This window comes from Psychroserpens algicola, assembly GCF_014526325.1.
Lineage (GTDB): Bacteria > Bacteroidota > Bacteroidia > Flavobacteriales > Flavobacteriaceae > Psychroserpens > Psychroserpens algicola.
Genome location: NZ_JACNMJ010000007.1, coordinates 115,343 through 215,530 on the forward strand (window position 1 = coordinate 115,343; position 100,188 = coordinate 215,530).

Here is a 100,188-nt window from a genome sequence, read left to right on the forward strand (position 1 = left end):
GTTGCCTCGGTATATTTGATGATTTATAACGTGATTTACATATTCTAAATCAGTGCTTCGAACTAAAACATCATAAGAATGTTTAGCAGAAACAAAATTTCTAATGTAACCTTTAGTTGCTTCGTAGTTTTGTAGTTCAGAGTTGAACTGTGTTCTAACCTTATTTTTTAGTTCTGCATCTTGTTTTTTCTTGTTCTTGAGATAAAATTCCCAGGCATTTGTTGGATGCGTTTGTTCCGTTTTTAAATCGACAACAACGATAGAAAATGTCAGTGCCAGCTCAGGGTCATTTCCTCTAAAAATCGTGTGTTTTGCTGTTCCGTAATCGGTGTTCCAATGGTCTGGTGCATCAAAAGAAATGTGATACTTAAAGTTTGAGTAAATGTTTGTTAGACTGTCAAACTCTTCAGAATGTTCAGGAAGAATACCTTTGCTTTTTTGTGTTTTATAGGATGCATTCAAATAGCGGTCTTCTTTGGATTGTTTTGTGTTCTTATTACAAGAACATAAAATGAAGATAAGGCTTAATAAGGCGAAATTTCTTCTCAATTGTTTTTAGTTTTTTTCTTAAACATTGGATACATTAAAATCAGGCCAAATGCTATCCCGATTATGCTAGATGTGTTTTCTATGGGATCTTTTACAAAGCCTAAAAGATTTGCTAATGCAAAGGCGATAAAAATAATTCCGATGATGGATATGATTAGATTTGGAATTGGTTTCTCAGACCAAGATTGTTTTTCTTTCATATTTTGAATTAGGTTAATTTTCAGATAAAAGGATGTTGTTAAATATTGGTGAAAACTAAATTAATAAAAGCAAACGAATCTGATATACATTTATGAGATTTTCTGAATGAACCATCCAAGACACACAAATTTGTATCTAGTCGCTCGAAGTATTTTATACAGAGGCAATAACTATTTTTTTATTTAGAATAAGCGCCAGAGGAATAAGTGAGTTCATAACTGTGGGTATAGATTTCAAATACAATCCCGAATGGGTCTTCAACATAACACATTTTGAACGGTTTATCATTGGGATAGTAGGATCTAATTGGCATTCTTTGTTTTCCTCCATAGGCCAAAATCTTATCTATAAGTTCTTCAATATTTGGGTCTTGTACGCAAAAATGAAAGAGACCTGTGTTGAAAGGATTAAATTCAGGTGCTTCTTTAATCCCGTTTGGGAAAGAAAATAATTCAACGCCAATACCATCTGAAGTTGCTAAATGCGCAATTTCAAATTCGGTCCAGTCGTCTCCGAAAACGTCTATACACATTTGACCAATAGCTGTTTCTTTTTCCTTTTTAACTACGGAAGGTTCCATAATGATGTACCAACCCATGACTTCTGAATAGAATTTTACGGCTTCTTTGATATTTGGTACGGTCAGTCCGATATGTGAAAATGATTTTGGATAATTTTTTTGAGTTGTCATAAGTTCTATTTTAGATGTCAAAATTAGTTTATATTTGCTTTATGGACAATAACTTACCAAATAGTTATATAGTTACCCAAACGAGTAAATTGTTAATAATCAGTATAATAAAATATTGTTTTGAATAAAGAAAATAATTGTCCGTTGCATTATACAATGAATTTAATAGGTACCAAATGGAAACCTTTACTATTATTTCATTTGTTGGAAGGCGAATTGCGCTCTGGTGCATTGCAAAAGAAAATTCCAGAAATTTCTAATAAAATGTTCACTCAGACGGTACGAGATTTAGAGAAAGACGGACTTATTACAAGAACGATATTTCCTGTAGTTCCTCCTAAAGTAGAATATGGATTAACCTCCAGAGGACAATCGCTTGAGGGGATTTTAAGGAGTCTAGATAAATGGGGTTTAGAAGATTGTAAAAACAGCTAATACAGTTATAATCTGAATCACTGCTAAGACCATTTAATCAATACTAAAGTTAAACACCTGTAGTCTCTATTTTTTAATCCATTTTTGAATCAAAAGCCCTTTGCTTGTTGAAATTTCAATAAAATAAATACCTGCCATCAAAGACGACATGTCTAAAACATTTTGACTATAATTAAAATTGAGAACTTGCATACCCTGGAGATTGTATATGCTTAGATTTTCAATTTCAGCACCTTCGTTTACTGATATATTCAAAATTCCATTTGATGGGTTAGGGTGTATTTTGACCAAGTTTGAAGGGTTTGAAATTTCAGAAATGCTCAAGGTTTCTAATATTTCAGTTTGAACAGTATTTGTAATAATCGGAGCATTATAATCAAAATAAATATTGGCACTACCAGTAATGATATCTCCAATTTGAACATTGTTATTGGGCTTAATCTTAAAAGCAATGTAGCCATTACTGTCTTCTTCGTTGGTTGTTTGGTCAGGTAAATTGATGTTATTAAATATGAATTCAACCTCATTGTTATTAGAGATTTGCACTGAATATGGATGACTTGAACTTACAGGTAGTAATGTTGCAGTATTGAGTTTATCGTCAAGTACATCAAGAATTCTAACATTTATAGCACTTGCTGTTCCCGTATTTTGAAACCTAACGATATAATCTAAATATTGACTTATCTCTTCTTCATATATAGCATCACCTTGCATTACTTGTTTGTCATTGGGATCATAAGAATTGACAACAATTTGAGATAAGCTATAGGCATTATTGTCAGGTGTTTCATCATTGATTTCAGGATTGGCAATTGCAGTAAAATTTAATATATCGTCACTGTTTACTGTAGGAGGAGTGAACACTTGCATGGTGATGTCTACAGTTATTGTTTCAAAGGGTTGTATGGTACCAAGGTCATAACTTAACGAATTGCCAGTACTGCTGTTCTCGACAGGTATTGAGCTAATAAAACTTAATTTTAAGTCGTCAAAATTAAAGGTCGCTGAGGCATTATTAATAGTTTCGGTCCCTGTATTTTGAACAGCAAGCTGATATTCCGATTCAAATCCAGGACGCGCTTGACTTAAAGGAATTATAGTAGTCACTAAATCATTAACAGACTGGTTAGCTGTTAAGCAAAAATCGACTACAGCAGCTGGGTTTGTATTATCAAGTGTAATTGATGTATTAACCGGAGTTATATCGAAATAATTTGAACTTAAAGTACCACTAACATCAAAAATTCCTTCGGTTGCCTCTAAAGTATATGTATCTCCTAGAGCAATAGTTCCATATTCAAAATTGTTGTTAATTGCACTTATAATCAGACCATTTACAGGTAAGTCATTCATGTCACAACCATTATTATCCTGATCAAAACGTACAGAACCAGAAATGGAATAATCAATACAGTCACTACCTAGCTGGTCTCCAATAATCCACCAGTTAGCTTCATTTTCTAGGTAAGATCTTACGGCTGTATCACAATACGCAATGTCATAGGCCTGAAGTACTTTATTTTGTAAGCCAGATTGAGCTAAGGCTAATAATAAGGCGTCATAATTAGTAGTATCCATTGCTGTATAACCTACAAAGGATTCTGCTGTAGACCCGTTGTTAAAATCAATTACAGAGCTAAAATCCCAACTTGAAATATCTTGATTAAATGCGGTGGCATCGTGAAATAATCCTTTCATAAAAATTACATTTGTGGTATCCCAATTATCCAGCGGCTGATTAAATGAAGAGGCTCCGTTAAACATGTTTCTAATGTCTTCAGTATTTGATATATCCCAATCATTTAAAGGTTGATCAAATGAAGTTGCGTTATTAAACATGCCTCTCAGGGAAATTGTATTAGACACATCCCAATCATTTATGTTTTGATTAAAGGAACTGGCATTAATAAACATGAATCCCATTTCGGCTACATTAGTAGTTTCCCAATTATTTAAAGGTTGATTAAAAGCTATGGCATTGCGAAACATCCAATACATATCTGTTACACTAGACACATCCCAGTCATTTAACGGCTGATTAAAACTACTGTTATCTTCTGGAAAACAACCAAACATTCCAACCATATTCGTCACATTAGAGACATTCCAATTATTAATGTTTTGATTAAACTGAAGGGCTCTGCTAAACATACCTCCCATATCAGTTACGTTTGATACATCCCAGTTATTTAAAGGCTGATTAAAAGCAAAGGCTTCATAGAATAATCCGTTCATATTAGTAACGTTAGATACATCCCAGTTATTAACAGGAGAGTTAAATGACTGTGCACCATTAAACATGTTACTCATATTAGTCACCAGACTTAAGTCTGGTACGTCGGTTGCATTAACAACGAGATCATATAGTCCTTGAAACGCATTTTCCATAGTGGTCCATTGTGCAGTTCCCCATTGTTCAATAGATTTTACTTTTTCGTTCATACTATATCCAAAACCACCATCATAATTAACACTAGTGATATCTCCATTAACTATTATTGTATACACTCCTGGAGCGTCGTAAGTATGGTGTATGCCTGTGACATTAACATCATCATCAGTTAAGGTGTTTCCGTCGCCTAAATCTATCGTGAAATTTGAACCAAAAAAGGGATACTGTACATGGAGTCCAGTAGTATTATCAACCTCATACGTTAGAATAAAGTCATCAGGAGTTTGACAATATCCGTTGAAAAAAACAAAAATTGTTATGAGTAAAGTATAATAGGTTTTCATAAGTTGATAGGTGTTAGCTTTTGTCGGTTTTAGCTTTTAAGTCTAATTATAAGATTAAATGCTGATGTTGCGGACTAAAGTTAACAAAAGAAATTGAACCAGAATGCCTCCTTAATGTTTTTCCTCAAGTCTTAAGGAGATGAATTGAAATAATACAATTAGTGGCTGGTTTTAATTTCTATTGTATCTTGAATGAATTGTTCAAATTCCGATAGATCTATTTTTTCTATTCGTGTTGGCTTTTCAAATTTTAGACGTCCTGATTCTGTTTTTGAAATAAGTTTATCGTTAGGTTTTTCAATAAAATATTCGAAATTTTTATTCCCGAAATCATAGATAGAACATAAATAAATGCCTGTATTAGTTTTATTCATATAATAATCGGTTTCAGATTTTATATTCAGAATTCCGTATTTGATTACTTTTTTAAAATGTCCAATTCTAGGCTCTGGTTTCCACCAATAGGTTTCAAATTGACTGGATTCAGATGTGCTTAGTACCCAATCTTTTTCAATAATTGGAATGCCTAATTTTTGGCGCTCAGAATTAAAGTCTATACCATGATTTTTATTTAAAGGAATTATAAGGTCACTAATAAACATCCATAGTATAACAATGAAAAACAAATGAAATTTTCTCCAAATGATTTTTATAATATCTAAAGCGGATAGATTATTTTCTTTCTTCCAATACCTAAAGATATAGATTGGAGCCGATATTAGAAAAATCATTAATAGTCCGAAGAAGAAGTCGTGTCCGTTCATTTAATTATAGAAAAGCGCAGTATACAAAGATTAGTTTGGCTAATCTAAAATTAGTAAAAGAAAACGAGTCGAAAAAAAACTTTAAGGTCTATTATGGTATGGATTGATAACTAACTCCAAATACCAGTTTTAGCTGTGTCTTCGGCGTATTCTAAAAATGTTTTTGCTTTTCTGCCTAACACGTTTTCAATGGTATTGCTAATCTTTTGATTGTCTGGATTGGTCAATACATGACTGAATAAATATTCAATTAACCAAATGACATCATCAGGTATTTGCATTTGTTTCATGCCTTCAACATACTGTGGTAGCGAAATGTTGTGAAAATTCAGAGGCCTGTTGCTTACTTTTGAAATGGTATTGATAATGTCTTTAAAAGTGATTAATTCCGGACCAGTAAGTTCTAAGACTTGACCATTATATGTGTCGTCCAGTAAAGCTATAGCTGCAACTTCAGCAATATCGTCTGCATCAACAAAGGGGATTAAAACATCAGACATCGGCAAAGCAACTTCTCCAGAGAGAATAGGATCTAAAAAGAAACTCTCGCTCCAGTTCTGGTTAAACCAGGACGCTCTTACAATAGTGTAGTTTACGCCTGAGTTCATTACAATTTTTTCACAAGCCTCAGCTTCGGTTTCGCCTTTTCCAGAAAGCAGCACAATTTTTTTTACGCCTAATTCTTTCGCTAGATATGTTAAGCTTTCAATGGCTTCTTTAGCACCCGGAACAGCTAAGTCTGGATAAAATGTAACGTATAGTTTTTCGATACCATTTAAGGCATCTACCCAAGTGTCTTTATTTTCCCAGTCGAAACCAGGTGTTGCTTGTCTTGAACCAATTCTAGGTTCGATGCCTTTGTTCTGTAGTTGTGTGACAACTCGGCGACCAGTTTTACCTGTTCCGCCAATGATTAAAATGTTTGAGTTCATAACTGTTCGTTTTTTAAATTGATTTTTGAATGATTATTGAAATGAGTAATAAAATAAATGAGATCATACTTGACATTGTTCTTAGGTTATGGTATTGGTTCCAGGAATTTTCATAATAGATTCTGAAATCCTTCAATTCCAATACACTGAGTTGATTAATATTTAAAACTTCCAATTGGTTATTTAAAGGCACATTTCCGAAGGCAGTAATACCAAAGGTTCCAACGAGATATACGATGGCTGATGCCAAGACCAAGTAAAACACTGTTTTATTAGAATACTGTAGATAGGCATTTAAAATCAAGGCGATTAGGCTTCCGAAGAAAACTATAAAAAATACAGGATTTAAGATTTCTTTGTTAATGCTCTGCATGGTTTCTAAGTAGGTAATGTTTGCAACTTTTTTTGTTCCCAGAATAACGGAAAATGACCATGCAAAGAAGAATCCTACAGAAAGCGCATTTAATACTACAGTAATGAAAAGGACAACGGTTTTCATGCTTTAATGTTTTGTGTTAGATGTGTTCCGAAATAGAATACCAAAAAGTAAAATTCGACGATAATGGTGTAAAACATTGGGTCTTTGAAAAACGAAGCATGACTACCACCATTAGGAATTACAAATACGGGAACTGTAATTAATGCGTCTAATAAAGTTGCTACAATGACAAATGTTAGTGCAAGCGATGCAGGTTTCATTGTTGCTTTTTTGTAAAACAAATATGTTCCTAAACAGGCACTTGGAATAATAGCTAAAGCTATTGCAATATTGGCTTGTTGCTCTGGGCTTTCTAAAATTGAAAATTTAAACGAGCTGAGGTAAAAACTAACGCCTAAAACCCAAACTAAAATGGCACATATAAGGCTAAATACTCTACTGTTAATCATAATCTTTGGTTTTTAATTATGATACAAATCTATAGTGATTGTACAGCAGTGGCTTATTTAGAAAGCATTATGATTTATTCGAAAGGCATTTATACTTGACTTGGTCTGTAGCCAAACTTTTTTTCAAAGGCGTTGGAGAAGGAGCCCAGACTATCATAACCTACAGCCCAAGCAGCTTCCTGAATGGATTTTTGTTCGTTTTTAATCAAGTTGTAAGCTTTTTTTAAACGTTCGTTTTGCAGGTATTTAAAAACAGGCACACCAAATTGCGCTTTGAATTCTTTTTTTAGTTTGTTGATATTGGTTCCAATTTTATGAGCTAGTTCGGTTAAGGAAGGAGGATTTTCTAAATCAGAAACTAAAATAGATTGTGCCAGATTAATCTTTTCAAGAAGTTGAGTGTCAATTTTAGTTGTTTTCTGCTTAGCTAATTCTCCAAAGTAATGTGAAAGCAATGCTGTCATATGACTTTTATAGAACATCATTTTAATTCCGCCTTCATATGTATTATTGAAAAACTGCTCTACTAACAGAAACATTTCAGGGGTCATTTTAAATATTGGTCCTTCGACATAATGATCTTTAGGATGTACCAGCTGAGATAGAAATTGTTCTAAATATTGGCCTTCACCATTGGGTAAGTTATCTAAGTTTTTAATTGTAGTAGCAATGACCAGGCATTGCAAGGGTTTTTGATCTGAGACATGATGCTCAAATTCAACATGTTCATCAGCATAAAAGGAAAGTACCATGCCTTTGGTGTGGTGAAACTCTCTTGTTTTATCTTTGTATTTTACAGTTAAACCAACATCTCCAGCACTATAAAAAGCGATAGCTATGACGGGTTCGTCAAAAAAGCACGAATCGACCAAGGTGTTATTGGTAGAAGCTTCTTCCAATAAAATGGTACAATCGTTTATGTCTATCATTTCACGGTTCATATTCTGACCTAATTTTAAGACCTTATGATTGCACCTATATCATGCAATCGATTATAATCGTGGTTACTCACTGTTATAAGTTAATCCTTTTCCAAGTAGGAAATTAAATTCATTAGTATCCTTTCGTTAGCAGGAATAAAATAATTCATTAACGAAAGATATTTTGGTGTGTTTTTATAACCGATTCCGAATGATTTGATATTTGTATTTCCATTCTCTAGCTCATCAAAGTAAATGACATTATAAAAATCCTTGGCGTCATCTTTCATGAATTCTGGAAAATTATCAGTTAGTTCTGCTTGAAGCGTCAGTATCTTTTTAGGAACATAATTAATAATATGAGTTACAATTGTGGTGCTATCTCCAATTTTTCCTTGTTCGTTGTAGTTTGTTTTAATATATCCACCAACTTTTAAATCAATTTCAGCCAATGGCACAGCCCAATTTTCCCATCCTTTTTTTGTGGTATAGGCTTTCCAAACCGAATCGATTGGTGATTTTACGGTCAACTCTTGTATGAGAACCAATTTGGGTGTTTTAGTTGAATCAATAGTAGATACAACTCGTCGCTCTTGTCCGTAAGTATAAAAAGTCAAAAAAATAAATAAAAGAATGGTCAGCAGTTTCTTCATGTTCTGTAGTATATGATACCGTTTGGAAGTTTAACTACTAATTTAGTGAATTAATTAACGAATAGAAAATCTGCTAAAATTTCAGTAAGCCTATTGAGTCTGATGACTGTTATGCTCAGAAGAAGTGAATGTGTTTACGAGTTGTCTAATTTCATCAGGATTCGCGGTGAATCATCACAGTAATAATCCATAACTTCTGAATTTTTTTCAAACCCTAGTTTTTCATATAAATTGATGGCTGGGCTATTATCAGGTGTAGTTGTCAACTGGATTTTGTTAATGTTTTTACTTTTGAAAACTGTTAGCAATTGATGGGTGATGCGTTGACCAATTTTTTTCTTTTGTTCTGATTTGGTTACTGCTAGAGCAAAAATCCAACCTATTTTATTATCACAATCTATGCCTCCAAAGCCATATCCTTTTATTTGATTGTGCTCGTCTACGGCTACCAAAAAGAGATCATGAGCTATATCATAAAATTGTCTGAGTACAAACAATGGATAGTGCATTGGCTTAAAAGCTTCTTCTTCCAGTTGAAAAATAGTTTTTAAGTCATTTTTCAAGATTGTTCTTATGGTAATAGCTGAGGTCATGGTTATGGAGATATGCTTGTGTTTTAATGAATAATTAACGCTCCATTTTTATTTTCAAAACGGTAGTCTATTTCTATAAAATGTATCTTTCCTTTTTCAGATTTTGTTAAAAGTTTTGGAGCAGAAACGATTCCTTGGATAATTATAAATCCGTTAAAATCAATAATTTTATAATCAGATTCCCATTCAGAGTCTCTTTCAAGCGGCTTAACTTTTACTAAATTATTATCCTGATAAGTAAACAGGTATTTTTTAATATTCTCTACAGACTCAATGACAGGAGTGTTAATTAATTCAGATTTTAAGGTCTTCAAATTGATTGTGTCTGGTTTCAAATTGAGTTTAACATAAGGTAAAGTAAATCCGTTAAACTGTATGGTTAATGAATCGTTTGTATGGATTGTCAATGTTTCCTTATCATTAAGTTTATACATGTTATCGCTCAGAGGTGTAAGGTTTAAAGTATCACGATAAACAAAAACTTTAGTTTCACCAGTTTCCATATTCATTTTATCCTGATTACTCAGTCTATACAATTGACCAGATGCTGTACTAAAAAGAAAACTCTGAATTTTAGCGCGCTCAATAAAGTTTCCTAAAGAGTCATAAACGCCTTTGGTTCTCCATAATTTTTCGCCTTCAATCTCTTGACCAAAACTTAATGTTGAAACAAAAATTAATAGTAGTACAAGTAAGTTTTTCATTTGTTAGCTAGTTGATTTGTGTATAATCTTGATGTATTGGTTGGCTAAAGTTAGTAAAACAAACCGGAATTATAGAGCCTTCCTAAAATAACGAAAGGTTAGGGACGAAGCGGTATAGCCTCTTTCATCTCTAAATTAGTAAAACCTAATGCTGTGTACTGTACTTTACTTGTTGTTTGTACGTTCTAAAATCAAAGAAGCAAACGATTTTACTCCAATTCTTATACTTTCTTCATCAACTTTAAAGTTAGGTGAATGATTCATAGCATCAATTCCTTTTTCATGATTTGAACCGCCAAATAAAAAGTATACACCAGGTATGCGTTGTTGGAAGTAAATAAAATCATCGTTAAAGTATGGAATTTGTCCATAATTCATCATAAGCGATTCTCGACCAAAAATTGTAGTTAATGTGGTGATAGCATTTTTAGTTAAATACTCATCATTCATTACTGTTGGATTTTCTTGAATAAATGATGTAGAAATGAAATTGTCTTTATAGTCCGTTTTTCTAATTATTTGCTCAATGTCAGGTAACATATTTGGTAAATTTGACTTATCAGTTTCATAAGCATACGTTTTTATAACAGTTTGGTTGTTGAGCTCTTCGATTATGAAATTTTCTTCCAAAAAACGATAATCTTTAAAGATCGTATTTGGGTTAGTCAATCCTATTTCAGAATCAAAAGCCTTTGAGATGTCCCAAGGGTTGACGCCGTCTTTTTGTCGTAGAATGCCACGTCTTATTTGGTCGTATAGAAGTTCGGTATTTTCTTTAGCAATGTTAGTATTGAATTTGATTTGTATCCCTTTTTGATACGCATACAGTTCGTTAGGTTTAACCATAATCTTGCCTACTGGTAGGGCAGTTATGTGTAATGCATATATTTCATCAATAGTTATTTCAGAAAACAAACTACTATTTACCATATTCTTAGCACCAACAAAGGTTTCCTCTTCTGGTTGAAAGATAAAATATACGGTACCGTTAATTGACTCTTTGTGTTTAGATAGTACTTCAGCTATTCCGAGTCCGATTGCCATATGAACATCGTGACCACAGCCATGTTGAATGTTTTCATTTTTCGATTTATAGGAGACTTCTTCAGGAAAATTATTTGGTAGAGCATCCATATCTGCTCTCCAGGCAATATGTTTCCCTTCTTTTTTTCCTTTTAAGATGCCAATCACGCCATAACCAGCAATATCAGTTTTAACTTCCAGTCCTAATTTCAATAAATGCTCGGCAATGATTTTGGACGTTCGTTTTTCGTTACCAGCTAATTCGGGATATTCGTGGAAATCTCTTCTTATTTCAACCAAGCTATTAAAACTATTGTTTGTTTGTTTTTCAATGCTTTCATGAACTTTGTTTTTATCTGGAGATGTACAAGCGCTTAAAATACCCAATAAGAAAGCTAATAGTTTTAATTTCATAAGTAATGATAGTCATTGACCAGTTTCTAAATGCTTGGTTCTATTTTGATATTGTATTTTGTTAAAAGGCCAATAACAGTTTCTAAGGTGAATTTTGCGCCTTTAATTTTATTGTTTTCCGGGTCAATTATAAAGTTAGTAGAGTTTCTGAAATCAGCATTTTGTAAGTTCGTGTTGTTAAATGTAGCATGTAGCAAGTCACAATCGTCAAAAATGGATGCACTCAAATCACATTCCGTAAAATCGACTTCTCTGAGCTTAGATTTTTTAAATACAGTTTTTGAAAGTTTTCGTTTATAAAATGACGAATGATTTAATTGGCAGTTATCAACCTGTATTGAGAATGCAAATCCACTACATTTATCAAACTGTAAGCCTAACATCTTACAATCTTTAAAAAGTACATTTTGGAAACCACTTTGAAATATATTAGCTGTACTCAAATTACAGTCGTAGAATTCACAGTCGATAAACCTAATTTTTGATAAGTCAGAATTCGAAAAATTACAGTTTATAAACACACACAAGTCGTATTCTCCTTTTTCAATATCAGTTTGAGAAAAGTCTTTTCTTTCAAATGTTTTTTCTTCTACAAACTGTTCTTCCATTGTTATTGCTTATACCTGATACGTGAGTTATGATTTGAGAGTATTTACAGTTTGTTATTTCTTACAAAGTTTACCTTCTGAAACAATTTCTTCTCCTTCAATTATAAAAATAGATTTGTAGTAAAAGCACTTGCCTTCAATTTTAATTAGTTCAGTATGTATGCCTCCAGAATCATTTATGAGTTGAGATATTGAGTCAAGTTCTCCGTTTGCATCATCTGCGAATAATTTGTAAGTACAATCGTCTATCCATTCAATTCTCAATGTTTTGGGGTCCATTGGATAACCGATGCCCTGAAATTCTTCAGGTAACTCCTTTATGGTTTCGACTTGTTTATTTCCATCACGAGTCATATCCCATTCTAATACTGGCGAACTAAAAGTATTCATTACAAATTCACCTTTTTTGAAATCTTCACAAGTCAGTTCTTGTCCGAAACTTAATGATACTAACAATAGTGATGATAAAAATAAGTGGTATTTCATATAGTTGAAAAGTGTTTTATGTGGTTAGTAATTATAGGTAACAAAATACCAATCTTACTTTTTTTCTTCACGAAGAATTTTTTCCATTTTTCGACCTCTGGCTAATTCATCGATTAGTTTTTCCATACGTCTACATTGTTTATACAATTCAAATTCATCCTCTATATCTTCAATTCGATAACCACAAACCACTCCTTTAATTAAGTGTGCATTTGGATGTATTTTAGCTTTTTGAAAAAAAGTTCCAAAGGTGACTTTCTCTTCAATAAGTGTTTGTAGCTCATTATTATCAAAACCAGTAAACCATTCTATGACCTGGTTGAGTTCATCTTTTGTTCTACCATTTTTCTCTAGCCTGTTCAAATATAGAGGATAAATGGATGCAAATATCATACTTGCGACCTTTTCGTTTTTTTCGGTTGTAACTTTCATGTTTAATATTTTGAATGGTTTAGAATTATAATTAATTATGTGGTCCAGCAACTAAATTAATAAAAAAACCGAACCAAAGGAAGACTTGTAGGATTTTCAGAGGACACAGACTACGCATTTAGTTATATACGTTGTTGAGAACTGTGTTTTTATTTGCATTTCTTTATCTTCATGTTTCTAATTGAATCAAATTTTTGGTCGTAACGGAAATTAAATTTTTCTTTTAAATCATTATAAGTTGAAATATAAAATTCGTTGAATGTATAAAGGTTATCTTTATTAGAAACTTCTCCATTTTGATCAGTCATTTTACCTATACTACCTGTTCTTCCCCAATGAAAGACTCCTAATGTGTTTCTAGGTGGTTCATTTGGTTTTTTTTCTAAAGTATGGTCTTCATTAAAATCTCTAATGTCCATTTTTGGTAGTTCTGTCTTCTTTCCCTCTTTGTCAACTAAGTAATATTTATGATTGATAAACCCATATTTTTGCTCATTACTTAACAATAAGATTCCATCATTAGGTATTTTATAAGTCAGTCCGTTATCCGTTTTTTCGAGTAATATTCCACAATCTTTCTTATAAATTATATTAACTCTTCCTCTATAATCATTAGGTATTAAGAATGTCTCTGGTTCGACAGTATTAATATTTGTCCATATTGGCCAATATGCAATTATTACGATTACGAAAAGTCCAATAGGTACTATTTTTTGTTTTCCAGCCTTTTTTGAAATTAAAATCAAAATAATTCCAACTATAAAAACTGGTAGTCCGATTATAGCAAAAAATGCAGCAAAAGTCAGTCCAAAAGCTCCAGTTGCGAGTAGAAGAAGTCCGCTATAAAATAAAAAGTTGCTAGTTTTAATGGTCATTTAAATATCGTACTGAACATGTTTGTGTATGTTTAGCTGCGTTGACTAGAACTAAGCTATAAGACCAAGTAATTAGTTATAAACGCAGTTTTGAGCTGGTTTTGTCGTTGTGTTATTTCCAAGGGTTATATGAGCCAAAACTCCAGATATGGCCTTCAAGATCTTTGCATGTATAGCCACGACCACCGTATGCTTCATCCTTAATTTCTAAGAGTATTTTTGCGCCTTTAGCAACAGCATTTTTATAATGGTCATCGATTTTTTCAACAATTATGTAAGGTGCTTGCGTGTTAATTTCGTTCAAACAGTTGGGTGTTTTTATCAATTTGCCGTATTCGTTGTTGTTTTCGGAACTTAGCATAATCATTGAATTGCCATACGTTAGTTGCGCATGTATGATTGTATGGTCTTCTCCTGGGACAACAAGGCGCTTTTCAAATCCGAAAGAATTACAAATCCATTCGATAGCTGCTTCTGCATTTTTATATTGTATTACAGGAATAATACATGCTTTATTTGTTGTCATGATTTAATTGATTATTAGTTTCTAAGTTACTAAAAAAACAATTGTTATTTGTAATCATTTCAAGTCTGTTTTGGCAATTTCCTCATTTCCGTAGTATAATGTTCCTCTTTTTATAAAGTCTGATGAGATATAAAAATAGATAAGAATTTTGCTATCATTTATAACTTTTGGCTTAAAGTGAAATACATGCTTATCTGGAAATTTGGGACTACCTAAATTTATAGGAATTATTATTCCGCTTACACCATCTATCTTGTAGTCCAAGTACGTGTCTTTAATATTTGGATTATATGTTTCCTGCATTTTACTCGATGGCTCTGGTTTCTTTTTAGTGACTAATTCAAATCGGGAATAATCGTTGTTATTTTCAGTTATAAAAATATCTAAAGGACGATATTGAAATTCAGGTTTTTCACTAACAAGATAAAATTTGTTAGGGTCAAATTTTCTTTTTTTAAGGTCAAGAGTTTTTACGTTCACTTCTAAAACAGTAATTCTAAAGCCGTTGAGTATTGTCCCAATGTAAGTTTTCGGATACTTATTTTTTAATTTGTTGTTCTTTACAAATTCAATTTCTATTGAATCTTGTTCAATAGTAGTCATTTGAGTATAACATTTTTGATATACCAAGATTGTGAAAATTCCAACTATGATTAGAGCTTTGTTTGTTTTGAATATGCTCATATTCTGTTTTTAATTTATTTTTTGGAATTTTTGAGAATATCCTTCGTTAGAAATGAAATTTAGAATTAGATATTCATCTTCCAGTTCAAAAAATAGTGTTGCAATGTTTGGATTTTGGCAGTTTGTTGATATTGTATTGTCACTCAAACTAAAGCTTCCAGAGGTTATGATTTCTTCAGAGTAAGGCTCACATAACGAACTATTAGTTGTTACAGTTTCGTTATTTGTAAATTCAATTATTTTTTCGCTTTCAACAGGTTGAAAAGTTCCGCTTCCATCTCCTGGGTCAGCCAAAACCTCAATTAATTTCCAACTTCCTATTAAATCAGTTTCCGAATTTTTGTCTTCATTTTTACTACAAGAACATAAAATTCCAACTGTAATTAAAGTCAATACTATTTGTTTCATTTTTGTTGTTTATATATAGATGCATAAACTCCTATTTGGTTGCGTTAAATTTCGATTAGGAATTCAGTCCTAATGAACTTTACTTTCTTATTGAAACTTATTGGCAACCGACTTTATCTTTTATTTATAGTGGCACTCAATTATTAATTCTTCAATAGTCCAATTGGCAATGTTCTTATTTTAAGTTTAGTTGCCACGAAACTCCAAATCTGTCTTCTACAAATCCAAATTTTTGACTGAAACCATAATTGTTTAATGGCATCATTACTTTTCCGTTTTCCGATAGTTTTTCAAAGAGATTTTCAAGCTCACTTTCATTTTTGCATTCAATGTAGTTGGAAACTGCTGGTGTGAAATCCCAATCGTGAATGGGAGGACTGTCGCTGCACATAAATAAGTTTCCGTTTAAATCAAATGTAGCGTGCATAATTTTTCCTTCTTCAACGGGTCCTTCTTTTCCCCAACGCTGTACATCAATAATTTTGGAATTAGCGAACAATTCCACATAAAAATTCATTGCTTGTTCTGCATTACTCTTTTGAAATGTAAGAAACGTAGTAATTTCTTGTTTCGTTTCAGACTTATCTTTGATTAGTATGCTTTTTAAGCTATCATTTTCAGATTGTAATCTCTCAATTTTACTAGTTGTGTTTTTGTCAGATTTATAATCCGAGCAACTAATTGTCGTTAAGATTACAATTAAAATATGAATCGTTTTTTTCATATTATTAGGTTTTTTTAGTTTGTTACCTATGTATTCGAGTGTGGTTAGTTATATAGGCTAGTACTAAGTTAGTAAATAGAAGCCGAACAAGAGACGAATGTGCTGGAGTTTTTGAATATAGACAACGTTTGAAATTGGCTATACATGTAGTTATATCCAGTTTTCTATTTTTTCTTTTCTACTTAAATATTGAGGTTTTTGATTAGTTAAAAACAAACATAAACATAAAAGTAAGTAAATAATATCCTCTTAATCAACTTAATAATAAGTCTATTTATTTAGGGCTTTTCTTTTTAAATTTAAAAACTATAGAAGCACAAGCTATCTCATAGTTTTTTGAATTGTCTTTTCTTTTATCGACATGACATTTATCTATGTAATACCTATAAGGTGATAAGTCAAATTCAGAAAATAAGTCTGTTATTTCTTTCAGAAGATTTGCTTTGTAGGCATGCTTAGAAACTATTCCCATTGAGTTCACTATTCCATTCTCAACTTCACTTCTTTTGAGTTCTGCTTGAATTTCTGGGACTTTGGAAATATTTGATAAAAGCTCATTATTACCAGCCCAAATAAAAACAGATTTTAGCTCATTCATATCCGTTTTATATTTAATAGAATTGATTACTGTCTTTAATTTATTTATTTGACTATCAAATGAAGCTTCTTTTTCCATAGTTATAGTCAATCTATTTTTTTCAGCTACGATCTCAAATTCTGTTGAATCTATTTTTAAATATTTCCGATTTGAATCTGACCAAAAGTCATTTTCAACTTGAACTTCATTTTGTTCATTACTTTTATTTTTTTCTGAATTTACCTTTGAATTACAAGAGATTAGATGTAAAGTGAAAAGAAGTATTAAAGTCACTTTTTTGAGATCCATTTTCTTTTTGGTAATTCCTATCAATGATTTGTGTTATTATTAATTTTTTAGATTAATTGACTACTAATTTCTTAGTTATCTTTGCTTTATTGGTATAAATTTCAACAACATAAATTCCTGAAGTTAATTTTGAAGTGTTTATTACATGAGTTTTGCTAGAGTTAACCAATTTACCTAAACTACTATAAATATTAACATTCTCTAATTCTAGTTCTTCAGACAATTGAATAGTGAATTGATCGCTAGCAGGATTAGGGAACAAGCTTATTGTTGAGTTTGCAAAATCAGAAACAGACAATAAAGCACTTAAATCAAATACTCTTGCATGTCCGGAATCAGCACCATTACCATCATTCAAATCTGCTCCTATTATTAGAGTATTTGCATCTGAAGACAAGCTAATGCTCTCTCCAGAATAATCTAAACTTGCTTCACCGAAGATAGCATTCCCAATCTGAACCCAAGAATTACTCTGATTTTTAAATATTCGCGTACGCCCTGTATCTGTTGAACCACTTGTACTGCCTATTTCTCCAATGGCTAAAACTTGACCATCTGAAGACAAACTTACACTCGACCCAGTTCTATAATGGGCTACTTCACCAATAACTGGACTTCCAACTTGATTCCAGCTTTCCGATTCATAACTAAAAACTCTTACACGTCCTCTTTGAATTAAACTATCCGAAAAATCTGGTTCACCAATAGCCAAAATATGACCATTTGAAGATAGACTAACTGCTCTATTAGGAAATTGGCTACCTACTATAGGTATTTCACTACCCAATAATGTCCAGGTTCCAGATACATTTTCATAAATTCTTGCTGAGTCATTGTTTAATATGGCAACAATACTTCCGTCAGACGACATGTCTACACTACGTCCCGAATGTTCTGCCATGATTAATCCGTTAATATCACTGCCAACTTGATTCCATGAGTCGGTTACATATTGGAAGATTTGTGTAACTCCATCATTTGGAACATTTGGAGCAGAAACTGCTCCTATAACTATTGTATTTCCATCGGCAGATAATTTGATACTGTTACCAAAATTACTTTCAGATGTGTTATTAGAAATGTTATTGCCTTTTGGTATCCAGATTCCTGTGTCGCTGTTATAACTATATATCCTTACGAAATTGCCTAGCGAACTAAATGCCATAGTATTTCCATCGGCAGATAGACTCACGCTATAGGCTCCAATACTACCAAAATTCTCACCATTGATGTCGGTGCCGTATAAGGTCCAAATGCCTTCAATATTTTGAAACACACGTATGCGACCATCTCCATTATTACCAGAGAACCCGACTATGGCAACAATATTGCCATCGGATGATATGCTAACACCTGTACCAAATCGATCACCTGATAAAAGACCATCTATATCATTTCCTATCTGAGTTTGGGCATTTACGAATAATGAAGAAATGATCAAAATGGCAATTACACATTGTTTTTTTATGCTTTTCATCTTTTTATTGTTAAATACAATTCATAAATGCTAAACTTTATAATTATACACAAGGTGTTGTATTAGGAATAGCTACAGAAAATCAGCTATGATTTTCGCTCTAAAACGAAGATAACGAATTGTAATGAGTTTGATTAGGAATTCGATCGCAATAAGTTATACACGTTATTGCAGCAGTTTTTTATTTATTCTTTCTCAAATATAAATTTCATTCCATCATAGAAACTTGAATAGGGAACGTGTCCAGCATTTTCGTAAGTCTTATATTCAAATTTTATTCGATTGTCTAGCTCATATTTCATTCTCTTGAATAAATCAACCATTGATTGGTGTATTTCTTTGTTTGGGTCTAATGGGTCAGCTAAAGAGTTTGCTACAAATATTTTTTTTCCTTTTAAATTATCTTTGTTTTGAAAAGATTTGTCTGCTAGTTTATTGAAATAGGTGTTCATATCAGCAAACCAACCAGCACAATTTCCGATATAATTATCAAACAATTCTGGTTTTGATAAAAAGGCATACATTACAAATAACCCGCTCAAAGACCTGCCTCTAATAGTTTTCTGGCCATTTGTACGATATTTTTTATCAATATAAGGTACTAATTCGGTTTCAAGGAATGATATGAAATTTTCGGCTTTAGGATTCTCCACTTCATATGATGGTCTGCTAATTGGCATCATATCTCTGTCTCGGTCCGTATTTGTAATTGCTACAATAATGATTTCTAAGCGTAGATTATGTATTATTAATCGAGCATCTATGAGATTATTTACACTTCCATCTAACAAAAAGAGAACAGGATAAGTTTCGTTAGATGTCTCGTAGTCTTTTGGAAGCGATACAATGATTGGTCTATTCTCATTTAATATTTTTGATTGAAGACTGTCTTTAATTCCAATTTTCACATTAACATCTTGAGAATAACCAATTCCGGATTTTAAAAATCCTACGAGTATAAAAAATAAAACATAGTTTTTCATATTGTTGTACTTTCCTTATTTATTTTCTCTTCAATAACATATATATCCTCAAGTAAATCTTGTAATTGTTTGATACGACTTCTTTCCGAAACCTATTGTTTTTTTAAGATCATTTATAATCCGATTTGCTTCAATGCGATTTTGAAAGTTTTTTAAATCAATTAATTTAATCCTTTCGACTTTTGAGTATTTTTTTAATTTTCTTTGAAGGTTTCATTTTGTTATCAGAATTAGAACAGTAATTCACTAAAATATCTTCAGCTTGATTATAAATTTGTTCACTGTCTAATTTTTCACTTTTACTTTCTATCACAACTTTAGACATTGCAGCCATATAGAGTCCAAGTAAATCATCATTTCCTTTAGTTAATTCCATGGCTTTTTCTCCAATTTCGAAAGTGTAGTCAGGTGTTCCCATCATCCATTTCATTATATATTGAATGGAAATTAATCGATTTAATTCTGATTTATTAGCAGGATTATTAAACAAATAATTAGCACAGAGTAATACTTTACTTTCTTCTGTTTTGTAGCTTTCTACAGATTTAAATTCATAATTATTTAATTCAGCAAAATTTTGCCCTATTGACAAATGAGAAATAAAAGCGATAACAACAGTTAGGATAATTTTCTTCATAAGATATAGTTTTTGTTTTGATATGGTGGATAATGAGTTTGAGTATAATTTGCTGCCTGATTCTCTTAAAGTTAGGCAAAAGCTTTGGAGAAGGAGTAAGGATGAACCAGACTAATTTTCCGAGTTTTATTTACATATAAATAAAAGTATAAAAAAATATTGCTTTTAAGCAACTTAGCAGTTAAATATATACATTGGTGTATGTGTTAAACTAATAATTAATGACTTACGCTCTTATCTTGATGGCTTTTGTCCTATTAAATATAAATAATCTCCAAAGTCATTTTCGTATGATTTTATTATTTCTTTAATTTTTCCATTATCAATATCTTTTCTCAATTTCATTAAACCGTTTGTTACTTCTGTTCGATTTGATAATGATGAAAATGAAGAAATTCCGTTTCTGATGTTTTCATCAAAATACAATTCAGGATTTTGTTTGCCACAATACAAAAATTGGTCTTCCAAGTCAGACTTTATGAAATACTTATGGGATTCAAGATATTCGATTCCACTATCTCTCATAGCTTTCTTGACGTTAGCCATTGTAGGCATTTGAATTATTGAATCGGATAACATTTTCGGAAAATAATGGTTTAGCCAATATCCTTTCATTTGTTCAGGTGTAGATGTGAAAATCACAATTCTACCGTTAGTTTTCAAGACTTTATTCAACTCTGAGAAGGCGGTTTTTAAATTCTTCCAATGATGTATGGTTAGAGTGCCTATAATTCCATTTACAAAGTTTTCAGGAAGTCCAGTATTCTCTGCAGAACCAATTCTCCAATCAATTTTATCATTTTGGAGTTTTGCTTTTTCTAACATCAGTTTAGATGGATCAATTCCAATAACATTACAACCGTTTTTTTGAAGTTCATTAGTATAATTTCCTGTTCCGCAACCAATGTCTAAATATGTCCCGTTTTTTATGGGCTGTAAATGAGAAAGTAATTGTTTGGTTAAATATTTGTCTGCTTTTCGGGTCAGGTTGTAATTAACTCCTATGTTATCGTATTTGGCGCTCATCCTTTTGTTCAGCTTACAGGTAACGTGTTGTGTAAGACTAGTAGCGTTGGCTAGCACTAATTTAGCAAAAGAAAACTAAGCAGAAGACATTTACTGGGATTTTCCAAATACACATAGAGCGAGCAAATGGTTATATACGTTTTTGGCAAATCATTTTTAATTTTTAAACAGAAGTAGTTAAACTATAATAGGCTTTCTTAAGAAGATTAATTTAAATCTACCTAAAAAAGCCCTTAAAGAAAGATCTTTAATTTAATTTTATTCGCCAATAATTATGGTAACTCTGGCTGTTGCGGTGACGGCTTCACAATTGTCTATTGCCTCATCAAGATAAATTAAAGAACCGCTTCCAGTACTGGTGTTAGCATGGTAAACACCTGGTGTATATTCTGTAAGATGACTAGCGCCTGATCCAACATTATTACCAATAGGTAAATCTGAATCGGGTGTCCATGAATATGTTCTTCCAACATTTGAAGGTATAGGATCTGGACTATATTCTAATATTTCAACATAATAACTAACAGCATCCTCTACGGCATTAATTTCAAAATAATTTACAATGCCATAACCACCTGAACCTTCCCACCATCTACATTGTATGTCTACCTCAAAAATGATTACTTCTGGCAGAGTAGTAAAAAAATAAGGTGCTTGTGAAGTACCGCCATTACCATCTCTTGCTTCGACATAACCTTCATAAAGTGTTTCTGGCTCTAAACCTGAAAAGCTGTAACTTAAGGAAGTACCTCCCGAAGCTATTTCTTGTCCGTCTAATATTATTGCATAAGAAACTTCATCACCATCAGGATCGTTAGACTCTGTCCATTCAATAGTTGCTCCGTTAAATCTTGTTTCTATAGTGTTAGTAGAGAAGATACCTGGTGCAGTATTGTTTGGATCATCTTCATCGTTTGAACAGGCAGTAAAAAGTAATACAAAGATGATTACTAAAGGCTTGTAATTTTTCATAATAATTGGATTTAATACTTTTGCTATTGCATCGGATGATTTTTAAAATGTCATCATCTGTATTGATTTAAAAGCTCAATTTTTTATCAACTATTATGCATAATTTGTCATTAATGATTAACTCAGAGATAATTTATAAATAACAGGTTAAGATTAATATATTATTTGATTAAAGATTTTGTTTAACTATGGAAATTGTTAGTTCTTTATTCAGGATGGGTAAAAATGTTACTTAAGAGTTGTGTATCATCTCGTTGTGCTGGCTGGGTCTAAGTCATTAAAAGAAAACTGACCAGCGGAAAACCTGAGGGGTTTTTAGAGTCTATACAGACCAAGTAATTATATTAACAACTGACTTTTTTCATTCCATCAAATGGCTAATATCTGATGTGGCATAAAAATAATATAGTCCAGTTCCTTCTCCTCCCATTGATTCGCTGTCAGCAATTGTTATTTTTAATTTTGGTAAAAGATAATTTCCTTTTTCTGTTTCCGAATATTCAATTCCGTTTTTTTGAAATTGTTTTATAAAATTCGAGATGTCTTTTCCAAAATCAAGTTTAATATTGTCAATTAAAATACTAAAACCAGAATGTACTTCTAATTCCTTCAAATTATTGTCTTTGTCGTAGTTTAGAAATAGCATATTATTTTTAGAGTTCAGGTTTTCGTAAACATCTCTTTTTTGATGAATATTCATACTTTCGTCTCCATCAAAAAATTGAGCCATGTCAATTATGTTGTCATCTTCCTTGTGCTTATTTCCCAATTTTTCTCTAACAGTATTTCGTTTGCTATTCCATTCTATTTTTACAGAATTAATAGTAAAGCCTTTATTTGGTAAATATTCTATGTTCATTTTTTAGCTTGTTGCCAAGGGTTTTATGTATAATTAGTATCGCGTTTAACACCTAAATTAGCGAATGCATACCGAATAGAAATTCCTCAAGAATTTTCGTAAGTAGGCGAGGACTAGCCATTGATTATATGCGTTGTCGTAAGTGGTCTTTTATCAGTATTGTAATTCCTTTATTTTATTTAACTCTTTGTCCCAAATCAAAATTTTTCCTTTTCCATCAGTTGTTACTATTCTACTATTAGATTTATTCCAATCAATGCCCCAAATTAGGTTTTCTGATTTTGATTGTTTGATTAAATCTCCATCTTTATTCCAAAGTCCTAAAAATTCGCTCGCAGTTGCTAAAATTTCACCATCATTTGACCACTTTATATTTCTAAATTCAGCTTTGCTTTTTTCGATATTCTTAATATTATCTCCGTTTGCCGACCAAAACTGCAATAGAGGCGGAAAGTCTTTTTCAAAATCCCCATAATCTCCAGTAACAAAGAATTCGCCACTAGGATGCCAATCTATACAAAGCATCAGAACTTCCTCTTTTCTTGGCTTAATATCAAAAATAGAATCTTTGTCAAAATTATAAACAGATATTTTTTCTCCAACAGCTACAACAATATTTTTTTCTGGATGCCAATCGAGACCAATTAGACCTTTTTGCTTGGTATTAATTTTTTTAATGATTTTTCCACTTTCATCGTATATATTAAGAGAGCCACTATAATCTCCAACAGCAAGTAGTTCTCCCATTTTGTTCCAGCCAATAGCTCTTACACCAAATTCATCAAGACTATCAAGTTGGATGCTTTCTTTTGATTTGGGATTAAATATTAAAGATTTAGATTTTTCTCCTTGCATTGCAATCGCAAGTTGATTTTTAAAAGGGTGCCATTTGGTTTTAGTTATAGTTCCTTCCATTGGAAAAGCTTTAACTAATTTGTAGGTTTTTGATGAAAATATTCTTAGTGTATCTTGTGTTCCTCCGACAGAAATTTGTTCGTCATTAGGATTCCAGCTCGCAGTCCAAAGCCACCAATTTTCTCTTTCATTTTCTGTCTTTTTTTCATCTTCTTTGCATCCATAACTAAGTGAAATAGATAAAAATAATAGTATTGAAATTTTTTTAATCATAAGTTGCTTTCAAGATGACTTACAACATCGTTAAGTCTGATTTCCTTATGTTGGTTAGGTCTAAATTAACAAAAGAAATCGAGTCTGAGGGAAATTTATGGATTTTCCAAGTAGGTTAGTGGCAGCAATGCATTAAACATGTTGTTGGCTAACGTTTATCAGAGGTAATTGAAGAATAATTCTACAATCACACCAAGGACAATACTGAATAAAGCTCCTAAACTAGATAAACGTTTTAATTTAAATCTGTTTGAAAATGCCAACCATAGACATGACACAGCACAAATTGCCAAAATTATAGTTCCATACATAGGCATGATGCTATTGAAGAGCCCTATTTGATTGAAAAAGGGATCTAACAAAGCTGTAAAACCAAAAAGAGCCAAAGTGAAATTTGTCTTTTCATGTCCAATAAATAAATAATAGCTTGCAATTAACAATTCAATACTTATTGCTAAAGGACCATATTGGTTATAGTATTCTCTTTTAAAATATAACTCGAATCCTTGTGGAAAATCAATCTTCATTAAAAAGGCTACACTCAGAGCTAGTCCGATAATCAAAAGTGATAATGCAATTGTCCTTCTTTTTTTCATGAGGTTTTACTTAATATCTAGTCCAGAAATATGGCTAGTTGCGTTGGCTAGGTCTAAGTTAATAAAAGAAAACGAACCAGAGGAAAATCCGTAGGACTTTAGGAGTACACACAAACCGAACAATGAATTATACACGTTGCTAGTCTTTCGTTATTTTGTCAATTTCAGCAATTACCTCATTATTAATTTGTATTAAGGCATTATACTGAGGAATAATAGTTATGTCACGGAGAGATGCTTTTGCGATGATATTTCTATAAAGTATGGAACTATGTATTTCATTGAAAAACTTTGCTATTTCTACCATTGTAATATTTGCTTTTTTCATTGCATCTTCATCCATACTTAAAAAAGCATATCCAGTATTCAAATCAGTTATATATGACATACGAGCTTCTAAATCGTCTATAGTTTTATTTGTTTCATTTTCAGTAATTGATACTGTTTCTATGGCTGTTTTTTGCTCAAGCAATAATTTATGTAAAGTACTGCCATTTATCAAACTTAAATAGGGCGATTTTTCTAAAGCGTCAAATCCACTTGTGTTTGCTCTAAATGAAATTGCATCAAAACATCGAGCAGCCTCCATTGTTGTCTGTGGATTAAAATTATTGTTAAAGAAAGTTAGTTGTTCTTTTTTATAATTTGGTATCAATTTTTCTCTTAGCATCTTTAACGAATCAAGCAAGACTAGATCACTTTCAATATTACCTTTTATGATTAAAAGGTTTTGTTGTAACGCTTTATTTTCTTTTTTTTCTTCATTCAAATTGTTAATCTGTAGAGCTATTAAAATTCCAATAACTACTAATATAATTTCTCCAATAGCATAAAGTAGATACTTACTGAACTTATTTTCAGCCAGCGTTTTTTGGCGAATTTTTCTAAAGAATTTAATCATTTGTTTAGTGGTTGGTCATAATGAATACCAACGATTTTGGTTATGATTTCGTTACGGAATAATGGGAGACCATTTTTCTGTCGTTGCCGAAAGATAGCAAAAATGTGTTGAATTTCAGACATGAAAATCCGCCGTAATGAATTGTAGTCAATAATGTAAAGCGTTGTCATTTATAAGTTTAAAGTAAATATTTTGGGGATTTGGAAATGTTATATTCACCTAGGTTGTAAATTTATCAAAAGAACATTGTTTCGCTGTCATTTAGAATAGCTAGTAAAAAAGTACTTTTTATTAAATCAAGTAATAAACAAGTCTTACATGTGCTGACATATTTTGTTATTTCTTGATCAGTTTTTTATAAAAAACTTTATTGTCAGTTTCGACTGCAATAAAATAAACACCTTGATTTAAGTAAGAAATGTCAAATTCAATATTTTCGCTAAGAAAATTATCTAATCTTATGACGACTTTACCAATGCTGTCTAATACATAAATTTGTTTGAAGAAAACCTTTTCAATTTTTAAATTGACTTTTGTTGATGCAGGGTTAGGAAATATAATAAAACTTTCCTTTTCTAAATATTCAAAATCATTGGTTGATAAAGAGTTAAATTGCGCACTGATTGTATCTGTATCTGTTACGACAGTTGAATCACATGTTGTAGAACCCTGTGAAGATACAATGACAGCAATATTAATAGTGTAATCACCACTATTAGTTAATGGGATAAAAAAATCATTATTTTCATAGTTATGCGCTAAGGTACCGTCATCTCTAAAACAAATTGAAAGATTTATTACATTATCTTCTATTGAAAAATCACTACTTAATAAACTAAATCCTTGAAACCAAAAAGTTTCAACATTTATATTAAAACCTCCTGTTGTCTGTGAGGCAGAAGTGCTAAGTATATCTATTGCAAATGATGGTAAAGAAACTAAGAATAGAATTAGAGGAAGTATTATTTTTTTCATTTTCAAATATTTTATTCTGTTCAATTAACCAAAATATAAAAGTAATACTGTTTGTCTAGGTCTAAGTTAATAAAAGAAAACTGACCAGAGGAAAATTCCGCAGGAATTTTCCGAATACACACAGACTAGAAATTAACTATACACGTTGTTGTGCATAGTTATTATTCACCTACAACACCGATAAATTCTAAATATTCTGTCTCTGCAATGTAAATTTCTAATAATTCGTTTTTTGTGAATTCAGTTTCTCTATTTTTCAAGACATATTCCACTAAAGCATTAATATCCAATTCTGCATTTGAGTCTGATTCATTTAATTGATACAGATTTTCAGAGTTAAAATCAATTTCATTCATAAATTTTTCTTCCGCAATGAGGGCGTCATGAATCGAATTCAAATCAAATATTTTTTGATCAAGTTTTAATGCTATGAAACAAGAAGCCTCATTTATATCATATATTTTTTTTCCAGCATTATTTTTGTTTACGACACAAATAGGTGCATTCTTGCAAGAATTCAAAAAAAAAAAAATTAGTAATAAAATCTCGAATGCTTTTTTCATTTCGTGAGTTTCCTCAAATTATGCACAATGTGTTGTGTATGATTTCTTAGTTTTGTCTAGGACTAAATTAATAAAAGAAAACTGACCAGAGGAAAATCCGTAGGAATTTCCGAGAACATACAGAACGAACAATTAATTATATACGGTGTTAGCCTTTTGTTATTTTTAATCAGTTGTTTTTAATTTTTCAAATAATATAGTTGCTGATTTTTTATATTCTCTTAAATAAGGCAAATAATTTTGAATTGCTATTAATCTATATGTGACTACTTTATTTTTAAAAATTCTATTGCTTGCAAAAAAATCTATCATTTCAGGATTAAACTTTCCATACATAAAGTCAGAGTACCAAGAAAATTGCTCAAAATATCTTATTGTATTGAATGACTCTTCCTTTAATTTGTTAAGTACTAGATTTAAAGGTTCAGCATTTTTATAAAATTGAATAATTTCATTTGTAAGGTCTTTATTTTCTTTTGCGTTGTAATCATTATAAGTTTTAAGTAGCTCTACACCTTTTTCTTCAAATTCAAAAGGTATAAAGGCATTAATATCACCTTGACACGGTATACATTCAGAATAATTATTGGTATTGATTGAATCTAAAAGAATATTCGAATACTCTTCTGTAATCATAGTTTCTAATCTTAATTCCAATTGTTTATATTGTTTTATAATAATTTCTAAATTTGTGAGGTCAGACTTTAAATTTAGTTCAACTTCTTTATAGATATTATTAAGTTGGTTTTCACTTTTTTTATTCTCATTCCAGTTATTAATCTGTAATGCTATCAAAATACCAATAACTACGAGGATAATTTCTCCAATAGCATATTTAAAATACTTTCCAGTTTTATTTTCCATAAGCAAGTTTTGGCGAATTTTTCTAAAGAATTTTATCATTGGTTAGCGGTTTCTTATAATGAAGGACAACGTATTGTGTATGATTTCGTTGTGTTGGCTAGGACTAAATTAATAAAAGAAAACTGACCAGAGGAAAATTCGTAAGATTTTCCGAGTACACATAGAACAAGTAATTAGTATACATGTTTTTGTGGTGTCGTTTTATAATTTATATATAATTTTTATTATTTTAGTTAAATACTTGAAAATAAAATGGTTATGAAACTTGAACTGCTATTGTTTGTAATGATTATTGTTGCATGTTCGCCACACAATAATAATGATGATTTTCCAGAACCAAATCAATATAACGGTGAGGATTTGTTTTCACAATCTTCTGATACTGAAAAGATTTTGATGGGCAAATGGTATTATGGGTATGGTTATAATGAAATGCAAGACGGAACCGTTGAAATTAGTTACGAAACGGGACTTCATTGGCCAACTGGAGATAGAACCGATACAATACAATTTTATTCCAATAAAATGGTTGGTTATAGTTGGGACTGTCCTTATGAAAATCCCTCAAAACCCCTCGTTAAACTTGCAGTATCCGAAGCAGCATATTTTTATTGGTGTTTTCCAAGTGGAGTAAATGGTTGGCTTATTAAAAATGATACTCTTCATTATTACAGAGGATTTGATACAAATGATTTCATTTCTTATCCAATAGTCGAAATAAATAACGATTCAATTTTTTTCTTGAGTAGAGATTGGCCAGTAAATAGTCCCACGGGAATTGATAAGGAATATGCTGTTTTCTTTAAAAAACCAGAATGAAGTATATCTACTAACATTTAAAAAACTAATAGCCATTGCTGTGCTTCGTTATTTTTAATAAGACTATGAACTTAATCTTGGTATTTACATGTAGCTCGTAATTTTGGTCTTTTAGATAATGGCCATGGACTTTCTGCTTCAATTCCGTCGAGTTTGTTCATCGCTTCTGTATAGTTCCAATAAAATTCTTTACACTTAGTTACATTGCGTGCATCCCAAGAACTTAAATCTTGATTGAACTCTTCCGCATTGCTAAACATATGAGTCATGTCAGTTACTTTGCTTACGTTCCAAGTACTTATATTTTGATTGAACTTATAACCACTGGCAAACATACCAGACATATCAGTCACATTACTTACATTCCATGAACTTAAATCTTGATTGAAGTTTGATTGAGCAAACATACCAGACATATCAGTCACATTACTTACATCCCAGGCACTAACATCCGCATTAAAGTTTTCATCACTTAAGTATCCAAAAGCACTAGACATATTAGTTACTTTACTAACATCCCAATTTGGCATTGCACCATATTCACTGCTGCTACATAACCCATCAACTGGATTAGTTTTTAAACAAGTTTCTATAGCCTTCTCAAAATTATCATCCGTAATAGCCGTTTGAGAGTATCCCAATATTGAAATAAAACACATAATAAAAGTAAATTTTTTCATAACATTATTTTTATTAAAATTTAGATTTTCCATTGTATTAATTATTAAAATTTGTTTTTATTAATTTTTCTAGTATTTGCTAAACTTATATCTCTCTTCAATTTTTCCTTTTTCATTTGTAATATATAACGACTCAATATTTCCTTTATAATCAAATTTAAATCTATGATTTTTAAATTTGCTCCTTTTTGATTTTATCTTATATTCCATATTGGTTATTGCACCACTTGATGAAACCTGCATAATTTCAGGCATTAAAATTTCTCCAGAACCAAAAACCTTTTCATCTTTATAATTATAAAACTCAAAGTGCATTTTCTTTTTCCACCAAAAATTCAATGTTCTTTGCTTTAATTTATTTCTGTAATAATAATTTATTTCATCTTTAGAGCTCAGAACTCCATATTTAATTGAAGCCCCTGTTTTTAAAGACTCTATAAACGGGTTAGGTATTATTTCATATGAAATGTCATATGCTAAATATCCTTCTTTAAGATTAAAGTACTTGGCAACATAAAAGCCATTGTCTTGTTTTATATAAACTTGTTCAAAAATCGCATTTTCTTGATCTACTTCTTTACCAGAGGAATCAAAATAAAACACGTCATTAAGTGCATTATCCAAAAAAATCACATATTCAGGTTTGTTTTTTAGTTCATTTAATCTTTTTTCTTCTGTAATGCGTCGATCTTCCTCAATTCGTTTTTCCTCAGTAATACGTGCATTTTCGATTCGTTTTTCTTCTAGTTTTTTATTTCTTTCTTTTTCCTTTCTTTCATATATATTACCTATAAAATTACCCAATAGTTCACCTCCATCTCTTGCTAAGTTATCCATACTTTGCTTAAACATTCTCTGTCTTTCTGCTTCTGCTTCCTTCCTTCTTTTCTTGATATTTCTAATAGCTTGACCACCATCATCAAAATCTTCATTTGCTTTAGTTTTTTCTGCTGTATAGTTGGCCTTATCTTCATTGTTGTTGTCATTGGTATTCGTTGTTGAAGTTGAACTATTAGTATTTGAAGAAGCACTGTTAGTGTTGCTAAAACCTAAACTTACTTCTTTTTTAGACTCATTCGTTTCAATGTTTTTTAAATTAGATTTTGCATTAGCAATATCTCCATCTATCCCAGGTAGAAGTGAGTTCTCAAAAAATGCGACATAATCTTGGCCGCTGCGAGAAGTTACTTTTGCCAAGTCATTTAGTTGAGTATTATAATTATTTACTTGTGAATTATTTTTTATGTTGTTTTTGTATATTTCAGCTTCGCTTATAAAATTGCTTAATCTTTCTTTAGATAAATCACCTGATGTTTTCCTAAACCCACTATCGTACATGTTTTTGTAGGAATCTTTAAAACTGGATATTAAATCTCTAAAATTTTTGTGCAATTTTCTGTATTTTTTATCATTTTCCTTATACTCTGAATTTACCCCTTGATCCTCAACTGTAACTTTATTATTATTTCCTTCTTGACAATAAGTAGAAGTAATAAAAAATGTGATTATGATAAGGATTATATAGTTTTTTAATTTCATAATATTAACTTTTTAATATGATACCATGATATCAATATTTATTTATATAAACAATACTCAAATTGAGTAGTTTACAGATTTTATTTCAAGTAATGAAGCAAAACGTGTTGCGTATGATTTCGTTGTGTTGGTTTGGACTACATTAATAAAAGAATACAGACCAGAGGGAAATTCATAGGATTATCCGAATAGGCTATAAATAGCAGTTAGTTATAGACGTTGTTGTAGGACGTTTTTTATTCAATCTTTTTTTTAGTCTTTCAGAGTACTTTTCTACTGTAACAAATCAATAAAAAAAACTATAGAAAGAGCTTATCCTTATTTTTTTTATTACATATAATTATACACAGTATTAGGCACTGTGTTTATATTGTTTATAATCATTTTCAGAGTGTTTTTTTACAAATAAAAATCTGTTTATCTGAATTGTAAATCCAGACCATTTCAAGTATGTATCTAATTCTTGCGGAAAATACATTCTCATATCCAAATTTTGTATTGAATGAAATTGTTCATTAATGAAATAATGCCACTCAATTCGATTAATTTGAGTTTTACTTTCGTATTTCATTGTTTGCTCAATTATTATCTTTCGGCATCCAATTTTTATAAAATTGTAAATCAGTCAGAAAAGTATTCAGTCCGTCATATATGTGGGGATCATAAATCAAATCACCAACTTTATATTCTACATTTGTTGTATTCTCCAAATTTCTGTTTATCAATTTTCGGTAAGTTTATTTTCAACTGAGCCTTCATTTTTTCAAATGGTTCACAAGGTGTTGTGTATGGCTAGTTGCGTGGTTAAGCAACTAATTTAGTAAACAAAAACGAACGCGAGAAAATTCCGAAGGAATTTTCCAAATAAGCAACGACCAAAGCAATTAATTATATACGTTGTTGTGTGCAGTTTTATTATTTATATAAAGTTGCGGTTGCAGAACAAGAAGAATCGGTAAAACAAGGGTCTCCAGAAATATTTTCTATTTCATATAAGAAGTTTGCATTGCCACTAAATTCATCATTTTCAAATATCCCCGAAAAACTTATTGTGTTCACTTCAGTGTAAGTCGATGTATTACCGTTATCACAGGCTTCAGTATATGGGTCAGAAGTTACAGTTAAATCAAAAGATAATTGGTTATCAATTAAAAGATATGTACTGGTAAAACCACTATATGAAACAGTTGTATTATCAGTATTAAAAGTAAATCCGACTATAGTTGGTGGAACACCAACTTCATCAGAACTACAACTTGTATTTTCTGTATTCATTATCCAAGTACCAGATAAATCAATTTCATTTTCTTTATTAATTCTGATTGGATAACTACCTTGAATATTATTAAAATTATCTTGGAAAGTAAAATTTAATGATGTGTCTATGTAGTCACCATCTACCATATTTTGGTCAATTATAGAAAATTTAGTTGTGATAGTATTATTTTGAAAAGATATTTCGTTAATATCAACATTGTCGTCAGCAACATCAAAATTTAAACTGTTAAATACTTCATCTGACATTTCTAATACTTGAATTTGAGATTCGTCAAGAATAAAAGTATCGAATGAAGAAAAATTAGTTGAAAGATTGTTGTTTACAAATTCTATTACATTATTGAGTTTATTAATTGCGTTATTCATGAGCCTTCTAGCAGAAAAGAATTTTTTAATTGATTCTATATTACTATCAGATTGTGATTCATCTAAAGGCTTTCCTTCGTAAACTATAATATCCTCTCTTGACAAGTTGTGAGAATAAATAATAATTTGGTCGCTATTTCCAGAAAGTGAAGAAGGAATATCGTTGATAAAAAAGTCTACAGTAAAAATGTTTCTACTTTTAACATCATAAAATAAATCCCAAGCATCATACCATGCTTTTACTGCTATTGCTGCAGCAATAAAATTTGCAAACGGAACTTCGATTAGTACAAATGCACTTAAAGAAGAAGCTACTGCTTTGCTTATAGCTTTACCTAAGTTGAAAAAAGCCTCGGTATCAGTTAAATTACTATAATTTCTAGCTAAAGCTGTTGTGTAATCTGTGCCATAAATCTCATCAATAAAGGGTTTATTTACGAAATAAAATTCAGCAAAAATTTGCTTATCTTCATTACTTGCTTGATTTAATTCTTGCTCGAATCTATCTAAAATTGATATAGCATTTTGAACTTGTGGGGAATTTGAATCATCATTTTCAATTTCCGTTTTAAATGTGTTCATACTTGTCAGAAGTGGACTTAGCGTTTCATCAACATTTTGTTCTAAAACAGTTTCTGAAACTTCATATTCAATTCTTCTATTTCCTAAACTAGGAATAGTTAAGATTTTTGTTTCAATGTTCATATTTGGTGGAACCATAAAAAATAGTTCTTCTTCTGATAATTTGTAAACAATAATAGCATCTTCACCAAAAGTAGCTGAATATTCTTCATTGTCACTACCACTATTTGGAATAGTTACAATTTGAGAGCGATAAACTACACCACCAATCTCTAATTCTTGTTCATTACTGTCATCTTCACTACATCCAACAAGTAGCAAAAAGATAAACAAAAAAGATAAATGTCTCATAATTTTAAATTTTAATGTTAAAAATAGTTTTAAATCATATTCAAACCAATACCAACTAATGGTGATTTTGCTGCATTCAAGGTTCTAACGCAACAAACGTTGCTTTTTTTTAGTTGATACTAAGCTACATTTTTTAGTTCAGAATCCATAATTTCTTGAGGCGTTTTATACCATCTTTAGCACACCAATGTGATAAATGAGCATCGTATTTATCATTGGTGTTACCGACTAATTTGTTTACTTCTCTAGTGATAGTTGATCTTGATCTTTTTAGCTGTTTAGCGATATAAGCTTTGGATCTATTTTCGTTTAAAAGAGTCTCAATTTGGATTCTTTCCTTTAGGGTAAGTCGTCTATGCTTTTTTACTTCCATTATAACAAATCTATAATTTTAGATTTGTTGCGTTAAGTTATTGAATAGAGCCATTGCTTGTTTATATTGTGGCTAACGTGTTGTGTATGATTTCGTTGTGTTGGCTAGGACTAAATTAATAAAAGAAAACTGGCTAAAGGAAAATTCCGCAGGAATTTTCCGAGTACACAAAAACCGAACAATGAATTATACACGTTGTTGTGCTTTCGTTATTTATAATTTAATCATATTGAGTTTCCTTAAGAATTTTATCATTTAATTTGTCTAATTCTATAAACAGATTTTTGTTATCTACCATCCAGTATAAAAAATTGTCAGTAAGATTTTCGAATTCAATTTCTTTAAAAATTTGAAATTTATCCACCTTCAGGTTTGATTTTTCTTTCCAATTTAATGGACCATAGGCATCGATGTCTTTATAGGAATATTTTTTTGATAAGTAGGGAGAAATCTCGTTATCAGATATTGCAGTAAATCTTGTTGTTCTATCTGTCAACGCCTTCATCGTTCGTCCCCAATTATATATTAAATTAACTAGTTCCTTATTTTGGAGTAAATCCAAACGACCTGATTGTATGAGACCAGAAATGGTGTTTTCCGAGGGTCTGAATATAGGAGGGTCAAAGGCATAAAAAAGTAAACTGTCGACATTTTGCTTTCTAAGATAATCTTCGTCTTTGCCCATAATATTCATTAATTGTTTAAGGGCTGCCTCACATAATTCAGCTTCCTCAATTCTTCTTTTTAAAATCGTTTTGTTTTGCAAATATTCGGTATGAATGTTCTTTACAATGGTTTGTTCTTCAAGCTTCTGGATTCGTTCTTGGTTCCAATTATTGATTTGAAGCGCAATCAAAATTCCAATAACCACAAGAACTATCTCTCCGATAGCGTATTTAAAGTACTTTCCAGTTTTTCCCTCGGAAAGTAAATTTTGTCTAATTTTTCTAAAGAACTTTATCATTAGTTAATTTGTGCTTTAGTTATTATAATTTTCTATCGCTGTTAATAATTCATTTCCAAAGGTTACTTGTTCCTCATAAAAACCTGTGAGTTCTGCTGTGAACAAAAAACCTCTATATAAAATTGATAATACTATATCATTTCCTTTGTGTTCGGTTAACATATCTGTATAATTGCCTAACGCTTCTCGCATTTTCTGATTTGGTCTTTTTTCAAGTTCTAACCAACTTGAAAAGAAACCACTTTTATGTAATTCCAAGTCCAAATCATTAGCCCATACTTGTAAACTTGTTTCTTCAAATATTACTTTGTCAACTGAATTATAATAATTATATATCAATTCTTCTATTTCAGAATTATCAAGGTGTTGTAAATATCCAGAGTTTTTTAAAGATTCAAACCCACTACGATTGAAATTCAAAGGTTGCTCTATAATCATTGCAAATACAGCATTGGTGATTTTTCGCTGGTCACTCCAATCTTTCTTGGAAATCAATTCTGTAGCCTGTGCACACAATAGTGATTGTTGCGACCTTGTCTCCATCATAAATTCTGCAACTTTAATATCGCTTTTTACATTTATTGCGATTTTTTCCAAGTAATTCTTGAGGGCTTTTTTTTCGTTTTTGATTTGATTTTGGTTGTTGACTTGAAGTGCAATCAAAATTCCAATAACAACAAGTATTATTTCGCCAACGGCATAAATTAAATACTTACTGAATTTGTTTTCAGATAGTAGTTTTTGTCTAAATTTTCTAAAGAATTTTATCATTGGTTAGCAGTTTCTGATAATGAAGCACAACGTATTTGTGTATGGTTTCGTTGTGTTGGCTAGGTCTAAATTAGTAAAAGAAAACTGACTAAAGGAAAATTCCGCAGGAATTTTCCGAGTACACACGAACCGAACAATGAATTATACACGTTGTTATGTTTTGTTAAAACTTAATGCCTTAAACTTTCTATATTTGAGAATTCCATTAATTTGTAACACGCTTTTCTAAAGCTACCATCATATGGAACTTCTCTAGCGACAATATGGTGTCTTTCTTTTTTTTCTTTAGATTTTGGCTCATAACCTTCAAGTAAAAAACCATAGCCATCTAAATACTGTCCAGTAGGATAAGCTATCATTGCCAAATTCCAAAAATATGAACCATTAATATGCTTTTTAAATTCACTGTATTGTTCTTTAGAAATAGCAATAGTTTTTTCAGATACAGAATTTTTTATTTCATTCGCATCGTAGGATTTCACAATTAACCTAAAATTATCTTGACTCAATTTTTCAATTCTGAAAAGCCTGTTCTTTCCAAATGAATCTAGAAAATCAAACCTATAGCATTCGTAATCCGAATCAGTTAATTTTGGTTCTTTTAGAGAATCATGAAATTTACTCACCCATTGAATAATTTCAGTACTGTCTTTTTGAAATTCCGATAGAGTTATTTCAGATTCTGAGTTAATTGATTCAGTTTTTTCAGATCTAGAATTGCAGCCTATTAGTAAAGCGAAAATTATTAAATAAAGTATCTCTAAGTTTCTCATGTTTTAATTAAACATAACGGTTTTGTATATGAAAAGTAGCGGATTTTACTCACGGACTTTTCGGTTTGGTACTGCCTTAAATTTATAAAATTCATTTTCGATTAAGCACTTAAACCGCTATTTTTTATATACGTTGTTGTACGCTGGCTTTTTTCCATTTTCTATTATTCTACATTGTTCAAATTCCATTTCGGGATAAGCTTCATTTGCCCAATCACTTAATTGTCTTAATACAGGCAAAAGACCAATTGCTTTTTCAGTCAATGAGTATTCAACTCTCGGTGGAATTTCAGCAAACGACTGCCTCAAAAGCAAACCATCACTTTCTAATTCTTTCAGTTGATTAGTCAGCACCTTTTTTGAGATTGTAGGAATAAGTGTATTTAACATTCCAAATCGCATAGAACCATTAGATAGTAGATAGAGAATTATGGGTTTCCATTTATTACCAATGATGTTCATCGTATGCACAAGGGAACAAGCATTTGGATTGTCTATATATTTTCTTGCCATTAGTTACTTTTTGGTTACCACTATTTGTTCAAATGAAAATATAATAGTTTCTTTTTTAAACTAATATTAGTTTCTTTGTGAAACAAATATAATCAAAATTTTAAAATGAAAAATATTTTTATAATCAACGGTCATCAGAAATATCCATTTTCTGAAGGAAAATTAAACGCAAGTTTAACTGAAAAAGCAGAAGATTACTTTAAAAGTAATGGCTATAATATCAAGAAAACTAAAATGGAAGATAATTATGATGTCAATGAAGAAATTGAAAAATTTAAATGGGCAGATGTTGTCTTTTTTCAAACACCTTTAAATTGGATGGGTGTAAGCTGGTCATTCAAAAAATACATTGATGAAGTATTTTCGATGGGTATGATGGGCGTAATGTCTAATGGTGATGGTAGAAGTAAGGAAGCACCAAAGATGAATTACGGATTAGGTGGAAAGTTAAAGGGAAAGTATATGATGTCAGTAACGGCTAATGCGCCAAAAGAAGCATTTAACAATCCAGAGGAAACTTTTTTTAATGGAATGAGTGAAGATGACCTTTTAAAACCAATGCATCTTAATTTTAAGTGGTTTGGTTTTGAACAATTGCCAACATTTATGGCATATGATGTAATGAAAAATCCAGAAATAGAGAATGATTTTAATCGTTTTGAAAATCATTTAAAAGCAAACTTTTAAAGTATTAATTATGAATAGACCAACACCAAAACATACAGCACCAGATTTACAGTTTCCATTATTGGATGGAAATCAATGGAATTTAGCAGACCAAAAACCAGACAACTTTACATTAGTTGTTTTTTACCGTGGGCTACATTGTCCTATTTGTAAAAAGTATTTACAACAGTTACAAGAATTGTTACCACAATTTCAGCAAAGAGGTGTTAATGTCGTAGCAGTAAGTATGGATACTGAAAAGAGAGCAAGACTTTCTCGTCAAAAGTGGGAATTACCTAATCTTACTTTGGGATATGAGTTATCAGAATCCACAGCAAGAGATTGGGCTTTGTATTTAAGTGCAGGCGTAAAAGATGGAGAGCCAAGTGAGTTTAGTGAACCAGGATTATTTTTAATTGACAATAATAATCAAGTTTATTATTCTTCTATAAACAGTAACCCTTGGGGAAGACCATATTTACCATCTTTTGTAAAAGCAGTAGATTACATTATTACAGCAGATTATCCAGCTCGTGGAGAAATGTTATAACTTTACATTATGGATGCAACAACAAAAGAAAGACTGATTCGTCTTGCTGAAGACGATATTCCTATTCATAAATATTTTGGATTAAAAGTAGATACCATTGAAAAAGATTTTATAAGAGTAAAAGTCCCTTTTAGAAAGGATTTAGTTGGAGATATCCGTACCAATCATTGGCACGGTGGAATTATTGCTACAATTTTAGATTCTGTTGGTGGTGCAATTGGTATAGCCAATTTTGATTCAGCAGAAGACAAGCTGTCAACAATAGATTTGCGAGTGGATTATTTAAGATTTGCAGATGGAAAAGATTTAATTTTTGAAGGAAAGTTGGTCAGAATGGGAAACCGAATTATGGTAACCAAAATGAAAGCTTTACAGGAGAATATATTAATAGCAGAAGGTAAAGGAGTGTATAATTTTATACGTGCAAAAAAATAATTTCTATTGAAGAAAACATTCAAATATTTAGTTCAAAATAGGCATGCCACATGGTTGGAGCTTTTTTTTGATTTGGTTTTTGTGTCCAGTATAGGTATTGTTACGCATCAACTTGCACATACGCATCACAATCATATAGACCCTAAACAAATTTGGATGTTTCCTCTTCAATTCCTATCTATTTGGTGGATTTGGACGCTACATACCTTATTCGCTAATCGTTTTGATACAGATAGTAGGTACCATAGAATTTCAAGTTTAGCCATCATGTTTTTAATGATAACAATGACTGCCTTTTTAGGCAGTGATTTATTTGAAAACTATGGGTTGTTTATTGGCTTTTATGCAGTTATTCAAATAATTATTGCGGGCTTGTATATTAATTCTACTAAAGCACTTAATGAGTCAAAAGAGTATGCTAATAAATGCGGTTTAATAATTATTATTGGAACAATTATTACGGGTATTTCATTTCTCTTCCCTGATCCTTATAGAGAAATTACTTTAGTTTTAGGAATCGTCTTTGAAATGATAGCTTTTATTCTTGTAAGCAAAAACAAGAATGTACCTCCAGTACATAAAGAGCATTTAGTTGAAAGAATTGGTCTTCTTTCCATTATACTTTTAGGTGAATCTATTATTAGTTTAACAACAGCCTTAAGAGATATTAATTGGGATGCATTGAGTGTCATTGCTGCCGTTACTGGATTTATAATGATAGGATTAATCTGGTGGATTTATTATGATAGCTTTCATGTAATGGAAAGATTAAAAGCAATGAAGAATGGTTTTACTCTTATTTATTCTCACTTCTTTCTTGCTATGGGATTTGTAATATTAGCTAATGTCATCAGACATGCTATTTTGAATGATTTAAACCAAAACGATTTTAGGGTACTAGCAATAGTAGGAATGTGTTTCTTTTATGTAGGAAAACAAACCATATATTTTAAATTTTTACCACCTTTCAGAAAACCAATAGTTATCAATACACTTATTTGTGTTTTTATAACAGTGGGTTCAACGTTTCTTCCAAAAATTGAATATGCACTTATCGGAGTAACAATTGGAATGTTATACTACACAATAGGGAATTTTAAGTTTACATTGACAAAGGACGTGTCGAGATTTTTGGATTAATAATGATTTGAAATCGTTTTTCAGCTTGCGTACAACGTGTTGTGTATGGCTAGTTGCGTTGGTTAGGTCTAATTTAGTAAAAGAAAACGAACCAGAGGAAAATCCGAAGGATTTTCCGAGTACACACAGATTAGCAATTAGTTATACACGTTGTTGTACGCAGTTTTCTACTTTAAATATTCGATAATTTGGTTTAATTCTTCATCTGAGTATTTGAAATTGTGACTATTACCCATGTTTCCGTAATTTTCTTTAATAGCAATTGCAAAATTGTCTTTTACTAAAATTAATGAATCTTGTTTGGTCAGATACAGTTTAAAATATTCAATTTCCATTTCTTCAAGAGCGTTATCTAAATTATAATGCAACTGACTTTTTCCAGGGTGACACATATTGCAGTCCGTTTGGAAAATTTCCTTACCAGCTAGGAACCCAAGAGAAAGTTTCTCTTCTTTGACTTTAATTTGCTGGTTTTTAGTTGACTTTTCATCAAATTCCGTAAATCCATTTTTATTGATTATGAATATGAAAAATACAACTAGCAGAATCAGAATTATACTGGAGATGGCGGCAATCCGAAGTATGATTTTTTTTGTGTTAATCATTCAGAGTTCAGTTTTTATTAAGTCCCGTGCGTTTTTAATTCCGCAACCAATTACAAAAATTCGAGTTCTCCAATCATTCATTCCTCCATAGGGAATTTTGTCAGTCCAATATTCAATTCCACGTTTTTTGAGTTCGGTTAATATTTGCTCGACTTCTGTGTCAGATTTATACATTCCAATATAATTCCGATTTGCGTGTTCGTCTGCTTTTATTGCTTTCAGAGCATATTGAACAGCGTTTTTCTCGGTAGCAAAGTATTCCAAAATACTTTTTTCTCCACGTTCTGTATAATACCATTGGTAAAGTCCACCATTATTTTCAAGTCCACGACCTTCATAAATAGTATTTCCATTTATGCTATAACTATTCATTGGATAGCAATTTTCTTTCAGCCATTTTTCCAATTCAATAATTGTCTCTATTTGCGATTCAGTTTCGTGCATTCTCAAATTGCGTACAACGGTTTTGTGTATGGCTAGTTGCGTTGGCGAGAACTAAGTTAGTAAAAAGGAAACGAACCAATAGGAAAATCCGCTAGGATTTTCCGAGTACACACAGACCAAGCAATTGGTTATACACGTTGTTAGGCACTGGCTTTTATTCAACTCAGACAATGTAAACCATTATATTCCAAAACATATGAAAAACAATTGATGGTCCAATTGATTCCGATTTATAATATAAAATTCCAGATATTATTCCTCCAAATATTGTCAAATAGAATAAATGCCAATCTTGATTTGAGGATTCCAATATCAAATTCATATAAGGCGAATGAATTAAAGCAAACAATAGAGAAGCCAATAAAATTGCAATTATTTTATTTAGTTTTTTCTGTAAATTATTCTGGATATATTCTCTAAAGAACAATTCTTCTCCGATAGGAATCATTAGGATAGCAGAAATCATATTTATATTCTTGAATTTTGGCAAGCCATCAAATCTATAAGCAATATAGTATTCAGTTCCGAATAATAAGTTGTAAATCTGTTTTAAAGGTGTTTGCATAAATACAAATGAAATACCCAATATTAGAGCAAATAAATACCATTTTCGATGAGTTTTTTTAATAAGATTTTTGAAAGTCCGTTTTCTTACAAAATAGATAAAAATCAAAACTCCAATTAATTGTAAAGTTCCTTGAATTAAGAAATAATATTTGTAGTGGCTTTCGAATCCAATTGTTTCTGCTATAAGAGACCAAGAACCGATAAGTTCAATTCCAATGAGATAGAGTAGAGTAGCCAAAATGGCTTTTAGAATGCTTATCAATTCGTTATTCAATATCAATGGTTTTTTCAGCTTGTGCCTAACGTATTTGTGTATGATTTCGTTGTGTTGGCTAGGTCTAAATTAATAAAAGAAAACAGACCAGAGGAAAATTCCGCAGGAATTTTCCGAGTACAAACAGAACGAACAATGAATTATACACGTTGTTGTGAGCTGGACTTTTTTCTTATTAATCATTTATTTTTGAGAAATCGAAATTCTTAACACTATCCAATAATCCGCTTATTCTGTTCAAATTTACTTCAATATTGCTATTCCAATCTCTCATTAAAAAGCCAGAATTTGTTTTGGCTAGTAAATGAAATACAAATTTGTAATTATCAATAATTTCAAATTGTCCTTTTATACTCTCTAAAAAAAAGATTGGTATTACAACTGTATTTCCATCATTTTTGGATTTAATAAGTCCTTTTCTTTCATCTTGTAATTTTTTAATCAATTCCACATATTGAGTAATTCCTTTTTTTAATTTTGACACAAGCAAATAAAGAAATACTTGCCCAAGTTCTGTACTTAAACAAACTCTTTTTTCCTCAATTTTAACAAGTTTAGAATCAAGATAAGTATCACCAAAAGGATACGCATTTATGTATTCTTCGGTATAAATGTCTCTATAACTTAATTCAGTAAACCTTTTTAGTTGTTCAAGATGCTTATCTCTTACGATATAATGTTTAGGATTATAGCATCTATAAAAACCGTCGTTATAATATGTTTGATTTTCATAAAATCTTTTTGTTAATACTTGATAGGGAATTGATAATCTATCATATTCTTCTGAAGTCATAATGTTTCTTGGTTTAGTCGTCTTGCTTACAACGGCTTCGTGTTATGATATGTTGCGTTGGTAAGGAACTAAGTTAATAAAAAGTCACGAACCAGAGGAAAATCCGTAGGATTTTCCGAGTAGGCTAGAAGGAGCAATATATTATACACGTTGTTGCCTACAGTAGCTTTTGATTTTTTCGATGAAAACTTCAAGTTAGATATTCCGTTTTTATTATTCCTTCACAATTTTGATTCCGCAAACATGATTAAATTCTGAGGAGTTTGTGATTCCACGTTTGAGTAAATAATTCCACAACGAGCATAATTCCGCAAGAGTGATTTTCCACGTCCAGTTCCGTTTTTTGTAACGTTAATAAATTCCACAAACTTGCTCAAATTCCGTCTAGTTTGTCATTCCACATTTGAGTTGAAATTCAGCGTATTTTATTCCGAAATATCCTTTGTTTTTTTAATTCCGAACTGTTTGCGTCTGAGTCGATTCCGCTATTGTTGGCAACGTATTGTGTATGATTTCGTGCGATAGAAAATCGATAGATTTTCCGTTGCCTCGAAATTATAGATTAAATATAAGAATTAAAAATTGAAGCAATTTTTAAGCATGAATTATACACGCTGTTAGCCACTTTAGGGCAACACGAACCATTGGATGTGAAAAAGAAAGCTGATTATCACATGCAACCGAATCATAAATGCTTTGATGAATTTGGCAGATACACCCAAGAACCCGTTACAATCATAAAAAGGTACAGGTCACACTCAAGCATTTAGGTTGCAACATTGTTTTAAATACAGACACCTTTTTTGGAAAAGAACGATTCATAACGCACCACTAAAATTTGGCAAGTATGTATAAGATTCCGACAAGTTTGAAAAATACACGAACCACAGAGCGTTTGGTTCTTCAAAAAAGGATAGAAGGGAAGTTGTTTAAATCAAATCCGGAACATTTGTGCTAGAAACTACTTTAGATAAAACACCAGAATTTTGCTCATGCACTATTGTTGCTAACGTATTTGTGTATGGCTAGTTGCGTTGGGTAGGTCTAATTTAGTAAAAGAAAACGAACCAGAGGAAAATCCGTAGGATTTTCCGAGTACACACAGAATAGCAATTAGTTATACACGGTGTTGTACAACGTTTTTATTCCATTTCCCATTGTTCTAAATCTTCTACTGGATTTGGTAATCTACCATCTAACCATTTCATTAATGTTCCAGGTTTAAATTCCTTGTCCTTTGTCTCAATTATCCAAGATAAAAAGTCTTCTGGTCCGCCATTCATATAAGGTGCAGGTGAGACTGGGTAAAAAACGGTTGGTAATCTTTCATTAATCGAAAGGTAATTGACGACACAACCTAATTCTTGAACTACATTCCAAGCTAATTGATTTGTTATGTCAAGTTGAAATTTCACCCACCAAAATCCTTCATCATCCGAACCGAATGAAATAGGTTTTGTCATTGAAGGTATTTTTTCTAAATATTCTATTAATGTCTTAAAAGCTCTTTCGTCCAATGTTATATTTCGATTAGTGTGTTTTTTCGTAAGCAAAATTCTCCTTTTAACTTACAAACTATTAAGTCTCCAAATGTCAAATCAATTTTTTCGTTTTTCTTAGGAAGAAAAGAATTGTCAAAAGGTGTATTGATCTTTGGAAAAATCCATTTTATGATTCGAGTGACAATAAGAAACGGTAAAGTCAAAAGTCCGATTAAAGCATTACTTCCATTAAATAATACTCCTTCACTTTCAAAATGCTGGCTGTAATCAAACTTGTCAAAATTCAGATTATTCTTTGTTACAAATTCCTCTAATAAAAAATAATTGTCACCTCCCCAAAGTCCTAAATCTTCGGCTATTTTTGTGTTCAGTCCGTTTACATTATCTCCAGAAGCATTTTCAAGGAAGTCTTTAACCTCCTTATATACTTTTCTTAATTGATTAAATTCAACTTTCATTTAGATTAATGTTGTACAACGTATTTGTGTATGGCTCGTTGCGTTGGTTAGGTCTAATTTAGTAAAAGAAAACGAGCCAGAGGAAAATCCGAAGGATTTTCCGAGTACACACAGAATAGCAATTGGCTATACACGTTGTTGGCTGTAGTTAATCATCGTTTATTTTAATTTTTAAATCATCCATAGCAGATAATCCTTGTAAAAGTTTGTCGTAAATAGATAAGGCATCATTTTTTATTTCATCTTTTGTCATTGAACCATAATCGTACCCTTCGACATGACCTGTCAAATCAGAAAGAAATCCTCCTTGTTGCTCTTGATATTCAATTATTAAAAAAATATCGCTTCTTTCTTTATTTAGGAATAAACTGAGTTCTTTTGATCGAGATAGTAAGCTCCTAAGCCTTAATTCTAAAATTTTGAGATGCATTCGAGCTTCTTCATCATTAACAATTTCATAATCTTTAAGTTTCATGTAATTCATAAATACTCTTCTTGCATTAAGATATGCTGTTAAATCATTTTGAAGGTAATTTATCTCTCTTATAATCTTATCTTTATTTTCATCTTTAAAAATACTTTTTAACTCTGAATTCAACTTTTTTATGAATGTGGTAATTTCAGTAATATAATCACTCTCTTGAGCGGTTGAAATATTGATATTTGTTAAAAAAATCGTAAAAAATAGAATAATCTTAATCTTTGTTTTCATTTTTTTTGCTTTTCTTAAGGATTAGCGTAAGGCCAAGTATCATCAAAATTAAAGGTAATATTAGAATTTCTATTTCTACTAGATTGATATCTCTACCTCCTATGATTTCACGAATTACATCATATCGCTTATAAAAAAAATATAGACTCATTATTAGAAATATAATTCCCCCAATTTTCAAGTTTTTCAGTAATTCCATTTTATATTATTTACTAATTGTTCTATCATTTTTATATTGAGTTTTTAATTACAGCCAACGGCTTCGTGTAATGATGTGTTGCGTTGGTAAGGAACTAAGTTAGTAAAAAGTCACGAACCAGAGGAAAATCCGTAGGATTTTCCGAGTAGGCTAGTGGTAGCAATGCATTATACACGTTGTTGCCCACAGTACATTATTTTTTCCAGTTTTGAAGTCGGTCGAGATACAAATAACTCTCTACAAATTTTCTATGTTCTGAATTGGTCATTTTATCCAATAGATTCAATGCTGAAATATAGCTTGCCAAATTTCCATTTGACGAACTAAATTTTCCATCTTCTACAAAAGTTATCAAGCTATCATTCTGTACTTTTAAATTCGGATAATCTTTTTGTAGCTGTTCTCCGCCACCAATCCAAGTAACGATTTTATGTCCATCTGCAATTCCAGATTTTCCGATTAATTGAGCTCCAGCACAATTACTCACAACATATTCAGTTTCTTTATTTTTCTTTTTTATGAAGTTTACTATTTTTTCGTTGTTAACTTGTGCATACATATCATAAGCACTTGGCACAAAAAGAGCAGTTAATTTTGGACAATTTTTAAATGTAAAATCAGGCAAAATTTTAATTCCTTCTTCGGTTGTGATTGGTTTTTCAGTTTCTGCAATTGTGATTACATTAAAAATTTGTTTTCCGCTTTCGGTTGGTTTTGCGAAAACATCTGAAGTAGCAATTACTTCGCTTTGTAAAACTCCGTTATACATCAAAAGTCCGATTGTTGGCAATTCAGATTTGAATGATTTTATGTGCTTCGTTAGAGTATCAGATTCTATTTCTGTTTGATTTATATTCTCTTTTTCGAAATTGTTTTTCGATTTTTCAGAGTTACAACTAATCAGAATGGTTGCGAAAATTATTGCTGTTAAAACTCTAAATATTGTCATTTCGTTCTGTTTTTCTAGTATTGTGGGCAACGGTTTTGTGTATGGTTAGTTGCGTGGTTAAGGAACTAAGTTAGTAAACAAAAACGAACGCGAGAAAATTCCGAAGGAATTTTCCAAATAAGCACTTGCCAAAGCAATTAATTATACACGTTGTTGGCAAATCGTTTTTATTTCGGTTCATATTCTTTTCGAAAAACGAATTCAATTGGTTTGTTATTCATTTTCATTCCGTTGTATTCGAATAGCATTTCATTTGTTGAGTGTTCTCCATTTTCTCCAAATAAGAACGAAATCGAATTCCGATTTGTTAAATCTCTATTTTTTAATTCCGCAATAAGTTCATCGAAAAAATATTCAGAGTCGAGTAAGTCATCTTTGTGTTCGACCAGATTTTCCAAAGTCAGTTTTTTAAACCACCAACTTTCCATAAAATCCTCATCATAATATTCCAATTCAGCATCTTTTCCGAATTCAGATTCAGGTTCATCTTCGTTTTCATAATCAAAATTCAGATAGTTTTTGTAGAGTTTGTTTTCTGATTCAAAAGTTCCAATCCAAATGCAAATTATCTTTTTAGTCATCGATTCTCAAATGTTTGCCAACGTATTTGTGTATGGTTTCGTTGTGTTGGCTAGGTCTAAATTAGTAAAAGAAAACTGACTAAAGGAAAATTCCGCAGGAATTTTCCGAGTACACACAAACCAAACAATGAATTATACACGTTGTTGTGCATAGTAATTACTTAGAAATAGTTCTAAGTTTAATATCACTATTATTATAAATAGTTGCTTTGTTTTTTATCAAATCAAAGAAAAAAGTATAGTCATTTGTTTTTCCAATAAACACAAAATTCTCATCAGAAACTATTTTTTTGTCATCTATAACTATTGAATAAGTTTTACCAATTTTTCTCTCAAGAATAAGGCTTTGATCAAATTTAGCTTGTCCATATGCATAAAAAAATAGAGTTGGAATTAAAAGATAATATTTAGTTAAAGTACCATATTGTGTAGAAAAATTGACATATACTCCAAATATTACAAGAACACCTAATATACAAATGAAATATACTATCCAATTTATAAAATAAATGGCTAGAAAATTAGAAATGCTAATAACCGCAAAACTCATAATAAGGAAGGAAACATAAAATTTTTTGATTTTCTTTTTCTTTTCTTGATCACTTAAAACTTTTTTTTTAATGTTTACAAAATCATCAATAAAGTAGAGAATAAAAGTGAAAGATATGGCTATAGCATAACTATAAATATCATCAACAAATGAAAATGTAAATTCAGATAAATTCATATAATCAATTATGTTTACATGAAATTTGTTATAAAATGTAATCAGCTTTATTGCACTTGAAAATATTATTAACAAAGATAAAATAGGAATTACACTTTTTATTTTCTCTAGATTCATGGATGGTTTTATTATGCACAACGTGTTGTGTATGATTTCGTTGTGTTGGCTAGGACTAAATTAGTAAAAGAAAACTGACCAGAGGAAAATTCCACAGGAATTTTCCGAGTACACACGAACCGAACAATGAATTATACACGTTGTTGTAAGTAGTTAAAACCCACAATCTGAATTCAAATAGTTTGGAATTCGTTCAACAACTATACCAAGTTCTATTCCTTTTTTTAAGTCTTTACAAGCTAATTCGTCATTGCCAATTTGATTATATGCGATTGCTCGGTTTAAGTAAGTTGATGGTTCTAATGGTATTATTTGAATAGCTTTAGTTAAATCAACAATTGCATTCTTATATTGTTCTATGTGAACATAAGCAATTCCACGATTATTTAAGGCTGCATAATATTCACTATCAATATTTAAACATTTAGTAAAATTGGCAATGGATTTCTCTGGTAAACCTGACTGAAAATAAGTTACACCTCTATTGAGATAGATTGAAAGCATCGGACCATATTTTTTTTCTGCTTCATCAAATTTATCAATCGCCTTTTCAAATGACCCATTTTCTTTTAGACTTATAGCTTTTTGAAGAATCGGATATTTTTTTCTATCAAAACCTCCAGTTATTTCATCCTTCGTAATTTGATTTACGTTTCCGAATTCAGTTTCTTTTTCTTTACAATTAGAGAGAGTTAGCAAAATAATCAAAAAAAATGCCTTAATTTTCATTCAGAGTTTTTATTACTTACAACGGCCTCGGCTATGAGTAGTTGCGTGGTTTAGCGTTAAACTTAGCAAGTACACACCAAGTTAAAAATCCGAAAGGATTTTCAGAAGTAGGTGAGAACAAGCAATTACTTATAGCCATTGTTGTGCTTTCGTTATTTATCTATTCGTTCATTAATTAATTTCCTTATATTTTCCAATTCTACTATACCATATTCCAAAATCGGTATATAATTATTATATAATTTGTGGTAACTACTAATTACATAATGCCTATATTCTTGACTATTTACAAAATAATCTTGTAGCTCCTTACTGCTATTATCTTTTGTTATTGTTTTACTTATCCATTCGGGATACCAACTGTAATTGTCTCTAAATGAATTTATAACTAACCAAATTTCATCAGAAATTTCTTTCTCCATAGTATTAATGACTGTTCCAGTATCATATATTTCAATCAAATACAATGATAGACTATCTTTAGAAGCAATTGATTTTAAGCGTTCAACACCGCCTTTATTCATATTAGTCGCTGTAATTCTGTTCATTAATCGAGACAAACCGTCGTCCAATAAATCTATAGTTCTAGTATCTGAAATAACAGCATCGTAAACGGGTTTTATAGAATTGTAATATTTGATAACGTTTGAAAATTCGTCAATGTCATTATCTAAATCGAGTACAATCTGCTTATAAATATCAGTAATTTCAGCTTGTTGCTTTCTATTTTCATTCCAATTGTTGATTTGTAATGCTATTAAAATTCCAATAACGACAAGCACAATTTCTCCTAGGGCATATTTAAAATACTTTCCAGTTTTTCCCTCTGAAAGTAAATTTTGTCTAATTTTTCTAAAGAATTTTATCATTGGTTAGTGGTTTCTGATAATGAAGCACAACGGATTTGTGTATGGTTAGTTGCGTTGGCAAAAACTAAGTTAGTAAAAGAAAACGAACCAATAGGAAAATCCGCTAGGATTTTCCGAGTACACACAAACCAAGCAATTAATTATACACGTTGTTGGCGGTAGTTTTTTATATTTCTAATGCTTTTACTCCAGATTTTTCCCAAAGCCGCTCAAATTCATTTTTATCGATAGGTTTGCCATTAAAATCCTCAAACTTCATATTCGTATCACACCAAAATCCATAATTCCGCTCGTCAGGTCCAGCAAAAACCGGATTTTCATTTTCGTCCAATGCAATTTCCCTCCAAGGTGAAAGCTCTCCGTCAGTTTCTAAAAATTCAATTAACCAACTTTTTACCAAATACATTTTATTTTTATAGTCAGGATTTGATTTTGGAATAAAAAACAAAATTCCGCTAATGAGCTTTTCTTTCCAGCTTTTTTCCATTGGCCAATTAGTTGCTTTTTTTGTTTTCAGATATTTCATTCAATTCAGACCTTTATTCGTCATTGGCAATATGCTTCTTCAATTCCGCGAGAATTTTTAAGATTTCAGAATCCAATTCTATTTCTTTATAAGAACCAATTTCTTCAAAATCAACACCGAAGTACTCAAGGTTTTTCTTAACCTTATTTTTAATGTTTTCATCAGGCTCCAAGTTGATTAATCCGCTCAGAAATCTTTTCTCAATGGAGTCATATTTGTCTTTTGGTGCTCCACTTGAAATCAAAGCTAATGGATCCCAATTCACCACAGTTTGGTGAACTATTTCGGCTAGTTCTATATAATACTTATCTCTATGGTTCATTTAAATTACCGCCAACGTATTTGTGTATGGCTAGTTGCGTTGGCGAGAACTAAGTTAATAAAAGAAAACTAACCAGTAGGAAAATCCGCTAGGATTTTCCGAGTACACACAGATCAAGCAATTAGTTATAAACGTTGTTGGCAGTAGGATTTTGTTCAGGTTTAATCAATATTTCATTCAGGAAATCTTTTTCAAGTTCCAATATACTTTGCTGTCTAAATTTTAAATAAGTTACAATTCCTTTATGTGGTAAATCATCAAAATAATAGTCCAAATGTTTAGCTTCGTATCCATTTATTGCAAATACGCTATATGCTCCAGCTTTAGCACGTATTCTATTCTTTGTTTGATTGTTATTTGCTAATTTTAAAAGCTCTTTTTCGTACAATTCCGTTTTCTTTATATATTCAGTTCCCTTATCGGAATATCTACCATTGGTAAAAAAAGGATTAACATTATTTTCAGCGTACTGCTTTTCAATTCCGTTCAAATATTTTAAATAATCTTTCGTGAGTTTATCGTATTTCTGAATTTTAATTAAACTTAAACTGTCATAATCGTTTCTTAAAATTTTTGCGTGAATATCATCCATCAGAAATATAATAGATTGATCAGTTTTCGTGCTTAAAATCCCAAACATTCCATCAATATCTTTTCCAAAGATTGAGTTAGATTCCGTTTTTTGATTTGAATTACAGGAAGTGATTATAATTAATAAAAGAAAGGTTATAATGTATCTCATAGGTTTCTTCATCTTACTGCCAACGGCTTCGTGTTATGATGTGTTGCGTTGTTAAGGAACTAAGTTAGTAAAAAGTCACTAACCAAAGGAAAATCCGTAGGATTTTCCGAGTAAGCTATTAACAGCAATATATTATACACGTTGTTACAATCAAGTAGCGACCCAATTGAGTAAGCAGATCCTGCTTATCGATACAGATGAGAAAAATTAAATAAATAAAAAGCTAAACGCAAGTTTTGCTTTTACCACTTAGTAGCGAAAAGTGTTTTATAAAAACGCTTTGTAGCTTTTCAGATAAATTTAAAAGCCAGAACAGTTTTTCTGAATTTAGTTACTTAAAATTCAAAAAAAAAATAAGGCTGATTTTTTCTTCATGATTTAGATTTTTACTTCATAAAGCTTTAAAAATCTGTTACATAAAAAGACATAGTTTTAAGATTAAACTCTTTTTACAGGATAGTAACAATATAACTTTTCGATAGAGTAAGTAATTCCGATAATCACATCAACTACTTTTCAAGGACAAATATTACAAGCTTAGTATTCGGAGTTTGAGTAAGAGAAAATTACAGGATTAGAGAAGTTTACTTTTCTGCTCGATTTTTCTTGGAGCTATTTGTTGTAACGTATTGTGTATGATTTCGTGCGATAGAAAATCGATAGATTTTCCGTTGCCTCGAAATTATAGATTAAATATAAGAATTAAAAATTGAAGCAATTTTTAAGCATGAATTATACACGCTGTTAGCCACTTTAGGGCAACACGAACCATTGGATGTGAAAAAGAAAGCTGATTATCACATGCAACCGAATCAGAAATGCTTTGGCGAATTTGGCAGATACACCCAAGAACCCTTTACGATCATAAAAAAGTACAGGTCACACTTAAGCATTTAGGTTGCAACATTGATTTAAAGACAGACACCTTTTTTGGAAAAGAACGATTCATAACGCACCACTAAAATTTGGCAAGTATGTATAAGATTCCGATAAGTTTGAAAAATACACGAACCACAGAGCGTTTGGTTCTTCAAAAAAGGATAGAAGAGAAGTTGTTTAAATCAAATCCGGAACATTTGTGCTAGAAACTACTTTAGATAAAACACCAGAATTTTGCTCATGCACTATTGTTGCTAACGTATTTGTATATGATTAGTTGTGTTGGCTGGAACTAAATTAGTAAAAGAAAACGAACCAGAGGAAAATCCGTAGGATTTTCCGAGTACACACAGACCGAACAATTAATTATATACGGTGTTGTAAACAGTTTTTTTATTCGGTTATGTGTTTTGCTATATTCTCTGGCCAAACAACAAATTGTCCATATTGTCCATTTTTTTCAATTCCTCCAGTTTCTTTTCCGCGTTTTGTTGTGATCCAATCGTCCTCCTTTTTATACATCAGTTTATTTTCGGTAAACCAATTATTAACTTTTCGGCTGCTCAATCCAGTTAGTTTTGATAACTCTTTTGTAGTTAATAATTTAGATTTTGAATAGTCCTTATTTTCTTGGACTTTTTTAATTTTTTCTTCAGTTTTCAGTTCAATTTCTTTATCTACTTTTTTGACAGAAATTCGTATTTCTTCACTAATTGTTAAAAGTCTTTGAACTTCGTTATAAATGTCATTGTATAAATCTGCATCTTTTTCTTTTGTGACGTGAATTCCCATTTCATCATTATTCTGTTGTGAAAAAGAATATAAATTCATTGAAGTTACAATCGCTTCATTTTCGTTCAAATAACACTTTGCGTGAAGAGAATTACAGAGGCTTGTTCTAATTCCTATTTGACTCTCCAACCAATTGCTTTCAGCAACTTGTAATTTGTTTTCTCGGTAAATAATTCGAATGTCTTTTTTTTGGATGTTTAAATTCTCCAAATGATCTTTAATTCGTTTATGAAATTGAAGATATGGACTAATTAAAATTAATCGGTCACTTGTGTTTTTGATTAATTCTTCTAAATGATATGAAACACCTGTCGTGTTTAAAAATTTTGCCATTTTTTATTTCAGTTTGTAGTTTGTTTTAAATTGTTTACAACGTATTTGTGTATGGTTTCGTTGTGTTGGCTAGGACTAAATTAGTAAAAGAAAACTGACCAGAGGAAAATTCCGCAGGAATTTTCCGAGTACACACAGAACGAACAATGAATTATACACGTTGTTGGCAGTAGTTCTTTTAAATAGGCAGTACAGTTATATTTAATAATGGTCCATCACTATTTTTGTAATCAGAACTAGGTGTAAAGGCATTGATATATAGTGTTGTGCTTTTTCCTACCAATATATTTTCTACTGTAAAGTTAAATCTGTTTGATTTTTGCTTTATTTTAAAACCATTGAGAGTGAATATTTCATATTCAATTTCTCTATCTTTGGGATCATTTGCTTCTATGAATAATTCATATTCATCACCAACTCTAAGAATTGGTTTTTCCCAACTGTCTGATTTACTCCAAATATTTCCAAGATTATCATTTATTCTAGTTACTTCAATAAAGAAATCACTTTTCATTTCGTTTTTGTTATGATAGATTGTAATTAAATTTTTAAGGTCTGTTAAGATTCCTTCAAGCAATAAATTTTGACTTAAAGTTAAATTTCTGCCATGTGCTACTGTGTTTCTATAGTTTTCTATTTCTTTAAAAAAAACGTCAAACCTCTTTTTGTCTTTTAAAATCGGTAAAAACAACTCCCAATTTTTGTCGATAACAGTTTTTATGTCGTAAAAGTCAGAAAAATAGATAAGTCTATTTTCAAATTGGATGCCTTTGTTTTTTTTTAAATCAATTTCTCTTTTTTCTTTCCATTTATCAATCCTATCCGAAGGAACTTTATAATCTGTAGAATCTTTCGAACCAATTAAGGAGATTATTAATCTTCTAAGAATATTTTCAAATTCGTTTATCATTTTCTCAAATTACTGCCAACGTGTTGTGTATGATTTCGTTGTGTTGGCTAGGTCTAAATTAGTAAAAGAAAACGAACCATAGGAAAATTCCGCAGGAATTTTCCGAGTACACACGAACCAAACAATGAATTATACACGTTGTTAGCTGTAGTGTTTTTAATTCAGAGAATATTGTTTTTTCCGTTTCGTTCTTTTTTCAGAGTTTACTTTTCGACCTTTATTATTATAAAAACTCACTTTTAATAATTCGTTATCAGAGTCATATTCATAAAGTTTAGTATTAATAAATTTCATATCGAACATAGTTTGTTTTACAAGGTTTCCAGAATTGTCATATTCGTTAATAGATAAATACCATATTCTTCCAGAAGAATCTTCATTCTTTGCCACAATCATTCTTCCGTTAGCCTCATATATTTCAGTCCTAGGTCCAGTAAATCCAAGTGAACTTCTTGGGTTTATATTAATCCTTTTAACAAGTTTTTTTTCTTTATCAAAATATCTAGTCATTACTAAAAAATTCGAACCGTATGTTGTATCTTTTTTTTCCGATGTAAGAATTCGCTCAGAATATTTTTCAATTATTTGATTCGATTTCTCAATTAAAATTTTTTCACTGAAAGTTTCTTGACAAAAAATAATATTGCCAATTATTAAAATTGATATGAGAATAATATTTTTCATTAATTACAGCTAACGTGTTTGTGTATGGTTAGTTACGTAGGCAAGGTCTAAATTAGTAAAAGAAAACGAACCATTAGGGAAATCCGTAGGATTTTCCGAGTACAAGCTGTACTAGTAATTAGCTATACACGGTGTTGTGTGTAGTTATTTATTTAATTTAATATTGTTACTTTTTAAATATTCATCTAATTGATTGGAAATTGTTTTTGGCATATATTTCCAAGATAAATTATCTAATTCTAGACTTCTCCAAATAAATCTTTCCGATCCATAAAATTTTTCTCCAGTAATGAAGTCAGAATAATTAAAATCAACAATCATATATCCTTGTTTCAAATCATTTTTGCTATAATATGATTGACTCACTGGTACTGTGAAAAGTAATTTCTTTCCTTTAGGCAGGTCTGATGTCCCATGTAAGTCTTCTGTTATAAAACTGTGACTTGTTATACTATTATTTTGATTTACATTGAAATACGTGATTTTTAAATCAAAATTTTTCGCGACTCGATTTCCTGTATTAGTAAAAAATATACTGATTTGATATGTTCTGTCTTTTATTTCCCAATCAACCTTATCCAAAATATTTACTAATGGTACTGCTTGTTTAATTTTTAATTCTTCTTGTTTATATATTTTGCTAATTCGAGAATTTAACTCATTGAAATTATCTAAAATATTATTTCTAGTGTTTATCGAATTTATGGTCTTTGAGTTGAGTGAATCTAATTTAGTATTTAAACTATCAATTCTAGCCAATTTTGTTTCCATTTCTAGAGCGCTTATTTCTACTCTAGAAACTATTTTTTCCGTATTATCAAGAGTTTTATTTATTGTAGAATCTCTTTCTCCTTGTTGATTAATTTCTCTTACTATGTGCACAATAGTAAAAAGTAAACCAAGAATTGAAAACACTATAAAAGCGATACCTCTTTTATGAAACTTAAATTTTCTTTTTTTCTTTATCCATAAATCACCAGTAAATGGAATAATGGTTAATATAGCTGTAAATATTATAATTGAAATTTCGAAAAAATAATCCATTTATGAAATTATAGTTGATTTGGTTTTTAATTACACACAACGTATTGTGTATGATTTCGTGCGATAGAAAATCGATAGATTTTCCGTTGCTTCGAAATTATAGATTAAATATAAGAATTAAAAATTGAAGCAATTTTTAAGCATGAATTATACACGCTGTTAGCCACTTTAGGGCAACAGGAACCATTGGAGGTGAAAAAGAAAACTGATTATCACATGCAACCGAATCAGAAATGCTTTGGTGAATTTGGCAGATACACCCAAGAACCCGTTGCGTTCATAAAAAAGTACAGGTCATACTCAAGCATTTAGGTTGCAACATTGTTTTAAATACAGACACCTTTTTTGGAAAAGAACGATTCATAACGCACCACTAAAATTTGGCAAGTATGTATAAGATTCCGACAACTTTATAAAGGTACACGAACCACAGAGCGTTTGGTTCTTCAAAAAAGGATAGAAGGGAAGTTGTTTAAATCAAATCCGAAACATTTATGCTTGAACCTACTTTAGGTAAAACACCAGAATTTTGCTCATGCACTATTGTTGCTAACGGTCTAGTGTATGATTTCGTTGCGTGTTTAAGCACTAAAGTTAGTAAATAATTACAGATAGAAAATTCCAGCAGAATTTTCGTAAGTAAGCCTTTACTAGCAATGAATTATACACATTGTTGTGCTTTCGTTATTTTTCTTGTTTTAAATAAGCATCAATAGCCTTAATTGTCTTTAGTCCTTCTTTGTGTAGTAACAGTCGCACTTTATGATTCAGTAAAATGTTAGCTTTTGTCAAGCCAAAATTATCGGAAATTATTTTCTTTTGGTCTTCATCTAGGTTTATCAAAGAATTATAATATTTATAAAATGATTTTTCATTCGAGTTTACTTTCCACCTTTCTGGCATCGCAAGGTCTGTTCCAGAACCTGTTTCGAATAAAGGATAAATATTACCATTATATTTTAAGATGGAATTATTGTGTACGCTCTCTTCTTTTATTACTTCATCAAATAATCTATAGTAATATTGAATACTATTCCTTAAAGAATCTGAAGTAATGAGTCCTGTTTTACCAGACGATTTCATGTCATCAAAAACTATATTTTTACCTTCAAACCAATGGATTCCAAAAGCATTACCTGACTTTGAGAGTAATAAAGTAGGGTCTGTGGCTATTGAATCTGACTGGAAATAACGTCCCAAATAAGTAAAAGCATCTAATCGAATAGTATCCCCTTGAAAAAGCTTTTCTAGTTCTGCTAAGTCCTGCTTAATATCTAATTGTATTCTAGCAAGGTATTTCTTTTCATCACCTTTGTCATTTTTTATATCATTAAGATTATTTAATTGCAAGGCAATAAGAATACCAATTACAACAAGAATAACTTCTCCAATAGCATAAATGAAATAATTACTGAGTTTATTTTCAGTTAATAGTTTTTGTCTAATTTTTCTAAATAATTTTATCATTGGTTGGCGGTTTCTGATAATGAAGCACAACGGCTTCGTGTTATGATGTGTTGCGTTGGTGAGGAACTAAGTTAATAAAAAGTCACGAACCAAAGGAAAATCCGTAGGATTTTCCGAGTAGGCTAGAAGAAGCAATATATTATACACGTTGTTGGCAACTGGCTTTTACTTTTTCAAATTCCGATTGTTTATTCGTACCGAAAATCAGTTTGTCTCCATTAAGAATAAATCTATTTGGGTTTATTTCCTCAATTTGATTCCAAAATCTTTTGGTGTCAGCCAATTTTAGTTCTTTTCGATATTCACTTAATTCAGTTGAAAATCCACCGTAATTGACAAAAATTTCCATTGTTTTGAATCTTTGCTTGTTGTCAAAAATTAGCCATTGATCATAAATGTCAAATAGTGAGTTTTGAGATAATTCAAATTCAGTCATCTTATCGAAATAAGCAATTTCATTTTCATAAATCCAACCTCTTTTTAATTCAGATTCTGTTGGTAGGAACGAATCGCAGTCGAATGAAATAACTGAAAGACACTTGTCAATAATAAATTCAGGGAATTCAGAAATCAATGAATTCATATTGTAATGTTTGGATAATATTTCAATCCAATAATATTCATTGTATTTTCCTGAGGCTATCATTTTTTTAGCTTGTTGCCAACGTATTTGTGTATGGTTTCGTTGTGTTGGCTAGGTCTAAATTAGTAAAAGAAAACTGATCAGAGGAAAATTCCGCAGGAATTTTCCGAGTACACACGAACCAAACAATGAATAATACACGGTGTTGTAAAACGTATTTATTTATTCATAAGTTGAGTAGCTTCCCAAACATACTCTTTTCCAAATTCTCCAAAGTAGCTTATATAATCTCCATCTTTAGAAATTACTACAAAACTCTTACAAGGATAATGATGTTCAAAAAACAACCTTTCAACGGTTCCTTTTGGGTCGTTATACCAGTTTAAAATTCCATTATATTTTTCAAGTCCATCGTTGACTTTATAAATGTATAATGGTTTAATTTTAGCTACTTGATTTAAGCCTTCTTCCAATTGTTCGTGCCAATTTGCAATCCACTCTTTATTTGTTGTTCCGCTACTATTACAAGGGTCTTTTCCTGGATAATAAATTATAGCAATAGGCTTTTTTGAATCCAATTCACGATTCGTTGTATTTTCAAGTAATAATTCCAAACTGTTTCTATCATTTATTTTCCCACGCTTTTCTCTTAATGTCAATTTTTTGTGATTGGCAGAATCTCCGGGAATATCCAATAGTTTATTTGTGGAACGAATTCGATTAAATTTTGATTTACTTATTTCAACACTGTTTTCATCAAAATATTTGGTCTTATCACTTCCGATTTTTGTGGTAGAACAAGAGTATATTAAAGCTCCAAATATTAATGTCAGCAGGATTTTTTTCATATGTTTTACAACGTATTTGTGTATGGCTAGTTGCGTTGGCGAGAACTAAGTTAATAAAAGAAAACTAACCAGTAGGAAAATCCGCTAGGATTTTCCGAGTACACACAAACCAAGCAATTAATTATACACGGTGTTGGCAACAGTTTTACCATTCAGCAATCCATTTTTCTTTTTCCGAAAAAGTGTTATTAATAAATTCAATCATTTCTTTCCCACCAAAAGAGATTGCTTCTCCAATTCCTGTGAATACGATTGAGACATTAATAATCCAATTAAGATTTGATTCTATTAAAGTCACGTTCGTAAAATCCGAAATATCAAATTCATTAAAGTCAATTATTTCAAAGTTCTCATTTTCATCTAACATATATACTTTCTCAAATTGTTTTATTCGACCATTAATTTTATTATAATCGTTCAGGTCAAAAATCTCTAATGGCATATAAACACATTTCTTGTTGTTAGATTTTTCAGAAATAGCAATTGGAATATCATTTAATAATGAATTTTCCTCAAAATTCCACTTATTCGAAATTTCAGTTAGTATTTGTTTTTTTAGTTCTTGCATTTAATTGTTGCCAACGGTTTTGTGTATGATTAGTTGCGTGTTTAAGCAACTAATTTAGTAAACAAAAACGAACGCGAGAAAATTCCGAAGGAATTTTCCAAGTATGCAATCGCCCAAGCAATTAATTATACACGTTGTTAGCATTAGTTTTAGTAATGTAAATCCCAAGAACCAAATTCGATAAATTGATTCTTATTCATCACAGCGCAAAATCCGTGTTCATCATTCCAACTACAATCTCCTTTAAACATAACATAAGATGTTCCATTGATATGTTTATTAGAAATGATAATGTCATCTATCGAAACTTCTTTTTTTAAATCCAAAGGCTCTTTTATAACAGGTAACAATTCTGCATAATCTTTATACTTACTTAAAACTTCTTTGTTATAACTATCAATTATTCCGAGAACCATTTTGTCAAAAATCTCTTTTTCGTTTTCAACTAAATAATTCAGAGCATTTTTTTGTTCAATTGTCGGTTTTTCGAAAAGAGTATGAAAGTCAACTCTAATCAATGCTTTTGGTTCTCTTAGTTTTTCAAAATCTTCAAGTGAATTCAGTTTTAAATCACAATAATAAATATCCTCTTTTTCTGAATAATCGATTTTCATGAGTTTTGGTAATTAATGCTAACGTATTGTGTATGATTTCGTGCGATAGAAAATCGATAGATTTTCCGTTGCCTCGAAATTATAGATTAAATATAAGAATTAAAAATTGAAGCAATTTTTAAGCATGAATTATACACGCTGTTAGCCACTTTAGGGCAACACGAACCATTGGATGTTAAAAAGAAAACTGATTATCACATGCAACCGAATCAGAAATGCTTTGATGAATTTGGCAGATACACCCAAGAACCCGTTGCGTTTATAAAAAAAGTACAGGTCACACTCAAGCATTTAGGTTGCACATTGTTTTAAATACAGACACCTTTTTTGGAAAAGAACGATTCATAACGCTTCACTAAAATATGGCAAGTATGTATAAGATTCCGACAACTTTATAAAGGTACACGAACCACAGAGCGTTTGGTTCTTCAAAAAAGGATAGAAGGGAAGTTGTTTAAATCAAATCCGAAACATTTGTGCTAGAACCTACTTTAGATAAAATACCGAAATTTTGCTCATGCACTATTGTTGCTAACGTATTTGTGTATGGTTAGTTGCGTGGTTAAGCACGTAATTTAGCAAATAAATCACAGATAGAATATTCCGCAGGAATGTTCGTAAGTCGGCAGTGACCAAGCAATTAATTATACACGGTGTTGCCCACAGTTATTTTTCGGGTGTAAGTTTAAATTCTGTTCTTTTCTTTCCACCCATTCCCATCATTGATAAGTTTGTGTCGACTTCCATTATTCCGTCATATTCAAACCAAAAACCTTTATTTAGCGAGAATAGTCCAGTTGCTTTGTGTGATATTTTCATATAGGTTTCTTTATCACTTTCTCCAGCAAACATAGTCATAAGTCCATTTCCAAAATCGCCCGAAACATATTCTTCGATATCGTACTTAATTACTGCAATTTTATCTCCGTTTTGCTCTATTATTTTTTCCAATCGAACTTTATTTTTTCTGTATAAAGTGTCAGCAACGAAATTTTGGTCCATTGAAATTAAATCGACTTTTAAACTCCATTCATCTCCAACTTTAATCGGTTCTTTTGGAAGCTCAAATAGAATTGCAATCAGATTGGTTTGAGAGCTCTTATAATAAAAGCTTAATAATTCTCCTTCCGTACTTACTTTGCCTCTTAAAACCACGTTTCCGTTCATTTTTGCCATTCCAGAGAACAGAGTTTCAGTTGTATCTGTCTTATCTGCTTTGAGAAACATCGCAATGTCTATATTACCATTCTTGTCAGGATAGAGTTTTGTTTCGTATTTTAAATTTGCCGTTTGTTCTTGCATTTTTTTGAAAAAATCATTCGCTTTCCCTCCAAAAAGAGTGTCAGTTTGTTTTTCACTTTTACTTTCCTCTTGTGGAACCATTATATCTTTCATAACGGTTTTATAGGTCAGCGTATCAGATATTTTCCACTTCAAATCAACAATTTCCTTTTGCTGGGCATTTACTGAAAATGCGATAAATAAAAATGGTAGTAGTAGTCTTTTCATAATTGTGGGCAACGTATTTGTGTATGGTTTCGTTGTGTTGGCTAGGTCTAAATTAGTAAAAGAAAACTGACTAAAGGAAAATTCCGCAGGAATTTTCCGAGTACACACGAACCAAACAATGAATTATACACGTTGTTGCCAAACGTTAGAACTGCCACCATTTTTTCGCTACAGGTTTATTATTATTAATAATTTCATTTACATCAATGTTTAATTCACTTTTTATCAGATTCAAATAAACAGAATTATCAGGTATTGCAATTTTTTTATAAAAATTATATCCAATATTAAGGTTGCCTGAATAATATCTGTAGCCATCTTCATTCGGGTTGATGTCGAACCAAATCTTTAAATGATTTTCACCGTTACCGGACTTCAATTCCTTTAATGTACCTAAAGTTTTAGACCAATAAGATGAATTAGCTACATTATTTTTACATTTATGTTGCGTATAAATTTCTAGTGTTTTGTATTCTTTTTTTAGGTCTCTAGAATTTTCCGCATATAGCCATTCATTCTTAGATCTTTCTTTCATGTAAATGTAAATTCCTAGTACATCATTTTTAAAGAAATCTATATTCAAAGAGTTTGAATTGAGGCAATTCAAATTTTCAATTAAGTCAAATAACTTTACCTTGTCGAAGTTAGTTCCTTGAATTTTAAAACAAAAGTTACCTGAAATTACTCCATCAGAATTAATTTCGATAGGACAGTTTTGAATTCTATTCTCAAAATATTTTAAAGTTGTATCAGTTATTTCTGCTATTGGATTGTTAGTAACATCTATAAGACTTAATGTTTTAAAGTTTTCTATACCATTAAAGCTTTTGATTGTATTATTTTTGAGCATTAATGCTGAAATATTTTCTCTATTAATTCTATCTGATTTTGAGAAATAGTCAGCTAGACTTTTGAACGACTTTAAATTTTTATTATGAGTACCATCGTATTCTACTGAGGGAAATTTATTTGAATTATAAATTGTCGCCTCTCTCCAAATTTTTAGAGAAAGTATATTAAATTCGTTTTCTTCAGTATTCATCGACCTATTTTGTCTTTAATGTTTGGCAACGTATTGTGTATGATTTCGTGCGATAGAAAATCGATAGATTTTCCGTTGCTTCGAAATTATAGATTAAATATAAGAATTAAAAATTGAAGCAATTTTTAAGCATGAATTATACACGCTGTTAGCCACTTTAGGGCAACAGGAACCATTGGAGGTGAAAAAGAAAACTGATTATCACATGCAACCGAATCAGAAATGCTTTGGTGAATTTGGCAGATACACCCAAGAACCCGTTGCGTTCATAAAAAAGTACAGGTCATACTCAAGCATTTAGGTTGCAACATTGTTTTAAATACAGACACCTTTTTTGGAAAAGAACGATTCATAACGCACCACTAAAATTTGGCAAGTATGTATAAGATTCCGACAAGTTTGAAAAATACACGAACCACAGAGCGTTTGGTTCTTCAAAAAAGGATAGAAGGGAAGTTGTTTAAATCAAATCCGAAACATTTGTGCTAGAACCTACTTTAGATAAAATACCAGAATTTTGCTCGTGCACTATTGTTGCTAACGTATTGTGTATAATTTCGTGCGATAGAAAATCGATAGATTTTCCGTTGCATCTAAATTATAGATTAAATATAAGAATTAAAAATTGAAGCAATTTTTAAGCATGAATTATACACGCTGTTAGCCACTTTAGGGCAACACGAACCATTGGATGTTAAAAAGAAAACTGATTATCACATGCAACCGAATCAGAAATGCTTTGGCGAATTTGGCAGATACACCCAAGAACCCGTTGCGATTATAAAATAGTACAGGTCACACTCAAGCATTTAGGTTGCAACATTGTTTTAAATACAGACACCTTTTTTGGAAAAGAACGATTCATAACGCACCACTAAAATTTTGCAAGTATGTATAAGATTCCGACAAGTTTGAAAAATACACGAACCACAGAGCGTTTGGTTCTTCAAAAAAGGATAGAAGGGAAGTTTTTTAAATCAAATCCGAAACATTTGTGCTAGAAACTACTTTAGATAAAACACCAGAACTTTGCTCATGCACTATTGTTGCTAACGTATTTGTGTATGGCTAGTTGCGTTGGCGAGAACTAAGTTAGTAAAAAGGAACGAACCATTAGGAAAATCCGTAGGATTTTCCGAGTACGTACAGACCAAGTAATTAGTTATACACGTTGTTGTACACTGTATTTTTTTAATCTGATACTTTTTCCTTCATGACTAATAAGTCTTCTTCTTTTAAAAACAAATGACACTTCGTAAAATACATCTTATAAAAGTCTAAAGAAAATTTATCAGAATCAATTAATTCTCCATTACTGAATTCAAGTAGTTCATAGTCACTAAATGAAACGCCAAAGCCTGGCTGATAGTCTACGACTTCACCTTGTGGAAGAAGGATCAAATCCTTAATCCAAAAGATCAAAAACTCGTCGCATTCAGGAGAGAATTCATCAAAGACACTTTCCCACTTCGTTGCAAAAAGTTTGCTAGGATCTTTGTCATGTATTTGAATTAATAAATCTATTAAGTGAAGGTGGTCATTAGAAATTGTAAATACTGCAAGGTATCCTCTCCATAGGTTAGAAGAGGAAATTCCATTTTTAGGTCTTTTGCTAGGATATATTTCAAAATACTGTTCTAAGTAAAAATTTTGCAATTCATAAATTTCACCATCATAAATTATCATATCTTTTTCTTGAACTGTAGCAGTTGACGAAATTGTGTACAGACCAAAAATTAAAATAAGTAGAAGTCTCATATGATTTACAACGTAATTGTAAACTATATTATTACTTGGATAATTTCTATCGTTTTTGTTTACACAGTTTTCCTTCGATGACCAATTCTTTTCCTTTACTTATGGATTTTGACGTGTAAAAAAAGCAACTTCCTTTAATTCTTTCAATTTTCACAATAATTCCTCCATTTTCATTGGCAGAAATTTGATATTCATCAAGTTCCATTTTTGTTTCGTCATACAAGAGTCTGTATGTACATTCGTTAATCAATTCAAATTTAGCATGAATTGGAATTAAAGGCACTCCGTTATCAATCCAATCTTGAGGAGCCTTGATAATTTCTTCAATTTGATTATTATCTTTTCTTAATACTTTCCATTCTAATTCAGGTATTTGTGGAGAAGTTCCAATAAAGATTCCTTCATTAAAATCTTCGCAATCTAAACCTTGAGCAGAACAAGTAAATGAAAAAAGACAAAAACATAAATAGATTACGTATTTCATAATATTGTGTACAACGTATTGTGTATGATTTCGTGCGATAGAAAATTTTAAAATTTTCCGTTGCCTCGAAATTATAGATTAAATATAAGAATTAAAAATTGAAGCAATTTTTAAGCATGAATTATACACGCTGTTAGCCACTTTAGGGCAACAGGAACCATTGGATGTGAAAAAGAAAACTGATTATCACATGCAACCGAATCAGAAATGCTTTGACGAATTTGGCAGATACACCCAAGAACCCGTTGCGTTAATAAAAAAGTACAGGTCACACTCAAGCATTTAGGTTGCAACATTGATTTAAATACAGACACCTTTTTTGGAAAAGAACGATTCATAACGCACCACTAAAATTTGGCAAGTATGTATAAGATTCCGATAAGTTTGAAAAATACACGAACCACAGAGCGTTTGGTTCTTCAAAAAAGGATAGAAGGGAAGTTGTTTAAATCAAATCGGAAACATTTGTGCTAGAAACTACTTTAGATAAAATACCGAAATTTTGCTCATGCACTATTGTTGCTAACGGTTTTGTGTATGGCTTCGTTGCGGAAAATGCGCGAGTATTTTCCGCCGTAACCTAAAGATAGCAAATTGCAATGAATTCCGATTAGGAATTCAGCCGCAATGAGCTATACACGTTGTTGGCAATAGTTATTTTTTATTCCGTTTATTCAATCTTTTCAGTCGATTTATTTCCGATTTCTTTGTTCGGTTCAGATTTTTAGTCCGAGTACAAAGGTCAGTCGAAAAATAAGGTTCAACTTTATTATTCTCGTCGAAAGTATTTACTTGTAAATCCGTTTCGTATGAGTAAATCAAATGTTCAGAGTTCAGGTCAAAATAATTTCCACAATCCGCTCCGCCACCAGAAGTCACAATAGTTATGAAATCTGATTTTTCTTTTCCCTTAATCAGTTTCTTAACTTTAAAAACAAATTCAATTCTGTTAATTTCTCGAACGAAATATTTTCCTTTTTCAGTAGAGCTTGGGATTGAGTCATAAACTTTTCCTTCGTTAATTTCCACAACTTTTCCAGTAAAAATCAAGTCCGAATGTTCAAAACCGTATTTGACACTTGACTTTTCGCAAGAACAAGAATAAACCTTGTTTGCTGAAAAAATCAGAATGAATATTGTAATGATTATCGGGTTTTTCATAATTATTGCCAACGGTTTTGTGTATGGCTAGTTGCGTTGGTAAGAACTAAGTTAACAAAAGAAACCGAACCAATAGAAAAATCCGCAGGATTTTCCGAGTACAAACAAACTAGCAATTGGTTATACACGTTGTTAGCAACTGGCTACCAAGCAATTTAATTAAATGATTTATGATAGCTAAAGTTTGTTTTGTCTCAATAGACTAAAATATTTCAGTAAAACTAGAGCGCTAGCAGTGGATTCGATTTCATTGTTAAGTATCATTTTCTCACAATCATCAAACGAAAATTCTTCAGAATGCAAATCTGCTTCATCAATACTATTACTTTTTTGACATGGAGTCATCGACTTAGCTATAAAAACATGAATTTTTTCTGAACAAAAGCTTGGCAATGAATAAATTGTATCAAAGTAATTTAATTCGTTTGCAAATAATCCTAGCTCTTCATTTAATTCTCGTTGAGCGGCATCATCTATTTGCTCCTTTAATTCAATTCTTCCAGCAGGAATTTCCCAATAATACTTATTCAATGGATATCTATAATGTTTAATTAAAATAACTTTTCCGCTTTTTGTAACAGGAATTATGCCAACAGCATCACTTTTTTTTATGTATATATAGTTCTTTTTTTGCTTATTACTAATGAAAGAATCCTCAACTACATCGAAGTTTTTACAAGTAAATAAAATTTTTGATGTTTTCATACGTTAGTAATACAATTATATGGTCCAAATTGTTTTTATAATATTCTCACTTTCGTCAGAACCAACGTTAAATAATAAATCAAGAATAGAGAGGTTCTTTAAAAACACTCCGTTTATTTGACTATAAACTGGATGATTTCGCCGAAAATCTTGTTTTATAATTTTAATATTATTTGATTTGATCCTTTCTATATCATGATAGTATTGACTATTACCTTCACCAATTATTAGATTATTGCAATTAGAAGCTTTACAAAGCTCTATCACTCTTGTTGTGGGTTCTAAACTAGTTTTATAATCACTTGAGAATATAATTTTAGTTTTTATATTTAAAATGCTATTTATGTAACTTATTGTATCAATGTTCAGTTTTAATAATGAAATACCTGATTGTGTTATTATTTTTGATATATCATTAATGTAATAATTAAAAAATGGAGCCTTGCAATAATTTACTTCTAAATTTCGAATCACTTTTTTTTTCCAATAACTACCATAAATATTTGTATTTGAAATTGTAGGTTTTATTTTTTCATGAGAAATAGGAACTGTAATCCACTCGCTTCTTGATTGAATGGTTTTAATTAGTGTTCGATTTTGGAAATATTGTGTTCTAAATTGAACGTCATCAAGGACAACAAAGATATCAGTATTAGCTAATTTATTAAAATAACCTAACCAAGGGAAAAAATGAGGTTGATGTATTGTAACATTCATACTAAGCTAAGAATTTAATGTAAGCTCTGTCGTCAAACGATATGTTATTGCCAGAAATCCCTTTTGTTGATTTGAATAGCTTATAACAAAGAGGGTCTTTTTTTATAATATTTTGAAGTTTTAATTCAGAATGTTCAAGAGATTCAGTTAAAATTGGGTAACCATCAGTAGCTAAAATAATAATAGAATTGTCAGTTACTTGATTGATATGAACATGTTTATTATTTATTTTGAAACCATCTAGTGCACCATACGAATAATCACTATTTAAATAATTATTTTGATAAATATTTGTTTTTTGTAATTGTGAAATTAAGGATGCTCTTATAAAATCATTGGATATTAATTCTCTTTCCTCAATTCCAGCTTTTATAATTGTGTCGATTAATAGTGCTCTATATTCAGAAAATATTTTATCAATTAGTTTTGGCTTAGAAAAAAACTTACCATTTACTATATATTGACAATCTCCAAAACTCCATATTTGTTTATTTTCTTTACTATACATAATTATTGAAGCAGCTGGGCGCAAATTAGGTTTTTGTGAAAATTCTGAAAAAAGATTATTATTAATATAATATTGAGTGATTTTTTGATTTATAAATTCAAGTACCTCAAAAGCATTAAGTTTTGGTGGTATAATTTCAATTGCATTAAGTATTACATTAGTTATTAATTTTCCAGGTGACAAACTTTGAAATGTTTGATTTGTCTTATTTGTAGCACCATCTATAACTGCGATAAAATTTTCAGTAATTTTAATTGCATCTTCGCAATCATCAATAATCCCTGTTTTACTTTGTTTAAAATTTTCAATGACTTTCATTTAACTCTTTTTTTGTTTCACCAAAAACACCATCAAAAATCTCAAATCTATTTTGAAACCAATCAATCATAAATTCTGGGTCATCTCCTTTTTCAATGTAATAACACTTATTGCTTGGGCCAATCCAATCACCAGACATGTGATGCCAATTGAAATACCCCCAATATAGCCAAGAATCTTCAATAAGATAAGCATAGCAAAAAGGGACCTGTGTGCATTTAATGAATTTTACACTTACGTTTCCTAGTTCGTTTGCGTCATGTTTAATTCCTTTTATATTAGAATCCAAACTTTCTAAATAGGCTTTATGTTTTTCAGTAAATGGTGAGCCTTGAATCTTTGGTAGATATTTTTCAGTATTTAACAAGGATGGGTCAGTATGATAGACAACAATGTCTAGCTTAGAATTGCTGATTTTTCCTTCTTTTGCCATTCTAAAAACCTCTAATATTATTGTTGAAACACGGCTAAGCCTATTTCCCCATATTTTTATTTCAATTGTTTTGTCTTTATTTCGTTTTGAAGCTTTAATTATTTTTTTTAATATTTCAGGTTCAGCTGTTTTAAGATTTTGAAAAGATTGCTGAACTATATTTTCTTGAAGTTCTTTTCTTATGTCGAGAAGTATGAAAATAATTGCAATAATTCCCATATAACCAGTAGCGAAAATCCATTCAGTTTCTATAGTAATTTTTGGAAACAAATAAGGTAATATGTTTAATATTAATGTAGCAATCAAACTTATAATCACTATATAGACTTCCCATGTTTTCTTTAACTTATCAATAAAGTTGTTTAATTTTTCTCTATCCATGATTACACTTCCCAATTAGTATATGTTTTGTTATAATATTTTTCTACTTTGCTCCTTAAATAATTAGTATTTGAATTTGATAAAATGTTATCATTTCTTTTTGTAGAATCAAAATCTTTATATATCCAATTCAATTCTGGAATATCTGTCAAGTCACTCTCAACATATTCATATCTTAACAAATATACGTTTAAACCAAATTCTTTCATTTTGAGGTATTCTTTAATTAAAAAGATCCATCTAGTACAATAATAATCTATAGCACGTTTATCATTTATTCCACCATAGTAATCTAAAATATTTTTGTGCCTCTCTGGTTTACCAAATGATAAATAGGCATGCAAAGGATGCCTTATTTGGAAAATCACATCATCAATTTTATTTTTACTAAACACAGATTTTTCTATTGCATAATTAAAAACTGCAGTTCTATTAGTATCTTTTCTTAAAAAATCGACATATTTCGGTATTATAAGTTCTAAATTATCATTTTGAGAGGTTTTAAAACCTTTGGAATAAAATTCAAAATTTTCTACTTTTATATTCATCTTACTCAAAATTGGTTGAAATATAGCATCTGGCTTGTTTCCAGTTAGATAGCGTGAGGAAAGTTTGTTTCTCAAAAATTTCGACCCAGAACCACCAATAGCAATAAAAATGTATTTCATAGTTTTTTAATTGAATTTCAAGAGTTTCTTCCAGCTTGTTGCTAACGGCTTCGTGTTATGATGTGTTGCGTTGGTCAGGAACTAAGTTAATAAAAAGTCACGAACCAGAGGAAAATCCGTAGGATTTTCCGAGTAGGCTAGAAGAAGCAATGCATTATACACGTTGTTACAATCAAGTAGCGACCCAATTGAGTAAGCAGATCGTGCTTATCGATACAGTTGAGAAAAATAAAATAAATAAAAAGCTAAACGCAAGTTTTGCTTTTACCACTTAATCGCGAAAAGTGTTTTATAAAAACGCTTTGTAGCTTTTCTGATAAATTTAAAAGCTAGAACAGTTTTTTTGAATTTAGTTACTTAAAACTCAAAAAAAATCGAAAAAAATAAGGCCGATTTTTTTCTTCATGATTTAGATTTTCATTTCACAATACTTTAAAATTCTGTTACATAAAAAGACATAGTTTTCAAGCGAGAACTCTTTTTACAAGATAGTATCGATATAATTTTTTCGTTAGAGTAAGTAATTCCGATAATCACATCAACTACTTTTCAAGGACAAATATTACAAGCTTAGTATTCGGAGTTTGAGTAAGAGAAAATTACAGGATTAGAGAAGTTTACTTTTCTGCTCGATTTTTCTTGGAGCTATTTGTTGTAACGGTTTTGTGTATGGTTAGTTGCGTGTTTAAGCAACTAATTTAGTAAACAAATACTTGCCAGAGAAAATTCCGAAGGAATTTTCCAAATAGGCAACGACCAAAGCAATTAATTATACACGTTGTTGCCCACAGTATTTTTATTCAAGTTGCCAACTCCATTCACTCTCTAAACCAGCAATTTCGTCTTTGGTATAATTTAGTTTGTCAATAATTCCATTATAAATTTCATTCGGGTATTTCTTTAGAGCTAGCCAAATAAATTCAGAGTGATATTCTTTAGTTGAACCATCAGATTCGTTAATTGTTTTTTCTAATAGCTGTCTAGATTTAATATCCTTATAGCTTACTATTCCTTGATATAATTCACGTAACATTGAATAATTATAACCTCCTGAATTATTAATTTCGCGAGAGTGAATTTCTATTATTCGTTTAAATGAATCCTCATTAGGGAAATTTTTTACTGCTTTCAACCCATTGCGTTGAATATTCTTATTCGTATCTTCTAACAATTGATTGATAAAATCAATATCACTTTCTCTGTGGTATTTTGAAATTGCAATTATCGCTGAATTGTTTTCCTTTAAAGCTAATTCTCTAATTCTGTCGTAATATTTTTCATTTGGCTCAATTCTTTCTAACAATCTGTTTTTGTTGTCACTTATCAAGTCTGGTGTAAATAGTATTAAACTATCTAAAGTTTTTTTGTCCGATTTTGTTAAGTATTCATTGTCAGGATAAGGTCTCGATATTGACTCAATAAAATAGTCATTAACTCTTGTCATACTTCCAATACAACCATATTGTGTTGAAACAGAAGTAGTGTCTTTTAAATTCTTTTTTAGAATATTGAAGCTGCTTTTATTTCTCTTTTTAACAAGTAAATCAAACGCATAACATTTAACCACAGGATTTGGATGTTCAGTCAAGAGTAATAATTCTTGGTCAGTAGCATTTTTCTTTAAATCAGTGAAGTTATCCCATTGTTTTGGTTTTCCTCCAGAATATCCTACTGCACTTCCAGTTATTTCTCCATACTCGATTAAATCACTAACAATATCTTGGGTTTTCTGACTTAATTCATTCGTTTGAGCAAATTCAGTTTCCTTCTTTTCTTGAGAACAAGAACATAGAATCAGAAAGATAATTGATATTAGGACTGAAGTTTTTCTCATATTGTGGGCAATGGTTTTGTGTATGATTAGTGGCGTGTTTAAGCACATAATTTAGCAAATAAAAACCGAATAGAAAATCCGCGAGGATTTTCGTAAGTAGGCTTGAACTAGCCATTAATTATACACGTTGTTAGCCTTAGTTTTTATTTCGTTGTCAATTTTCGCGATTTTATTTATCAAGTATTCTCCAAATTCTGGTGTTAATCTCAGCTTATCAGCTCCACGCATTAAACTTCCGAAACTGTTTTTTCCACTTGGTGTAACATTAAATTTGCCTTGTCGAATGACTTCATTTTTTTCATTTGTTATTGTAATACCTTGACTATTCCAATTTTGACCGTAATAAGGCGTTAAATTTTCTCCAACGACAAAATATGGCCATCTGTCATTTTCATTTCCGGTGTATTTAACTTCTGATTTTACTTTGTAAATTGAAAGTATATTTGAGTGTCCAACAGCATAGCATATTAATATGTCATTCTTTTTTACACCTTTTGGTTTAAGTTTTGAAAAATGTAAATCACTATCAATTTCGTCAAATACTCTGTCCCAAGAAATATTGTCTCCACTAACTCCAATAGGTTTAAGCCAATAATTAATATTTTTCTCAATAAAAAATGGATTTTCTTTTAAATCTATTTTTTTGCTTAAATCTAAGCTTGTGGGATTTTCTTTGTTTTCTTTTTTCGGATTTTTAGCAATCAATTCTATGAATCTGTCAATGTCTTTTTCTGTGAGTGGTTTTAAGATTACTTTACTTAAAATTCCATTTTCAAGTTCTAAAATTTGTTCATTACTTGTTATTTTAGTTCCCCATTCATTATTGAGTCTTAATCCATTGTTGGTGAAGTTCGCAGAAGTAATTATCGCTTCTGATTTTCCATTATCATATTTAGAAATATAGACTTTTCCGTGTAATGAATTTTCAATAAGAATTTCAAGTTCAATTTTTGATTTATTACAAAACTCGAACAAGTTTTTAAAAAATGGAACTTTGGAATATTGGTCTAAATCTTTAGGTTTTAAAGTTGTGACAAGTCTTAGGCGCTTTATGCCTTTTAATTCTTTAAATGGGAAAAAGTCAAATGAATTTGAAATAAACGGACTAACTATTAAAATATCAGAAGCATTTTTAAAACTTTCTAAAAGTCTTTGTAAATGATTGTTTCGAGTTAAATTGTTTATTATTTCGTTCGTCATTTCTTAAATTAAGGCTAACGGTCTTGTGTATGGTTAGTTGCGTGTTTAAGAAACTAATTTAGTAAACAAAAACGAACGCGAGAAAATTCCGAAGGAATTTTCCAAATAAGCACTTGCCACAGCAATTAATTATACACGGTGTTGTGGTTAGTTTTTTATTTTTTCAGATACCAAGACCTGTCTTTTAATTCACTCAAGTCACTCGCAGGAATACCATTCAATTCAGTCATTTCCCCACAAATTTGTTCAAAATCTGCACTTTCATTAAAAGCCATATCCATTATGTGGTCAGTTTCTCCAAATCCACCAGCTCCAATTAATATTTTATCTGATGTTCTAAATTCCTTACTTATTTCAGTTATTATTTTAAACAATTCCGCTGATACATTTTTGTCGTTTAAGTATAAGCTTGAGAATCTTTCTATACAACCAATGTGTATGACTTTTTTATAAATGTCAATATTAAAGCTATCTCCTTCTCCAGTAATGTATTCAGGATTTCCGTTTTCGGAAGGAATATAGTTAATCCACCAATTTCCATTTACGTTTTCTGTGAATGTTCCGTATTCCTCTAAATGCAAAAATTCAGATTTCAGTCTGTCAAAAACACTTTTCAGTTTTTGTTTTATTTCCTCAACTGAATATTCTTTTTCTTTCGGAATTATACAGTCAATATGTGTTCCCATAGTTTGTTCTCAAATTAACCACAACGGTTTTGTGTATGGCTAGTTGCGTTGGCGAGAACTAAGTTAATAAAAGAAACCGAACCAGTAGGAAAATCCGCTAGGATTTTCCGAGTACACACAGACCAAGCAATTAGTTATACACGTTGTTGTGTACAGTATTTATTCTTTTCGATATCCTATAATTCCTTTAGGCATTTTAGGAATACCGCAAATTTTTATAAATTCAGTCGTGACCTCTTTTATTGGAAAGGAACTATGTTTTTTTCCATTAAAGTATGTTGATAAAAAGAGAGTTGAGTCAATTTGTTCAATCATTTTTCTCTCTCCTTTTGTTATCTTATGTAGTTCTAAACTTTCTTTATCCCAAAGTTCTTTGTTAAAAACAAATTCCGTTTCACTATTTACAAAAATCATTTTTTCGATATCATCTTTTTTTAAACTTGTGATTGTAGGCTCAAGTCGAAAGAAATCACATTCAAAAATAGCATTTTCATCATTTGATGTACCATCAACATATAATTTCAGATGGTTCTCGTTAACTATTTTATATTCAGAAGTGTTTTCATTATTAGAATTTAATAGATTTCCGTTTCTCATTAAAAAAGATGCCACTTTTTTTTCTAATGAAATATCCATATAAATATCAACACAATCACTTTCAATTTCTAATAATTGAAATCCTGGATATCCTTTCTCTCCATTTCCTGAATCAATTTGTTTTAGTAGCCATTTCCCATTCAGATTTTGTCTAGTTACATAATTTAAAGTCATAGTTAAAAAAGTTAAGGATAACACTTTTTTTATATTGTACACAACGAATTTGTGTATGATTTCGTTGTGTTTGCTAGGACTAAATTAATAAAAGAAAACTGACCAGAGGAAAATTCCGCAGGAATTTTCCGAGTACACACAAACCAAACAATGAATTATACACGTTGTTGTAGGTAGTTGTTTTTTTTTAATCAATTTTGATTAGTTTCATTGTTTTTACGAAACTCCGTTTTTTTCAATTCACTATTTTGCCCGTAATATTCTATTTTAATAACTTCTTCTGATTCGTAAATTATTTTATGACTTACGTTTCCGTTTTGATAATATAGTTTTGTTGTTTCTACCAATTTTCCCTTTCTAAAATTTTCTAATTTCCATAAAATTCCTTTTTCGTCATAATACTTCCAAACTCCATTCTTTCTTTTGCTAAGATATTGTCCTTTAGTAAATACTATTGAATCTTTTTCGATAATTACTTTCCAGTTTCCATCTGGCAAACGTTTTTTCAGAGAATATGTTTGCTTAAATTCAGATGGCAATTTTTCAATAGTCATAAATTTTTTATCGCCATAATTGACGATATAATCTTGAGCATTTAATTCTATAGAATAGCAAATTAGAAATATGATAAGTAAGTTTCTCATAATTACCTACAACGTGTTGTGTATGGCTAGTTGCGTTGGTTAGGTCTAATTTAGTAAAAGAAAACGAACCAGAGGAAAATCCGTAGGATTTTCCGAGTACACACAGAACCAGCAATTAGTTATACACGTTGTTAGCACCAGTTTTTAATATGCATAAGGTAATATTACACTTTTCCGTTCTTTTTCTGCCGAATAATAATGTAGTCCAAGAATGATTTTTGTTTCTTCTGGTATTACATCTAATTTTCCAATTCGGCCTATGTGAATATTCTTTTTTATAAATTCAATTAGTTCATTAGATAATTGTTCGTTATCAAACTCCTTTAAAGTTTTTATGTTTTTAAAACTCAAATCTGCATTAACGGTTATTTCATAAAATGCATTATTCCCATTTTCAATTGTATATCCTTTAAATTTTTCTAAAGATTCTTCTTTAAAATAAGTATACAAATTATACGTATTAATGGGTTCAATTTTTTCCTCTTTTAAGGTTTCGAGTAGTTCAAGTTTCCGTTCTAAACTTTTAGAATAGTTTAATTCGGCATTTGGAAATCTTTCTTTGTCAAAAGTTCGATCTAATTGTTTTGGTCCAGAGCACTTTCCAAAAATCAAATTTCCATTCTGGTCTTTAGATGCGAAAATTAACCATTTGGTATTTTCAGGTGCATAGATTGAACAACCACTACCTTTTGATTTTCGTATTTTCAAAAGATTAGTTTTATTTCCTTTATAAAGTTCAATTATTTCAATGTCAAGAAGCAAATAATCATCATCGGTTTCAGAATCTACACTTAACACACTCAAAGTTGCAACAAATTCAGATTTTGCATATCTGTCTAAAAGTCTTTGAGACATACAAGTGCAAGCCAACAACTTGCTTGAAATTGCAATAAATAATATGGTAAGCAAGATTTTTTTCATAATTGGTGCTAACGGTTTTGTGTATGGTTTCGTTGTGTTGGCTAGGTCTAAATTAGTAAAAGAAAACTGACCAGAGGAAAATTCCGCAGGAATTTTCCGAGTACACACAAAACGAACAATGAATTATACACGTTGTTGTGGCCAGTTATTTTTTAATTATCGGATACTTAAAGTTGGGATATTGTATATGAAACATTTCATTTTTATCATTTGGTACTCTATTAATTATTCCAGTAGATAAGTTTATTGTTCCAAAACCAAAAAACCATTTATCAGTTTCATAATATTCGATCTCTTTAATGCCTAATTTTTCTTTGTCACCCATTTTTTTATTTATCCAAAATAAATCCTGATCGCTATACATTCCTCCAATATGAATCATTGCACTTTCAAAATCTATCTGGTCTAAAAAACTTTCAATATTGCGTATAAACTCATTAAATTCTTTTAAGTCATAACCAAAATATTTGAAAGTTCTAGAAAATGAAATAATAGAGGTATCATAAAAAGAAGGATAATTGTTACTTCCTTTAGAAAACATTGAAGAATGGAAATAGTAAAATTCATCTGAAGATGACATTTCATTTATGATTTCTTGAACTTTATCTAAATTCCTATCAATCAATAATGCTCCATAAATATAATTGAATTCGTACATTTTTTAATTGGCTACAACGTATTTGTGTATGGTTTCGTTGTGTTGGCTAGGTCTAAATTAGTAAAAGAAAACTGACTAAAGGAAAATTCCGCAGGAATTTTCCGAGTACACACGAACCGAACAATGAATTATACACGGTGTTGTAAAACGTATTTATTTATTTATTTATTCATAAGTTGAGTTGCTTCCCAAACATACTCTTTTCCAAATTCTCCAAAGTAGCTTATATAATCTCCATCTTTAGAAATTACTACAAAACTCTTACAAGGATAATGATGTTCAAAAAACAATCTTTCAACGGTTCCTTTTGGGTCGTTATACCAGTTTAAAATTCCATTATATTTTTCAAGTCCATCGTTGTCTTTATAAATGTATAATGGTTTAATTTTAGCTACTTGATTTAAGCCTTCTTCCAATTGTTCGTGCCAATTTGCAATCCACTCTTTATTTGTTGTTCCGCTACTATTACAAGGGTCTTTTCCTGGATAATAAATTATAGCAATAGGCTTTTTTGAATCCAATTCACGATTCGTTGTATTTTCAAGTAATAATTCCAAACTGTTTCTATCATTTATTTTCCCACGCTTTTCTCTTAATGTCAATTTTTTGTGATTGGCAGAATCTCCGGGAATATCCAATAGTTTATTTGTGGAACGAATTCGATTAAATTTTGATTTACTTATTTCAACACTGTTTTCATCAAAATATTTGGTCTTATCACTTCCGATTTTTGTGGTAGAACAAGAGTATATTAAAGCTCCAAATATTAATGTCAGCAGGATTTTTTTCATATGTTTTACAACGGTCTCGGCTATGAGTAGTTGCGTGGTTTAGCACTTAACTTTGCAAGTACACACCAAACTGAAAATCCGCGAAGATTTTCAGAAGTAGGCGAGAACAAGCAATTACTTATAGCCATTGTTGTGCTTTCGTTATTTATTTATTTCGGTCAAATAGTTCTCAATTGTATCGTACAAACTCTGTGCTGTTTCTTTCAAATCTTTTGCCCAACCTATTTCAGCATTGGTTTTCAACTTTCTTCCGACAACAATGCTTTCAAACTCGACATTTTCAATAACCACTTGTCTGTTGTTTATTCTTGGTGCTCTTGTTTCCAAATAAGGATTTATGCCAGAAACGTAATCCGCTAAATCCCAATTCTTATAAACAAATCCCTCTACATATTCTCTTGCAAAATGATTATGGGCTTCAACAAGTCTTGAAAACCTTTCTGTTTCTGCATAATAAATATAGATTGATTCTTTCAATGCCTTATCATTAATCCATTTAAAATGTCCTCCAGATTCCATCGATTTTAAAGCGGTAGAAACAGGATAGAAAGATTTCTCAAGCGCAATATTTCCAATGTCATTTAAAGGTATATTTTTAGTTCCTTCTGGATTTGAAACAATTTTGAAAAAATTATCAATGTCTTCTTGAATAGATTTATTGTAGGCTATTTGCTCATCCAGTTTTCTGATATCTTCATTTAAGTTTAACTGCATAAGCTCAAGCGATGCTTTGAGTTGTTCTTTTTCCTGGCTTTTTTGGTTTAAATTATTGATTTGTAATGCAATTAAAATTCCAATAACCACAAGTATTATCTCTCCAATGGCATAAATCAGATACTTGCTGAATTTGTTTTCAGAGAGAATTTTTTGTCTAATCTTTCTAAAGAATTTTATCATTTGTCATTGCTCAAAATTAGTTATCTCTTTTTCCAAAAAATTGATTAAATTTTCTACTCTAACTATAATAACACCTTTATAGTGAAAGTTGATGAAAACGTGAAGCCTGTTTCTATAGGATTTTATGTAATATAAAAACTCTTTGTCCGTTTTTAATGCTTCAAAATCAAGTGGTTTAAGCCACAGACCGTAGTCTTTTTTAGAAAAATCTACTACAAAAGATTCTTCAAACCGTGTTGAAAAAACGTTTTGATAACCACGTTCCACTTCGTCCAAAAGAATCGTCTTTTCAGTTTCGGTAAAGAATTTATATCTGGAATCGTAAACCTCTACAATAGCATCTCTTAATTTTTGATTTTTAATTAAGTCTAAACCCTTAGATTTTAGCGTTTCAAAAGCACTTGTGGAATACACAAATTTGTAGGGAAACATCATTTTGCCAAATTGTATGGCAACTGAATCATTGTATGGCTCATCACTTTTTAGATGCGAAATAACCTTATCAGCAACCGATAAATTCAAAGTTAGACAGTTTACGTTATAATTCAAGTCCGATAAATCTGCCTCAAGACCTTTTTTTAAGTCTTTTAAAATGCTCAATTCTTCATTTGACCTTTTTCTGTTCTCGTTCCAATTATTAATTTGCAAAGCAATCAAAATTCCAATAACTACCAATATAATCTCACCAATTGCATAAATCAGATACTTGCTGAATTTGTTTTCAGATAGTAGTTTTTGTCTAATTTTTCTAAAGAATTTTATCATTGGTTAGTGGTTTCTGATAATGAAGCACAACGGATTTGTGTATGGCTCGTTGCGGGAAATCCGCGAGGATTTTCCGCCGTAACCGAAAGATAGCAAATTGCAATGAATTCCGATTAGGAATTCAGCCGCAATGAGCTATACACGTTGTTGTGGTGCGTATTTTTTTAATTTATTCTTTTGGCTTTGGTGGTGGACTAAAATAGTTTTCATCAATTAAAAGTATTTTCAAATCCGTTTTATTTGTAATTCGGTAATAGGTTTCTGTAAGTTGATTTAAGATGTTAGGTAGATTATTAAATTCACTTTTATCATCATACTGAACACATATCGTTAGCTTTTCAGAACTTTCACTTAAGTCTAAATTTTTCCCATTATTATCAATATCTTTTCTTAAGACATTTTCTAAACTATCCAAAGGAATACCAGATTTGTTATTTTTACTAATCTTATCATTATAGATTGTAATTACATTTTTAGTTTTAATAATTCTAAAGGAATCTTCTTTTGAACAAGTGTTTCTGAAATAAATGGTTTTAATTTCGCTATCTGTTGTCAAAGTCATTTTTGGTAAACTATCATTACAGACAATTTTTTCAATCCGATTGATTAAGTCAAACCAGTTTTCAAAATTATTAACTTCTAAATCAACGCCAAGACTTTCATCTTTTGTTTTCCATTTTCCAAACTCCATTTCAATCAAGGCTTTTTCTGTTTGAACTGACACTTTTTCTTTTTTGTCAATGTTCTCACATCCGATTATCGCTAAAATCAATATAACAGCGAAAGATATTTTAAATTTATTTTCCATTTCGTTTTGTTTATATGCACCACAACGTATTTGTGTATGATTTCGTTGTGTTGGCTAGGACTAAATTAGTAAAAGAAAACTGACCAGAGGAAAATTCCGCAGGAATTTTCCGAGTACACACGAACCAAACAATGAATTATACACGTTGTTAGCAGCTGTTTTTTATTTCGGTTCATAATTATTCGGAACAAAAACATTGTTTTCAGACTTCTCAATTAGAATTTCTAATAATTTATGAATTTCATCTGTTTTATATTCCGTCGTTTTTATTGAAATTTCACGTTTTGTTTTAAAATCAAGTTTTAAATTTTTATTAAATCGGTCGTATTGGATTTGAGTGAGTTCAGTCAGATTTCTTTTTACAATCCAACGCCTGTTCAGAATTAATTCATTCCCTTTTATAAATAGAGTATAAGGTTTTTGTTTTCTATAAATAAACCACATTATAAATTCAGAAAAAGGAATTGCCCAAAAGACAAAAATCAAATAGCTTAATGTTTCTCTATTATCGCTCAAAAGTAAAATATAAAGTGTCCAAAATATTCCCATTCCAAAATCATAAAGACTAATAGTTTTCTTTTGACTTCTAATCTTAAAATCAGAATCAAATGTTTTATTTAAAAGAGAATATTCCCATAAAAAAGCTACAATAAAAGTTAAGGAAGTAAAGACAATTTTTAAAACAAGAGAATATTCAGTTTTCAGGATTGTTCCGAAAACAAATACTCCAATTAATGATAATAAAAATGCTATAAAGTACTTCATTAGTTGATGGTTGGCTCAAATTGCTGCTAACGTGTTCGTGTTATGATGTGTTGCGGACAAGTACGCGATTTATGTTCCGCAGCAACAATATAGTAAAAAGTACTCAAAGATCATCGTCTTAGCCAGCAATAGCAATGCATTATACACGTTGTTGTAACACGTTTTTTATTCCGCTAAATATTGTATTCAGTTCAATTTCTCTTTTTTCAATTCCATCTATTTTGACAATTTTCTTTCCAAATATTTTATTCCAAAACCCTCTATTTGTAAAGTCATATGATAAGTAAAAGTTTGGGCTATTTTCCGAAATATACAGTTTGGATTTCAAAATCTTTTTGTCTTTAATGAATTGCACTTCCTTTCCTTTTAATTCGGTTGTTAGAATTGAGAGAACTCCATTCCGATTTCGCTCATTAAATTCTAAAGCTGGGTCTCCATAACTTTTGTCTGGTGTAAAATCGTATTTGTAAAAATATTCGTTGTAAGCATATTTGTTATATCCTGGAACTGTCGGATTAAAAATGTGAAGGTAGATTAGCTTATTTTCTTCGATGTAATAACCAACTCTTATTTCAGTTAGAGATTTTTTGTCAGTCGATTTAAAGGTCTCTACTTCCGTTAAATTTCTTGATTCAGAGTTTGGATTTTCAAATTGTCCGCTGTCAATTAAAATTCGGTTAATATACTCTTTCCAATTTTTAAATTCCTGCATTTTATTGATTTGGTCAAATGTGTTACAACGTATTGTGTATGATTTCGTGCGATAGAAAATCGATAGATTTTCCGTTGCCTCGAAATTATAGATTAAATATAAGAATTAAAAATTGAAGCAATTTTTAAGCATGAATTATACACGCTGTTAGCCACTTTAGGGCAACACGAACCATTGGATGTTAAAAAGAAAACTGATTATCACATGCAACCGAATCAGAAATGCTTTGACGAATTTGGCGGATACACCCAAGAACCCTTTACGATCATAAAAAAGTACAGGTCACACTCAAGCATTTAGGTTGCAACATTGTTTTAAATACAGACACCTTTTTTGGAAAAGAACGATTCATAACGCATCACTAAAATTTGGCAAGTATGTATAAGATTCCGACAAGTTTGAAAAATACACGAACCACAGAGCGTTTGGTTCTTCAAAAAAGGGTAGAAGGGAAGTTTTTAAATCAAATCCGAAACATTTGTGCTAGAAACTACTTTAGATAAAACACCAGAATTTTGCTCATGCACTATTGTTGCTAACGGTCTTGTGTATGAAACGTAGCGTATAAATAAACGCTAACTTTTCGGATTTAGCACGAGCCGAATTTTTTATTTTTATGTTTATTTTTCTTTTCTAAATATAACCAAATAAAAAATTTGGCGTACTTTGTAAATATACAAAAACCTCTCGGAAAGCCTATAATAGCTATGTTTTATACACGTTGTTGTGCATAGTGCTTTTCACGTTCAGTTTGGTTTTCCGATGTTTCTCATTTAGTTCGGATTGAGCGTTGGCAAGACATACTCTTTTGCAATTTTTGGCGTAGCGTTGGCTTGAGCGAATTGCGAATGTGTATGGCTTTTAGCGTTGGACTCTTTTTTCTATTAACTTTATTATTTCCTTAAATTCCTTTTTATCCGTTTCGTTTAAAGATTCCATAAACTTTTCAATCCGTTCTTTTGATTTATAATCTAAATTAAGTCCATTCCATAAGTTGACTTCCTTTTCCAAACTTTCGGTAAATAATTCAGATTTATTTTCGTTTACGATACTCAATAATTTCGCAAATCGACAAAACTGTCCGTTGTCAAATTGAACATCTAAAATCAAATTGTATTTCCCTTTTGTTAAAGTCTTTTGTCTGTCAATTGCTTCAATTCTTCCATCTCCTAAAGTTTCAAGAAAGACTCTTTCGTTAATTTCAAAATTGTCATTTTCAATCTCTGAAATAGATTTAGTGCTTTTTTTGTTTATTATCTTATTAAAATCTGCTCGACTTTCGGAAATTTCAAGTAAGCGAATTGAGATTGCATCAATATAATCAAGGTCTTGAACGTTTTTCCATTTTGAAGGTATAATAGATTGTCCGTGTAAAGCGCCAATTAAGCCACCTGCAAATGCAGCAATACTATCTGTGTCAGTTCCAATTGAGTTTACAGCTTGCTCAATTCCTTTTAATGGTTCTTTGGAATATTTACAAGCTAAATAAATACCTGCAATTACAGTAGAAGTTCCTGAACCTTTAGTCTCGTTTTTATAACAGCCAAGTTTAGATAACGCATCAAAATCTGATGAATTATTAGTAATTAATTTGTAGGTTGTTCTTAAATATTCTTGTGTTTCATCGACAATAGATTTGAATAAAATTCTAAAAGGTTCTTTGGTGTTTTTATTCCATTCGGTTTCCCAACTTTTTAGTTTCGGACTATCTAAAAAGTCAATTGAGAATTTTTGATGAATGTCTTTCCCTAATTCGGTAAGAAAGTTCTTGTAATCAAAATTTTCGGGATTAAATCTCAAAATAGTGTCCACGGAATATCCATAAAGCATAGCTCCTAAAATCGCTCTTGGGTGTCCGTGGGTTATTATACTGTTACAAAAGATTTCTTCTTTGATTTTATCTTGCTCTCCAAAATTGGCTAATGCAATTGGCAGTATTCTCATTGCTGCACCATTAGCACCACTTTCTCTATAGTCGATTGTAATTTTACCAGATTTAAATGTGAAAAAGTTATTATTCCATTTAGCAGATTTTCTTTCTATTTTTCGAGCTGCGTTTTTTATGGTTCTTCCTGCACCTCTTGAATAAAGTAACCAATCTGGTAGTTCTTTTTTTGCAAAATATTGTTGGTCGACAAAACCATCTTTGTTGATTGAACGAGCAACTGAAAGTAAGAGTTGAGTATCATCAGAATATGAACCTGAATTAAGTTTATCGATATAACCGTAAAATCTACCACCAACATTTTTTTCCCAATCGTGAAAAGTATTGATGTAATCAGTTCCAAACTTTTTCTTCAAAGAACTTTTACTTTTTTCAAATTCAGTCATCCAACCTAAAGCGTCTCCAATTGCTGCAAGTTTTAAACTGCCTTTATATTTTGTTTCTGCTTTCATAGTGTACGAGTTGGTGAAAATATTTCTTTGTCAACTATAAATTTACTTGTATCAAAAGAATACATTGCTCCTTTAGCTGCTGCCAAATTTTCTTCATTTTCAAAACAAACGGCTAAAATACTGTCGGATGAAATAATATCTCTGACTAATATTTCTGCTTGAACATTCGTTGGATATTTGTTAGCAATATTGCCTCTCGTTCCAAATGGAATAGGTATGTTTTGTGCAAATAACATTTTAAACTTCTCTAAATCTCCCGTGATTCCAATACCTTTTGCTGCGTTAGAAGCTGCATTAGTTACTGAAAATAATGTTTTATCGTCATAGATGTGCTTTGGGTTTATTTTTAAAACACACCAATTTATTGTAAAATCTTCTTTTGTTTTTTGTCTAAACTTTGAAAACAAAAAGGTGTTAGGGCCAGAAACAGAAAGATTAATATAATTTTTATCATCATAACGCACATCATCAGTAAATTGCACATAATCTAATATGTCAAATTGTTCAATATCCAAATTTTCTAATTTGGCTCTACTCATCAACTCGTTATTTTCTAATATGCTGAATAAATTTCGAGTTGGTGTAAAATGAATTAAACAGTCAATCTTTCTTTTGTCAATTTCTTCTTGAAACTCGGTGTAATTAGGTTTTAAACTCATTGAATATTTTTAAAAAGGTAAGTCATCATCATACGTATTTCTTGAAGTATTTTTAGGACTTATATCTTCTAATAAACTTGCCTTTATTTCTTTTAAATATCGTGATGGATTTTCTTTATCACTTGAAAAAAGATAAAGGTTATTTCTCGCTCTTGTCATACAAGTGTATAGTAATCTTCGCTCTGTGGAAATATGGAATTCATCATCTGCTTCAATAAATCCTGCTGGAAAAGGGATAATATCGTCATTAAGGTCAAGTATAATTACATTGTTAAATTCAAGTCCTTTTACTGATGACATTGTGCAAATTTTAATGCTATCACTTCCATAATTTACGGGAAGATTAGATTTTACTAATTCCGTTGAAAATCCATTAGCATCTAAAAATTCTTTAATTTGTTTTACACCATTTGTTGACCTATGAAGAACTACCGTACTTTTAAGATTTTTGTTGTTTTTTAAAAGTGTGAGTTGGTCGTCAAGATGATTTAATTGTTCATCAAAATCTGAATAGTAGGCTACTTTTGGTTTATCCGTTCCTTTTCTTGCTGCTTTTACTGTCGTAAATTCAGACTTGTCACTCTCCTTATCTAAAAGCGACAGAGCTGCATTGGCAATAGGTATTGTATTACGATAGTTATTTTTAAATTCTATGGTTCTACCACCTCTTACGTTAATACCAACTTCACTCCAAACAAAACCACTTTTGAAAATGCGTTGTGCAGCATCTGCAATTATTGATAAACTATTTGTTTCAGCACTTACTAATTTTGAAATGGTTAGAATCTGTGCTTTGTTCAAATCTTGTGCTTCATCAATTATTATGTGTGTATATGGTGGAACAAAGTTTGGGTCATTTTGAATTTTTTTTAATGCAAGGATTGCATAATCATCAAAATCGACTTTACCTCTGGTTTTTAATTCTTGATTGTATTTTTCATAAACAATCCAAATAACTTCTTTATCAGTTTTTGTAACACGGTCGGAAGTTCCTCTTCCTGTTCTTGTAGCTTCAAGATACTCTATTTTATTTTTAAAAACTTTACCTTTCATCCAAGATATTTCCTCTTGAAAAAACTCTGCACTTTTATCTAAAATGTTTGAAGTACTTGAAGATAATCCGTTTATTATGTCCTCAATGATTTCAATTTGAGTCCATTGCATTATAGTTTGGTTATATTCAATTCCTGCGAAACGGTAAGCCCAACTGTGAAAATTTATTATTTGGACATTAAGTCCATCTGCTGTTTTAGGTTTGATTTCGTCACTATCTTTTTGATAACCTCCATTTATAAAAGGTTTGATAGCTGTTATGTATGCTGCAAGAGTTTTATTATAAGTAAATATTACAATTTTTGTCTCCCTGAAAAGATTAGCTTGTGTCTCAAGCAAATGTTTGGCTCTATAAAGTGCAACTGTGGTTTTTCCGCTTCCTGCAACACCTTTTATCTGAATTGGGTTTGTTGGTGGTAAGAATAGTACTTTTTTCTGTTCTCCTTTCAGAGTAATTTTTTTCAGCATTTCAATTCAGTTTGGTGTTGAGCGTTGGCAAGAAACAGCTCTTTTATTTTTTTTAGCGTTGGCTTTTCGTGTTGGCAAAAAAATAAATGTGCTGTTTGTGCGGCTGGCTTTTTTAGTTCATATGTTCTTTTTTAGCACGATTTTCGCATTATGCACAACGTGTTGTGTATGATTTCGTTGTGTAGGCTAGGACTAAATTAATAAAAGAAAACTGACCAGAGGAAAATTCCGCAGGAATTTTCCGAGTACACACAAAACAAACAATGAATTATACACGTTGTTGGGTGTAGTTATTTTTCGGATAATTTGTTCATTGCTTCTCTAGCGATTTTTATTTCCGAATTTTCTTCATTAATTTTTCTGATAACAAATTTTAGTAAAGTGTCTATCAATTGAGCTTTTTCTAAGCATTCATCTTCACTAAAAGAATGAATTCCTCCTGAAAGTTGAGAATAGAGAACTTTTATTGGATTATTACCAATGCTCTTTAATGTATTTGGTAAATAGTCATTAATTCCTTCAATTAAATTTGCCATTTGGTGATTTTTAGAATATGTTTCTAATAAATCTTTTATTTGATTCGATTCTGGAAAATCAAGATTTGACAAGTCTTCTATTATTCTTATTATTTCATTTTCTACAATTCTTCTTAAATAAGAAAACGCTCCTATACCAAAGCTTTGTGAAAGCAGTAATAATGCTTTTTTATAATTTTCTTTATCCTCTTTAATGAAATAATTTAATAGATATTTTTCTGGTGTAATTTCGAAAGGTGGATACTGTCCTACTTTTCTTAGATGCAAACCTTCTTCGTCAGCATATGTGTTTAATAGAAAGTCGATATGATATTTATTACATCTTTTACAAATCCCTTTATATTGTTGAGTTAATGAGAAAAAATCATCTTTATTTTTCCAATGTTTTTGACCTCCAGTATTTAAGTGATCTCTAAAAGGCATGTAACCATGATATACTATTAACTCAAAAGTTTCAATACTTTCATCAATTTCACAGAAATATTGAAAAGTAGATTTGTCAAACTTATTTGCAGAACTAAATCCACTTTCAAGTTTTATTTTACTGTAAATAGGTTTGTTACTTAAAAATTCACCAAGATCTTTATCGTTTTTTAGCATTCTGAATTAGCTTTTTTAATTACACCCAACGTCTCTGTGTATGATGTGTTGCGTTGGTTAGCTTAAAGATAATAAACTATCACGAACCAGAGGAAAATCCGTAGGATTTTCCGAGTAGGCTAGAAGCAGCAATGCGTTATACACGTTGTTACAAGTTGTAGCTTTTGATTTTAATGACTTTTTTTGTTGATAAAGAAATACTAAATCCTCCAATTTGAAAGTTTTGGAACTGTTTTATCAAGTAATTCCTTTTTTTAATTCAACATTTGAGTGAGAAATTCCGCAACTTGCTCAATTCCGTATGAGTGATTTTCCGCGTATGAGTTGAAAATTCCGCAATGTTTCTAAATTCCGTTTGAGTTGAAATTCCGCAAACTTGCTCAAATTCCATTCTATTTTTTCACCTATACTTTGATTGTAATATTCCTAACGAGATTCAATTCAGATTTCGAGTAAGAAATTCCGCGTTTAGTTTGGTGAAAAGAGGCAGTTTTAAATTCCGTATTGCTTGCGTCTGAGTGAGATTCCGCTATTACTTGTAACGTATTGTGTATGATTTCGTGCGATAGAAAATCGATAGATTTTCCGTTGCCTCGAAATTATAGATTAAATATAAGAATTAAAAATTGAAGCAATTTTTAAGCATGAATTATACACGCTGTTAGCCACTTTAGGGCAACACGAACCATTGGATGTTAAAAAGAAAACTGATTATCACATGCAACCGAATCAGAAATGCTTTGACGAATTTAGCAGATACACCCAAGAACTCTTTACGATCATAAAAAAGTACAGGTCACACTCATGCATTTAGGTTGCAACATTGTTTTAAATACAGACACCTTTTTTGGAAAAGAACGATTCATAACGCATCACTAAAATTTGGCAAGAATGTATAAGATTCCGACAAGTTTGAAAAATACACGAACCACAGAGCGTTTGGTTCTTCAAAAAAGGATAGAAGGGAAGTTTTTTTAAATCAAATCCGAAACATTTGTGCTAGAACTACTTTAGATAAGACACTAGAATTTTGCTCATGCACTATTGTTGCTAACGGTTTTGTGTATGGCTAGTTGCGTTGGCTAGAACTAAGTTAGTAAAAGAAACCGAACCAGTAGGAAAATCCGCTAGGATTTTCCGAGTACACACATACCAAGCAATTGGTTATACACGTTGTTGTGCTTTCGTTATTTTTATTTGTTCTTTTTATAATATTCTAAATTTTCAATTAGTTTTTCAATAGCTGGAATAGTTGTTTTAAAATTAGAGGTTAACCGAATAACTCCACTTTTGAATAGTTCAATTTGTTTAATAAATTCCTCATCTTTTTCGGACACGATTTGCTGTATTTCTGAAGTACTTTTATCTAATGTCAACAGTCGATTTGTTGTGAGAAATGTCAGTTTAGTATTTAAAGCGTATTCGCTTTGTTTTACAAATGCTGACTTTATTCTTCCAAATTGCCCTCTATAAATTTCATCAATTTGTTTGTTTAAACTGTCAGGTAATTGCTTCCACAAACCCGAACCAGAGATGGTTGAATAAATTGGAGAGTTTACTTCAAAAAACCATTCATCTTCACCTAAAAATTTTAATAAGAATTTTAAATTTAAAGTGTCAATTTCGCTAGTGTTTTCCCAATGATTTATTGATATATCGGAATTTTTAATTATTAATTTTCCGATTGCCAAATCACTTAAAAATTCTGTTTTCTTAGATTTTAAGTCTGTAATTAAAACGTCAATCAATTCAACTTCTACTATATTCTCTTTCCTCTTTTCGTTCCAATTATTAATTTGTAGTGCAATTAAAATTCCGATAACTACAAGTATAATTTCACCAATTGCATACTTAAAATACTTTCCAGTTTTTCCTTCTGAAAGTAAATTTTGTCTAATATTCCTAAAGAATTTTATCATTGGTTAGCGGTTTCAGATAATGAAGCACAACGTTTGTGTGTATGATTAGTTGCGTGTTTTAAGCACTAAAGTTAGTAAATAAACACAGATAGAAAGTCCGCGAGGACTTTCGTAAATTGGCTAAAACCAAGCAATTAATTATACACGGTGTTGCCAACAGTTTTTATTTCAGTTCGTAATTATAATCAGATTCACTATTCCAAAAATCCGTTATTTTCTTTTCTCCATTTGAGTAATCCAATTCCGCGTTTTTGTTTTTCTTTAGTAATCCAACTAATTTTTTGTCAGATTTCATTTTTTCCTCAATCGCTGGAATTTGAACAGCAACTTGTGAGTCAGTTAAGCCTCTACTTTTCAAATCGGCTTTAATTGATTCTATATCTATATTCACGTAATTTTCCATACTTGAAATGATTCCATTTAGCAAATTATTGTCCATAACCATAAAATCAAATTTAACTGGTGTTTTGTCTAATGGTATTCTTTCGTCAAAATAGTGCTTTAATTCCGTGTTTTGTATCATTTGCTCTTTTGTCAAGTTTACAATTCCATTTGAGTTTGTAGGAATAAAACTGTAAGTATAGTAACTCAAAGAGTCAATATAAATATTCAGATGACAGAGAACGTTTTCCATTTTTAAATTGTCTCCATTTTCATCTTTCAATTGAACACTAATATTATTTGGCAAAATCGGATGCTTTCTATTCTGTAATTCATCTGCGTATTCAGCAAATTTTTCTGGATTATCAATTCCCACAGTGTTTTTGTTATTCTCTTTGCAAGAGAAAATTGTCATTATGATTAGTATGCAGATTGTTTTTTTCAAATTGTTGGCAACGTATTTGTGTATGGCTAGTTGCGTTGGCGATAACTAAGTTAATAAAAGAAACCGAACCATTAGGAAAATCCGCTAGGATTTTCCGAGTACACACAGACCAAGCAATTGGTTATACACGTTGTTGTGTGTAGTTATTTATTCCACTTTTCCGTTTACTCCATTCCAAGTCAGAGTTTCTTTTTCCAATTTTGAAAACTCACGGAACAGTTGTCCAAGTTTGTTCAATTCCGCTGGTTTGCATTGGATATTAAATTCAGATATGGATTTCTCAATTCCGTCTTCATTATTATTCAATCTAATTCCGACTAAACAGTCACTCGTATGTTTTATTAATGAGAACTCACACTTAAAATAGAATGCAAATCTATCTTCAGGTTTTTCCGAACCCAATTCCCATAAATATTTATTCTCGTCTTTAAACGGAAAATCTTCAAGAACATCCGCTAACTTTTTAAGTCTATCCGCATTGTCATATATCTCAAGTTGTCCCATGCTTTCTCCATTTGAAGCCTTAAAAATCAAATTAATGTGATAAGGTTCTTCATAAGGATTTCGAATTATTTTAATTGATTTTTCCAATTATCAGTAGGTTTTGTTTAATTACACACAACGTATTTGTGTATGGTTTCGTTGTGTTGGCTAGGTCTAAATTAGTAAAAGAAAACTGACCAGAGGGAAATTCCGCAGGAATTTTCCGAGTACACACAGAACGAACAATGAATTATACACGTTGTTAGCCTTTCGTTATTTTTCTTTTATCTCACTATCAATCAATTCTATAATTTCATTGATTCTTTTTACTAAAGTAAGCGATTGTATGTTGGCTGGTTTATTAAATGAAATAGCACTTGCTACTATACCTTCTAATTCTTTACAACTTGTAATTTCAATGACTGATACAGAATGCTTTGAATTTTCAAAATTAGTCTCTGTTATTTTTTGATTTTTGTCTAATAACCAAAGTTGGTCAGAATCGTTTATCCAGCTATTGACCACATCTCTTGAAATTCCTAATTTCGCAATTTCATATTCCATGTGTTGATTAACTATATTAGACCAAGCTTCCTCAAGTTCAGTGAGTGCAACAATATCAGAAGACCAATTCGATAGTTTGCGTTTCAATTTTTCATTCTTAATTAACCTTAGATTTCCTGAGCTTGTTAAATCATTTTGAACTGGATCAAATGTTGGATCTTGGTTTATGTTGCCAATTAATCGAATAAGACTATCACGATTAACCTTTTCAGGATAATCTATTGCTTTAAAAATCTTTATTCCTGAATTAATAATGTTATTTCTCATTTCAATTTTTTGTTCCAATTGAATGAGATTGGCTTGGTAATCTTCTTTTAATTGCTTTAGAATAACTTGTTCTCTTGTTGAATTTTTTCGCTCTTCATTCCAATTATTTATCGAGAGCGCTATTAGAATTCCAATAACTACAAGAACAATTTCACCAATCGCATATTTCAAATATTGACTAGTTTCACCCTTTGAAAGTAAGTTTTGCCTAATTTTTCTAAAGAATTTTATCATTGGTTGGTTATTTCTCTAAAGTTAGAATAATTATTTTATTCCGTCTGAGTCAGAAATAATGAAGGCTAACGGTTTTGTATATGGTTTGTTGCGTGGTTAAGCACGTAATTTAGCAAATAAAAACCGAATAGAAAATCCTCGAGGATTTTCGTAAGTAGGCGAGAACCAAGCAATAAATTATATACGGTGTTGGCAGTAGTGTTTTATTCGAAGAGTTTAGTCTGATTCTCAATCTTTGGATGAAAAGTTCCGATTATCATAAATGGATTGTGAGATACATAATGGTGAACTTGAGATGTTCCTAAAAACAAATACAAGTCTTTAGTCATCGCAAAATCGTCAAAGTATTTTTTTCTCACATCAGCAACTGCTTTTGCCTCATTTCCTTCGTATTTGGCAAGTTGTCTCCAATATAAAGCTCCAATTTCCCAATCCTCAATCATCATTCTGCTTTCTTTTCCTTGATTGTCCTCAAGAACATAAGTAAATTTATATGGTAGCTTGTCAACTACATCAAAAGGGTCTTCAGGATGCTCAAATAGATTTCCTTGTTCTCTTTGTGCTTTTAATTTCGCGATTTTCTTTTTATCCCAAACTCTGTCAACTTCTTTAGCAACAAAATCTTTGATTTTTGTAGGTTTAAAAACAGCAAGAGAAGTACAAATCTCTTTGTTTTTAGCTTCTGCAATTAGTTCTGCAAGGTTTTCATATACTTTATTTAGTACTGATTTTTTTCGTAAGTACCAATTACCAGCAGTATCTATATGTTCAAGGATTTTTATTTCACTATCCATTGAGTATGGTCTATAACTTTCAGGTCGAAAATCACTCGTATTTTTAACCAAGTCTAGTTCAATCCATTCATATTTTCGATATTGTTCCGAATAATCTTTTTTTCGGAAAGGAACAGGATAAATTCTAATCCATTTTCCATCTTCGGTAAATCCTGCTGTACAAACTAATTCATCATATTTTCCAGAAATTGCCGGATACGTTTTAACTGTTATTAGAACCTTTGTTTTTGCCATAAATTATATATGTTCAACAACTAAATCAGATTCTATAGATTTCAATGATTCAGCTAATGGTAATCTGTGACATTGACAAATGTTTGATTCGAAACAGGTAAGTGCAATTCTATTATACTCGTTTAATAGATTAATGATTTCTTGTTGTTGGGTTGATGTTTCTTTAAGTGTTGTTTTTTTGTAACTCTCAAAAAGTATATCATAGTCTTCTTGTTTTTCAAGAGTCTGTCTTTTATTTGAGTTTATTCCTACTTCTGGAATGTGTATATATTTAATCCCTAAACTTTCACAAAACCTCTTTAGTAGAGTTTTGCTAAAGCCATACTTCATACTCAAAGGATTCTTTCTAACATCAACTAAAAGTTTAATATTGTTTTTTACAAGTTTGTTTAAATACTTTTCTAAACTAACTCCTTCATAACCAATTGTAAAAACGGATTTTTCATTTTGATTTGGTATCGTATTTAAAACTCTATTATAATATTCTTCGTTTAATATTCTTTCAGAAATTGTACTGTTAATTGCATAATAAGGGAAATTAATATAAGTATGTCTTATTAAGGCTTCACTTGCCATATTTCCATAGCTGTCAATTGTTTCAGTTAATAGTTCTCTGTCTTTAGGTTTTAGAGTAGGTAAATAATCTTTAGGGTCAATTTTGGAATAACCTCTTTCCGATTCAGATAAAAACTCTTTTTTTACCATTGTCACTAAATCAGCGTGTGCTGAATAAGAGTAGCACCCAAATTTATATGGTACAAAGTCATATTCAGATTCTCGTTTTCTTTGACTATATAAAAACAACAACTTTTGTAATTTAGTTTTTTCAACATTTCCGTTACAAAGTTGGAATAATGATAATATTATTTTTCTTCTATAAAACATTCTACAAAGTTAGTGTTTAAAAAATGCCTTTAAAAATATTCTCGATTTTTTCACATTACTGCCAACGTATTTGTGTATGATTTCGTTGTGTAGGCTAGGACTAAATTAATAAAAGAAAACTGACCAGAGGAAAATTCCGCAGGAATTTTCTGAGTATACACGAACCGAACAATGAATTATACACGTTGTTGTGTGTTCGGCATCTTATCTTTCTCTAATTGATAATAATAAACTATTTAGTCCCAATTCAATGTTTTAGTGTAAAGAGATTTATTAATTTTAAAATCGTTTGGAAAAAACTCACTCTTGATTCCGTAATCAATTAAATACTGAAAAGAGCAAGTTGTTTTATTTTTTTAGAGAAATGATATAAATTCCATAAATACTTTTTTGTTGAATCCGAAACGCAAATTCGGTTTATTTCATATTGAAAAATTTTAAATTCAGTCGCTGATATATTTCGTGTTTTTTTTAAATAACATATATAATCTACATATGAAAACAACCTGTCAATTGAAATTTCTAAATTACCATTATGAAAAGAACTATCGTACCAATTTTGATTATAGTCTATTATATACATTGATTTTGGAAGCTCTTTGTCAAACCTAAGCTTTTCAAGAATTTGGTTTATAAATTCCGCACGTCTTGTTTTCGTGCTTTTGCGCCATTGATAATAAACAAAACCACCAGCAATTACTGCAAATAGCAATGAAATTAATGTAAGCCAATTATCTGTATTAAATTTTAGGCACATATCTATTTTTGTTTTTAGCTGATATTTTTTTATGCTGACACACAACGGTCTTGTGTATGATTTCGTTGTGTTGGCTAGGTCTAAATTAGTAAAAGAAAACTGACTAAAGGAAAATTCCGCAGGAATTTTCCGAGTACACACAGAACGAACAATGAATTATACACGTTGTTGTAGCCAGTTATTTAGACCTATTTATTGGAATTCCTTTTTGTAATTCTATGTTCTTGAGTTTGTTTTACCAAGTCCATTTTCTAAAAAGAGAGAATTACTATCATTACTTATCATCTTTTTCAATTTTTCCTGAAGCAGTTACTTTATCCGTATATAAGATATGTGTACATCGATTTTGTTCTTCAGGAAGTTTCTTATATAAAAACATATCATGGGATAAGGTAGTATTATAGATATTATCCTCTCTTTCAATAGTGCTAATTTTAATTCCGGTGCCATCATTATTAAACATGGTTCCTTCGCTGTACACATGATTAATGGACATAATCTTTTTGGAATCGAAATTGACAGTATCTTTTACCAAGTATCCTCCAATTCTTACTTTGTCAAAAAGGGGTATAAAAGAATTATGTACATTTCCTGTTAGAGTAACTATTTTGGTGTTCGGATATTTATTATGGATGTTGCGTATTTCCCTGTACATGGACGAATCTCTGGTTGAAGATGGGTAAGGATTATCAATGAATTTTAAAATGATTCTTTCATTTTGATTGCTCTTGTATATTAAATTCAGCATTGACACACCATTTCTGCCATCAAAATTTTCTCTGCGAAAAAAATCCAACTCTTTTAGTTGAGTAATTGACATTTCATCTGATAAGTTATTCATTTGTGAACTACGAATTTCTAAAGCTAAGACTACATTTTTTTCAGACTTAGTTATAAGATTACATAATCCATAAGCAAATTCGGCAGGCTCATTTGTTCCATGCATTTCTCCAATCATTATTATTTCATAATTTGCGATTTCATCGTATATCTTGTCGCTCAGTTTGGATAAGTTTTGAATGGGTATCGCATTCTTTTTTAGATCCTTTTGCTCTTTTGTCAATTCTACAGAATTATCAATAGAATTAAGTGTTTCATCAGGTACTGTTTGTTTGTTGGGAAAATCTCTACAAGAAGTTAATCCAATCAAAATAATTAATAGGTGTAAGATATTTTTCATAAAACAAAAAATTTAATTTCCACAATTTTATAACTATTTTTTTTACGAATGTAGAACTTGTTGTGTGAATTTTTTTTAATTGGCTACAACGTATTTGTGTATGGCTAGTTGCGTTGGCGAGAACTAAGTTAATAAAAGAAACCGAACCAGTAGGAAAATCCGCTAGGATTTTCCGAGTACACACAGACCAAGTAATTGGTTATACACGTTGTTGTGTTTTCGTGCTTTTTAATTTGCCAATTTCAAGAATCTGTTTTAATATTTTTCTTTCAATACTTTTCCATTCTTCTGCAAGAATTTGTTGTGCAGATAAAATAAATTCTCTCATTTTAGCCCTTAAACTATTGATGTCTTCTTTATTTTTAACTTCGCCATACAAGTTGTCTAATTCATCTAGTAAAGTTTCGAGATGTTGAAATTCTCTTGTGTTTTTATAAAAAAGTAGTTTAACTTGAAAATAATATTGACTAGCTAAATCTGTTGCTGCACAATATTTTTTATAGCAATCATTGTATTCATCGCTTTTATCTGTTTGATCAGCTTCTTTTTTATTTAAATGTATATAATTTGTTAATTCCACAGCAGAAGAATCAATGTTCATAAGGTAATGGCTTGAAACATCACTAAATTTTCGTACCCATTCTATTTTTGCTGACGTAATATTATTAAGTTTTACCTGATATAAAGCAATTAGACCAGCCAAAAGTCCTAAAACTATTGGTACTGCATAACTGAGCCATTCTGAGCTTTTCTTTTCAACTTTTTGTGCTGTTACTAAATTGATGTTACCTTTAACATCCAAAGTATCTAATTTTGAAATTACTTTAGTATTTTCAATTTTTACTTTTAGTGTGTCATTGGCATGAGAAAGTGAAATCTGACCAAAAATTACTAAAAATAATATTATTCGATAGATTAATTTCATTTATTTATAAGTTTTAGTACTCATTTAATTTTACGACTTTCACTGCATGAAACACAACGTATTTGTGTATGGCTAGTTGCGTTGGCGAGAACTAAGTTAGTAAAAAGGAGACGAACCAAAGGAAAATCCGTAGGATTTTCCGAGTACACATAAACCAAGCAATTAGTTATACACGTTGTTGTGCTTTCGTTATTTACATTTTGTCTTTAAAAGTTTTATTGGCTCTTCCATTTCTTTTTTAAGATTATACAGATGATGTTTCTGTCTAATGAACATAGCAACCATAAATACTAGATTATCCTGAAATTTTAAGAATAATGGGTGAGTTTGGTCATTTGTCCAATTATTATTTGGAAATAGAGCAATAATATCTTTACCAAGTTCTTTGTTCAAATAATCAATATCTTGATATCCAAATTCAGTTGCAGATTCATAGTTCATCATTCTTTTAATAAGTTCATTCCTGTTTTCTTCAAGTAAATTTAATGTATTGTTCAAAAATGTACTATGTGTAATCAGTCTGTTTTTTAATTTAATATCTGTTAATAGTTTCAGTTGCCCCGAAGATGTTAAATCGTCAAAAGTAATAGTGCTTGGCACAAAAACATCTTGTCTTACAGCAAGTACAAATTTATTAAGTATTTCACCTCTGTCATTTGGCGGGTTGTTTAAATCTAATATCAGCTCTTTACAAAGCTTTATTTTATCAGTTGTGAGTTTAGAAGTTTCATCAATTAATTTTTCATTTAACTCAAAGTCGTCTAAAATTCTACAATAATAATCTGCTTCGGTAATTTTATTTTTTCGGTTTTCATTCCAATTATTAATCTGCAAAGCAATTAAAATTCCAATAACGACAAGAATGATTTCTCCGATGGCATATTTAAAATACTTTCCAGTTTTTCCCTCTGAAAGTAAACTTTGTCTAATTTTTCTAAAGAATTTTATCATTGGTTAGTGGTTTCTGATAATGAAGCACAACGGTCTAGTGTATGATTTCGTTGCGTGTTGAAGCACTAAAGTTAGCAAATAAATCACAGATAGAAAGTCCGCGAGGACTTTCGTAAGTAGGCTATAACTAGCAATGAATTATACACATTGTTGGCAACTGGCTTTTTTTCAGTCGTAGATTCTAATTATTTCGCCATTTCCTTTTCCGTTTACACTTCTTACATATCCATTAATTACTTTTTTCATTGGTATTGGATTATGTCCTGGGAAATAATCTTTGTATTTTTCATACGCATCTTCAACCATTCCTGAAGAAACTACATTTACCCTAATTCCGTTTTTAATTTCAAGTGCAACCGCTTTTACAAAACTATGAATACCTCCATTTACCATTGAAGCACTTGTTGTTTTAATTACTGGGTCATCTGCTAAAATTCCTGTAGATAGAGTTATTGAACCTTTAGAATTTAAATAATTCTGTCCGATTCGTACAAGGTTTACTTGTCCCATTAATTTGCTTTTCAGTCCGATATAATAATCGTCTTCAGAAAGTTTATTAAAATCGTCCCATTTTGCTTCTCCAGCGATACAAATTATAGCGTCTACTTTTCCTATCTTTTCAAACATTGACTTTATTGAACTACTATCAGCAATGTCAACAGTCACATTTCCATTTGTTCGTCCAGCGATTAAAATTTCGTTCTTTTCTTTAAAATGTGAAACCACAGTTTTTCCTATTGTTCCGTTTCCTCCAATTATTAAAATTTTCATAGTCGTTGGTTTAAGTTAAACATTGAGTTTTGTTACAATTTTGTTTTTTATTTCTTGATTTGTAAATTGTTAAAGTAGCAATTACGCTCCAAAGTAAATTGGTTACAAATGGTGGAATAGCATTGTAGTAATAACAGTTTATGGCTATTAAAATTCCTCCAAGCAAATTTAAATACTTGCCATAGTCTAAATATTTTTTGTTTTCGATTAGAGTTAGGGCATAGGCAAGGATTATCAATCCTGAACCTGACCAACCTAAAATGTCAATAAATAATTTCATAGTTTGTTATATTGCGAAATGTCGATATGTGTTATCAAATTTTTTTTATGTTAGAAAATCCGTAAACTGTTTAATTGTCTCTTCGTTTCTTTTTAAATACGACCATTTTCCGTGTCTTGTTGATATTAAAAGTCCGCATTTTTCCATATTAGTCAAATATGTTGAAATAGTCGATTGAGATAATTCTGTTTTTTCTTTAATATAAGTAACGCAAACACCATCATTAAAATGCTTTAATGTTTCGTGTGGTGGAAAGTGTTTTTCTGGTTCTTTCAACCATTCCAATATCTGAAATCTGATTTGATTCGATAAACATTTACCAATTTCTGTCGCTATTTTCAAATTCATAACGCAAACATATCTATAATTCTCGATATATAAAAATGAATTCGGGTTTTTCTTTGAAGTTCGGTTTTTTAGCTTGTTGCCAACGGTTTTGTGTATGATTAGTTGCGGAAAAGGACGCGAGTCGTTTTCCGCTTGTGACTAAAGATAATTAATAAGATTGAATTTCCGATAGGGAAATTCAGCCGCAATTAATTATACACGTTGTTGTGCAACGTTATTTGAGATTTGTAGACTGTACTATTTCCAGGCAATCATATATTCCAGTTTCTAAAGCTCCTCTTTTTAGCATCTTTTGCCGAAAACTATCTGTCATTTGCACAAGAGCTAATCCAAAGTTTAATTTTTGTGCTATTTCATAAATAAATGCAATTAATCCTAATCCAATACCTTTTTTTCTGTCATCTTTGGGGATAAAAATATTTGGAATTAAAAACTCTCTGTGTTCTTCACTTATGCCTAATCTTAAAAGATTAAATTCACTGATGTCATCTTCTTTTCTCTTGCCACTAACAGTAATAATATTGTCCATTGAATAAATAGAATAGTGATGCAATGTGAATAAATAATCTTTTAAATGTTGTTCAATTAACTTTTCTAAGGCATTTATTAATTCCATTATTTTTCTGTTTTTAAAATGAATCGTTCTGCTTTTTTAGTTTATTTGTTTTGATATACAATTTATTACTTACCTTCGAGTTTTATCTTTGTTTTACTTTTTTCGTTACTAAGGTTAATCTAAGTGCAAATGCAAAAATTAACATAACAACTCCAATTGAATATTGAAAACCTAACCAATAATTCGACCTAATTTCATTTCTTAAGTTATCTCTTACTAAAATATCCTCATTGATTTCCTTAATATCGCGTGTAATTCTGTCAGGCGTATAGTTGCCTTTTAATTCCTCAAGTTCTAATTTTTTATATTCTCCGATTTTTTCAAACCCATTATCTTTTGATTTTTCCAAAATTGGAAGGATTTCTTCTTTAACCCAATTACATATTCTATCAGATTCAGCCTGTCGTTTGTTGAATTCCTCTTCTGGCATCCAATCACTTTTATTGAATTTAAAGCAAACAGTTTCTCTCTCAGCAAAACTCATCAACGATTCAAATTGATTTTCTATCCAATTTTCAGTAAATGTTAAATCTCCTTTTTTATAGTTTCTATTATTTTCAATAATAATCGAGATAACACCCATAAAACCGATGATAATCCAAATATATTCTAATCTTGCCCAAGTTTTTTCAGTTAATTTTGAGTTACCAATAAGGATTAGATTCAAAATTTGCCAAATGGCTAGAACTCCAATTATTGCATAAAATGGATTTGTTAATATTTCTTTCAGCATGAGGTTGTTCTTTAATGTTGCACAACGTATTTGTGTTATGGCTAGTTGCGTTGGCTAGAACTAAGTTAACAAAAGAAAACGAACCAATAGGAAAATCCGTTAGGATTTTCCGAGTACACACAGACCAAGCAATTAGTTATACACGTTGTTACAGCACGTATTTATTCCGCAAAATATTTTTAGAAGCTATTTTCGCCTCGTTCACGTATCCGCTTTTTTCTTTTGCAATATTTTTCAATTCAGATTCCGTTTTTGATTGGAATTTCTGCTCGTAATTTTTAATCAGATTTTGGTTTTCCGCATTTCTTTCCGCCAACTCTTTTTCAGTCAGTTTTTTTTCAGGAAACATTCTGTTCAACAGTTCTTTATTCAAAGCTAGGAATATAATTAGTAAAGTCAGGAATATTGGATTGAACTCAATTGGTCCAATTCCGAACAATATGTTTGAATAATAAATGTCAATCAGGTTTATAATTCCGATAACCAAAGTCAGTCCAAAGACATAAACAAATAGCTTTTTGTTCTTAAAATACAAAAGCGCTGAAATTCCAATTAATCCAATTCCTATGTAATGCTTATAATTTAGAGTGTAATCCGTAAACAATGTAATTCCAATAGAGATTATCACAAGAATGGCTGAAATCAGAAGTGGAATTATGTCTTTACTGATAGTTTTTCTCATATGTGCTGTAACTAGTTAGTGTTATGATTAGTTGCGGGATTCAGCCTTGCTACGTGTGGTTGGCTTGCCGAATTCCCTGAAAGGTAGGCAAAAGTAGTGGAAAAGGAGCAAGGCTGAACCAGACTGTTTTTCCGAG

Annotated in this window: 115 protein-coding genes and 1 pseudogene (1 of these 116 running past the window's edge); 6 read left to right on the plus strand and 110 right to left on the minus strand. The window is 30.7% G+C overall.

Annotation, left to right across the window (positions count from 1 at the left end):
• From H7350_RS14205 to H7350_RS14215, 3 genes are all read right to left on the minus strand, one after another.
• Window positions 1–549: the 5' portion of a hypothetical protein gene (locus H7350_RS14205; RefSeq protein WP_204346585.1), read on the minus strand. 111 nt of this gene lie to the left of the window's left edge; the window shows 549 of its 660 coding nt (coding positions 1–549); the start codon lies at window positions 547–549; the stop codon falls past the left edge of the window.
• A complete protein-coding gene (locus tag H7350_RS14210; protein ID WP_204346586.1) occupies window positions 546–749 on the minus strand; it encodes a hypothetical protein in 204 nt (67 codons plus the stop codon). The genes H7350_RS14205 and H7350_RS14210 overlap by 4 nt, the downstream gene beginning before the upstream one ends.
• A 179-nt stretch (window positions 750–928) precedes the next feature.
• Window positions 929–1,441, minus strand: a complete 513-nt coding sequence (locus tag H7350_RS14215; protein ID WP_204346587.1) for a VOC family protein — start codon at window positions 1,439–1,441, stop codon at window positions 929–931.
• A gap of 156 nt (window positions 1,442–1,597) precedes the next feature.
• Here H7350_RS14215 and H7350_RS14220 point away from each other — a divergent pair, with 156 nt between their 5' ends.
• Window positions 1,598–1,876: a winged helix-turn-helix transcriptional regulator gene (locus H7350_RS14220; RefSeq protein ID WP_204346697.1), complete on the plus strand. Its 279-nt coding sequence runs from the start codon at window positions 1,598–1,600 to the stop codon at window positions 1,874–1,876.
• Between the two features lie 66 nt (window positions 1,877–1,942).
• Here H7350_RS14220 and H7350_RS14225 read toward each other — a convergent pair whose 3' ends face one another.
• The 31 genes from H7350_RS14225 to H7350_RS14375 all read right to left on the minus strand — a co-directional run bounded on the left by H7350_RS14225 (window position 1,943) and on the right by H7350_RS14375 (window position 28,155).
• The gene (locus H7350_RS14225; protein WP_204346588.1) at window positions 1,943–4,615 is read right to left on the minus strand and encodes a BspA family leucine-rich repeat surface protein; all 2,673 of its coding nucleotides are present in this window, start codon (window positions 4,613–4,615) and stop codon (window positions 1,943–1,945) included.
• Window positions 4,616–4,773: 158 nt separating this feature from the next.
• Complete coding sequence (locus tag H7350_RS14230) at window positions 4,774–5,379, minus strand: hypothetical protein (RefSeq protein ID WP_204346589.1); 606 nt, start codon at window positions 5,377–5,379, stop codon at window positions 4,774–4,776.
• Window positions 5,380–5,489: 110 nt separating this feature from the next.
• Window positions 5,490–6,311 (minus strand): SDR family oxidoreductase, encoded by an 822-nt coding sequence (locus H7350_RS14235; protein WP_204346590.1) that lies wholly within the window; start codon window positions 6,309–6,311, stop codon window positions 5,490–5,492.
• Between the two features lie 13 nt (window positions 6,312–6,324).
• Window positions 6,325–6,810 (minus strand): anthrone oxygenase family protein, encoded by a 486-nt coding sequence (locus tag H7350_RS14240; RefSeq protein WP_204346591.1) that lies wholly within the window; start codon window positions 6,808–6,810, stop codon window positions 6,325–6,327.
• Window positions 6,807–7,199: a DUF5367 family protein gene (locus H7350_RS14245; protein ID WP_204346592.1), complete on the minus strand. Its 393-nt coding sequence runs from the start codon at window positions 7,197–7,199 to the stop codon at window positions 6,807–6,809. The genes H7350_RS14240 and H7350_RS14245 overlap by 4 nt, the downstream gene beginning before the upstream one ends.
• Before the next feature lie 89 nt (window positions 7,200–7,288).
• Window positions 7,289–8,128, minus strand: a complete 840-nt coding sequence (locus H7350_RS14250) for a helix-turn-helix domain-containing protein (protein WP_235989362.1) — start codon at window positions 8,126–8,128, stop codon at window positions 7,289–7,291.
• A gap of 92 nt (window positions 8,129–8,220) precedes the next feature.
• Window positions 8,221–8,772 (minus strand): SRPBCC domain-containing protein, encoded by a 552-nt coding sequence (locus tag H7350_RS14255; RefSeq protein WP_204346594.1) that lies wholly within the window; start codon window positions 8,770–8,772, stop codon window positions 8,221–8,223.
• Window positions 8,773–8,906: 134 nt separating this feature from the next.
• Window positions 8,907–9,365 carry a GNAT family N-acetyltransferase gene (locus tag H7350_RS14260; RefSeq protein WP_204346595.1) on the minus strand — a complete coding sequence of 153 codons (459 nt, stop codon included), beginning with the start codon at window positions 9,363–9,365 and terminating at the stop codon, window positions 8,907–8,909.
• Window positions 9,366–9,388: 23 nt separating this feature from the next.
• Entirely contained in the window at window positions 9,389–10,069 is a 681-nt protein-coding gene (locus H7350_RS14265) for a hypothetical protein (RefSeq protein ID WP_204346596.1), read from the minus strand.
• Between the two features lie 165 nt (window positions 10,070–10,234).
• Complete coding sequence (locus H7350_RS14270) at window positions 10,235–11,506, minus strand: M20 metallopeptidase family protein (protein ID WP_204346597.1); 1,272 nt, start codon at window positions 11,504–11,506, stop codon at window positions 10,235–10,237.
• A gap of 26 nt (window positions 11,507–11,532) precedes the next feature.
• Entirely contained in the window at window positions 11,533–12,114 is a 582-nt protein-coding gene (locus H7350_RS14275) for a pentapeptide repeat-containing protein (RefSeq protein ID WP_204346598.1), read from the minus strand.
• A gap of 54 nt (window positions 12,115–12,168) precedes the next feature.
• On the minus strand, window positions 12,169–12,600 hold the full coding sequence (locus tag H7350_RS14280; protein WP_204346599.1) for a hypothetical protein: 432 nt from the start codon (window positions 12,598–12,600) through the stop codon (window positions 12,169–12,171).
• Window positions 12,601–12,654: 54 nt separating this feature from the next.
• Window positions 12,655–13,032: a DUF2200 domain-containing protein gene (locus tag H7350_RS14285; RefSeq protein WP_204346600.1), complete on the minus strand. Its 378-nt coding sequence runs from the start codon at window positions 13,030–13,032 to the stop codon at window positions 12,655–12,657.
• A gap of 149 nt (window positions 13,033–13,181) precedes the next feature.
• Complete coding sequence (locus H7350_RS14290) at window positions 13,182–13,907, minus strand: DUF6843 domain-containing protein (RefSeq protein WP_204346601.1); 726 nt, start codon at window positions 13,905–13,907, stop codon at window positions 13,182–13,184.
• 112 nt (window positions 13,908–14,019) lie between these two features.
• On the minus strand, window positions 14,020–14,433 hold the full coding sequence (locus H7350_RS14295) for a VOC family protein (RefSeq protein ID WP_204346602.1): 414 nt from the start codon (window positions 14,431–14,433) through the stop codon (window positions 14,020–14,022).
• A gap of 54 nt (window positions 14,434–14,487) precedes the next feature.
• Window positions 14,488–15,117 carry a hypothetical protein gene (locus H7350_RS14300; RefSeq protein ID WP_204346603.1) on the minus strand — a complete coding sequence of 210 codons (630 nt, stop codon included), beginning with the start codon at window positions 15,115–15,117 and terminating at the stop codon, window positions 14,488–14,490.
• 9 nt (window positions 15,118–15,126) lie between these two features.
• On the minus strand, window positions 15,127–15,525 hold the full coding sequence (locus H7350_RS14305) for a lipocalin family protein (protein ID WP_204346604.1): 399 nt from the start codon (window positions 15,523–15,525) through the stop codon (window positions 15,127–15,129).
• Between the two features lie 175 nt (window positions 15,526–15,700).
• Window positions 15,701–16,249 carry a VOC family protein gene (locus H7350_RS14310; protein ID WP_204346605.1) on the minus strand — a complete coding sequence of 183 codons (549 nt, stop codon included), beginning with the start codon at window positions 16,247–16,249 and terminating at the stop codon, window positions 15,701–15,703.
• 274 nt (window positions 16,250–16,523) lie between these two features.
• Window positions 16,524–17,159, minus strand: coding sequence for a hypothetical protein (locus tag H7350_RS14315; protein WP_204346606.1), 636 nt, complete (start codon window positions 17,157–17,159; stop codon window positions 16,524–16,526).
• 28 nt (window positions 17,160–17,187) lie between these two features.
• Window positions 17,188–18,612 carry a T9SS type A sorting domain-containing protein gene (locus H7350_RS14320; RefSeq protein WP_204346607.1) on the minus strand — a complete coding sequence of 475 codons (1,425 nt, stop codon included), beginning with the start codon at window positions 18,610–18,612 and terminating at the stop codon, window positions 17,188–17,190.
• 185 nt (window positions 18,613–18,797) lie between these two features.
• Window positions 18,798–19,595: an alpha/beta hydrolase gene (locus H7350_RS14325; protein ID WP_204346608.1), complete on the minus strand. Its 798-nt coding sequence runs from the start codon at window positions 19,593–19,595 to the stop codon at window positions 18,798–18,800.
• 166 nt (window positions 19,596–19,761) lie between these two features.
• Window positions 19,762–20,232, minus strand: a complete 471-nt coding sequence (locus H7350_RS14330; RefSeq protein ID WP_204346609.1) for a hypothetical protein — start codon at window positions 20,230–20,232, stop codon at window positions 19,762–19,764.
• Between the two features lie 234 nt (window positions 20,233–20,466).
• Entirely contained in the window at window positions 20,467–21,258 is a 792-nt protein-coding gene (locus tag H7350_RS14335; protein ID WP_204346610.1) for a class I SAM-dependent methyltransferase, read from the minus strand.
• A gap of 258 nt (window positions 21,259–21,516) precedes the next feature.
• Window positions 21,517–22,230 (minus strand): fibronectin type III domain-containing protein, encoded by a 714-nt coding sequence (locus H7350_RS14340; protein ID WP_204346611.1) that lies wholly within the window; start codon window positions 22,228–22,230, stop codon window positions 21,517–21,519.
• Between the two features lie 361 nt (window positions 22,231–22,591).
• A complete protein-coding gene (locus tag H7350_RS14345; RefSeq protein WP_204346612.1) occupies window positions 22,592–23,089 on the minus strand; it encodes a hypothetical protein in 498 nt (165 codons plus the stop codon).
• Window positions 23,090–23,242: 153 nt separating this feature from the next.
• The gene (locus H7350_RS14350) at window positions 23,243–24,217 is read right to left on the minus strand and encodes a WD40 repeat domain-containing protein (protein WP_204346613.1); all 975 of its coding nucleotides are present in this window, start codon (window positions 24,215–24,217) and stop codon (window positions 23,243–23,245) included.
• A 158-nt stretch (window positions 24,218–24,375) separates the two neighbouring features.
• Entirely contained in the window at window positions 24,376–24,813 is a 438-nt protein-coding gene (locus H7350_RS14355; RefSeq protein WP_204346614.1) for a hypothetical protein, read from the minus strand.
• Window positions 24,814–24,952: 139 nt separating this feature from the next.
• Window positions 24,953–25,714, minus strand: a complete 762-nt coding sequence (locus tag H7350_RS14360; protein WP_204346615.1) for a DUF6090 family protein — start codon at window positions 25,712–25,714, stop codon at window positions 24,953–24,955.
• 336 nt (window positions 25,715–26,050) lie between these two features.
• Window positions 26,051–26,689 carry a T9SS type A sorting domain-containing protein gene (locus H7350_RS14365; protein WP_204346616.1) on the minus strand — a complete coding sequence of 213 codons (639 nt, stop codon included), beginning with the start codon at window positions 26,687–26,689 and terminating at the stop codon, window positions 26,051–26,053.
• 161 nt (window positions 26,690–26,850) lie between these two features.
• Window positions 26,851–27,252, minus strand: a complete 402-nt coding sequence (locus H7350_RS14370; RefSeq protein WP_204346617.1) for a hypothetical protein — start codon at window positions 27,250–27,252, stop codon at window positions 26,851–26,853.
• A 165-nt stretch (window positions 27,253–27,417) separates the two neighbouring features.
• A complete protein-coding gene (locus tag H7350_RS14375) occupies window positions 27,418–28,155 on the minus strand; it encodes a DUF6090 family protein (protein WP_204346698.1) in 738 nt (245 codons plus the stop codon).
• A gap of 219 nt (window positions 28,156–28,374) precedes the next feature.
• Between H7350_RS14375 and H7350_RS14380 the strand changes: the two genes are divergently transcribed.
• The gene (locus H7350_RS14380; protein WP_204346618.1) at window positions 28,375–28,935 is read left to right on the plus strand and encodes a hypothetical protein; all 561 of its coding nucleotides are present in this window, start codon (window positions 28,375–28,377) and stop codon (window positions 28,933–28,935) included.
• A 71-nt stretch (window positions 28,936–29,006) separates the two neighbouring features.
• Here H7350_RS14380 and H7350_RS14385 read toward each other — a convergent pair whose 3' ends face one another.
• From H7350_RS14385 to H7350_RS14425, 9 genes and pseudogenes are all read right to left on the minus strand, one after another.
• Window positions 29,007–29,576 (minus strand): BspA family leucine-rich repeat surface protein, encoded by a 570-nt coding sequence (locus tag H7350_RS14385; RefSeq protein WP_204346619.1) that lies wholly within the window; start codon window positions 29,574–29,576, stop codon window positions 29,007–29,009.
• 108 nt (window positions 29,577–29,684) lie between these two features.
• Window positions 29,685–31,154, minus strand: coding sequence for a hypothetical protein (locus tag H7350_RS14390; protein WP_204346620.1), 1,470 nt, complete (start codon window positions 31,152–31,154; stop codon window positions 29,685–29,687).
• A gap of 352 nt (window positions 31,155–31,506) precedes the next feature.
• Window positions 31,507–31,725, minus strand: a complete 219-nt coding sequence (locus H7350_RS14395; protein ID WP_204346621.1) for a methyltransferase — start codon at window positions 31,723–31,725, stop codon at window positions 31,507–31,509.
• Between the two features lie 344 nt (window positions 31,726–32,069).
• Window positions 32,070–33,731 (minus strand): hypothetical protein, encoded by a 1,662-nt coding sequence (locus tag H7350_RS14400; RefSeq protein ID WP_204346622.1) that lies wholly within the window; start codon window positions 33,729–33,731, stop codon window positions 32,070–32,072.
• Between the two features lie 172 nt (window positions 33,732–33,903).
• Window positions 33,904–34,104: pseudogene (locus H7350_RS17185) on the minus strand (helix-turn-helix domain-containing protein); the annotation flags it as partial.
• A 220-nt stretch (window positions 34,105–34,324) separates the two neighbouring features.
• Complete coding sequence (locus H7350_RS14410) at window positions 34,325–35,068, minus strand: DUF6090 family protein (RefSeq protein ID WP_204346699.1); 744 nt, start codon at window positions 35,066–35,068, stop codon at window positions 34,325–34,327.
• A gap of 15 nt (window positions 35,069–35,083) precedes the next feature.
• Window positions 35,084–35,839 (minus strand): hypothetical protein, encoded by a 756-nt coding sequence (locus H7350_RS14415; RefSeq protein ID WP_120202929.1) that lies wholly within the window; start codon window positions 35,837–35,839, stop codon window positions 35,084–35,086.
• A 170-nt stretch (window positions 35,840–36,009) separates the two neighbouring features.
• A complete protein-coding gene (locus H7350_RS14420) occupies window positions 36,010–36,612 on the minus strand; it encodes a hypothetical protein (protein WP_204346624.1) in 603 nt (200 codons plus the stop codon).
• A gap of 117 nt (window positions 36,613–36,729) precedes the next feature.
• Window positions 36,730–37,125, minus strand: coding sequence for a winged helix-turn-helix transcriptional regulator (locus H7350_RS14425; protein WP_204346625.1), 396 nt, complete (start codon window positions 37,123–37,125; stop codon window positions 36,730–36,732).
• A gap of 105 nt (window positions 37,126–37,230) precedes the next feature.
• Between H7350_RS14425 and H7350_RS14430 the strand changes: the two genes are divergently transcribed.
• From H7350_RS14430 to H7350_RS14445, 4 genes are read left to right on the plus strand one after another with little or no spacing between them, the layout of a single operon-like run.
• Window positions 37,231–37,812, plus strand: a complete 582-nt coding sequence (locus H7350_RS14430; protein WP_204346626.1) for an NAD(P)H-dependent oxidoreductase — start codon at window positions 37,231–37,233, stop codon at window positions 37,810–37,812.
• 10 nt (window positions 37,813–37,822) lie between these two features.
• Entirely contained in the window at window positions 37,823–38,341 is a 519-nt protein-coding gene (locus tag H7350_RS14435) for a redoxin domain-containing protein (protein ID WP_188606517.1), read from the plus strand.
• Between the two features lie 9 nt (window positions 38,342–38,350).
• Window positions 38,351–38,776: a hotdog fold thioesterase gene (locus H7350_RS14440; protein WP_188606516.1), complete on the plus strand. Its 426-nt coding sequence runs from the start codon at window positions 38,351–38,353 to the stop codon at window positions 38,774–38,776.
• A gap of 6 nt (window positions 38,777–38,782) precedes the next feature.
• A complete protein-coding gene (locus H7350_RS14445) occupies window positions 38,783–39,916 on the plus strand; it encodes a low temperature requirement protein A (protein ID WP_204346627.1) in 1,134 nt (377 codons plus the stop codon).
• 167 nt (window positions 39,917–40,083) lie between these two features.
• Here the strand turns inward: H7350_RS14445 and H7350_RS14450 are convergent, their stop codons facing one another.
• From H7350_RS14450 to H7350_RS14780, 67 genes are all read right to left on the minus strand, one after another.
• Window positions 40,084–40,521 carry a c-type cytochrome gene (locus H7350_RS14450; protein ID WP_204346628.1) on the minus strand — a complete coding sequence of 146 codons (438 nt, stop codon included), beginning with the start codon at window positions 40,519–40,521 and terminating at the stop codon, window positions 40,084–40,086.
• Window positions 40,522–40,893, minus strand: coding sequence for a hypothetical protein (locus H7350_RS14455; protein WP_204346629.1), 372 nt, complete (start codon window positions 40,891–40,893; stop codon window positions 40,522–40,524).
• Between the two features lie 235 nt (window positions 40,894–41,128).
• A complete protein-coding gene (locus H7350_RS14460; RefSeq protein ID WP_204346630.1) occupies window positions 41,129–41,806 on the minus strand; it encodes a CPBP family intramembrane glutamic endopeptidase in 678 nt (225 codons plus the stop codon).
• Between the two features lie 175 nt (window positions 41,807–41,981).
• Window positions 41,982–42,599 carry a hypothetical protein gene (locus H7350_RS14465; protein WP_204346631.1) on the minus strand — a complete coding sequence of 206 codons (618 nt, stop codon included), beginning with the start codon at window positions 42,597–42,599 and terminating at the stop codon, window positions 41,982–41,984.
• A gap of 1,142 nt (window positions 42,600–43,741) precedes the next feature.
• Window positions 43,742–44,062 (minus strand): hypothetical protein, encoded by a 321-nt coding sequence (locus H7350_RS14470; RefSeq protein ID WP_204346632.1) that lies wholly within the window; start codon window positions 44,060–44,062, stop codon window positions 43,742–43,744.
• A gap of 56 nt (window positions 44,063–44,118) precedes the next feature.
• Entirely contained in the window at window positions 44,119–44,559 is a 441-nt protein-coding gene (locus H7350_RS14475; protein ID WP_204346633.1) for a hypothetical protein, read from the minus strand.
• Between the two features lie 148 nt (window positions 44,560–44,707).
• Window positions 44,708–45,271 (minus strand): hypothetical protein, encoded by a 564-nt coding sequence (locus H7350_RS14480; protein ID WP_204346634.1) that lies wholly within the window; start codon window positions 45,269–45,271, stop codon window positions 44,708–44,710.
• A 392-nt stretch (window positions 45,272–45,663) separates the two neighbouring features.
• Window positions 45,664–46,419, minus strand: coding sequence for a DJ-1/PfpI family protein (locus H7350_RS14485; protein ID WP_204346635.1), 756 nt, complete (start codon window positions 46,417–46,419; stop codon window positions 45,664–45,666).
• 167 nt (window positions 46,420–46,586) lie between these two features.
• Complete coding sequence (locus H7350_RS14490; RefSeq protein ID WP_052461130.1) at window positions 46,587–47,000, minus strand: immunity 22 family protein; 414 nt, start codon at window positions 46,998–47,000, stop codon at window positions 46,587–46,589.
• 157 nt (window positions 47,001–47,157) lie between these two features.
• Window positions 47,158–47,844: a hypothetical protein gene (locus H7350_RS14495; protein WP_204346636.1), complete on the minus strand. Its 687-nt coding sequence runs from the start codon at window positions 47,842–47,844 to the stop codon at window positions 47,158–47,160.
• Window positions 47,845–47,997: 153 nt separating this feature from the next.
• The gene (locus tag H7350_RS14500) at window positions 47,998–48,573 is read right to left on the minus strand and encodes a tetratricopeptide repeat protein (RefSeq protein WP_204346637.1); all 576 of its coding nucleotides are present in this window, start codon (window positions 48,571–48,573) and stop codon (window positions 47,998–48,000) included.
• 152 nt (window positions 48,574–48,725) lie between these two features.
• The gene (locus H7350_RS14505; protein WP_204346700.1) at window positions 48,726–49,442 is read right to left on the minus strand and encodes a DUF6090 family protein; all 717 of its coding nucleotides are present in this window, start codon (window positions 49,440–49,442) and stop codon (window positions 48,726–48,728) included.
• A 166-nt stretch (window positions 49,443–49,608) separates the two neighbouring features.
• Window positions 49,609–49,968, minus strand: coding sequence for a hypothetical protein (locus tag H7350_RS14510; RefSeq protein ID WP_204346638.1), 360 nt, complete (start codon window positions 49,966–49,968; stop codon window positions 49,609–49,611).
• Between the two features lie 13 nt (window positions 49,969–49,981).
• Window positions 49,982–50,290, minus strand: coding sequence for a hypothetical protein (locus tag H7350_RS14515; RefSeq protein WP_204346639.1), 309 nt, complete (start codon window positions 50,288–50,290; stop codon window positions 49,982–49,984).
• Window positions 50,291–50,411: 121 nt separating this feature from the next.
• On the minus strand, window positions 50,412–51,032 hold the full coding sequence (locus tag H7350_RS14520; protein ID WP_204346640.1) for a hypothetical protein: 621 nt from the start codon (window positions 51,030–51,032) through the stop codon (window positions 50,412–50,414).
• A gap of 1,272 nt (window positions 51,033–52,304) precedes the next feature.
• Window positions 52,305–53,036 carry a phospholipase D family protein gene (locus H7350_RS14525; RefSeq protein ID WP_204346641.1) on the minus strand — a complete coding sequence of 244 codons (732 nt, stop codon included), beginning with the start codon at window positions 53,034–53,036 and terminating at the stop codon, window positions 52,305–52,307.
• 178 nt (window positions 53,037–53,214) lie between these two features.
• Entirely contained in the window at window positions 53,215–53,946 is a 732-nt protein-coding gene (locus H7350_RS14530) for a hypothetical protein (protein WP_204346642.1), read from the minus strand.
• 156 nt (window positions 53,947–54,102) lie between these two features.
• Window positions 54,103–54,630: a hypothetical protein gene (locus tag H7350_RS14535; RefSeq protein WP_204346643.1), complete on the minus strand. Its 528-nt coding sequence runs from the start codon at window positions 54,628–54,630 to the stop codon at window positions 54,103–54,105.
• 144 nt (window positions 54,631–54,774) lie between these two features.
• Complete coding sequence (locus H7350_RS14540; RefSeq protein WP_204346644.1) at window positions 54,775–55,674, minus strand: hypothetical protein; 900 nt, start codon at window positions 55,672–55,674, stop codon at window positions 54,775–54,777.
• Window positions 55,675–56,358: 684 nt separating this feature from the next.
• A complete protein-coding gene (locus tag H7350_RS14545; protein ID WP_204346645.1) occupies window positions 56,359–57,141 on the minus strand; it encodes a DUF6090 family protein in 783 nt (260 codons plus the stop codon).
• Window positions 57,142–57,280: 139 nt separating this feature from the next.
• A complete protein-coding gene (locus tag H7350_RS14550) occupies window positions 57,281–57,787 on the minus strand; it encodes a hypothetical protein (protein ID WP_204346646.1) in 507 nt (168 codons plus the stop codon).
• Window positions 57,788–57,942: 155 nt separating this feature from the next.
• Window positions 57,943–58,572: a hypothetical protein gene (locus tag H7350_RS14555; RefSeq protein ID WP_204346647.1), complete on the minus strand. Its 630-nt coding sequence runs from the start codon at window positions 58,570–58,572 to the stop codon at window positions 57,943–57,945.
• Window positions 58,573–58,717: 145 nt separating this feature from the next.
• Window positions 58,718–59,140 (minus strand): hypothetical protein, encoded by a 423-nt coding sequence (locus H7350_RS14560; RefSeq protein ID WP_204346648.1) that lies wholly within the window; start codon window positions 59,138–59,140, stop codon window positions 58,718–58,720.
• A 149-nt stretch (window positions 59,141–59,289) separates the two neighbouring features.
• Entirely contained in the window at window positions 59,290–59,754 is a 465-nt protein-coding gene (locus H7350_RS14565) for a DUF6985 domain-containing protein (RefSeq protein ID WP_204346649.1), read from the minus strand.
• Window positions 59,755–60,420: 666 nt separating this feature from the next.
• Window positions 60,421–61,263, minus strand: a complete 843-nt coding sequence (locus H7350_RS14570; protein WP_204346650.1) for a hypothetical protein — start codon at window positions 61,261–61,263, stop codon at window positions 60,421–60,423.
• 145 nt (window positions 61,264–61,408) lie between these two features.
• Window positions 61,409–62,305, minus strand: coding sequence for a hypothetical protein (locus H7350_RS14575; protein ID WP_204346651.1), 897 nt, complete (start codon window positions 62,303–62,305; stop codon window positions 61,409–61,411).
• 1,191 nt (window positions 62,306–63,496) lie between these two features.
• The gene (locus H7350_RS14580) at window positions 63,497–64,063 is read right to left on the minus strand and encodes a hypothetical protein (RefSeq protein ID WP_204346652.1); all 567 of its coding nucleotides are present in this window, start codon (window positions 64,061–64,063) and stop codon (window positions 63,497–63,499) included.
• A gap of 46 nt (window positions 64,064–64,109) precedes the next feature.
• Window positions 64,110–64,547 (minus strand): hypothetical protein, encoded by a 438-nt coding sequence (locus H7350_RS14585; RefSeq protein ID WP_204346653.1) that lies wholly within the window; start codon window positions 64,545–64,547, stop codon window positions 64,110–64,112.
• A gap of 654 nt (window positions 64,548–65,201) precedes the next feature.
• A complete protein-coding gene (locus H7350_RS14590; RefSeq protein WP_204346654.1) occupies window positions 65,202–65,708 on the minus strand; it encodes a hypothetical protein in 507 nt (168 codons plus the stop codon).
• Between the two features lie 177 nt (window positions 65,709–65,885).
• Window positions 65,886–66,413: an NUDIX hydrolase gene (locus H7350_RS14595; protein ID WP_204346655.1), complete on the minus strand. Its 528-nt coding sequence runs from the start codon at window positions 66,411–66,413 to the stop codon at window positions 65,886–65,888.
• Between the two features lie 15 nt (window positions 66,414–66,428).
• Window positions 66,429–67,130 carry a WbqC family protein gene (locus H7350_RS14600; RefSeq protein WP_204346656.1) on the minus strand — a complete coding sequence of 234 codons (702 nt, stop codon included), beginning with the start codon at window positions 67,128–67,130 and terminating at the stop codon, window positions 66,429–66,431.
• Window position 67,131: 1 nt separating this feature from the next.
• Window positions 67,132–67,956, minus strand: a complete 825-nt coding sequence (locus H7350_RS14605; protein ID WP_204346657.1) for a hypothetical protein — start codon at window positions 67,954–67,956, stop codon at window positions 67,132–67,134.
• Entirely contained in the window at window positions 67,943–68,770 is an 828-nt protein-coding gene (locus H7350_RS14610; RefSeq protein WP_204346658.1) for a hypothetical protein, read from the minus strand. Before H7350_RS14610 ends, H7350_RS14605 begins: the two co-directional genes overlap by 14 nt.
• A 2-nt stretch (window positions 68,771–68,772) precedes the next feature.
• Complete coding sequence (locus tag H7350_RS14615; protein ID WP_204346659.1) at window positions 68,773–69,438, minus strand: hypothetical protein; 666 nt, start codon at window positions 69,436–69,438, stop codon at window positions 68,773–68,775.
• 796 nt (window positions 69,439–70,234) lie between these two features.
• On the minus strand, window positions 70,235–71,272 hold the full coding sequence (locus tag H7350_RS14620; RefSeq protein WP_204346660.1) for a hypothetical protein: 1,038 nt from the start codon (window positions 71,270–71,272) through the stop codon (window positions 70,235–70,237).
• Window positions 71,273–71,386: 114 nt separating this feature from the next.
• Window positions 71,387–72,472 carry a restriction endonuclease PLD domain-containing protein gene (locus tag H7350_RS14625; RefSeq protein WP_204346661.1) on the minus strand — a complete coding sequence of 362 codons (1,086 nt, stop codon included), beginning with the start codon at window positions 72,470–72,472 and terminating at the stop codon, window positions 71,387–71,389.
• Window positions 72,473–72,627: 155 nt separating this feature from the next.
• A complete protein-coding gene (locus H7350_RS14630) occupies window positions 72,628–73,158 on the minus strand; it encodes a hypothetical protein (RefSeq protein ID WP_204346662.1) in 531 nt (176 codons plus the stop codon).
• A gap of 159 nt (window positions 73,159–73,317) precedes the next feature.
• Entirely contained in the window at window positions 73,318–73,929 is a 612-nt protein-coding gene (locus H7350_RS14635; protein ID WP_204346663.1) for a hypothetical protein, read from the minus strand.
• Between the two features lie 191 nt (window positions 73,930–74,120).
• Window positions 74,121–74,573 (minus strand): toxin-antitoxin system YwqK family antitoxin, encoded by a 453-nt coding sequence (locus H7350_RS14640; protein WP_204346664.1) that lies wholly within the window; start codon window positions 74,571–74,573, stop codon window positions 74,121–74,123.
• A 144-nt stretch (window positions 74,574–74,717) separates the two neighbouring features.
• Window positions 74,718–75,494 (minus strand): hypothetical protein, encoded by a 777-nt coding sequence (locus tag H7350_RS14645; RefSeq protein ID WP_204346665.1) that lies wholly within the window; start codon window positions 75,492–75,494, stop codon window positions 74,718–74,720.
• Window positions 75,495–75,639: 145 nt separating this feature from the next.
• Window positions 75,640–76,152, minus strand: a complete 513-nt coding sequence (locus H7350_RS14650) for a hypothetical protein (protein ID WP_204346666.1) — start codon at window positions 76,150–76,152, stop codon at window positions 75,640–75,642.
• Window positions 76,153–76,313: 161 nt separating this feature from the next.
• Entirely contained in the window at window positions 76,314–76,943 is a 630-nt protein-coding gene (locus H7350_RS14655) for a hypothetical protein (protein ID WP_204346667.1), read from the minus strand.
• A gap of 141 nt (window positions 76,944–77,084) precedes the next feature.
• A complete protein-coding gene (locus H7350_RS14660; protein WP_204346668.1) occupies window positions 77,085–77,840 on the minus strand; it encodes a hypothetical protein in 756 nt (251 codons plus the stop codon).
• 3 nt (window positions 77,841–77,843) lie between these two features.
• The gene (locus tag H7350_RS14665; RefSeq protein ID WP_204346701.1) at window positions 77,844–78,605 is read right to left on the minus strand and encodes a DUF6090 family protein; all 762 of its coding nucleotides are present in this window, start codon (window positions 78,603–78,605) and stop codon (window positions 77,844–77,846) included.
• Between the two features lie 169 nt (window positions 78,606–78,774).
• Window positions 78,775–79,413, minus strand: a complete 639-nt coding sequence (locus H7350_RS14670; protein ID WP_204346669.1) for a hypothetical protein — start codon at window positions 79,411–79,413, stop codon at window positions 78,775–78,777.
• Window positions 79,414–79,575: 162 nt separating this feature from the next.
• Window positions 79,576–80,178 carry a hypothetical protein gene (locus H7350_RS14675; RefSeq protein WP_204346670.1) on the minus strand — a complete coding sequence of 201 codons (603 nt, stop codon included), beginning with the start codon at window positions 80,176–80,178 and terminating at the stop codon, window positions 79,576–79,578.
• 139 nt (window positions 80,179–80,317) lie between these two features.
• Window positions 80,318–80,890, minus strand: coding sequence for a hypothetical protein (locus tag H7350_RS14680; RefSeq protein WP_204346671.1), 573 nt, complete (start codon window positions 80,888–80,890; stop codon window positions 80,318–80,320).
• Window positions 80,891–81,751: 861 nt separating this feature from the next.
• On the minus strand, window positions 81,752–83,287 hold the full coding sequence (locus tag H7350_RS14685; protein ID WP_204346672.1) for an ADP-ribosylglycohydrolase family protein: 1,536 nt from the start codon (window positions 83,285–83,287) through the stop codon (window positions 81,752–81,754).
• Window positions 83,284–83,946 (minus strand): DarT ssDNA thymidine ADP-ribosyltransferase family protein, encoded by a 663-nt coding sequence (locus H7350_RS14690; protein WP_204346673.1) that lies wholly within the window; start codon window positions 83,944–83,946, stop codon window positions 83,284–83,286. The genes H7350_RS14685 and H7350_RS14690 overlap by 4 nt, the downstream gene beginning before the upstream one ends.
• A gap of 9 nt (window positions 83,947–83,955) precedes the next feature.
• Window positions 83,956–85,467 (minus strand): UvrD-helicase domain-containing protein, encoded by a 1,512-nt coding sequence (locus H7350_RS14695; protein WP_204346674.1) that lies wholly within the window; start codon window positions 85,465–85,467, stop codon window positions 83,956–83,958.
• 290 nt (window positions 85,468–85,757) lie between these two features.
• On the minus strand, window positions 85,758–86,603 hold the full coding sequence (locus H7350_RS14700) for a hypothetical protein (RefSeq protein ID WP_204346675.1): 846 nt from the start codon (window positions 86,601–86,603) through the stop codon (window positions 85,758–85,760).
• 1,193 nt (window positions 86,604–87,796) lie between these two features.
• Window positions 87,797–88,522: a hypothetical protein gene (locus H7350_RS14705; RefSeq protein ID WP_204346702.1), complete on the minus strand. Its 726-nt coding sequence runs from the start codon at window positions 88,520–88,522 to the stop codon at window positions 87,797–87,799.
• 163 nt (window positions 88,523–88,685) lie between these two features.
• A complete protein-coding gene (locus tag H7350_RS14710) occupies window positions 88,686–89,318 on the minus strand; it encodes a hypothetical protein (RefSeq protein ID WP_204346676.1) in 633 nt (210 codons plus the stop codon).
• 177 nt (window positions 89,319–89,495) lie between these two features.
• Window positions 89,496–89,939 carry a hypothetical protein gene (locus H7350_RS14715; protein WP_204346677.1) on the minus strand — a complete coding sequence of 148 codons (444 nt, stop codon included), beginning with the start codon at window positions 89,937–89,939 and terminating at the stop codon, window positions 89,496–89,498.
• Between the two features lie 165 nt (window positions 89,940–90,104).
• Window positions 90,105–90,896, minus strand: a complete 792-nt coding sequence (locus H7350_RS14720; protein WP_204346678.1) for a DUF6090 family protein — start codon at window positions 90,894–90,896, stop codon at window positions 90,105–90,107.
• A gap of 203 nt (window positions 90,897–91,099) precedes the next feature.
• Window positions 91,100–91,924 carry a hypothetical protein gene (locus H7350_RS14725; protein WP_204346679.1) on the minus strand — a complete coding sequence of 275 codons (825 nt, stop codon included), beginning with the start codon at window positions 91,922–91,924 and terminating at the stop codon, window positions 91,100–91,102.
• A 3-nt stretch (window positions 91,925–91,927) separates the two neighbouring features.
• Window positions 91,928–92,809, minus strand: coding sequence for a DUF488 domain-containing protein (locus tag H7350_RS14730; RefSeq protein WP_092210193.1), 882 nt, complete (start codon window positions 92,807–92,809; stop codon window positions 91,928–91,930).
• A gap of 322 nt (window positions 92,810–93,131) precedes the next feature.
• A complete protein-coding gene (locus H7350_RS14735) occupies window positions 93,132–93,566 on the minus strand; it encodes a hypothetical protein (protein ID WP_204346680.1) in 435 nt (144 codons plus the stop codon).
• Between the two features lie 274 nt (window positions 93,567–93,840).
• Window positions 93,841–94,746: a hypothetical protein gene (locus H7350_RS14740; RefSeq protein WP_204346681.1), complete on the minus strand. Its 906-nt coding sequence runs from the start codon at window positions 94,744–94,746 to the stop codon at window positions 93,841–93,843.
• A gap of 199 nt (window positions 94,747–94,945) precedes the next feature.
• Entirely contained in the window at window positions 94,946–95,671 is a 726-nt protein-coding gene (locus H7350_RS14745; protein ID WP_204346682.1) for a hypothetical protein, read from the minus strand.
• A 189-nt stretch (window positions 95,672–95,860) separates the two neighbouring features.
• Complete coding sequence (locus tag H7350_RS14750) at window positions 95,861–96,622, minus strand: DUF6090 family protein (RefSeq protein ID WP_204346703.1); 762 nt, start codon at window positions 96,620–96,622, stop codon at window positions 95,861–95,863.
• Between the two features lie 168 nt (window positions 96,623–96,790).
• Window positions 96,791–97,393: a short chain dehydrogenase gene (locus H7350_RS14755; RefSeq protein WP_204346683.1), complete on the minus strand. Its 603-nt coding sequence runs from the start codon at window positions 97,391–97,393 to the stop codon at window positions 96,791–96,793.
• A 10-nt stretch (window positions 97,394–97,403) separates the two neighbouring features.
• Complete coding sequence (locus tag H7350_RS14760) at window positions 97,404–97,673, minus strand: CBU_0592 family membrane protein (RefSeq protein WP_204346684.1); 270 nt, start codon at window positions 97,671–97,673, stop codon at window positions 97,404–97,406.
• Between the two features lie 45 nt (window positions 97,674–97,718).
• Window positions 97,719–98,021, minus strand: coding sequence for an ArsR/SmtB family transcription factor (locus H7350_RS14765; RefSeq protein ID WP_204346685.1), 303 nt, complete (start codon window positions 98,019–98,021; stop codon window positions 97,719–97,721).
• A 214-nt stretch (window positions 98,022–98,235) separates the two neighbouring features.
• Complete coding sequence (locus H7350_RS14770; RefSeq protein ID WP_204346686.1) at window positions 98,236–98,637, minus strand: hypothetical protein; 402 nt, start codon at window positions 98,635–98,637, stop codon at window positions 98,236–98,238.
• An 82-nt stretch (window positions 98,638–98,719) separates the two neighbouring features.
• Window positions 98,720–99,370: a hypothetical protein gene (locus H7350_RS14775; protein WP_204346687.1), complete on the minus strand. Its 651-nt coding sequence runs from the start codon at window positions 99,368–99,370 to the stop codon at window positions 98,720–98,722.
• A gap of 148 nt (window positions 99,371–99,518) precedes the next feature.
• Window positions 99,519–100,052, minus strand: a complete 534-nt coding sequence (locus H7350_RS14780) for a hypothetical protein (RefSeq protein WP_204346688.1) — start codon at window positions 100,050–100,052, stop codon at window positions 99,519–99,521.
• Window positions 100,053–100,188: the final 136 nt, after the last annotated feature.

What these genes read in the sequence shown, in the direction of transcription:
- H7350_RS14210 (WP_204346586.1), bottom strand. Translation starts at nt 749, where the DNA reads ATGAAAGAAAAACAATCTTGGTCTGAGAAACCAATTCCAAATCTAATC.
- H7350_RS14215 (WP_204346587.1), bottom strand. Translation starts at nt 1,441, where the DNA reads ATGACAACTCAAAAAAATTATCCAAAATCATTTTCACATATCGGACTG.
- H7350_RS14220 (WP_204346697.1), top strand. Translation starts at nt 1,598, where the DNA reads ATGAATTTAATAGGTACCAAATGGAAACCTTTACTATTATTTCATTTG.
- H7350_RS14225 (WP_204346588.1), bottom strand. Translation starts at nt 4,615, where the DNA reads ATGAAAACCTATTATACTTTACTCATAACAATTTTTGTTTTTTTCAAC.
- H7350_RS14230 (WP_204346589.1), bottom strand. Translation starts at nt 5,379, where the DNA reads ATGAACGGACACGACTTCTTCTTCGGACTATTAATGATTTTTCTAATA.
- H7350_RS14235 (WP_204346590.1), bottom strand. Translation starts at nt 6,311, where the DNA reads ATGAACTCAAACATTTTAATCATTGGCGGAACAGGTAAAACTGGTCGC.
- H7350_RS14240 (WP_204346591.1), bottom strand. Translation starts at nt 6,810, where the DNA reads ATGAAAACCGTTGTCCTTTTCATTACTGTAGTATTAAATGCGCTTTCT.
- H7350_RS14245 (WP_204346592.1), bottom strand. Translation starts at nt 7,199, where the DNA reads ATGATTAACAGTAGAGTATTTAGCCTTATATGTGCCATTTTAGTTTGG.
- H7350_RS14250 (WP_235989362.1), bottom strand. Translation starts at nt 8,128, where the DNA reads ATGATAGACATAAACGATTGTACCATTTTATTGGAAGAAGCTTCTACC.
- H7350_RS14255 (WP_204346594.1), bottom strand. Translation starts at nt 8,772, where the DNA reads ATGAAGAAACTGCTGACCATTCTTTTATTTATTTTTTTGACTTTTTAT.
- H7350_RS14260 (WP_204346595.1), bottom strand. Translation starts at nt 9,365, where the DNA reads ATGACCTCAGCTATTACCATAAGAACAATCTTGAAAAATGACTTAAAA.
- H7350_RS14265 (WP_204346596.1), bottom strand. Translation starts at nt 10,069, where the DNA reads ATGAAAAACTTACTTGTACTACTATTAATTTTTGTTTCAACATTAAGT.
- H7350_RS14270 (WP_204346597.1), bottom strand. Translation starts at nt 11,506, where the DNA reads ATGAAATTAAAACTATTAGCTTTCTTATTGGGTATTTTAAGCGCTTGT.
- H7350_RS14275 (WP_204346598.1), bottom strand. Translation starts at nt 12,114, where the DNA reads ATGGAAGAACAGTTTGTAGAAGAAAAAACATTTGAAAGAAAAGACTTT.
- H7350_RS14280 (WP_204346599.1), bottom strand. Translation starts at nt 12,600, where the DNA reads ATGAAATACCACTTATTTTTATCATCACTATTGTTAGTATCATTAAGT.
- H7350_RS14285 (WP_204346600.1), bottom strand. Translation starts at nt 13,032, where the DNA reads ATGAAAGTTACAACCGAAAAAAACGAAAAGGTCGCAAGTATGATATTT.
- H7350_RS14290 (WP_204346601.1), bottom strand. Translation starts at nt 13,907, where the DNA reads ATGACCATTAAAACTAGCAACTTTTTATTTTATAGCGGACTTCTTCTA.
- H7350_RS14295 (WP_204346602.1), bottom strand. Translation starts at nt 14,433, where the DNA reads ATGACAACAAATAAAGCATGTATTATTCCTGTAATACAATATAAAAAT.
- H7350_RS14300 (WP_204346603.1), bottom strand. Translation starts at nt 15,117, where the DNA reads ATGAGCATATTCAAAACAAACAAAGCTCTAATCATAGTTGGAATTTTC.
- H7350_RS14305 (WP_204346604.1), bottom strand. Translation starts at nt 15,525, where the DNA reads ATGAAACAAATAGTATTGACTTTAATTACAGTTGGAATTTTATGTTCT.
- H7350_RS14310 (WP_204346605.1), bottom strand. Translation starts at nt 16,249, where the DNA reads ATGAAAAAAACGATTCATATTTTAATTGTAATCTTAACGACAATTAGT.
- H7350_RS14320 (WP_204346607.1), bottom strand. Translation starts at nt 18,612, where the DNA reads ATGAAAAGCATAAAAAAACAATGTGTAATTGCCATTTTGATCATTTCT.
- H7350_RS14325 (WP_204346608.1), bottom strand. Translation starts at nt 19,595, where the DNA reads ATGAAAAACTATGTTTTATTTTTTATACTCGTAGGATTTTTAAAATCC.
- H7350_RS14330 (WP_204346609.1), bottom strand. Translation starts at nt 20,232, where the DNA reads ATGAAGAAAATTATCCTAACTGTTGTTATCGCTTTTATTTCTCATTTG.
- H7350_RS14335 (WP_204346610.1), bottom strand. Translation starts at nt 21,258, where the DNA reads ATGAGCGCCAAATACGATAACATAGGAGTTAATTACAACCTGACCCGA.
- H7350_RS14340 (WP_204346611.1), bottom strand. Translation starts at nt 22,230, where the DNA reads ATGAAAAATTACAAGCCTTTAGTAATCATCTTTGTATTACTTTTTACT.
- H7350_RS14345 (WP_204346612.1), bottom strand. Translation starts at nt 23,089, where the DNA reads ATGAACATAGAATATTTACCAAATAAAGGCTTTACTATTAATTCTGTA.
- H7350_RS14350 (WP_204346613.1), bottom strand. Translation starts at nt 24,217, where the DNA reads ATGATTAAAAAAATTTCAATACTATTATTTTTATCTATTTCACTTAGT.
- H7350_RS14355 (WP_204346614.1), bottom strand. Translation starts at nt 24,813, where the DNA reads ATGAAAAAAAGAAGGACAATTGCATTATCACTTTTGATTATCGGACTA.
- H7350_RS14360 (WP_204346615.1), bottom strand. Translation starts at nt 25,714, where the DNA reads ATGATTAAATTCTTTAGAAAAATTCGCCAAAAAACGCTGGCTGAAAAT.
- H7350_RS14365 (WP_204346616.1), bottom strand. Translation starts at nt 26,689, where the DNA reads ATGAAAAAAATAATACTTCCTCTAATTCTATTCTTAGTTTCTTTACCA.
- H7350_RS14370 (WP_204346617.1), bottom strand. Translation starts at nt 27,252, where the DNA reads ATGAAAAAAGCATTCGAGATTTTATTACTAATTTTTTTTTTTTTGAAT.
- H7350_RS14375 (WP_204346698.1), bottom strand. Translation starts at nt 28,155, where the DNA reads ATGATAAAATTCTTTAGAAAAATTCGCCAAAACTTGCTTATGGAAAAT.
- H7350_RS14380 (WP_204346618.1), top strand. Translation starts at nt 28,375, where the DNA reads ATGAAACTTGAACTGCTATTGTTTGTAATGATTATTGTTGCATGTTCG.
- H7350_RS14390 (WP_204346620.1), bottom strand. Translation starts at nt 31,154, where the DNA reads ATGAAATTAAAAAACTATATAATCCTTATCATAATCACATTTTTTATT.
- H7350_RS14395 (WP_204346621.1), bottom strand. Translation starts at nt 31,725, where the DNA reads ATGAAATACGAAAGTAAAACTCAAATTAATCGAATTGAGTGGCATTAT.
- H7350_RS14400 (WP_204346622.1), bottom strand. Translation starts at nt 33,731, where the DNA reads ATGAGACATTTATCTTTTTTGTTTATCTTTTTGCTACTTGTTGGATGT.
- H7350_RS14410 (WP_204346699.1), bottom strand. Translation starts at nt 35,068, where the DNA reads ATGATAAAGTTCTTTAGAAAAATTAGACAAAATTTACTTTCCGAGGGA.
- H7350_RS14415 (WP_120202929.1), bottom strand. Translation starts at nt 35,839, where the DNA reads ATGATAAAATTCTTTAGAAAATTTAGACAAAAACTACTATCTGAAAAC.
- H7350_RS14420 (WP_204346624.1), bottom strand. Translation starts at nt 36,612, where the DNA reads ATGAGAAACTTAGAGATACTTTATTTAATAATTTTCGCTTTACTAATA.
- H7350_RS14425 (WP_204346625.1), bottom strand. Translation starts at nt 37,125, where the DNA reads ATGGCAAGAAAATATATAGACAATCCAAATGCTTGTTCCCTTGTGCAT.
- H7350_RS14430 (WP_204346626.1), top strand. Translation starts at nt 37,231, where the DNA reads ATGAAAAATATTTTTATAATCAACGGTCATCAGAAATATCCATTTTCT.
- H7350_RS14435 (WP_188606517.1), top strand. Translation starts at nt 37,823, where the DNA reads ATGAATAGACCAACACCAAAACATACAGCACCAGATTTACAGTTTCCA.
- H7350_RS14440 (WP_188606516.1), top strand. Translation starts at nt 38,351, where the DNA reads ATGGATGCAACAACAAAAGAAAGACTGATTCGTCTTGCTGAAGACGAT.
- H7350_RS14450 (WP_204346628.1), bottom strand. Translation starts at nt 40,521, where the DNA reads ATGATTAACACAAAAAAAATCATACTTCGGATTGCCGCCATCTCCAGT.
- H7350_RS14455 (WP_204346629.1), bottom strand. Translation starts at nt 40,893, where the DNA reads ATGAATAGTTATAGCATAAATGGAAATACTATTTATGAAGGTCGTGGA.
- H7350_RS14465 (WP_204346631.1), bottom strand. Translation starts at nt 42,599, where the DNA reads ATGACTTCAGAAGAATATGATAGATTATCAATTCCCTATCAAGTATTA.
- H7350_RS14470 (WP_204346632.1), bottom strand. Translation starts at nt 44,062, where the DNA reads ATGACAAAACCTATTTCATTCGGTTCGGATGATGAAGGATTTTGGTGG.
- H7350_RS14475 (WP_204346633.1), bottom strand. Translation starts at nt 44,559, where the DNA reads ATGAAAGTTGAATTTAATCAATTAAGAAAAGTATATAAGGAGGTTAAA.
- H7350_RS14480 (WP_204346634.1), bottom strand. Translation starts at nt 45,271, where the DNA reads ATGAAAACAAAGATTAAGATTATTCTATTTTTTACGATTTTTTTAACA.
- H7350_RS14485 (WP_204346635.1), bottom strand. Translation starts at nt 46,419, where the DNA reads ATGACAATATTTAGAGTTTTAACAGCAATAATTTTCGCAACCATTCTG.
- H7350_RS14490 (WP_052461130.1), bottom strand. Translation starts at nt 47,000, where the DNA reads ATGACTAAAAAGATAATTTGCATTTGGATTGGAACTTTTGAATCAGAA.
- H7350_RS14495 (WP_204346636.1), bottom strand. Translation starts at nt 47,844, where the DNA reads ATGAATCTAGAGAAAATAAAAAGTGTAATTCCTATTTTATCTTTGTTA.
- H7350_RS14500 (WP_204346637.1), bottom strand. Translation starts at nt 48,573, where the DNA reads ATGAAAATTAAGGCATTTTTTTTGATTATTTTGCTAACTCTCTCTAAT.
- H7350_RS14505 (WP_204346700.1), bottom strand. Translation starts at nt 49,442, where the DNA reads ATGATAAAATTCTTTAGAAAAATTAGACAAAATTTACTTTCAGAGGGA.
- H7350_RS14510 (WP_204346638.1), bottom strand. Translation starts at nt 49,968, where the DNA reads ATGAAATATCTGAAAACAAAAAAAGCAACTAATTGGCCAATGGAAAAA.
- H7350_RS14515 (WP_204346639.1), bottom strand. Translation starts at nt 50,290, where the DNA reads ATGAACCATAGAGATAAGTATTATATAGAACTAGCCGAAATAGTTCAC.
- H7350_RS14520 (WP_204346640.1), bottom strand. Translation starts at nt 51,032, where the DNA reads ATGAGATACATTATAACCTTTCTTTTATTAATTATAATCACTTCCTGT.
- H7350_RS14525 (WP_204346641.1), bottom strand. Translation starts at nt 53,036, where the DNA reads ATGGCAAAATTTTTAAACACGACAGGTGTTTCATATCATTTAGAAGAA.
- H7350_RS14530 (WP_204346642.1), bottom strand. Translation starts at nt 53,946, where the DNA reads ATGATAAACGAATTTGAAAATATTCTTAGAAGATTAATAATCTCCTTA.
- H7350_RS14535 (WP_204346643.1), bottom strand. Translation starts at nt 54,630, where the DNA reads ATGAAAAATATTATTCTCATATCAATTTTAATAATTGGCAATATTATT.
- H7350_RS14540 (WP_204346644.1), bottom strand. Translation starts at nt 55,674, where the DNA reads ATGGATTATTTTTTCGAAATTTCAATTATAATATTTACAGCTATATTA.
- H7350_RS14545 (WP_204346645.1), bottom strand. Translation starts at nt 57,141, where the DNA reads ATGATAAAATTATTTAGAAAAATTAGACAAAAACTATTAACTGAAAAT.
- H7350_RS14550 (WP_204346646.1), bottom strand. Translation starts at nt 57,787, where the DNA reads ATGATAGCCTCAGGAAAATACAATGAATATTATTGGATTGAAATATTA.
- H7350_RS14555 (WP_204346647.1), bottom strand. Translation starts at nt 58,572, where the DNA reads ATGAAAAAAATCCTGCTGACATTAATATTTGGAGCTTTAATATACTCT.
- H7350_RS14560 (WP_204346648.1), bottom strand. Translation starts at nt 59,140, where the DNA reads ATGCAAGAACTAAAAAAACAAATACTAACTGAAATTTCGAATAAGTGG.
- H7350_RS14565 (WP_204346649.1), bottom strand. Translation starts at nt 59,754, where the DNA reads ATGAAAATCGATTATTCAGAAAAAGAGGATATTTATTATTGTGATTTA.
- H7350_RS14570 (WP_204346650.1), bottom strand. Translation starts at nt 61,263, where the DNA reads ATGAAAAGACTACTACTACCATTTTTATTTATCGCATTTTCAGTAAAT.
- H7350_RS14575 (WP_204346651.1), bottom strand. Translation starts at nt 62,305, where the DNA reads ATGAATACTGAAGAAAACGAATTTAATATACTTTCTCTAAAAATTTGG.
- H7350_RS14580 (WP_204346652.1), bottom strand. Translation starts at nt 64,063, where the DNA reads ATGAGACTTCTACTTATTTTAATTTTTGGTCTGTACACAATTTCGTCA.
- H7350_RS14585 (WP_204346653.1), bottom strand. Translation starts at nt 64,547, where the DNA reads ATGAAATACGTAATCTATTTATGTTTTTGTCTTTTTTCATTTACTTGT.
- H7350_RS14590 (WP_204346654.1), bottom strand. Translation starts at nt 65,708, where the DNA reads ATGAAAAACCCGATAATCATTACAATATTCATTCTGATTTTTTCAGCA.
- H7350_RS14595 (WP_204346655.1), bottom strand. Translation starts at nt 66,413, where the DNA reads ATGAAAACATCAAAAATTTTATTTACTTGTAAAAACTTCGATGTAGTT.
- H7350_RS14600 (WP_204346656.1), bottom strand. Translation starts at nt 67,130, where the DNA reads ATGAATGTTACAATACATCAACCTCATTTTTTCCCTTGGTTAGGTTAT.
- H7350_RS14605 (WP_204346657.1), bottom strand. Translation starts at nt 67,956, where the DNA reads ATGAAAGTCATTGAAAATTTTAAACAAAGTAAAACAGGGATTATTGAT.
- H7350_RS14610 (WP_204346658.1), bottom strand. Translation starts at nt 68,770, where the DNA reads ATGGATAGAGAAAAATTAAACAACTTTATTGATAAGTTAAAGAAAACA.
- H7350_RS14615 (WP_204346659.1), bottom strand. Translation starts at nt 69,438, where the DNA reads ATGAAATACATTTTTATTGCTATTGGTGGTTCTGGGTCGAAATTTTTG.
- H7350_RS14620 (WP_204346660.1), bottom strand. Translation starts at nt 71,272, where the DNA reads ATGAGAAAAACTTCAGTCCTAATATCAATTATCTTTCTGATTCTATGT.
- H7350_RS14625 (WP_204346661.1), bottom strand. Translation starts at nt 72,472, where the DNA reads ATGACGAACGAAATAATAAACAATTTAACTCGAAACAATCATTTACAA.
- H7350_RS14630 (WP_204346662.1), bottom strand. Translation starts at nt 73,158, where the DNA reads ATGGGAACACATATTGACTGTATAATTCCGAAAGAAAAAGAATATTCA.
- H7350_RS14635 (WP_204346663.1), bottom strand. Translation starts at nt 73,929, where the DNA reads ATGACTTTAAATTATGTAACTAGACAAAATCTGAATGGGAAATGGCTA.
- H7350_RS14640 (WP_204346664.1), bottom strand. Translation starts at nt 74,573, where the DNA reads ATGAGAAACTTACTTATCATATTTCTAATTTGCTATTCTATAGAATTA.
- H7350_RS14645 (WP_204346665.1), bottom strand. Translation starts at nt 75,494, where the DNA reads ATGAAAAAAATCTTGCTTACCATATTATTTATTGCAATTTCAAGCAAG.
- H7350_RS14650 (WP_204346666.1), bottom strand. Translation starts at nt 76,152, where the DNA reads ATGTACGAATTCAATTATATTTATGGAGCATTATTGATTGATAGGAAT.
- H7350_RS14655 (WP_204346667.1), bottom strand. Translation starts at nt 76,943, where the DNA reads ATGAAAAAAATCCTGCTGACATTAATATTTGGAGCTTTAATATACTCT.
- H7350_RS14660 (WP_204346668.1), bottom strand. Translation starts at nt 77,840, where the DNA reads ATGATAAAATTCTTTAGAAAGATTAGACAAAAAATTCTCTCTGAAAAC.
- H7350_RS14665 (WP_204346701.1), bottom strand. Translation starts at nt 78,605, where the DNA reads ATGATAAAATTCTTTAGAAAAATTAGACAAAAACTACTATCTGAAAAC.
- H7350_RS14670 (WP_204346669.1), bottom strand. Translation starts at nt 79,413, where the DNA reads ATGGAAAATAAATTTAAAATATCTTTCGCTGTTATATTGATTTTAGCG.
- H7350_RS14675 (WP_204346670.1), bottom strand. Translation starts at nt 80,178, where the DNA reads ATGAAGTACTTTATAGCATTTTTATTATCATTAATTGGAGTATTTGTT.
- H7350_RS14680 (WP_204346671.1), bottom strand. Translation starts at nt 80,890, where the DNA reads ATGCAGGAATTTAAAAATTGGAAAGAGTATATTAACCGAATTTTAATT.
- H7350_RS14685 (WP_204346672.1), bottom strand. Translation starts at nt 83,287, where the DNA reads ATGAAAGCAGAAACAAAATATAAAGGCAGTTTAAAACTTGCAGCAATT.
- H7350_RS14690 (WP_204346673.1), bottom strand. Translation starts at nt 83,946, where the DNA reads ATGAGTTTAAAACCTAATTACACCGAGTTTCAAGAAGAAATTGACAAA.
- H7350_RS14695 (WP_204346674.1), bottom strand. Translation starts at nt 85,467, where the DNA reads ATGCTGAAAAAAATTACTCTGAAAGGAGAACAGAAAAAAGTACTATTC.
- H7350_RS14700 (WP_204346675.1), bottom strand. Translation starts at nt 86,603, where the DNA reads ATGCTAAAAAACGATAAAGATCTTGGTGAATTTTTAAGTAACAAACCT.
- H7350_RS14705 (WP_204346702.1), bottom strand. Translation starts at nt 88,522, where the DNA reads ATGATAAAATTCTTTAGGAATATTAGACAAAATTTACTTTCAGAAGGA.
- H7350_RS14710 (WP_204346676.1), bottom strand. Translation starts at nt 89,318, where the DNA reads ATGACAATTTTCTCTTGCAAAGAGAATAACAAAAACACTGTGGGAATT.
- H7350_RS14720 (WP_204346678.1), bottom strand. Translation starts at nt 90,896, where the DNA reads ATGATAAAATTCTTTAGAAAAATTAGGCAAAACTTACTTTCAAAGGGT.
- H7350_RS14725 (WP_204346679.1), bottom strand. Translation starts at nt 91,924, where the DNA reads ATGGCAAAAACAAAGGTTCTAATAACAGTTAAAACGTATCCGGCAATT.
- H7350_RS14730 (WP_092210193.1), bottom strand. Translation starts at nt 92,809, where the DNA reads ATGTTTTATAGAAGAAAAATAATATTATCATTATTCCAACTTTGTAAC.
- H7350_RS14735 (WP_204346680.1), bottom strand. Translation starts at nt 93,566, where the DNA reads ATGTGCCTAAAATTTAATACAGATAATTGGCTTACATTAATTTCATTG.
- H7350_RS14740 (WP_204346681.1), bottom strand. Translation starts at nt 94,746, where the DNA reads ATGAAAAATATCTTACACCTATTAATTATTTTGATTGGATTAACTTCT.
- H7350_RS14745 (WP_204346682.1), bottom strand. Translation starts at nt 95,671, where the DNA reads ATGAAATTAATCTATCGAATAATATTATTTTTAGTAATTTTTGGTCAG.
- H7350_RS14750 (WP_204346703.1), bottom strand. Translation starts at nt 96,622, where the DNA reads ATGATAAAATTCTTTAGAAAAATTAGACAAAGTTTACTTTCAGAGGGA.
- H7350_RS14755 (WP_204346683.1), bottom strand. Translation starts at nt 97,393, where the DNA reads ATGAAAATTTTAATAATTGGAGGAAACGGAACAATAGGAAAAACTGTG.
- H7350_RS14760 (WP_204346684.1), bottom strand. Translation starts at nt 97,673, where the DNA reads ATGAAATTATTTATTGACATTTTAGGTTGGTCAGGTTCAGGATTGATA.
- H7350_RS14765 (WP_204346685.1), bottom strand. Translation starts at nt 98,021, where the DNA reads ATGAATTTGAAAATAGCGACAGAAATTGGTAAATGTTTATCGAATCAA.
- H7350_RS14770 (WP_204346686.1), bottom strand. Translation starts at nt 98,637, where the DNA reads ATGGAATTAATAAATGCCTTAGAAAAGTTAATTGAACAACATTTAAAA.
- H7350_RS14775 (WP_204346687.1), bottom strand. Translation starts at nt 99,370, where the DNA reads ATGCTGAAAGAAATATTAACAAATCCATTTTATGCAATAATTGGAGTT.
- H7350_RS14780 (WP_204346688.1), bottom strand. Translation starts at nt 100,052, where the DNA reads ATGAGAAAAACTATCAGTAAAGACATAATTCCACTTCTGATTTCAGCC.